Raw genomic sequence first — 115,343 nt, 5'->3', positions numbered from 1 at the left:
TCGGATTGAAGTCGGGCGAGTACGGCGGCAGGAAGCGAAGCCGTGCGCCGCTGGCCTCGACGGCGGCCTGGATTGCTGCGCCCTTGTGGGCGGGGAGGTTGTCGAGGATGACGGTGTCGCCGGGCCTGAGGGTTGGGGCGAGCACCTGCTCGACATAGGCCAGGAACCAGTCTCGCGTCATCGGCCCGTCGAGCACCATGGGCGCGCTCATCCCCGACATGCGCAAGCCCGCAACGAACGTCGTCGTCAGCCAGTGGCCATGCGGGATGCCCGAGCGTAGGCGCTGACCGCGAGCACAGCGACCGCGCAGGCGCGCCATACGGGTGGAAAGGCCGGTCTCATCGATGAAGATCAGGCGCTCGGGATCGAGGTCAGGCTGCGCGGCAAACCACGCCTCACGGGATGCGGCCACGTCGGGGCGATCCTGTTCGGTCGCATGCGCCGACTTTTTTTCCATGTCACCGCCCGGCGGGCGAAGAAACGCCACAGCGTACCCAATCCGACCGAGACGCTGCGCTCGGTACGCAGGCGCTCCTGCATCTCGGCAAGCGTGATGTCGTCTTTCTCATCGATGAGGGCGAAGAGGAAGGCTTCGTGCTCGTCGAGCTTGGAGCCAGGTGGACGGCCCTGACGCTGAGCCCGCGTCTCCCCTGTCCTCGTGGCGTGCGCAGCCCAGCGGATCACCGTGGCGATACCGACCCGATAGCGCAGGGCCGCGGCCCGGCGGGACAGACCTGCGCCCACTGCGTCCAGGACGCGAATGCGCAGATCGTGACTGTAGGCACGGGCCATGGCGATCTCCCTGACGAACCTTCAGGGATCAACGCTCACCTCGCCGCAACGACTCAGGGATCGTGGAAAACGCTCTAGCTGTCGTTCATGCGTTTCCTCGGCCTCGGTTTCGAGGATGGCGTGCCCGACGCCAAGACGGTGTGGCTATTCCGGGAGCACCTGACCCGGGCCGGCGCGATCGACGGGTTGTTTGCCGCCTTCGACGCCTGGCTGAAGGGTAAGGGTTATCTCTCGATGTCGGGCCAGATCATCGATGCCTCGATCATCGCGGCTCCGCGTCAGCGCAACACCGATGCCTAGGAGGCGGCTCTGAATGAAGGCAGGATCCTGGAGGCGTGGGCGGCAAGACCGAAGAAGCTTGCACAAAAGGATCGCGATGCTCGCTGGACCCTGAAACGAGCCAAGGCACGGCCCGCAAAGGCGGATGGTGCTTAGGCCAAGGTCGAGATCGCCATTCCGGTGTTCGGGTATAATACGCACGTCTCGATCGACCGCAAGCACGGGTTCGTCCGCCGCTTCCGCGTGACCAGCGCGGCTGCCCATCATGGAGGGCAACTGGCCAACGTCCTCGACCCAGCCAACACAGCGAGCGACGTCTCTCGCTGATACCGCCTACCGCTCGAAGACCAACGAAGCTCATCTTGCTAAGCATGGCCGGCGCTCGAAGATCCACTTTCGACGGCAGCCTGGCCACGACCTGACGCCGGCGCAGCGCAAGGCTAACCGCGCCCGCTCCAAGGTCCGATGGGCCGTCGAAACGGTGTTCGCCAGGCAGAAGCACCGCTTCGGCCTGTTCGTGCGCACCATCGGCCTAGCTCGAACCCGGACCAAGATCGGGCTCGCCAACCTCGCCTACAACCTCAAGCACTTCCTATGGATCGAGGCCCGGCCGGTGGCGGCCTGAAGCAACCTCGGGATGGGCTCCTGAGCTCCTCGCGACTACCGCCAGACTGCCAGAACCTCAAACCGAGCCCACCAAAGTTGCTGCTGTCGTTAAACCGACAACCAAACCCCTCAATGACGCGGTTCTTTGAGGTTTCCGGTCGTTACTCGACTTAAGGTGCCGAAAACTGTGGATATTGCAAAACTATTCTACGCCAGGAGGTGGACCTTCTGTGCCCGGCCGACTAAGGCACCCTTCGTTTGTGCTGCGGCCGTATCTGATACCATCTTGGAGTAGCCAGCTAGGTCATCGCAAGCCTTCGCCGCGAGTTCGCATTCTAACCCAGTCGCATGAACCTCCGGACCATCTGATGCGCAAGCTCCTTCTAGCAGATATCGCCACGCTCGCTGCATTGGCGATCGTTGCTCCGGTAAAGGCTGATCAGCTTCTCCTTCAGGCACGAGTCGACAATAGCGGCCGTGTGATCCCGCCTGATGGTCCGATTCTTGGGCGATGGCAGGGCAACAAGTACACTGCCACTCTCGATGCCCTTGTGCTACCACCCACCGACCAGGGCTCCACGGGCAACCTGTCCGGGATGAGCGTCACTCCCTCGTCGACCGCTTCCATTAATACCTTAGGGCGGCTGTTCGGTGATATCTCCGGCTTTAAAGCGCCTGGCCTAACGGGGTTCGCAAAGCTGGATGCCGCCTACTTCACGGTCAATAGCCGAATGTTGGTCAACTCGCCGCCATCAGGGCACCCTACAAACTGGCTAGGGAATGCCGCGGGCGGGTCGGCCTTGCAATACGCTTACGGAGGAATCGGTCAGATCGTTTCTTTGTCTAGCATCGGCGATGTTGGCATTGTCGGCGCAACGCGTACCACGGACATGGCATCATCCGGGCGCCTCCCGGTCGGCACCATGGGTTGGGGCTTCAACTTCCGCACAGATGCCTCAGTCGTTCCACTTACGTCAGCCTGGGGCGGCTACTTTGAAGCGCGCCGAAAGACTGGCGCAGGGTCTGCGCAAGCGATGGAGATCAACGTCACCGAGCTTAGCTCGTCCGACGTAGCTGATATTAGCGCAAAGAACACTGCACCGAATGCCTATTTTAACTATTCTTCAGCAGCGCTCAATCTCGCTTCAGGTGGGAACTGCACGACGGTTGCAGGATCCTGCTGGGATGGAATGAGGCTTGCCAACGCGGTTGATGCTTCCGTTGCGCTTGTAATCCACAGCAACGGGGCGAAGTTCCGGAAGGGGCTCATCTTTGCTGAGGACGGACTGACGGGCTGTGACGGAGCCGGTGGTAAGACCTGCACAGCGATTGAAGCGGGTCGCGGCGCGACCTTCGCTTGGATTGATGGAACTCCGCGTCAAGCCGTCAAGATCCGGGGTGACGTTTCCCCCGCTGGGGATCCCCTTAGTATGACTTTCACGGATGGCGGTGTTCAGTTTGAAGGCGGTGGCGCGGTGACGATGCAGGTCGTGAGCAAGGCTACCGATGTGAACGGGGTGCAGGTTCTGGGTGGCAGTGCTGCCGGTAACCCCGCGCGCGTTATGGCGACGGGCAGTGCGAACGCCAGTCTCGCCCTTTCCCCGAGTGGGATGGGTACGGTCCAGATGCAGGCGCCCGTCCAGCTTGCCATGTTCAGGGTAGGAACTCTCCCCGCCTGCAACGCAAGCCTCGAAGGTGCGATGGCCTACGTTAACGATGCAAGGAACATCACCTACCGCGGCGTTCTAACGGGTGGCGGCGGTGAACGGGTACCGGTGTTCTGCTCAGGTACTGCCTGGGAGGCACATTGACATCCTGATTTGGTGCGCTGCGCTGCGCAGCCCGTCTCTTCGAGTACTACCTGGGCACTTTGATGTTAGAGGGCAGCGTGAAGCGTCTCTGGCAGTTCGGACACAGGACTGGCGGGACGAGGCTGGCAAACAGGTGACCGATGATGGCCTGCCGCACGGCGGGCAGGCTGGGTGATGGCGGCGGCCCCGGAAGGCGGGTCGTCATGTTTTCCCCGCCCCGTCCGACGATGTTCGGCGAGGCGTAGGTTCTGCAGGTAGGTGCAGGCGATACACGACTGAGATTGCCCCGATTTGGCGGCTCTTGCTCACTTTGCGTGGATCATGCGGCCAGAACTAAGCGGCGCTGGAGCAGATTGAGGCCCGCTCGCCCGTAGCTTTGGCGCTTGATGAGCTTCAACCGATTGATCTGGCCTTCCGCCTGTCCGCTGCTCCAGGGCTCGGTCAGGGCGGACCGAACCGCGGCGTCACCGTCCAACCCCGAGGCAAACGTCGCGACCACTGGGGCGGTGCAGACCTTCGCCGTCGTGATCCAGGCCGCCAACTCCGCTGCGGCATCGCGGCCCTGAGTCGACGCCCTACCCACGCCCGACGCGCGCACGAGCGCCGTTAAGCGGCGCGCCAGATCGGCGACGGCGCTGGCCGTCGCGTCCTGCTCGACACGAGCCACGACGGCGGCCGCGACGGCGTCCAGGGCCGAGGTCGCTTGAACCAACAGCCACGCGAGTTGCCGGGCACTCGGTAGGTACCGTTCAACGGCTGGCGTCTCCAGCACCGGTATGATTTCGCCTCGGGGCTTGCGGCCCGACCGGATCGGCTTCGTCCGCCGCTCGGCGACGAAGCGGTGCACTTGCCGGCTCGTGCCCGGATAGCCGCGCTCCCGGAATTCGCGCCAGAGCGCCATGGCGTTCTCGCAGCCCTCGCCGATCCGAACCAAGAGATAGTTCACGTGCGGGTCGAGCAAGCTCGGGCCCGGGCCGTGAGGCAGCCGCGCCGGGAAGGTGTCGGCGGTCGCGTATTTGCGCACGTAGCTCGGGCCAAGCCCATGGTGCGGCCGATGCCGAGCAGCGTCTGCCCATCGGCGTGCCGACGCCGCACCTCGTCGTAGGCGGCCTTCCACCGCGCCCGGCTCTCTGCGCCTGTTTCGCATTCCGACGCCGTGCGTGGGAAGGCGCGATCTCGTCGGGGAGCAAGCGGTGGTCCAGGGATAGGTGGCAGGCGGCGAAGCCTCGCATGAGCGCTTTGCAGCCAGCGTTCGACGGCTTGGCGCATGTTGCCGAAAAGGTGCCAACGGTCGGCAACCTGTACGGCTTGGGGCGCACCGAGACTGGCGCCGCGGGCGTACTCGATCGAGCGGTCCCGGGCTACGACTTTGATGTCCGGTTGCTGCAGGAGCCAGCCGGCCAACGTCGCCGCGGTAAGGTCCGGGAGAAGGTCGACGACGCGGTGCCGGTCCAGGTCCACCATGATGGTTCCGTAGCTGCAGCCCTTCCTCATCGCCCAGTCGTCGACGCCAACGTGTGTAGGTGCCGGCGCGTCCGGCATCGGCATGGCCCTGACCAGGCGCAGCACGGTGGCTCGGCTCGCTGGCATGCGCAGGTGCGTCAGGAGCCGCGCCCCGGGGGCGCCGCCGCAGACGATGCCGACCCGAAATTGCGTTTCGGCCAGCCGACGCGTCCGCCGAGCCGACGGCGCAACAAGATCGGATGCGGGCTCGGCGAAGGTACGTCGGGGGCAGCAGGGGTTCGAGCAATAGAAGCGTCGGACCTCGATGTTCAGTGTCGTTCGTGAGATGGAGACCGGCAGATTAGCCGGGCGACGATGATAGCGGCTATGGACGGATCGGCTCGCCTGGCCACACTCGGGACACCGACCAACCTCTCCGTCAAGATGAACCTCGACCGTGAGGTGGTTGGAGCGCTGCTCGACGCAACGACCGATGCGGCACTGGGGCATGGCAAACGGGATAGGTATGCCTTCCACGATGGGAAGCTCAGCCTGAGCCGTCACCGACCCGAGTCAATCGGCTGCCATCCACGCAAAGTGAGCAAGAGCCACAAAAACGGGACAATCCCAGACGTGCTGCAACTGGTCGTGGCCCGACGGCTTGAGCCGCATCGCGATCGGCTGAAGACTCTTGCGATCCCCCGACCCCAGCAGACCTCGGAGGTAGAGCGGCGCCCAGGTCCGTCGGGTCTTGCGTCCCATCGCCGCCAGAAACGGCGCCAGCCACGTATCAAGCCCGTCCGTCCCCTCGCGATCCAAATTCATCGCCGCTCCCGAGCCATCGTAAGGCAGACAACGCATCACGAACCTTCAAAGTGCCCATGTAGTACTAATTGTTTCCTGCTTCATGAAGTCATAATGGACTTCATAGATTTCTGTCTCTGAAGGCCGACTCAGTCTCCATCGGAAATACTGCGGCACAAACAATAAATCGTAGGGAATTAGATAAGAAAAAATGAACCAATTCAACCAACGATGGTAATCCGCGGGGGCAACAGGTGCGGTTTTTCGCTCCAGCGACGATGAACCGGCGGAAAAAGGGGAATCGCCAATTAGATAAGTTGGCTTTCCGGCTAACAGCGCTTCAAAGCCAATGTTCGAATTCACTGTAAGGAGATTATTTATTTGAGACAAAAACTCCTCTGACGAGCTGTGCTCGCTCCAGTCGACAGGCAGATCGCTGAAACGTTCAGTGTCGCTTGGATGGAGTCGAACGATGGGCCGGCCAAAAGGAAAGCTCAGGCTAAGCGCAATTAGTTCACGATTAGTTACACCGTTAATTGCAGCATCTCCCGTTGCATGGAGAGCAACGCCAAGTTGATGGGTATTCGCCAGGTCTTCGGCCGTAGTAATTTTGTCAAAGCTCATAAATTTTAAAAGACTTTGGCGATCCATTATTGGCAGATTAGAATTTTCTTGTTTATACTTGTCATAGCGTCGAGCTGCCTCTGTGGCCGTTACAAGCCCCTCCATGTCAAAGTAGGCTGTTGGCCTGAAACGTGGAGGCCTCAATGGACCCAACTCGTTATGAATGACTGGGATTCCGAGGTTCTTTGCGACCAATGTCAGCGAAGGGCAGTTCACCCAGGTCATCACAGCATCTACTTGGCCAAATTGACGAAGCGCCTGTTCAATTTCCCTCATTAGACCTAAATGAGGAAATAGTAGAAGCTTTGACCAAACTTGACTGACGTCGCAGCACTCGGCTATGAGGTCGTCGACGACGTCCGACGCTAGGTCATATTTAGCTAGTTTATCAAAATCGCTTTGTGCTATGTCTAAGGTTTTAATGTAATCAGTAGACTCGCTGGGATCCGTAGAAAGAGTTGATGAAACGATTTCGTCCACGTTGTCCCAATAAGATTTTGGCATTAGAAGAGCAATATCGTCTTTCATACGCGAGACTGCTTTGTAAACCACCCATAAATAGCTAAGTGGATTGCCTTTTGCGTTGAACGGGAGCACGAATTGTACAAACATTCGATCTTAATTACCATTACATGAACAACTATCATCTATAGCGGATGCAGCAGTGGAATTGCACCATATCCCGGCGATGGGATACTTCCGTCATATCAAAATCAGCTGGGCATTCCGCAGAGTCCGTCCGAAAAGTTAGGTTGATCGGGCGAGGCGCTGATGAGGATCATGACGGCTGCGGCATAGAGGAAGGCTCTAGCGGATGCGAGGGTCGCTTCCGTATCCTTCAAGAAACGGTGGTTGCGAATTATACAACGAAAGAAGCGCTCAACAACCCACCTGCTTGGGTGAACAGCAAAGCCAGCCTGATCCGACGACTTGCGCACGATCTCGATCACGCTGATTGACACACGCGCTGACTTGTCACCGGCATAGCTGGTGTCGGCGAAGGCCTTAGTGATGAATGGGAAGCTTCGGCGCGAGAGGCACAGCATTGGAACGGCTCCGCCCGGGTAGTACACGTCGGCAAGCTGCAGATCGAGGACGAGTGCACGCCCGCCCGTGTCCGCCAACGCTTGGCGCTTGCGGCCTTTGGCCTTCATATCGGCGTCGTAGCCGCGCGGGCCGCTGCTCTCCATCAGTTCGACGGTCTGGCTATCGAGCGCTGCGGCAAACGGCGACGCTTCACTTCCGACACCCTCGCGGTCCGCCATGCCGAGGTCGTGGTCGACGCGAGCAAACAAGCCATGTCGCGCCAGCGGCTGAAGTAGCCGAACGTGGCCGAACGCGGCGGCAATACCAACTCTCACTGATCAGAACTTATGAGCACATTGGCGCAGTCCGAGGGACGTGATGCGCCACGGCTGGGCGATGATCTACTTCCATGTGTTGCAACTGTGGTCGAGGATGTCGCCATGGGATCGGAAGATGTGGTTGCCGAGCCAGTTGCCCGCATGAACTGCAAAAGGTTTTCGACTGGGTTGAGTTCGGGTGAGCGCGCCGGCAGGGGCAGCAAGGTGATGTTGTTGGGGACGGTCAGCTTCCTGGTGGTGTGTCAGCCGGTCTAATTGAGCAGGAGCACGGTGTGGCCCCCGGAGTAACGGCGATGGCGATCTCTTCGAGGTGGTGGGCCATGGCCGACGTGGTGCATCGGGGCATGACCAAGCCTGCGCCGACGCCCCGGGCCAGACAGATCGCTTCGAAGATGTAGGCCGAGACTATGCGCTGGTCCTGCGTAGCCGAAGGACGCGTTCCGCGCTTGGCCCAGCGTAGGGGTAGGGTGGTCTTCTGTGGCCGACACGCCCCTCGTCTCAGAACCAGATTTTACAGGCTTAGCTCCGACAGCCTGCGCGATCTGCACCGAACCGTCGGGGAAGCGTTTTAAAAACAGGCAGACCTCGTCCACCATCGCACCATTCTCCGCTTGGCGCAGGGCAAAGGCGATCTGCTCATTTGTTAGGCGCTTCCGAGACATGGCATCCACCCTCCTTTCGGGTTCAGGATGCCCGAAAATCTGAGCCTTAGCGCGGACCCGTTTGCTGGGTCAGGAGCATAGCATCAAGCCAAACCTGAGCGGCCTTTTTTCTCTTACTCATCCTATTTCTCCGGCGGTGCGAAACCAGCGTTCAGCACCAGCATCATATAGATCAGCTTCAATCGTGTCGCTCATCAACGTCAGAGGCCGGTTCCAAGGTTCAACTAGCACATCGCGGTGCAACTCATTCTCGTTCCAGCAAGACGCGTGTTCAGTGACTTTTTGAATAAGCAAAGGTAGTGGGTTTGCTGTTCCAACTCCAAACTCACGGTGTGCCTCGATGTCGGAGGCAACGACCGGTAAACCCATGGCGCGGGCTTGGCCAATACATAGATTGTATCCTTCCCAACGCGAGAGGCTGACGAAAAGATCGGCCGCTGCATAGAGCTCGGCCATCTCCGCGTCGGACACATTCGTGAAGACGACGATTCCCGCCGCGCTCACGTAGGCTTCATCAGACGCATTCCCACGGCCGGCCAAGACGAAGACCGGTGAGGCGCCTGGTGGATCAGCATGGAACTGCGCTTCGGCAGCGAGTTCCATGTAGCTGTCGATTCCTTTGTAGTGCCGCTCAGCTTCACCAAAGCGTGCGACGTTCAGAACGACGAAGCGTCCTGTAAAACCGAACTTTTTCCGCAGGTTCCCGCGCTGCCGCGACCACTTATCGGACCAAGTCGACAGATGACTGTTGCCGTTTCGGATGACGATCGCGTCTTTCCGGTATTGTTGATTCTTGATGGTCTGCGAAATCGTGAAGACCCGGCGTGCCAACGGGGCGCAGAGACGCTTTTCCCAATCGATAGAAAGTCGCTCCTCAGCGTCGGGAAAGAGGTAAGGCGGTGGTTCGCCGTGGTCCATGAAATAGACGAAAGGACGGCGGCCCAGATACCGCGTGATGGAGAAGAACGGCGGCGTGTGCGCAATGATGACGTCGATGCCCTCATTGATCGCGAACTCGGCAGCATCCCGCTCATTCTGACAGTTGGCGCGCTTACATCCAAGATAATCTATGTCGTCACTGGTTTGCGGTCCTCCGACGAATACACTCCATCCGCGGCGCCGCAGGAAGGCTGCCTGTTCAGCCACTACCATGGCCACGCCGTGACCAAGCCCGTGGACACGGCTAAGGAGTAGAACTCGGGGTTGTCCCGGCTCACTCCTCCGCCACGGCCGGATTGTACGTGGCGGGGTCGCTAGCTTACCAATCTGCTGAAGAGAAAGATTTGGATTATAGTAAGGGTCGCTCTGGAAGAAGCCCGGATACCTTTCGCAGACATAAATTGCCTCACGTCTATTTCTTGCCTTTTTGAACGTCGACTGATCAAACCCGCGAGATTTTGACTCGTGATGGATGAGCAGCGCATCACTCACGTAGAGGTTCCGATAGCCAGCTTGCCGCGCATCAATGCAAAACTTCACATCGTTGAATGCAACTTTCAGCACGGGATCAAACCCGCCGAGTTCTTCAAAAATCTCTCGGCGGATCGCCAAGCAGGCTCCTGTGACGGCTGACATCTCGCGTGTCACGTCGAAAGCGTCGGCATCTGTGTGGTCGACCCCGACCAGCCGGTGAGCGCCTACTCCCTGAATGCCGATAACGACGCCGCCATGCTGGATCGTGCCGTCCGGGTACAGGAGTTTCGCGCCGACGACTCCGACGTCCGGAAGCGCGGCGAGCGACACGAGTTGCCGAATCCAATCGCCCCGAATGATGCTCATGTCGTTATTCAGAAAAATAAGGATGTCACACGCTATGGCGGCGGCGCCGGTATTGCAGATCTTGGCGAAGTTGAACGGACCGGGAGCCGGAACGATCGTGGCTGTCCGTTCTGCCGAGAGCTTCGTCAGGTAGGAGATCGTCTCCGCCTCGACCGAACTATTGTCGACGATGACGATGTCGAACGCCGCCTTGGGATAATCCGTCTTGGCCAGAATGCTGTCGATGCACTCCTTGAGCAGATCGACCTGGTCTCTCGTGGGAATGACGATTCCGACGCGGGGGACACTAGCCGGCTCAAGATTCACAGACGGAGGGTCGGATTGCACCGGAGCGCCCTGCCGGATCGGTTCGTAGAAGGGCTCGGGGCTGCGCGGCGGAGCCGTGAGAACGTGTGAGAGAATCAGAGGGACGTGGACGACCTGCCGCGCATCCGCGTCCAGGAGCAGATCGGCGCCAGGCTGGTCGAGGGAACCTGTCCGGAGAAGGCTGCGCAGCAAAAGCTCGGGCATCTGCGAAGTGACGCGGAGGCTGATTACCGACCCGGCATAGGGTGTCTGTCGCATAAATTCCGGAGACATCACCGGCTTGAAAACCGGATGGGATCGCGTGCCGGCTCGGTCGCAGTGATCGTGGTCGGCATAGGCACCGGTCACACCGTCGGATTCCAGCGCCAGCGCGAAGACGGTGCTGGCGTGCGGCCGCAGGGTCGAGGCGCCGCTGCAGAGCAGGAGCAGTTCGCCCTCGGTCAGGGCCTCCATGACGGAGGCAACGTCGGCAACGAAGTCGATCTGTCCCTGCTTGGCATGCTCGGCCTTGCAAGCGTTCCAGGCTGCGTCGTCGATGCCCGGGCCGCGCAGGAAACGGACCCGAACCTCCAGCCCGACCTGGTTCTGATATCCGGCGATGATCGCCCCGATGTGCGTGCAACCTTCGGCGTCGAGACGGTGGAGACTGGTTATGTAGGACGCAACGATGGCGTCGGCGTCCGCTGCGACCCTGTCAAGATCGGGCTGTGACAGGGTATCAAAGGCAGCGACCCACCGCTGATATTTCGGCAGTCCTTTAGCGGCGTTCCCCTGTCGTTGACCGATTCGAAGGTAATGCTCGATTGGACTTCGAGTGTATGTTGAAAATTCAGGATAGGTCTCGGCATAGTAATCGCTCTCGAAATCAGGGCCGGGGTCGCGACCTTCATCAGCTCCGTAATCAACGAAATGGTCTAAAGGGGCCATCCCGATCTTTGCTACGTCTTGATTCTCAGAAAGATAGAAGGTTTCATTGAAAAGTTTGCTTCGTTTCAGTAGATACGTGAATGTAGTGATGTTGTCGGAAAGCCAATATGGACGCTCGTGATCGATATGTGGCGTCGACAAAGCATGGAGGAAGGGTGCGCGGCGTACCGCCTCGTTATCCGGATGCGCTGCCAAATACCGGGCTGTATCAAAATTCGGTCCGGGATCTCGATGTTCGAAGATGCCATATTCACAGAAGTGACCCAACGGACCAAACGTGAAATTCGAAACTTCAGGATAGGTTTGGACGTACCATTCCGGATCAAACAGGTTGGAATTTTCGACTGCCGCAACCAACGCCGGGTCAACGGGCGGCTTCGACGCACGTTTTTTTCTGGGAAAAAACATCAGAAACGTACCCTGCAATTCACAATCAGCTCTGATGACTCGATGGTCGGCATCATTCGGCTCGTTGTCTGGCCGCGCGAGACGTGCCTGAGATGTGCATCGGCCACATCCCCTTCGGCAACCCCAGTCGATCTGCATCCCCCCGCTTCGGTCATTCTGAGGCGTAAGCACTGCGATGCCTCTTTAGGGCTCGGTTCGACATCCGTTTCTCAGAGGATCTGGTCAACTCGGTGGCGTTTGGGGGGGCGCCGATTTCCCTCGTATGAGGATCGTCCACCGTGCGCGGTTCGGGCGGCCGTCGCCCGCTCTTGCCATAACGCCCGGAGGGTTTGAAGACCGGCCCAAATCGGGCGCAGTTTCGGAGGCCTTGTAGTTTTGAGATTCCGGGTCATGACGGCGTGTCTCCGCTTCGGAAAGGGCTACCCATCCGAGATCACGCTACAGGACGGGGCCTGCTTTCGCCGCCGAGCAGGCTGCTCGACGTTGGGCGCCCTGCGCTGGCATTAGGGAGCGGAGCCGCCGCGACATGTCATCATCACCGGTCTTAAATCTTGAGTTCATGGACGTCGAATGAAAGCAATCTACACGGCCCGCGGCGATGGCCTTGGCACCCGGATGCTCTCGGCGCTCTATGCCCGCATCCTGGCGCAACAGGTCGACCTGCCGCTCAAGGTGATCTGGTCGCCGCTGGGCGGCGCGAGCATCTATGCCGATTACGTGCTGATGCATCCCAGATATTTGCTCGAGATCTTTGCTGATCGAGCCATATTCACCGATCTCGATCCAGGTCTTCGCGGAGAGATCCTGACCAGCGAAGAGGCCGCGCACATCAGGCTTCGAAGCTTGTATCATTCCAGAGATGCGCTCGCCGGTCTGAGCCGTGAGGAGCTGCTTGCTGCCCGGGAGGAGCCCGAGGAGCTGCTCTACGATTTTCCAGGTCCGCTCATCGACTTCCTGTCCACCGAGATCGACCTGGGGAGCGCCCTGGCCGCCGCGTGGTCGGCGGTGAACTGGAGCGCGCCGGTCCGTGAGGCCATCGACCTCGTCGGCAGGCGCATCGACCTTCCGACCTGCACCGCGGTTCATGTCCGCCGAGGTGACATTCTCGATGTGGTCAATCGCGGCGACCTGGAGCATCTCGTTCATGACGGGATGATTCAGATCCTGCAGCGCTACACGTCCTTGAAGGCGTTCTTCCGGCAGATCGACACGTCGAGTTTCTCGGGCGACATCCTGGTCTGTACGGAAGACGAGGATGTGGTGCGTCGATTCGGCGATCGTTATGGAAGGGCCCGCGTTGCCTCGAGTGTCGGACTCGACCTGACCGAGAACCAGCGTGCGGCAACGGATCTGCTACTTCTCTCGAAGGCTCGGCAGATCTTCGCGCCGGCCGTCAGCTTCTTCTCGCATTGTGCCGCCGCCGTCAGCGGAGCCCGCCTTACGAACATGGCATGGGACCTCGAGGCGAGCATCGAAGAAATCCTGACGTTCGTCGATCGGAGCGACACCGCACGGTTGCGGCAGGTCTCATCCATCGCTTATGCGGCCGCGAGTCGTTTGGTCGCTGGGCAGGACCCCGACCTCGCGCTTCGGTTTCGGGCCCAGGCCTTCAACTTCGACGCGGCCTTGTGCGGCCGCATCCTAGGCGAACACCAACCCGCCGCTTGATCCGTTGCGGCCTGCGCATGGCGTGTTCGGTGCTGGGTCGGCGCTGGCACGGCCGTTCGTTCGGATATGGTGCCCGGCCGCCGATGAAGAGCGATCACGCCGACCCGCGATGCATCGGCCTGAGAGAGTTCGGTATCACGCCGCTGATCTCCGGCAAGCGCGGCCGCGAGCGCCGAATCCAACCTGATGGGCGCCATGACTGCGCGTCAGCACGACGAGGCGCTCGCCAGACGCCCCGGACTTCCGATGAATTGCCACGCGCGACCACACGCAGGCTTGCAAGTTCGCCACAGCGATTTCCCTGGTCGCCATCATCACCTTTTGGTGTCAAACCGATCCAGAATCTCGTTTAAGCTTGCAAAAAATTAATGTTAAGGAATACCGTATTCCAAGATAATCAACTTGAGCCCCGATCTTAATCGGGCTCGCAACCGTAAGGATGCATACTGCCATGGCAGATACGTTTACTTTCCGCATATCGGAAGATAAGTTTCAGTTACAGGCCGATGCGGAGTTTGTGATCAAAATAAACGGGATAGTTTATGGGGATGTTCTGACCGCGACGGCGGCACATACCGCGGGGCGCTTTCAAGATTTCAGCTTTGCTGGCGACTTCAGCAGTGCTCAGCAAATTTCGGTCACGTTTCTGAATGACACAATCACAGCAGGCGCTGATAGAAATCTGTATGTCGATAGTTTCACATACAATGGCACCACTGTGAACGGCGCAAGCGCCTCCTATACGAATGGTGGCCAGTCTGGCGCAAGCACAGGTCTTTATAAGACCTTCGATACGGCAGCGTTCAACGTCAACGGGTTTGGGGGCAATACCGAAGTCGCCACGTTTACGGCTGAAGGCGTTAACCGGTTTTTCAACATGCAGACCGGCGGGCACTTCTTCACGATTTCGGCCGGGGAAAACGCACAGGTGTTGTCCACCCGTCCTGATCTGCGGCCCGAAGGCATCGGCTTTGGCGGCTTTGCCACGGACCAGGGTGCGGCGACGGAGGAGGTCTACCGCTTCTTCAACACGAAGACGGGCGGGCACTTCTTCACCACTTCGGAGGGCGAGCGTGACGAGGTGATCGCCACCAACCGCGACTATAAGCTGGAAGGCGTAGGCTTCTACGACTTCGTTGTGGACAAGGGCGCGGCGACGGAGGAGGTCTACCGGTTCTTCAACATGAAGACCGGCGGGCACTTCTTCACCGCCTCGGAAGGTGAGCGCGATCAGGTGATTGCCACCAACCAGGACTACAAGTTCGAGGGGATCGCGTTCTACGCTCCGGACCATGCGGGCACGTTCGTCGTCTAAGCCAAGGACATGATACCCCTGACGGGTAGGCGCCCGGCGGGCGTGACGGCCGCGATGGCGCGCGATTGTCACGCTGCCGCGGCTTCCCGGCGACGGGCGGACTCGATTATGCGAGCCTGCACCGCTTCCCCAATTGGCCGGACGTCAGTCCGGCCAATTGGGTCTGAAATCCAGGGTTTGGAAGTGCGGGCGACCTTTGCCTGACCGGTCCGTCCGTTACTTTACCCCCGGAGACGTTCGGGTTTTTGCTCCATCCCCTCCCCTTCCTGCCCGAACGTGCAACGGTTATCGCCGCGCCGACGTTCTCGCTTCCGACCCGCATCAGTCGCGGTCGTGGGAGCAGATGACGATGGGACGTTTCGGGTTGAGCTTGGTCCTGGTGGCCGCTGCTACCGGTACCGCAATGGCTGCACCGATGGGCGCCGAGGATAAGGCCGTGCTGCAGCAGCAATGCGCCGGCGACTTCACCACCTTCTGTGCCGGGCTGCCGCCCGAGGATGGTCCCGAGACCCAGGCCTGTTTCCAGAAGAACATGTCGAAGCTGTCGCCGGGATGCCAGAACGCGATCCAGGCCTACAAGAAGAAGGGCTGAGGCGGCGCCGGGGCCCTGGGCGATCGTCCAGGGCCCCGCGCGATGGTCCTGCCAGTCTTGGCGTGCGCGACCTTGGCGTGCGCGACCTTCGCGTGCGCGACGTTCGAGGGGGCAGAGCAGTCGAGCGCATCCGGTGAGAGCACGCCCCGGCCGCCGTCCGAGATGAGAGCCGACGCGGGTCGATCCATCCTGATCAACCTCCCGCTGCACTCGGTCTGATCTTTCCCGGACAGGTTTGATAAGCATTTGTGAGAGCGACGAGGGGACACAAGCCCTATTCGGTCCGTCTGTAGATAGATTTCGGGATTTAATCCCGCTTCACGAAAATGTCATACCGGATCGTAAGCACGGTTTTATGTTGCGCCTAAACCACGATCACTAGCGAAAGCGTGCGATTGACTGGTAAGTCGCCGCGATAGGCGTCGTCAGATCTATGCAGGCTCTTCGAGTAAAAGGTATGTCGGGTTTGGTCGGGCGCCGTCCTGCCAGCCCGGACGTCCTGTATAAGAAAGCCCTCGCGATGCTCAAGACGCTGCTCCTTGCCGGCAGTGCCGCTGCGCTTCTCACCAGCGCTGCCGCGGCCGCCGATCTGCCTCGCCGGGAGGCACCCCCGCCGGTGTTCACGCCCATTCCGGTGTTCACCTGGACAGGCGCCTATTTCGGCATCAATGCCGGCTACGCCTTCTCCGAGGATCAGACCGTCCGGACGATCGGCAACAATGGTCCCGGCGCTGCGCCCGTCGCGGCCCCCTTCAACACCAGCACGGTCGGCAACGTGGCCTCCCTGCGCCGGACGCCGGCGATCCGCTCGGAGCAGGAGGGTTTCACGGGCGGCGGACAGGTTGGCTATAATTTCCAGCTGACGCCTGGCTCAGGTTTCGTCATCGGTCTTGAGGCAGATGCGGCCTACACCGACCTGTCCCGCACCCGCTCGTACCTGAGCGCCCTCAACGATCCCTCGACCTTCCGTCAGAGCCTCGATTTCCTCGGCACCGTGCGCGGTCGCGTCGGCTACGCCTTCGACCGGTTCATGATCTATGGAACCGGCGGCTTCGCCTACGGCAACGTGAGCTACGACGCGCAGTTCTTCGGCAACGCCGCGGCCCGTCCCCTGGCCTATGCCGGCACCTTCAGCGACATCGAGACCGGCTACACCTATGGCGGCGGCATCGAGTACGCGCTCGCGACCGACAGCATGTTCAATGTCTTCCGGTCGAGCGCCGTGACGATGAAGGTCGAGTACCTGCGCTACGATCTCGGCTCACGGAACGTGCTGGTCAATTTCACTGGCGCAGCGCCCGTCAACGGCTCCTACACCAGCCGCTTCACGACGGAGGGCAACATCGTCCGCGCCGGTCTGAACTACAAGTTCAGCGGCTTCTAGGCTCTCATCCGAGCGGGCCGCCGAGAGCTGATCCTTCTAGAGTTAACCCTTCCAGGGTTGACCTCTAGGGGGCGGCTCCGGCTCTCCCCGAGACCAATCGTTCCTGCGAGGCTGGCGATACGATGACATCGAACCTGTTCCGTCTCGGCTGCGTCGCCGGTCTCGCCTGGGCAACGACTGCGGTTGCGGAACCGGAGACGCAGGCCATTGTGGATGCCCTCTTCAAGGCCGGCGGCAGCCAGCCGAACGTGCGCGGAAGCGGAGCCAAGGGCGTGTGCGTCCGAGGCAGCTTCACGCCCTCGGCGGAGGCGTCGGGCCTGTCCAAGGCCCCGCACTTCAGCAAGGACGGCACCGGGAAGCCCCTGCCGGTGACGGCCCGCTTCTCTATGGGGGGTAGCAACCCGAAGGTGTCGGACAAGGCCAAGCCGGTGACGCGCGGCTTCTCCATGCGGATCGGCGACCCGTCGGGCGACATGGTGTTCGTGTTCATCTCGGCGCCGGTCTTCGGCACGAAGACCCCGCAGCAACTGCTCGATTTCGCCACCGTGCGGGCGCCCGGGCCGGATGGCAAACCCGATGCCGACAAGATCAAGGCGTTCGCGGCGGCCAACCCCGAGACGACCCGCCAGGCCGCCTGGTTGAACGCGCGCCCGGTGCCGGCGAGCTATGCCGGGGTCGATTACTGGGGCGTCCACGCCTACACGCTCACCGACGCCAAGGGGACGGCGACCGTGGCCAAGCTCAAGACCGTGGCGGCGGCCGGCCAGCTCGGCCTCTCCGACGACGAGGCCAAGGCCAAGCCCGACGCCTTCTACGCCGACGAACTGAAGGAGCGTCTCGCACAGGGGCCGGCCAGCTTCGACCTTGTGGCCGTCCTCGGCGAGGCCGGCGACCCGACCGCCGACCCGACGGCACAATGGCCGGAGGCGGATCGGAAGTCGGTCAAGCTCGGCACCCTGTCGATCGCCGCCCTGGAGCCGGCGGCGACCTGCGACGGGGCCACCTTCGATCCGGTGGTCGATCTCCCCGCGGGCGTGGCCGGCCCCGCCGACGACCCGATGTTCGCCATCCGCTCGCCGGCCTACGCGATCTCGCTGTCGCGGCGCACGAACTGAGATCAGGCCTCGCGAGACTGGTATCCAGAGACGCGCCCGCCGCGAATTGCCTGCCAAGCTTCGGCAGCCGAGAGTCGCCTTAACCGCAGCGTCGGGTCGCCCGCTCTTTTCGGGCGCCCGGGATGCCGGGCCTGCGCATCCGCGTGGTCGATGGGCGCGACGGGTTGCGGGATACGGTCTACCGATGCCATAGAACCCTTCGGGTGCAGGGTCCGGAGGGTCGGACCCGCAGGCTTCAGCGCTGGTCGGGCCGCCAGCGACGGAGACCTGCGCCCATGTCCCTGCCCACGCCCCTGCTGGTGCCGCGTCGCTTCCGCCCCGCCTCGGTCCTGCGCAGCTTCCTGACCAGTGAAGCCAGCGGCGGGATGATCCTGATGGCGAGCGCGGCCCTGGCCCTTGCCGTCGCGAATTCCGGCTGGTCCGACGCGTACTTCGCCGTCCTCAAGACCTATGTCGGCGGGCTCAGCGTGCTGCACTGGGTCAATGACGGCCTGATGGCGCTGTTCTTCCTGCTGGTCGGCCTGGAGATCAAGCGCGAGGTTCTCGACGGGCGCCTGCGGACCTGGCCGGACCGCATCCTGCCCGGCATTGCCGCGCTGGGCGGCATGGTCGTCCCGGCCTTGGTCTACGTCGCGGTCAATCGGCACTCGCCCGAAACCCTGCGCGGCTGGGCGATCCCGACCGCCACCGACATCGCCTTCGCGCTCGGGGTGCTCGCCCTGCTGGGATCGCGCGTGCCCGTCTCGCTCAAGATCTTCCTGACCGCGCTCGCCATCATCGACGACCTCGGGGCGGTCCTCATCATCGCGGCGTTCTACACCGCCGACCTGTCGCTGCCGATGCTGGGCGGCGCGGCACTCGTGTTCGCTATGCTGTTCGGGATGAACAAGGCCGGGGTGAGCCGCCTGACGCCCTATCTCCTCCTCGGCGCCGTGCTGTGGTTCCTGGTGCTGAAGTCCGGCATCCACGCCACCATCGCGGGGGTGCTGCTGGCCCTGACGATTCCGCTGCGCCTCAGCCTCGGCGAGCCGGATGACCCAACTTCGCCCCTGCACACGCTGGAACACGCCATCCACCCGTGGTCCGCCTACCTCGTGCTGCCGCTGTTCGGCTTTGCCAATGCGGGCGTCTCGTTCGCGGGCATGTCGGCCGGGATGCTGCTCGATCCGGTGACGCTCGGCGTGGCCCTGGGCCTGTTCGTCGGCAAGCAGGCCGGCGTGTTCGGGGCAATCCTCGCGGCGGTCAAGCTCGGTCTGGCGCAGCGCCCCGCCCATGCCGGCTGGTGGCAGATCTACGGGTTGTCGCTCCTGTGCGGCGTCGGCTTCACCATGAGCCTGTTCGTCGGCCTGCTGGCGTTTGCCGGCCGACCCGAACTGGAGGCCGAGACGAAGATCGGCGTCCTGCTCGGCTCGGGCGCCTGCATGCTTACCGGGGCCCTCGTCCTCATCCTCGCGGCCCATGCCCGTCGTGATTCGGATGCCGGGACGCGCGAGGCCGCGGTTTAGACGCGGGTGCATGTAACAAAGACTGTAAAATCTCTCATCGCGTGCTGAACTCGGCCCAGCTTCGCGCTAGGAAGCAGAAGTAAGGGCGTCGAACAATGACCCCAGGAAGAGGACGCCCATGCTCCGCTTGAGCCACTGGATCGACGTGCTGAACGAGCGCATCGGCAAGCTCGCCGCATGGGCGATCGTGGCTGCTGTGATCGTGTCCACCCTGAACGCGATCGTGCGCAAACTGTTCGGCACCTCCTCGAACGCCTGGCTCGAATTGCAGTGGTACCTGTTCGGCGCCGTGTTCATGCTGTGCGCCGCCTGGACGCTCAAGGACAACGAACACATTCGCATCGACATCGTCTCAAGCCGTCTGTCGAAGCGCGGGCGCGACCTCGTTGACGTGTTCGGGCACCTGTTCTTCCTGCTGCCGTTCCTGGCGGTGATGATCTGGCTGACGACGCCGTTCTTCCTGAACTCCTTCAACTCCGCCGAGGTCTCGACCAATGCCGGTGGCCTGCTGATCTGGCCGGCCAAGGGCTTGATTCTCTTGGGCTTCGTCCTGCTCGGGCTGCAGTGGCTCTCGGAGGTGATCAAGCGCCTGCTGATCCTATCTGGGCGGATCGAGGATAGGACGAACGCGGGCGGCCACCACGCCGCCGCAGAATCCGAGGCTGAGCGCCTCGTGGCGGAACTCGCTGGCGAACCGGCGAAGGCCGCTTTCGCGGCCGATCCGAAGGCGGGTCCGAAGCCTGCACCGAACCTTGCGCTCAAGTCTGCGCCGAAGGCCTGACCGACCAACACCCCCCGCCCCAGTCCTCGCACCCACCAAGGTCCGATGCTCGCCGAGTTGATCGCCCACAACCTCGCGCCGATCATGTTCGCGACGCTCGTCGTGTTCCTGCTCCTCGGCTACCCGGTCGCTTTCGCGCTCGCCGCCAACGGCCTGCTGTTCTTCGTGGTCGCCGTCGAACTCGCGCCCTACGCACCGGACACGATCAGCCTGTCCTGGCCGCTGCTGCAGGCCCTGCCGGAACGCGTGTTCGGGGTCATGTCGAACGAGGTGCTGCTCGCGGTCCCGTTCTTCACCTTCATGGGGCTGGTGCTGGAACGCTCCGGCATGGCCGAGGACCTTCTCGACACCATCGGGCAATTGTTCGGGACCATCCGCGGCGGTCTTGCCTACGCGGTAATCTTCGTCGGCGCGCTGCTGGCCGCCACCACCGGCGTAGTCGCGGCATCGGTGATCTCCATGGGGCTGATCTCGCTGCCGATCATGCTGCGCTACGGCTACGACCGGCGCCTCGCTACTGGCGTGATCGCGGCCTCGGGCACGCTGGCACAGATCATCCCGCCCTCCCTGGTGCTAATCGTCATGGCTGACCAGCTCGGCCGCTCGGTGGGCGACATGTACGAGGGCGCCTTCGTCCCCGGCCTCATCCTTTCGGCCATGTATGCCGGTTACGTCCTCCTGGTCACCCTGATCTGGCCCAAGGCCGCCCCCGGCCTGCCTAAGGACGCGATTGGCTTCCGGGAGGAGAACGGCGCCCGCGGCGTCTGGCAGCTGGGGGTCTTGGTCCTGTTCTCCGCCGGGATCGGCATGGCGGTGATGACCCAAACCGGCACCAAGGGCGGAGCCGACTACGTCATCCTGACGATCTGCATCGCCACCGTGGTCGCGCTGGTCTGCGCGGTGATGAACCGCTTCCTTGGTGCGCAGCGCATTGTCGCCTCCGGCATTCTGGCCGCGGCCCTCGTCGCGCTCAGCCTCTACCTCCGGGCCACCGATGGTGGCACCTGGGGCCTGCTTGCCGAACTGGCCGCGGCGGGCGCGCTCTATGCCCTGGTCGTCGGGCTGGTTGAGCGCCTGACTGGCCTACGCCTGATCTCGCGCATGGCCCAGCAGGTCACCTTCGTGATGGTGCCACCCCTGCTGCTGATCTTCCTCGTGCTGGGGACGATCTTTATCGGCATCGCGACGCCGACCGAGGGCGGCGCCATGGGGGCGCTCGGCTCCCTAGTACTCGCCGGCATCAAGCGGATCCTCGACCGCAACCCGGCTCGCCTGAACTTTAGTCTCGTCAAGCAGGCAACGGAATCCACGGCCAAGCTCTCGACCTTCGTGCTGTTCATCTTGATCGGCGCGCGCGTGTTCTCGCTGACCTTCTACGGCGTCAACGGGCACGTCTGGGTCGAGCACCTGCTGACCAGCCTGCCCGGCGGCCAGGTCGGGTTCCTGATCTTCGTCAACATCCTGATCTTCCTGCTGGCCTTCTTTCTCGACTTCTTCGAGCTGGCCTTCATCATCATCCCGCTGATCGGGCCGGCGGCGGACAAGCTCGGCATTGACCTGATCTGGCTCGGGGTGATGCTCGGGGTGAACATGCAGACCAGCTTCATGCATCCCCCCTTCGGCTTCGCCCTGTTCTACCTGCGCTCGGTCGCCGCCAAGGTGCCCTACCTCGACCGCGTCACTGGCAAGCGCATGGAGCCGATCACCACCGGGCAGATCTATTACGGGGCGATCCCGTTCGTGATCATCCAGTGCATCATGGTCGCCCTGGTCATCCTCTTCCCCGGCATGGTGACACACTACAAGTCGAGCGGCACCAAGGTGGATCCCGCTGCGGTTCAGCAGCAGCTCGACAACCTGCAGGGACTGGGCGCCGGCTCCGGCGACGATGCGCCGCCGATCGATCTGGGCCCCCCGAAGATCGAGTGAGCAGGCCCGCAGGCTGATCGGTTCGGAGAACCGCACCCGCGTTCACAGAGTGCGACCCGGAAACACACGGAGGAAACCATGAAGAGACGCGAATTCCTGAAGAATGCCGGGCTCGGCGCGGTCGCCGCGGGTACGGTCGCCGCACCCGCCATCGCCCAGTCGGCGCCGGAGGTGCGCTGGCGCCTGAGTTCCGGCTTTCCGAAATCCCTCGACACGATCTACGGCGCGGCCGACGTGCTCGCGAAGTTCGTCTCGGATGCCACCGACGGCAAGTTCGTGATCCAGCCCTTCGCCGCGGGCGAGATCGTCGGGACCTTCCAGGCGGCGGATGCGGTCAGCAACGGCACCGTCGAGATGGTCCATACCGCCGGGTATTACTATGTCGGCAAGGACCCGACCTTCGCCATCGGCGCCGCCGTCCCGTTCGGCCTGAACAGCCGCCAGCAGAACGCCTGGCTCTACCACGGCGGCGGCAATGAGATCGTCAACGAGTTCATGGCCAAGCAGAACATCTACGCGCTGCCCGGCGGCAACACCGGCACGCAGATGGGCGGCTGGTTCCGTAAAGAGGTCAAGACGGTCGCCGACCTGCAGGGCCTGAAGATGCGCATCGCCGGCATCGCCGGACAGGTCATGGCCAAGCTCGGCGCGGTTCCGCAGCAGGTCGCGGGCGGCGACATCTACCCGGCACTGGAGCGTGGAACCATCGATGCCGCCGAGTGGATCGGCCCCTACGACGACGAGAAGCTCGGCTTCAACAAGGTGGCGCCGTTCTACTACTATCCGGGTTGGTGGGAAGGTGGCCTGACGCTCCACTTCTACATCAACAAGGCCAAGTGGGAGAGCCTGCCGAAGAACTACCAGGCCATTCTTCAGGCCGCCGCCATGGCGGCCAATGTCGACATGCTGGCCAAGTACGACGCCAGGAACCCGGCCGCTCTGCGCCGCCTCATCGGCACGGGGGCACAATTGCGGCCCTATTCGAACGAGATCATGGAAGCCGCCCTGAAGGCGACCAACGAGGTCTACGCCGAGATCTCCGCGAAGAACCCGGACTTCAAGAAAGGCATCGACAGCCTGCGCGCCTTCCGCGGCGAGGAATATCTCTGGTTCCAGGTCGCCGAGTATACCTATGACGGGTTTATGATCCGGAACCGAACCAAGAACTGATGCGGGATCGGGCTGAAGCGTTGCCTGTGACGTAGCGGTCAAGATGTCCCGGGGCGTGATCCGCAGGTTAGGACCCGGGACGCATCGTTTCTCCGAACTGACGATCCTGCGCCGCGGCGGCGCGTTTCGGTGCGGCAACAAAGTCGTACGTGCCCGCCCGGTTTTTGCCCTGGCCAGGCTTAGCTCCGAGTTACATGGGACCCTCTTAAGCCTGCGAATGCCGTTATCGCTGATATGGCGCCGTTCTTTGCAGTGCTGCACCCTGTCGGGCGACGTTCTGTCGTCTACTGCGTCGATCACAGCGATGCCCCGTTGAGCTTGAGGCCTGGATCGCGACGGGCATGCGGGCGTGGAACTCGAAATTGCTATCACGCATCCCAGGCGTGCTAAGTTTTCTCGATTTTGACGACAGCAGGGAATGCCCTTTTCGAGCAATAGGTAGAGCTGCTTACCCACAACCGCCCGCGAGGTAGTGCATGATCTAAAAACTGGGGGCAGCGACGCTCGGCCCTGTGGGAGAAATCTGAGTTCACCGGTCGCTTCGTCGCGATCTACTGTTTTAGGCTCTGACGTGGCTGATGTCTGGACGACAGCATCGAGGACTTCATTGCGCTCGCCATCGAATATTCGTTCACCGATCTGGCGCTTGGAGCCCGGGCACTCTTCGTCGCGGCAGGCCGCGGCTCCGTCCCCTGTCCCGTCAAACTTAACCTGTCGCCCTCTCGACGTTCGCAGCACTGAGCGACGCCGACCTACTCGAACCACTGACGGCTAGCGACCTCTACCTGAAACCGTAACGCCGGCAGGGCGTCGAGTGCGGCTTCGAGCACGTTCTGTTTATCGGGCAGCCGATGATTGTATCGTACACCGTGGCTCATTGTACCGATGCTCTAGACCGCCTCGGACCTGCCAGGCTTGTGTGGACTGATCGCGTCCCACGCAGAAAGCTAGCAATTGGGCACTTTAAGGTGGTGCTCATGCCCGGCACAGATCCTCTGTCTGTCCCAGCGGACGCCATCGCTCTCGACCTAAACCGTATTTTTCTTCGAACACTACATCTGAGTGTCTCCCGCGACGCCTCGAATTCGACGCGCTTGGATGAGAGTGCTTCTTTCTTAATCGGATTTCCCGCGGCCGAATTTCCGCCGCAGGGTCAGGATTCTCGAATAAGCGCATGACACCAGTCGTCGCCTCCTCCCGCGAGAAAGATGCGGGCTTCACTTTGATCGAGATGACGTTGGTCCTGGCGATCATCAGTCTGATCGCGGCGCTCTCCCTGCCGCGGGTATCGTTCTCCGGGAGCGCGACCAGCCTGCGGGTCAAGGGTTTCGAAATTATAGCCATCCTCCGAGCCGACCGCGACCAGGCAGTCAGGAGCGGGCGTCCAGTGACGAGCATAGTCGATTTAGCCGGTGGCCGCGTGCTGTCCAGCGGCGAGAATGGCGTGGTCGCTATTCCGGCCAACCTTCTGCTGCGCGTTTCCGGCGCCGCGCTTGACGGCATCCGCTTCCTACCGGACGGGCGGGCGTCGGGTGGGGAGATCTTCCTGATGCGGGCTGACCGGGCCGGCATCCTGTCGGTCCGAGTCGATCCGCAGACCGCCGCGATCGTAATCGACCGGGGCGCTCGCTTTGACGAGTGACCGGAGTGCCCGTGCGGCACGCATAGCACACCGTTTCCGCGCCGCGCCAGCACGGCCGTCTTCGGCCGGCTTCCTGCTGGTTGAGGCTCTAGCGACGATGGCGATCGGCGCAATAATCCTCGTCGCGGTCGGGTCGCTGCTGGGATTGATGTCTCGGCAAGCCGACCAGACGGCGGAGCGCACCGAACGCATGGATGTCGCCAGCCACGCTCTCTCCGCGCTCGCCCGCGATATAGGATCGATCGCGCGAGCGCGCTGGGCGGGTCCCGGCCCACGGAATTTCGTGTTCGCAGGGCTGCCAGATCGAATGCTGTTTTCTCTAGACCGCTCCGACGCGGATCGCCCTCCCAGCAGCTTCGCAATCCGACTGCAGGGAACAGAAACAAAGGACGGCAGCGCCATCCTTCGCGCCGAGGCGTCGCTCTCGCCCCTCGACCGCGACGAGGCTGCCCTCGATTTTGCCCCCGCGCACACGATCTACATCGGCCCTGCCCCAGTCCGCTTCGCCTATGTCGTAGCGCCCAGTGCTGGCGGTCCTGAACTCGTGCTCGATGCCTGGCCAGGGGGCGAGGCGCTTCCGATCGCCGTGCGCGTTTCATTTACTGATCCCGCGAGCGGCGAGATCCTGTCGAGCCTTCGCGTCCCGCTCCGAATTGAGGCAGAGGCGGGCTGCGCTGCGCCGCAAAAATCATTTTGCAGCCGCTTTGATCCGCGCTCGGTCGAAGAACAGGGAAAGAGTGGTGCGCCGACGCGCAACATGGGCGCGACGGGGGGGCGCTGAGATGCGTAGTGGCCGGCAGGCCGGCTTTATCCTGGTGGCAGTGCTCGGCATCATGGCCCTACTCCTGAGCCTCGCCGGCGGGACGGCGCTGATGGTCCGCTCCGCGATCAACGGCGTCCGCGGCAGCACCGACGACCTGAAACTGGAAGCGATGGTCCGCTCTGGCATCGATCTCGCAGCCCATGAATTGTTCGCATTGAAGCTCTCCACGGCGCGGATCCGCGACCAGCGCATCGTTCTCGACGGCGGCACGATCACCCTGTACGCGGTCGATGAATCCGGCCGGATCGACTTGAACTGGTCCGATCCCGTTCTGCTGGCAGGCGCCTATCGCACCGCTGGGTTGACCGGGCTGAAGCCGGAGGCCTTCGCTGCCCGCGTGGTTCAATGGCGCGACCGCTACGAGGACAAGCAGCCTGAAAACATTGATCCGGCCAAGATCAATCTCGCCGCCAAGCCCGTTGGCCGCGGCAAGGACGGCTTCCGAACCGTGTCAGAACTCCGCTGGGTGGCCGACGTTTCGGATGACGACGTGGCAGCTCTCGCGCCCCTGCTCACCGTCGACAACGCACAGGGCCGCGTGAACGTGCTGGAAGCCTCGGAAACGGTTCTGATGGCACTCCCTGAGATGACTTCAAGCCTCGTCGCGCAAGTCGTGGCCCTTCGTTCCGCGCCGCGTACGACGATGGCCGATCAACTCAAGGTTATAATGCCAAAACAGCAACCGCTTATCACTACGGCGCGGGGCACAGCGTTCCGCGTTCGGGTCACGGTCGCCACAGCGTCAGGGGCCAACCGCAGCGTTACTGTGATCTTAGCCCGTGCTCCTGCCCGCGACGCGCCGTACTACGTCACTGCTTGGGAGCGCTGATCGGTCTTAGCGGGTGTTGCGATCATATCCGATTGCTCGGCTTCACCACAAAATAGAGGTCGTCCGAGGCGACAAGCCGGGTCTCGATCGCGATCCGCTCTATCATCATCGTGAGGTCGAGGATCGCCATGTCGCTCTCACTGCGGAAGTTTCCGGCGCGGTCGGCCAGCAGATTTCGCAGTAGGGTGCCGCCCATCGGCAGCACCTCGACCACGTCGAAAGCCGCAAACAGCATCGAGCGAAGGTCGGCGCTGCGGGGTGCTTCGCTCGGATCGTAGCTGGCCACCGCCGGGATCGTTGGCAGCGTCAAGCGCACGTCGATCCGATCGTCTTGCTCTGCCTTCAGGTTCCGCCGCAGGTGCTCAGGCAGGTAGGCAAAAATTTCGTCGGCGAGCCGGCGGGCATCCCGGTCCATCTGAAGGCGCGGCGGTCCAAAATAATCGAGTCCGAGGATCAGGCCGTCCAGCGAAACGATCCGGTTGAGAAAAGGCAGGAACCGTTCGAGGTCGGCACAATGGTGGAGCGAGTGGCAGAAGAACACCACGTCGAAGCTGCGATCGATCGCGGGCGGGTGGTTGAAATCGAAGGCAAGGAACTCAGATTCGATCGGAAACGGTTCGATCTTACGCCGGGCGTCCGCGAGCAGGGCCGCGTCGTACTCGTAAAGCGTGATCTTCGAAAGCGGCCAGTTTCCCTGGCGCAAGATTGCCTCCTCGATCCCGCCCGGACCGCAGCCGAAGGAAGCGAGGCTGAGATCGCGACCGAGGCGCTCGCGTAGGGGTGCGAGGTGGCGGTCGAGAGTCCAGTCGAGCCACAATCCACGCTCGGCGGTGGAGCGGCCGGTCATAAGCCGAGCGACGTAGTCGTGGATCTTCGGCAGGCCCTTCCAGTCGAGCACTTGGCGCCGTGCCTCCCAGTCGGGGTCGAGCACCTGCCGCCACGTGGTCTCGTCCGGTGCGTCCGGCTCGCTCGAGAGCGTTTCGTCCGCAGCAGATGCTGGTTCCGTTGGGGCTGGCGCAGACCGAGTAGAAGCTGCCTCCGGCTTAGGAGGAATCGGATCTGGAATCTGGCGCGCATCTTTCTTGAAGCGTTTTAGGAAAGTTGCGAGAGCCATCACACGGATTGCTTTCCGCCTGCGCCGCGTCGCAAGACTGGAGGTTTTGAAGTGAGCCAGTTTCGGCCGGGTCGCGATGGCTTTGGCTCTGTCTCAGTCGCGATCATGTTACCGTCCCGCGGCATCGGCCGATGCCGTTTGCCCCAGCCGGATCGTCTCAACCGTAACGGCCGTTCCGCGGCGGGTCAAAACCTCAATGTCCTGGCGCATTGGCATCCAGCGAATATGTCTTGCGAGATCTGCCGGATCACAGGCGCTGACTGCTAGCTGGCAGACGTCCTCCGCGTCTCGCTCGGGCTCAGGCAAGGGAAGCTCCAGAGCCCCTAGACGAATCGTGTAGTGGTAGCCGTTCAGGGTACCGGTGCGTCCGCCCCTGTTGATATCCGTTACGTGCAGCGGTTCAGCGAGAAGCGAGCGGGCGACGCGTTCGGCGGCGAGTCTGTCCTCCACCGCCACTAGTCCAGCGCGCGACTGTACCACACCCCGCTGCACCACGAGGCTCAGGACCGCCACGATGGCGAAGGCCGCGAGCGCCTCGACTAGCGTGAAGCCCGCCGATGCCCCGCGATCGCGAGGATGCCTTCGAACCCTAGACATCATTCCTTGCCAATTACGCCGTTGCCGCCCTTCACGCCGTCGGCGCCGAGCGAGAGAATGGCGTATGGGGCGGTCTTGCCCGGCGTCCGATACTCGTAGGGACGTCCCCAGGGGTCCGCCGGCACGTTGCCCTGCTTGAGGTAGGGGCCGCTCCAGTTATCGGCTGCCGCTGGGCGTTGAACCAAAGATTGCAGGCCCTCGCTCGTTGACGGATAGCGACCGTTGTCGAGGTAGAACAAGTCAAGCGCCGACGCGAAGGACTCGATCTGGAGCTTGGCCGCCTTGTCGCGCGAGCTCGATAGGTAGCCAAGAACGCGCGGACCTGCGAGGCCCATGACGAGGCCAAGGATCACCAACACGACGAGCAACTCGACCAGGGTAAATCCTCCCTGCGCATCGCGCCGGGGACGTCGGGATCGGTCAAAGCGGGAACGCACGGAAACCAACATCGGTGTGAAACCTCAGACCAGAAGGTCGTTGATGCTCATAAGCGCGGTCATCACCGAGATGATGAGCCACGCGATCAGGAGGCTTACCACAACCATGACCGTCGGCCCCACGACTGCGATGACGCGACCCAAGGCTGAGTCGAGCTTGGCCTCGTAAAACACTGCAACGCGGCTCGCACTGTCGGCGAGATCGCCGGATTCCTCACCGACGCGCAGCATCTGGACCACGTGGCGGGGAAAAAGCTTTCCGCGCGACAGGGTCTCGGAAAGGCGCTGGCCCTGGCGTACGTCGGCTACGACCCGGTCGATCTCGAGGCCCGCACCGGGAAGGCGCACGACGCCGCGGATTAAGCGGAGCGCCGTGGAGATGTCGACGCGGTTGCGCACCAGGATCGCTAGCGTTCGGCAGAAGGTAACGGTGAGTTCGTTGGCTAGAACCGCGCGACTGAATGGTAGGCGCGCGAGCAGGGCGAGCCAAAGGCCGCGCTCGCTGCCGATCCGGTTGAGCACCACGGCGCTTCCGAGAAGGCTGGCCATTGATAACACCACGAGGTCGAAGTTGCGGTTAAGAAATCCCGACATCTCGAACACTACGAGGGCAGAAGGGTCAATCTTGTCGCGGAAGCCCTGCAGCGCGACCTCGAATTTTGGAATCAAGTAGATCAGGATAAAGAACAGCACCCCCACCGCCGCGACCACGAGGAAGCAAGGGTAGGAGATCGCAGAGATGAAGCGTTTACGCAGGCGCTCACCGCGCTGGCGCTCGGCGGCAAGGCCGCTCAACGCCTCCTCCAGCCGCCCGGAGGTCTCAGCGACCTCGACCATTTTCACATAGATGGGTGGAAACAGCTTCGGGTGCGTGGAGATCGCCTCAGACAGGCTCTTGCCGTGGCTGAGCGCCGCGTGAAGATCGCGCAGCACCCGCACGAGCCAGCTACGGCTCTCCATCTGAGAGAGGATTTGCAGCGCCTCGGTGAGCGCGACGCCGCCCTTGAGCAACATCGCCAGATCTAAAGTCAGACTGGTAATGTCCTCGGGCCGCGGGTCCGGCGTCAGCCAGTCCCGCAGCGAGCGCCCTGTCGGCCGCGTCCCTTTGGTTTCCGCCTTCACCGAGATCGGGGTGCACCCGACACGGTCGAGATGGGCGAAGACCTCGCCGCTCGCTCCGGCCTCCATCGTCCCCTCAAGGATTTTGCCCGAAGCATCCAGGGCCATGTAGGCGAAGGTCGACATCTACGGATGCCCCAGTGCGCTGGGCAGGATCTGCCCCACGAGCCACGTCGCCCAGAGCGCGGGGGCGAGGACAGCGCCAAAAGCGATCCGGTCGGTCACCGGAACTGCACGCGCCAGGACGGGCAGCATCCGGCCCGCGCCGACGATCGCGAGGCCGGTCAGACTCGCGCTAAGGATCGCTAAGGAGAGCCCAACGGTCCCGAGCAGGACGCCACCGGCGGCCGCGAGCTTTACGTCGCCAAGGCCGATGCCGTCATGCCCGCGGAGGCGGTAATAGGTCTCCCGTAGTGCAAGCAGAACACCGCCGCAAATCGCGGCGTCAACGGCTGCGAAACCGATGGTCGTGACCGGGTGGGTGCCCAGAAAGGCGCCGTCGCCGATCCTACCTGCGAGGCCGATCAATCCGAGAGCAAGGGTCGCAGCGTCAGGAATCGTAAAATCCGCCAGATCCTGCCAGACAATCCGCAAGCCGATGATGGCCAAAGCGATGGCGACGATGCCGGTAGCCATCGGACCCGGACCAGCCCACGCTGCTAATGCCGCGCTGGAGACTGCAACGGCAATCACGAGCCCGGCGAAATCGTTCGTCTCGATGCGTCTGACCAACATGCGCGGTCGATCAAGGCTTGTAGACCGGGCGGCGAGCGGGCAGTGCGGCACCGCGTCGGGCGCCTGCATCGAGCAGTTTACCCCGGTAATCCTCAGCCACCCGCTGCGCGTCCCGTCCCGAGCGGACAACAACGGGACGGATGAATACCACCAGTTCGGTCCGCTGTGCGCCATTGTCTACGGAGCTGAACAGGTCCCCCACGCTGGGAAGCCGATCAAGGAACGGGATCCCGTCGCGGGACACCTGCCGCTTCTCACTGATCAAGCCGGCGAGCAGAACCGTTTGTCCGTTGGCCACCGAGATCGTGCTCGCGACCCGCCGCTTCGAGATCGTCGGGGTCAGGGTGTTCGAGGCGCTGACCACCGCCGAGATCTCCTGCTCGATCTGCATGGTCACGGCATCGTTCTGGCCGATACGCGGGACCACGTTGAGGATGATACCGGTGTCACGGAACTCTACTTGGCTGACAAGCGGCGCGCCGGGTACGGTGATGCCCTGTGCCTGCGTGGTTGTGATCGGCACAGAATCGCCGACCTGGAGTGAGGCCGGCTGGTTCTCCAGCACCACGAGGGAGGGCGAGGACAGGATCTTCACGTCGGTGAAGCCATCAAGCGCCGAGAGCACCACGTCAGGGCCGGAATAGCCACCGACGAGGAAATTGAAGCCCCCGCCGGCGCTTGCCGTCAGCGCGTTGGTGGCGCCGCCTGCCGTTGCTGCTGCTGCGCTCAGCAGACCGATCGATCCCCTGCCCTTGCCCAGCCCAATATTCTTTGAGTCGAGGAAGTATTGCACCCCGTACTTGAGCTGATCGGTGAGCGTTACCTCGGCGATGGTCACGTTGACCGCCACCTGCGCTGGGGTTGCGTCGAGTTGGCGTAATGCTGCATTGATCTTCCTGTAGGTCTCGCCGTCGGCATAGGTGATAACTGAGTTGTTCGACGGGTCCGCGCTGATTGAAACGCGCCGCGCCCCGTTGCCCCGTCGGGTTAGATCGAGGCTGTCGCTACCACCACCGGTCGCAAATGAACCGCCGCCGTCGGCCATGCCATTGTTCGGCATGGTATCGCCAAAGGCCGACGCGAACCGCGCTCGGAGGAGGTCGGCGCCGGTGTTCTGCTGGCCACCGCCTTGATTGCCGGAAGCGCCCTGTCCAAGCCCGCCATAACCGGAGCTAGAATTGCCTCCGTACAGACCGCCGCTCTGGGTGCCCCCGGAAAAATTGCGGCCCTGTCCTTGTCCACCGCTGTTAAAACCGCCGAGCCCAGCGCCCTGCGTCGGGGTGTTGGTGTTGGGGTTGCCCGTTCCGAATAGGCCGTTGATGACGCGAGCCAGCTCCTTCGCGTCTCGATAGCGAGCCTTGTAGATGAACACCGTTTCCTCGGCTGCCTCGACAGTACTGTCGAGCTTGCGCACAAAGGTTTCCGCGCGCCGGATTAAGGACGGGTTCTTTGACATCGCCATCACGGCGCGCAGCCGAGCGATCGGCTTGAACTGGATCAGGCCCGAACTCGCCCCGTTTTCGCCGGTGTCGAACAACTGCGTGAGGTCGGCGACGATTGCCTCCGGCCGCGCGCGGCGCAGCTCGAACAGGCTCACCGATTGTCCCCGCATCCAATCTGCATCGAAGGCTAGGATCGCGCTTACAGCCTCCTGGCGACGTGGCCCGGGACCTTTCACGATGATCGTGTTGCGGCCGGTATCGAAGCGAAGGCCATCGGCCTCTGTGACAAAACCCGACACCAGCTTCGACATCACCGCGGCTGAGACGTAACGGAGCGGAACTACCGAGACTCCATAACCCGGCGCTTGCGCGTTTCCAAAACTGACGTTGCCGATGCTGGTGGCGGCTGATGTTATGCGGTAGCCGCCGGTGTTGCGGGTCATGGTGTAGCCCTGGCCCGACAGAACTGTCTCTAGCGCTGAGAGTAATTCGGCGCGGGTCATTGGCCGGGGCGAAGAGATGGTAATCTGACCGGCGACGTCGGAAGCCATTGTGTAGTTAAGGCCGAGCGTATCGTTCAAAATGGCATGGACCACGTCCTTCACTTCAGCCCGCTCAAAATTGAGACGGTAGCTGCCAGCTTCGCCGGGCTGTGTCCCAATCTCCACGGCTTCGGAGCCGAGGCTCGCTGTTGCCTCAACATCCTCGGGACTAAAATTATACGTCCGCCCCTCGCCACGATCCGGTGCGACGACCGCATCCCGTGACGGCTTGCCCGCGACCATCCGGCGGAGCGGACGCGCCGATAGGTCCATCTGGGTTTCTGGGCCCGTCAAGCTTGCGCGTGGGGGAGTGGCATCACGGGCGAAGGCGACGGCGCCGAGAAGTCCCACGCAACAGACCGAGGCGAGGCAGAGTCGCATCAAGAGCATGAGAAGATTTTCCAATCCAGGCGTTACGTTAACGTACCCCTCATTCCTGCCCGTGCCCACGGGGACAATCACTATAAATAGGCTTTCTCAACTCGCTGTGCCTGATTAGACACATGCTTTACAAATTCTGTTCAATTAAAGATGTTTTAGCATCTCCGTCATTGTCGCGAATCCATCTGCAGCTAAGTTGGCCTCGACGCTAGAGTAGCAGCGTGCGACCTGCCGGGAGAAAACAGACCATGACTGAGAAACTGATCAGCACTGAGAGTGAGATGTCTGGCCTTGAGCCCGGCACTTGCGTCGTTAACCTCGAAAAAGGCCGCCGTGCGTTCCTCCAAACGCTCGGCCTTGGCATTGCCGGTGCCGCCATCCTCGGCAACTCCACAACCCAGTCCCAGGCCCAGGGGCTGCCGACGGATATTACCGATGCAGACATCCTGAATTTCGCGCTGAACCTCGAGTATCTCGAGGCTGAGTTTTATCTTAACGCCGTGAACGGCTCCGGTCTGAAGGCTGCGGATCTGCAGGGCGTCGGCGCCATTGGTGCTGTCAATGGCGGTGGCCGTGCCGTGCCGTTCACCGATCCGAACGTCCGCAAGTACGCTTTTGAGATCGCCGCCGACGAGGAGGCTCACGTCCGCTTTCTGCGCGCAGCGCTGGGCAGCGCCGCCGTCAGCCGGCCGCGTCTTGATATCGACTTCGCCTTCACCGCCGCCGCCCGCGCAGCCGGCCTCATCGGCCCAAATGACCGCTTTGACGCCTACGCCAACGACACGAACTTTTTGCTCGCCTCGTTCATCTTCGAGGATGTCGGCGTCACCGCCTATAACGGCGCCGCCGGTGCGATCCAGAATAAGACTTTCCTCGGCGCCGCCGCGAGCATCCTCGCGGTTGAGGCCTATCACGCTGGCATCATCCGCGCAGTGCTTTACTCCAAGGGCCTGATCAATCAGGCTGATGCCATTTCCAATGCCCGCGACTCACTCGATGGTAGTGCGGATCTTGATCAGGGCATCAGTGGAACTCAGTCGGCGACCCCAGGCTTCCAGTTCTCAGATGCCAACTTAGTCCCGACCAACGCTCAGGGCCTCGTGTTCGCCCGTACCCCCGGCCAGGTACTGAACATCGTCTACCTCAACACCACCCAGAGCCCGGGCGGCTTCTTCCCGGGCGGTCTCAACGGCACCCTGCGCTAGTCTCGACGCAGTGATCGTCGTCGGAGAGCGAGACATCGCTCTCCGACGACACGAATTACAGTCGATTTATAAATTCAATCACAAGGAGGACTGGCGAAACGCCTATCCAAATGCCTCTGCAGCCCCGCCTATGCGTGTGTTGCGTCTTAGATCGGCCTGCCGCGCGAACCTCTGCAAAAAAGCGTGATCGACCGTTCGCGTCGCTGGACTGATTTGAGATTCCGCGCTGAAACTAACCCGTGTCTCGCAGCGTAGTCGCCTTCAGAAAACTTTTGTTGCAGGCAGGCGATGTCACAGGTTCACTACGTCGTGCGGCGCAGCCGATCGGGCAGGTTCAACTTTACACTTATGAGTGAAGGGGGGCGGCTCACGGGGTCAGTCATCGTAGTGACGACGGGCAAAACCGGTTCCGAAATTGAAGGCGATGCACACGACCAGATCCTACATCTCGCCAAGATGTTTGCGGAAGCAGCAGCCTCAAACAAGCTCGACGGGATTGATTCATTGTCGAAGAATAGTGGGCAGGCCACAAGTCGCCCCGTCAGCGCGATCGCACTGGACGATTGTAGCATTGCGCATTCAGATAAATGCTGATCGAACATCCACTTAAATGCGTCGTTGCAGGACCGGCGGACCAGTGCTTTGCCTATTGCTGAATTTTTCTGCGGCTTTTGGTTGTAATACCAACCCTCACTGATCAGAACCCCTGGGCCCATCGGCGCAGTCCGATGGACATGATGCGCCAGGGCTGGGCGATGAGCTTTTTCCAGGCGTCGCAGCAGTGATGGAGGATGTCGTCGTAGGATTGGAAGATCCGGTTTCCGAGCCAGTTGTCGCGAAGGAACTGCCAGAGGTTCTCGACCGGATTGAGTTCGGGTGAGCGCGCCGGCAGGGGCAACAGAGTGATGTTGCTGGGAACCGGCAGCTTCCTGGTGGTGTGCCAGCCGGCTTGATCGAGCAGGAGGACGGCGTGGGCGCCAGGAGCCACGGTCGCCGAAATCTCTTCGAGATGATGGGCCATCGCTGAAGTGGTGCAGCGGGGCATGACCAAGCCTGCACCGACGCCCCGGGCCGGGTAGATCCCCCCGAAGATGTAGGCCGAGGCCGTGCGTTGGTCCTTGGGGGCCGAGGGTCGCGTTCCGCGCTTGGCCCAGCGCCGGGTCAGGGTGTTCTTCTGGCCGACACGGGCCTCGTCGCAGAACCAGACTTCTACGGGCTTGCCGCCGACAGCTTGCGCGATGTCCGCCAGACGGTCGGGGAAGTCTTTTTAAAAACAGCCGCGGCGTCCGGGTCCTGGGCGTGATGGCGCGGGCGGGCTGAGAGCTTGCGGTAGCCCATGGCCCGCAAGACTCGGCTCAAGGTCTGCTCGGAGACCGACACGCCGTGATCCTCGGACAGGATCTGGGCCAGATCGCACAACCGCCACCGCACCAAACCGTGTGCGGCCGGCGTCGGTCCCTGTTCGACCAGCGCCTTGAGGACCTCGCGCTGGTCGGCGTTCAGGCGCGGACGGGCTCCGGGGGCCTTGCCGTCGATCAGTCCGTCCGGTCCATCGGCGTTGAAGGCCACGACCCAGTCGCGCACCGTTTGCAGCCCGACCCCGCCGATCTCGGCCGCCTCCGAACGCAGACCACCCGCGGCGATCACCGACAGCGCCAACAGGCGGCGGGTCTGCGCCGGGTCTCGCGAACCCTTGGCCAGACCGCGCAAGGCCTCGGCATCGAAGTCCGATCGCAGCGGCACCGGAGCAGCCATCGCATCCTCCTCAGGCTTCAAATCCGAAGAAAAAATCACGACCGAGATGCCAACGCTACCCCGCGTGAGTCCTGCTCAGCGAGGTTTAGTATAAGTACCCCACAACGTGCATGGCGACAGCGTTTGGGCTCATCGCGCTGTTGGAATGCCGATGGGTGGGGGAACGCCGCCGCGTAGACCTTGCGGGCTTGATGGGCCGACGGTGAACAACCGGTAGGTGACCTCGCGTGTCCCTTCTCGAAGCGTCGCACGATCGGGGCCGATAGCATGGACGCGCCACGTTCCCACGACGTCGCCGATCTTAAGGCTGAGCGAGGATCCGCCTGCCGGACGGCGTAGGATCGCGACGGCCTTATCTACCCCTGCGACGACTCCAACGAGGCGCAGATCCGGCGGTGGAGTGTCCACCTCGGTGGACGCTGGTGGAGCGACGAAAGCCTGAGGCGGCGGCGGCGGCGGGCGCCGCGATGGTGCGAAGAGTGGTCGTCCGCGGAAGGCATCCAAAGCAGCCGGATCGAGCGTACTTAAAGGATTGAGGTTTTGCGCTGGGCCCAATGGAGGGCGCATGTCCGCAACCTGTGCTGAGGCGGTCGCGATCTTTGACACGAGCAGGGCAAGTACCAAACCGGCAGCAGCAGACCATCCGGCATGACGATGCGGGCGGATCATTGCGTGTTCTCACGGCAGTAGCCGCGGATCGCGAGAGCGACGCGCAAGGTCGGATTTGCTTCGTCGCTCCCTGGGAGTCGCCCAGACACTGGGCGGATGTTCGCGGCCTCGACTGTCAGTAGCGGCAGTCCAGTCTCCACCGCTCTAAGCAGATCGAACAACCCATCGTTACCGATGTCGAGGCTGAGGCGGAGCTGAATGCTGCGCTGTACCGTTAGGTCGGGCGTGTCGTCGCTGCGAACCTCGATAAGGCGGCCACCGGCGCGTTCGACGAGACTAGCGAGGCGCTGCTGTAATTCGGCGCGTGCGAGGCTCCCGGTCCTTGCTGTCAGATAAAGGGCCGAGAAGTCGCCCTCGGTCGGGACTGAACGAACGGCTTCCGCCCGGATGCGCGACTCGACTTGTGCAAGATAGCCGGCCGAGGCAGTCGCCTCGTCACCAGCCTCCGACCAACGCGCAAGGTTGGTCAGCATTACGAGGAGCAGCAGCAGCGGTGTCCCAACAAACAATGCGACGGCCAGCGGTCCGAACCAGCGGGCCTCCCGAGCTTCTGCAAGCGTCATTGCCCCACGTCCATTACGTCGCCACGGGTCGCCACCAAATCGAAGGCGTCGCGCTTCTCGGCATCGCGGATCACCGGCGCGGCGAAACGCGGGTTTTTAAGGCCTGCCTCAGCTTCGAGGCGGGCGATCAGCGCTGGCGCATCAATGGAGCGGCCGACGAGGCGGATCCGGGCTGGGCCGATATCAAGTTCGCGCAGCACCGTGCCGTCCGGCAACGCACGGCTCAGCTTGTCGATGAGCACGATTGTCGCGTTTTCAGTGCGCTTGCCCTCGATTAGGATCCGTTCGCGCGACGTGCCGACGCCGCCGCGTAGCGTGAGCTTCGTGCGCAGTGCGGTCAGCCGCTGCCGGACTTCCTCCGCGTTAGATGCGGCCGAAGCCGCGACGACCGCCGAAAGCAGGCAGGCGACCGTCAGCCCGCTGAGCAGGATCGCTAAGCCGCGGCCGATACGGCCTCGGAGCCGGTCGTCAGCTGGTTGCGTACGCCCCTTGTAGAGGTCGAAACGCAGTGGCGCGTCGAGCGGTTCGGCCGCACTGCCTAGAGCCGTCGCTGTAAGCCCTGCATTGGCGAGGCGTGCCAGGAACGGCGCTACGAGATCGACGGAAGTTGCGAGAAGATCGACGCCGATTGTACCGTCTTCGGAAACGCCGTCAACGACACTGTAAGCGTAGAGGACTTGATCTGCTCGCCATGGCGTCAGGCGTTCTAGGCGATGTGTGATGATCGGCTGGAGATAGCTCCGCCCGGCATCGGGGAGGCGCAGCGCGCGCGTCAGGAACACCTCCGGTGGCAGTCGCAACTCCACCGCGCCCTTGTGGAAAGTTTCCGGCGCGCGCACGTTGCTGTCTAAGTGCTGCGGCGGGCCTAGGCGATCCTTCTGCGAGGTGTGGAGCACGAGCCCGTTCGGCGCAATCGTTACGACGTGGCTCAGGCCTGTAGAGAAGCGGCCCAGAAGCGGCCGGATGGTCGCGACTAGGGCGTCGAGTAAAGCTGCGCCGATCGCTTGCACAATGTTCGCGGCGCGATGGAGCGGGGCCGGCATCGTTCCCTTGGAAAACGTCATCCCGAAATCCGCATGACCTCGTAGAGTGAGGTGAGCCCGAGGCTGGCCTTCTCGATCCCATCGTCGAGCATCGTGGTCATCCCGATCGCGCGCGCCGCCTGGAGCAGGATGCGGGGATCGGGCTGGCCGCGGATTAGGTCGCGCAGATCGTCGCCGACGGCCAGCGCTTCGAACACTCCGATGCGCCCGCGATAGCCGCTGTCGTTGCAGTAAGCGCACCCTGTTGCAGTGTGAAAGTTGCGGCCCGTCGCCTCGGGGCCGCCGCGCCGGGCGCGTAAGTCGCGCGCGACGGTGGAGCCCTTCGGATCGGGAACCCGGCAGCGCTCACATAGGCGACGCACCAGCCGCTGGCCGATCACCCCTCGCAGGCTCGAAGCAATGAGGTACGGCTCAACGCCCATGTCGACGAGGCGCACCACTGCGTCAACTGCGCTATTGGTGTGTAGCGTTGTCAGCACGAGGTGGCCGGTGAGCGCGGCCTGGATACCGATCGCCGCAGTCTCGCGGTCGCGCATCTCGCCGACCATTATCACGTCAGGGTCGTGGCGCAGGAACGAGCGCAACGCCGTGGCGAAGGTCAAGCCGATCGCCGGCTTGATCTGGGTCTGGTGGATGCCGGGGAGTTGGTACTCTACAGGGTCCTCAACTGTGACGATCTTGCGCGCCGGATCGTTCAGCAGCGAGATTGCGGTGGCGAGCGTCGTGGTCTTGCCGCTGCCGGTGGGGCCGGTGACGATGATGATGCCGTGAGGCTCAGCGAGCAGCTTGACTACCACGTCGAGGTCGCGATCGGACAGGCCGACGCGCTTGAAGTCGAGTAGCCGCGTGTCCTTCAGCAGAATGCGCAGCACCGCCGTCTCGCCGTAGAGCGTTGGCATGATCGCGACGCGCAGATCCGCCTCGGTGTTGCCGACTTTTACGTTAGTGCGCCCATCCTGCGGCAGGCGGCGTTCGGCTATATCGAGGCCGGCAAGGATTTTCATTCGCGAGATCACCGCGGCTGCCATGTGGCGTGGCATCGTCTGCTGCGCCCGCAAGTGACCATCCACCCGAAAACGTACCTTCAGCTCCTCGCGGCCAGTTTCAATGTGGATGTCGGTGGCGCCTGCTTGAATCGCACGTTCCAGGAGCCCATCGATAACGCGCACAATTGGTGCGCCGCGGGCAAGATCCTGCAGCGTTTCGATGTCGTCGGAGAGGGCATAGTCGGACTGAGTCTCAGTTTCAGCCACTTCGCGCGGCGCATCTATGGGGCGACTACGCTCGAAGAGGTCCTCAATTTCCTCGAACGACAGCACCTCGAGCGGCACTGGCCCACCGAGCGCAAGCGCAACAGCGCGAATCGGTTCAAGATGTCCGGGGTCTGCGGTCACCAGCAGAATTTGCCCTTCCCGTACAACCGGATAGAGGAAGGCTTCGCGCAGGAAGTCGCGGGAAAATTTGTTTAATGCGTGGGGAAGAAGTGCGATTGTGTCACGGTCAGCCCGCGGTATCCCGTTGAAAGTGGCGACGGCATCAGCGAGATCAATCGCCGACACGGTACCGCCCCGCCAGATCGCCTCGGCTGTTCCACCATTCACTCGCATCAGCGTCGGCACCGTCGTCAGCCCGCGACGCCGCCGAAGGAACTCCGCGAGCGTCTCACCTTGAATGGCAACCACGTTGGCGTTCGTTTGCATACGTCGCCTTTCACTCCCACAGCCGACTCACACCTGTATCATTCTAAGAGATTCGCTCGCGCAAGAAACGAATAAAATTTAAGATTACCAGCAATACGAGATGCTGTGCCAGATTAGCGACACCGAAGATAATATGATCTGTACGATTCTGGCAGTCATTGTAGACCAGGTCACTTCGCGGCTGAAAAAACGATTTCGATAAGGGTTGCACGCGAAGGAGGCCTGCCATACCAAACCCCCGCTCGGCGGCGCGCAATCGAACGCGCTATGTTCCATGCGAAAAAGCCTAAGTGCGACGAGAAGGTCGGAATTTGCCGATCAATACCGATTGCTTCGATGGGATTGTTCGGAGAGTCAACGGATGACGGCGTCAGTCAAGCCCAACATATCCTCTAATATTTGCGAAGGACGTCTCTTCGACTTTGGTTCTGATTGGGTCTTATGTAGCTTTCGCCTTTCAACCTCGATGCCGATACCGCTCGCGGTGGTTGCGCCTCCCAATATTGCGCTTGAGACTTGGGCATTCACCGGCATGACGTCGAGGGCAAGTCGGCCGATTTGTTTGATGTTGTTGCGGGTGGAGGACGCTGAAGCGAGGGCATCGTTGGCTCGCGAGATGCGGCTCGTCGTTGCCACGCATTTTCACCTAATCACCGTTGCGACTACACCGACCGAGCCAGCGGACGGCATAGACTTGAACGATCAAAAAGTAATGGCCGAGGCCGTTCTGTCAGCTGTGACGCCTCGGAATGCTAGGGCGCTGGCCGATCCAATCGCTCTGTTAGCTCCAACTCTCCGTGCTGTGCCCCTGCCGAAAAGTGCACCCGAAATTATGCTAGGGCCTGAGCCAACCGAAGCCTGCACTGTGTCGGGCACGGATGTACCTAACTACATTCTCTTTGATGCCGACGCCGGCCTGCGCCTTACACGCGTTGCGACTGCGCGGCTAACTTTCTCACCGATCCCGCAAATGGATCTCGATCTCGAACCACTCTGGGGGGCAAAAATTGGGCTGCCGCAGCGCACGTTCCTTGTTGGGCACGGGCATTTCACAACGGCGCGCCTTCGTACGGGCACAGCATGAGCATCGAACATACCCTTGGTTATCCGACATCGACAGTCCTCGTCGTTGCGCCAATGCCTGCCGCGCCGGCCAGTGCAGGTAATCGTAAACGTCTCTCGCTGATTTGTTCCGCACTGCAACGAGCGGGCTTTGCTGTTGATTTTGCCTATTTCGCTCATGAAGATCAGGTTTATCGTCGTTTCGGTCAGCACCCACCGACCGATCTCGCAAAGATGTCGACGACTTTTCAACGCACCTTCCTGATTGAGACTCAAGATATAATTCCGTTAAAAACACGCTCACCTGCGTTTGGGATCGACGAATGGGGTTCAATGGCGCTTGATAGGTTCGTGTCTTGGTACGCGGAGGAATACTCCGATACCGTAGCGATCCTCGTCAATTACGTATTCTTGTCGCGCTGCCTTGATCACGCGCCAAACATGCTCAAGATCATCGATACGCACGACCGTTTTGCTGACCGACAGTTGCAGTACCGTCCATTCCGCGCCGAACCAAACTTCTACTACACCGACAGCGCCAGCGAGGCAGCGGCGCTCGATAGAGCCGATGTTGTGCTGGCCATCCAGTCGGAGGAGGCAGCTCATTTCGCTGCGCTAACGGACCGCCAGGTGTTGCTGCTGCCGCCAGTGTTTCCTGTCCGCTCACAGTTCTCGGCGCCGTACGGGATCCGAAAAATCGGTTTTGTCGGACACGGAAATGACCCTAACTTATTTTCAATCGGCAAGTTCGCTCACGAATGGGCAGCTGGCTGGACGCCGGACAGACCCGAACTGAGGATTGCGGGCGAGATCTGCAACGCGCTAGGTAGCCTCAACCTGCCAGGGGTGAGTTTGCTCAGCTACGTCGACGATCTCGCGGCTTTCTATGCAGATACCGACCTAATCGTCGCCCCAATGCTAATGGGTAGCGGCCTGAAAATGAAGGTTGCCGAGGCGTTATCGTATGGCGTACCGGTGGTTGGAACTGAGATCGGGTTCGAAGGGTTTGACGCCGAAGCTCCCGCCCATAAATGCGCAGGAGTAGCTGCAGTTAAAGCGACGATCCTGAAGCTGCAATCGAACCCCGTGGCACTCAAGGCCTTGACGGAGGCTTGTGCCGAGCTTCTAGAGCGCTTTAACGCGATGTCGCAGCAAGCCGAAGCTGAGCTCGCTAGCGTGATCAAAGCCTCAATACGTGGGCGCTCCGCTTCCGTTGTGCCCACGGCAGCGTTCGCGCTTTCGGCTGCGTCTGTCGAATCGGTAGGGCAGTCATGGCCAATCTGCGTGCGCTCGGCGAACTCCTTACTCTCAGACGATCCGGCTCATGGGCAGTTGCTGGCGACCGAGCGCTTCGGGGAGGACGCCGCGCTGGCGACCCAGTACTCGCCGGAGCGCCGACGCTGGTTTGCCGGATCTACGCCGCCGCTGGAGAAGCAATCGTCGATCGGTCCGGTCAGCGTGGCATTGTCACCTGAATGGGTTCGCGGGAAGCGTCTGACAAGAGAGATTCGTGAGAGTGCTGCCTATGCGTTTCGGGACATCTTATCTGACTGGACCACTCAGTGCCGATGCGTCGGCGTAAGCTCCAAAGGTTTCGTCCTTGCAGTCCCGATGCCAAGCCACCTGCTCACCGGTGCCCCCGCAATTGCTGCCTTCCTAATCGCGGCCGATGGCGCGCACGCGCACGAACTAGCAATCGACGGGATAGCTCCGCTCTCGTTGTCGCCTGGTTACGCCTTTAAAGCATCGCGCCTGGACCTTACTCCAGTGCCTGCAATTGTTAAGATATCCTGCATGGGACCAGCTTCTGTCGTCGTAAATGGGACGGTCTTGTTCCTTACCGATGACCTGATCGGCCGTATCACAATCGTGCCTCCGCCTATCCGTGAAAATATTCGGCCATGAACGCCATGCAAAAAAATGATATAAAGCAGCATAGTGCTATAAAAAATGGTGCCATCGAAGGTGACATGTCATCGAACGAGGTGACCATGAAGGGCGCGGTCCGCAGCGACGCCCTTCCGGTGGAGCCCTTCGACGCTGTTGATGCTAGTATTGGACGCCGAGTAGTAATCGCCGAGGCGCAGTTAATTTATGACGCCATATTTCTCAACGAAATGCGGATCGAATTTTTGATAGAGGACACACCCCTAGTATCAATTGTTATTGTTTCTTTAAATGCGCGAAATATTTTGGCTCTTACTCTATGGCGCTTGGCGGCTCAGCAGCGTCTCGCTGGCGTATCGTTCGAAGTCATCATTGTTGACAATGCGTCGGCTGCTGAGACGCATGCATTGTTCGACTGCATCGATGGCTCGACGATTATCCGTCAATCGACCAATGTCGGGTTTGGACCGGCCTGCAACGAAGGCGCAGCACAAGCGCGTGGCCGTTTTATACTTTTTCTCAACCCAGACGTTGATCTAATGCCGGGCGCGATGCGAGCGATGGCACAAACCTTCACTGACCAAGACCATGTCGGAATTGTTGGCGCACGTCTCGTGTTTCCTGGCGGCATCCTCCAAGAAGCTGGCGCTAACTTCCAAGCGGATGCACAGGTCACTCACCCCTATCTAAGAGGTGTACCTGACCCATTCACCCCGGAGGCGAGTTTCACCCGTGAGGTAGGCTACGTCTCTGGCGCCGTGCTAATGATCGAGGGAGCATTGTTCAAGGCGCTCGGTGGCTTCGACAATGCATACGCACCAGCCTATTTCGAGGATACAGATCTGTGCGTACGCTGTCATCAGGCCGGGCGCCGAGTTATCTACCAAGCTCGTGCCACTGCGATACATTTTGAAAATGCCACAAGCGCCAAGCGCGTCGATGTGGAGGTTCTACTCGATCGTAATCGAGCGTTGTTCCTCGACCGACATCGCAACTGGCTGTTCGAACAGGGACCGCGGCCCATCGGCTTTGCTATCCGCGATCATGAACCGTGGGGATTACGTGTTCTGTTTGTCGACGATACCGTACCACATCTCGACATGGGCGCAGGCTATCCGCGCGCCAATCACATCGTCAATACCATGGCACAACTCGGCTACCGAGTTACGCTATACCCTGTCTATCGAGCGGACGCCGAGCAGGCCCAGCGTTACCGCGATATTGATCAAAGAGTTGAGATTTTAGCTTCAGAGGAACGTGAAGGGATCGTCAAGATAATTGGCGAACGGTCCGATTATTTTGACGTTCTGTGGGTCAGTCGGCCCCATAATATTGGACTTGTCATTCAGATTTTTCGTGATGCCGGACTGAGCTTGCGTGATTTTGTAAAATCTCGTATCATTTTCGACTCTGAAGCTCTTTTTGCCTCTCGTGCCTTTGTTACCGACATGGTATTGGGAGGTTCCGGCATTGCTGCTGATCTTGCCCGCCACGCAATCTCAGAAATACAACATTATGCAGTTGCAGATCAGGTCGTCTGCGTCTCAGATGCCGAAGCGCGCCTGCTTGCTAGTTACTCCCACGTCAACGCGACGGTCCTCGGTCACGCTATGGCATTGCCTGAGGTTGCGGCCCCGCCTTTCTCCGAGCGAAGCGGCTTTCTGTTTATAGGTGCGCTCTCGCAGGACGGCCAGCCGAACGTAGATTCGCTGGACTGGTTCTTCGATGCTGTATGGCCTCGCCTGCGACTGTTAATGCCCGATGCGACACTCCATATCGTTGGTACTATTGGTCCGGCTATCCGCGCCCGCTACACACGGCCTGGCGTTTCGGTGATGGGCCGTGTGACTGAGGCTGAACCATTCTTCGATGCTGCTCGTGTTTGCATAGCCCCGACACGTTTTGCCGCCGGCATCCCGCACAAAGTTCACGAAGCAGTGCGGCATGGAATACCTTGTTTTGTTACACCAATCCTTGCGGAGCAGATCGGCTGGGAGGAAGGCGTTGGATACGTGAGCTGCGACTGGCTTGATCCGGACGCTTTCGCGGAAGGGCTTGTCCGCCTTCATGAGACTGCCAGCCTCTGGAATAGTGTCCAGGCCGCTGGGTTGATGCGCATTAGTTCTGAATGCGCGCCGGAGGCCTATCGGGAACGCCTTCGCCGGATTTGTGAAGCTTCGACCTTCTCATGAGAAGCCTGCGCAGGGTCGATGCCAAAATGACCGATACTTCCGCTTCTCGCTTCAGCCGTTGGCTCACCGGCACGCTGCGCCGTATTTTATTCGGTCGAGTTCCAAAACTATTCGACACTACCTATTACACACGTAATTCTTCGTATTGGACAGTTTCGGCTCTTGACCCTTACCTGCACTACGTGCTGATCGGCGGTCGCCGAGGGGACGATCCAAATAGCGATTTCGATACGACTTTTTATCGGACGCAGGTGAAGCCCGGCCATAACCCTTTAAAGCACTATATAAACGTCGGCGCAGCCGAGGGTTTCGACCCACATCCGCACTTCAGTACGTTTGGATATCTCGGGCGTTATCCAGATGTCGGCGAAAGCAAAGTCAATCCTTTATTGCATTTCCGTGAAAATGGTCGACCGGAAGGCCGCATCGCTGATCCCTCGACGCGTTTGCCTCGGTCGATTATTGCCTTAGTTGGTATTCCTTCATCCGATCACTGGGTACTTCCGAAGCACGGAAAAAACACTATAGATATCGCCCTACTTCGGGAAGCTCCTGAAAAAGCTGCCATTGAGGTAATTGAGCAGTTACGTCTCTCCATCGGCCTAGATTTTGATGTAGTAGATCGGGTTGTTGATGTGCTGACCCAGTTCCCAAGAGGCGTCCAGGACGTAATGCATCTTGCTTTACCAGCAAGCGGCGTACGCGGTGGCGGGGTAGCAAGCTTAATCCTGGCTCTCGAACACTGCTACGTTCAGGCCATCGCAGTAGATGGAACGCGTACTATCCAATACGCACAAGGTATAATCTGGGATATTAGGCCGTCCCTGCCGCGCGTAATCACAATCTTGCCAGACGGCATTATCCGTATTTGATTAGCCTAAGGATGCTGCCGGCTTAGAAAGTAAACTGTATTGAGAATGTAGCGCAGAAGCTCTGCGATCTGTCGGAGCTTCGTAGGCTAATGTCTGAGAAGATCACGCGATTACGGTTGTGCCCACTCGAGATAGGCCGACGCTACTGGACGGTTCTACACTCTGCTTCTGCAAGGGCGTAAGCGTATCCTCGACCGTTTGGGCGTGGGTAGCCCATGCGTCGCTGCACGCGGCGCGATGATTGGTGAGCGTAACTCTTCCGATTCCATCAAATGTGCAGTATAAGAATATTAGTTCTGTATAATTTGATAAACTATCATTCATTATTACAAAATTTGAAGTGTGCAGTCGCTAATGCGGTGCTGCTACAATTGTGATGTTTGAAGGTGGGTGTCCGAGACGCTTATTCTTGAGCCGCGACGGCGCGGGGATCGTTCGCTAGACGGATCGGCTCGCCGTGTGGGGTTGCGGCGGCGGCCCGCGCGAAGGCGGCCCGGCGCTCCGAGAGGCGTTCGGGTTCGGCGATCCCGCGCGCCGCGAGCAGGCCCTCGAGTGTAGCGAGCCAGGCGGCATAATCCGCCCCCTGCCCGGTCCGCTGCGTCTCTGCCCCCAAGGCTTCGGCCCATTCCTTCCAGTCGAACAGCCCGCCATCGTGAAGCGCCACCACGAGGGCGAAGGCCTGAGCCTCCCAGGGCTCGGCGAAGACCGGGGCGACCGCGTCGTCCAGGGGTATCCGGTCGGCATCCCTCATGCGGTCGGCTCCGGAGCGACGGGTTCCAGGTAGCTCTCGAACGCGTTCACCGAGACGGCGTGGCCGGCTTCGGCTTGATCTCCCCACAGCTCGCGGCCGGAGAACCGGACGGTGTAGAGCCATTGCGGCGCCTCACCGGCGAGCCGCGCGTTCGTGTCGGGAAAGACGAAGCCGCCATGCACCGTTTCGACGGTTCCGAGTCGGCCCCGCACGTAGCGCGGCAGGCGCGTATGTCCGACCGGATGGATGTTCCGCGCGCGGACGCGGTCGCCCACCGAGAAGCGCGCGGGTTCGGGAACCGGCCGGTCGCTCGGGAAGCCGCGCCCGAAGAGCGGCGCCACCTCGTGCCCCCGAAGCACGCGCTCGACCGGGGCGGCCGGCGTCGTGACCGTGCCGGTGGACAGTTCCACCGCCGTGGCGAGGCCGTGGGCCTGGACCTGGCGCTCCAGGGCCTTGAGCCAGATCGCATAATAACTGGAGGTGAGGTATTCGCCCGGCGGCAGCGCCTCGCGGGCGGACCGGCTCGCATCGAGGGTCCAGGCGCGGCAGAAGCCCATGGCCATCGCGAGGCTGAAGACCCGCTTCTCCCAGGGGGCATGGAAGCGCGGCTCGTCCGCTTCGGCCGCCACGGGACCGAACCCGTGCAGGCCGCCGAGATCCTGGCCCCCGTTCATGCGCCCACCTCCGGCAGGCCGGTGCCGATCATCGCATCCCGGGTGACGAGGGCCGCGAGCGCCGCCTCGTCGAGGGCTTCCGTCCCGGCAGGGCGCATCGGCAGCACCATGTAGCGAAGCTCGGCGGTGGAATCCCAGACCCGGATGCGCTGGCCGGCGGGCAGGGTCAGGCCGAACTCGGCGAGCACCGCACGAGGCTCGATCACGGCCCGCGCGCGGTAGGGCGGCGACTTGTACCAGACCGGCGGCAGACCGAGCACCGGCCAGGGATAGCAGGAGCACAGGGTGCAGACGACGAGGTTGTGCGTCTCGGGCGTGTTGGCGACCACCACCATGTGCTCGCCGCCGCGCCCGCCGACGCCGAGTTCGCGCATCGCCGGGGTGGCATCCGCGAGCAGGCGCGCCCGAAAGTCGGGATCGACCCAGGCCCGCGCCACCACGCGGGCGCCGTTATGCGGGCCGACCTGGGTCTCGTAGGTTTCGATCAGCGCGTCGAGGGCGGCCGGGTCGACGTAGCCCTTTTCCACGAGGACGGATTCGAGAGCGCGCACCCGCAGCTCCATCGGCGAAAGCGCGCTTCCGTGATGGGCCGCATGCGGGTGGTCTCCCTGAGAGTGGTCCGAAGGCGGGTGGGCATCGTGATCGTGGGTTTGCGCCATGCTCAATCTCCGGGCTGCACCTTACGGGCAGAATCCGCGCCCGTCATGATCCACGCCCGTCATGCGCACTCCACGATCGGCGCCTCCCGGGTTCGCGCGCTGTCCCGCCCGTGGCGAGCCCGGCAACGATCGCCGAGGCGCTCAGGCCGAGAGCCGCTCCTCCGACAGGCCGAGCGAACCGGCCAGGAAGGCGCGCGCGCGGCTGACCCGGCTCTTCATGGTGCCGGTCTGCGTGCCCACGAGGGTGGCCGCCGCCTCGTAGGTCAGGCCCTGGCCTGCCACGAGCAGCAGGGCCTCGCGCTGCACGGGCGGCAGCTTGGTCAGGACGGACCAGACCTTCTGCAACTCGATGCCGTGCTCCTGGGAGGGCAGCGCGATCATCTGGGCGGCCGCGGCCCCATCGGCATCCTCGACCTCGCGCCGGGCCTTGCGGCATTCGGTGTAGAACTGGTTGCGCAGGATGGTGAACAGCCACGCCGTGAAATTGGTGCCGGGCTGAAAGCGGTGTTGGTGCGTCCACGCCTTCAGCACCGTCTCCTGCACGAGATCGTCGGCCCTGGATGGCTGCACCGCCAGCGACTTGGCGAAGGCGCGCAGACCCGGAAGCGCGGCGATCAGGTCGTCGCGGAAGGTGGAGGTCGCGGCCGGACTCTGCCGGGACAGGGTCGCCTGGAGCTGGTCGATGAGGTCGAGGAGGCGCTGGGGCGGCGCGTCGTCCAGGCTGGCAGCGTAGAAGGTCTGCAACTCGCGGCTCAGGTGGTCGCGCAAGGCCGGGGGCAGGCCGGGCCGGGTGTCGGACACGGCATCCATCCGGCACGCTACGACCTTCCGACCCGAGGGCCTCTCACCACCTGGCACCATGGCCTTCTCCTCTGCCGCCCGCGACACCCTCCCGGGGTGTACAGTGAATACAATATGGCACTCTCAGGCAATTCTCAAGATCGGACTTGGTCCGGAATCGACCAGGAGGAACCGCCTGCGCCCTGGGTCGGTCCCGCTGCCCCTGTGCCGATGCGCCCCTTTCCACCTCAGGGCGCGTGGCTTATGGCTCGCGCATGCCACGCGGTGTGTCCTACCGGATCGAGGACAGGTTGGACGGCCTGTTCGATGTCGTCGTCACGCTCGACTCGGGCAAGGTCTTCCGGCGTGCCGGCAGTGCCTCACGCGCCGAGATCGATCAATGGATCGAAGATCTCCGGGCGCTGATGGCGGCAATCGGTGCCCCGGTCTCACCGGCCGACACCGCATCGATCGAGACCCCCGGGGTGGTTTCGAACGCCGTCCACCCGGCGAACGATAGAGACAGCTGAGGGGCTGGCTCAAGCGAGGCCCTGTCTTAAGCGCCGAACTGGCGCGAGGTCCGGTGCGCCCCGGAGGGCCGCAGGCCGGGATGCCTCAGGCGTCCGCTGGCCCGGCCGTCTCGTCGCTCTGGAACAGGATCCCGTAGGTAATCGGATCATAGAACCGCATCAGGCTCTGGACGAGGTCCTTGGGATCGACGTCGAGCGCTTCGGCCCAGGCGCGGTAGCGATCGGGCGGAATCCGTCCACGCCCCGTCTCGAGCTGGGAGATGAAGGTGTAGTACTCGGCGCCGACGAGGTTCGCGAGCTGCCGCTGCGACAGGCCGCGCGCCTCGCGCAGCTCCTTGAGATAGCGCCCACCCTCCCGGCGCAGTTCCAGCACGCCCTCGGAATCCAGGCGTTGGTGATGAGCGTACACGAGAGGCGGCCTTCCCGGATGCGACGGCTGAGCGACGCTCAGCTTGTACAGTGAAGTTCATATAGGTGAACACCGGCCGCGAAGTCCAGACGTTAACGCTGTTGGACGAAAACCGCCGCCGCCCGTACGCCGGGCGGGTTCGTGGACGCGCAACGGGTTCCTGGGCAAAATACCGGTTTCCAGGCAAGGTGCTTGGAAAGATTCCAGTCTGCGCTATGGTCCGCTCAAGCGTTCGCACTCGGACCTGGCGTAGAGACGGAGTCGATGCACCGGATGCAGTCCCAGGGTGCGCTGACGAAGGACCCGGCTTTGCTGAGCGGGATACGTCGGCCGAGTGTGGAGCGTCCTGTGCAGAACTCGGGCTCGGAAGTGTTCACCGTCGCTGTCGTTGCGAAACGTCTTCGCCAAATTTCTCGGCGGCCCGCTCCCGTCGTCGCTTCCCGCCCGGTGAGCGCGCGCGATGAGCGATGACGCGGTGCGATCGATTCTGGGCAACGGCCTCCGGGCGATGCGGCCGGTGCTGGCGACGGCCGTGCTGTTCGGCTTCTTCATCAACCTGCTGCTCTTCGTCAGCCCGCTCTACATGCTTCAGATCTACGACCGCGTGCTGCCCAGCCGCAACGAGACGACGCTCGCCGGCATCACGCTGATCGCCGCCTTCGGCCTGGCCGTCTACGCGGCGTTGGAGATGCTGCGGTCGCGCCTGCTCGTGCGGGGCGGCATGATCTTCGATCAGCAGATCGCGAACCAGATCTTCGATGCGGCCCATCGCGGGACCTTGCTGAGGCCGGGCGCCCAGCACGAGACCGCCTTGCGGGACGTCGACATCCTGCGCGAATTCCTGACCGGGAGCGGCATCCTGGCCTTCTGCGACCTGCCCTGGACGCCGATCTTCCTCGTCGCCTGCTTCGCCCTGCATCCCTGGTTCGGCTGGATGGCCTTCGTCGGCGGCGGCACCATCCTGGCGCTGACGCTGCTCAACGAGGTCGCCACGCGACGCCCCCTCCAATCCGCCAACCAGGTGTCCCGCGTCGCCGGTCAGCAGGCCGGGGCGACCTTCCGGAACGGGGAGGTGCTTCAGGCGATGGGCATGCTCGCCGCCATGCGCACCCTCTGGCGCTCCCGCCACGACGAGGTGCTGAGGCTCCAGGCGCGGGCGAGCGACCGGGCCGGCATCATCATCGCGGCGACGAAGTTCATCCGCCTGCTTCTGCAGATGCTGGTCCTCGGCGCCGGCGCCTACCTCGCCATTCACCGGGAGATCACGGCGGGATCGATGATCGCCGCCTCAATCATCATCGGCCGCGCCCTCACGCCGATCGAGGGGGTGGTCGGCAACTGGAAGAGCTTCACGGGCGCCCGGGCCAGCTACCGCCGCCTCGCCGCCCTGCTCGCCGTGGCCGGCCCCGAGCCGCGCCGCCTCGCCCTGCCGCGCCCGCGCGGATTCATCGAGGCCACCGCCCTGTCCGTGGCGGCACCGGGCGCCTCCCGGCCGATCCTGAGCGAGGTGGCCTTCACCTTCGAGGCCGGCAGCGTCGTCGGCATCATCGGCCCCAGCGCGGCGGGCAAATCCACCCTCGTCAGGGCGATCACGGGCCTCTGGCCTCTCCTCGCCGGCAGCGTGCGCATCGACGGCTCGGACCTGCGCCATTGGGACCAGCAGGAACTCGGCCGCCACGTCGGATACCTGCCGCAGGACGTGGAGTTGTTCGAGGGAACGGTGGCGCAGAACATCGCGCGCTTCGATGCCGGCGACGATGCGGCGATCCTGGCGGTGGCTCAGCGCGCCGGTTGCCATGAGCTGATCCAGGCGCTTCCCGACGGGTACAACACGGTGATCGGACAGGGGGGACACGGATTGTCGGGCGGCCAGCGCCAGCGCATCGCCCTGGCCCGCGCGATGTACGGCGACCCGAGCCTGATCGTTCTCGACGAGCCCAATGCGAGCCTCGACCAGTCGGGCGAGGTCGCGCTGATGCGGGCCGTGGCGGACCTGAAGGCGGCCGGGACCACCATCGTGATCGTGACCCACAAGCTCAGCCTTCTGACGAACGCCGATCGGGTGCTGGTGCTGAATGGCGGCACCGTGCAGACCTTCGGACCGGCCGAACAGGTCCTCGGGCAGATCGCCGGTCCGCGCGCGGTGCCCACCCGGGTGCCGGCATCCGGCAGTGCCGCGCTGCCCGAACCGTGTCGCGCCCTCGACGCGCAGCGGAATGCGGGGTGAGCGATGGCCGAGGCCCGGATGACGACCCCGCTCGCAGACCCCGTGCTCGTGTCCCCGGCCCGCGCCCGCAATCCGGCCGGGATGACCGACTGGCGCTGGTACGCGGCGGCCGGTTACGCCCTCATCCTCCTGACCTTCGGCGTCGTCGGGACCTGGGCGGCCTTCGTGCGGCTCGACCGTGCCGTCATCAGCCCCGGGGTGATCGTCGCCGAGGGCAGCCGTAAGAGCGTCCAGCATTTCGAGGGCGGGATCGTCCAGGCGGTTCTGGCGAAGGACGGGCAGGCGGTCCGGGCCGGCGATGTCCTCCTGCGCGTCGACCCGCTGCAATCCCGTGCCAGCGCGGACCTGTTCCGCAGCCAGCTCGATGCCGCCCTGATCCTGGAGGCCCGGCTTCGGGCCGAGCAGGACCAGGCCGCCGAGCCGGCGCTGCCGCCCGAGATCCTGGAGCGGCGGACGGACGGTCCCATCGCCCACATGATCGCCGACCAGGCCAGCCAGCTCGCGGAGCGGCAGGCCTCGTTCCAGCTCCAGCTCTCGCTCACCGAGGCCAAGGTCACGCAGCTGAACACGGAGATTTCAGGCCTCGCCGTCGAGAAATCCGCTGTCGAGCAGCAGGTCGCCCTGATCCGGCAGGAATTGGAAGGCCTGCGCAGCCTGCGCGAGAAGGACCTGATCCCGCTCTCGCGCGTCCTGATGATGGAGCGTGAGCGGACGCGTCTCGAAGGCGTGATCGGGCGCTCGGTCGCGGAGACGGCGAAAGCCCGGAACGGCATCAACGAGGCCGGGATGCAGGCCGCGCAGCTTCGGCAGAAGCGCCAGGAGAACCTGACCGCCCAGCTGCTCGAGACGCGCCAGAAGATCGTCGAGCTGCGCGAGAAGCTGGTCGTGGCGCAGGATGTCCTGCGCCGGCACGAGGTTCGCGCGCCCTCCCCCGGTGTGATCCAGGACCTGAAGGTCTATACGATCGGGCAGGTGATCCGTTCGGGCGAGCCCCTGATGGAGATCGTGCCCACGAGCGACCGACTGGTGGTCAGCGTCCAGTTCGCGCCGAACGACCTCGAATCCGTCCATGCGGGGATGCGGGCGGAGATCAAGTTCCCGGCTTTCCAGAGCCGCCGGATGCCGGCGATCTTCGGAAGCCTGACCACCGTCTCCCGCGACCGTCTGATCGACGACCGGACGAAGCAGGCCTATTTCGCCGGCACCATCGAGATCGACGACCGGGCGCTGCCGGACGACGTGCGCCCGCGCCTGATCGCGGGCCTTCCCGCCGAGATCGTCGTCTCGGCGGGCGAGCGCACCGCGCTCGACTACCTTCTCGCGCCCTTCTTCGACGCAGTGGGACGCGCCTTCCATGAACGATAGGATCGGGTTGATGGTGACGTGCGCGCAGGTGAGGTCCCGATGAGTGCGATCATCTCGTTGTTCCCGCCGGCTTCGACGCGCCGGGGCGGCTGGTCGCAGCAGGAACTCGCGGAATTCTACCGGGTCGAGGCGGCGCTCCTGCGGGCCGGCCTGTCCATCGCCAGCGAGCAGGGCCTGAGCGACGAGGGCGATCCCTGGTTCGTCTTCTGCCGCCCGGACGGCGACGAGATCATGCATTTCGCCCGGATCGACGGCAGCTACCTGATTGCCTCGGAGGCCCTCGACGGTCTCGCGCGCGGGCGGGATTTCCGCGCCCTCATCAATCACGTCGCCCAGCGTCATCCCGAGCTTCTGCCGATCCCGAGGGCCGGCGATGGCACCCGCCTCGCCGTCCATCCGGCCGCCCTGCTCGCCGCGCTGGTCGCGGCCGCGGCCTTGAGCCTGTCGCCGGACGACGCCTTCGCGAGCGAGGGGCCAGCCCGCCTCCCGGGCCTCGCACCGGCCGGGAGCGCGGGACCCGACGCGCATCTCGGCTCGCCGGACGTGACGCGAACCGGGACTTCCGAGGAGCGGGACGGCCATCGCAAGCACGCCGACGCCATCCTGCTCTCGGCCATGATCTTCGCCGCCAACGCGTTCACTCCGGATTCCGCCGAGGCCCGCACCGGCCCGGATCTCCTCTCCGGAGCGTCGGCGGACGGCGATCCCGGGTTCGGAAGCCGTGGCGAGTCGCTTCAGGGTCCCGTGGCCGACGAAGCCGGACGGGCCGCGACCTCGGGCGGACCGCTTCCCGCGCGCGCGGGCGGACCCTCGGGCAGCGGCTCCCCTGTGGCGGCCGTCGAGGCCGGCGGCGGCCCCGGGCGCCACCAGGATCTGCCGGAGCTGGCGAAAGCCCCGGGCCCCCAGTTCGGCCGGGACCTTGGCCAGGATCTGGGCCGCGAGGCGGATGGCCTGGCCCGACGACAGGCCGCGCCGGCCGGCGACGCGTCGCGGACGTCGCTACAGGCCGAGACCAAGGCGTCTTCCGGTGCGACCGAGGCGGATGCGGCGCACCGCACCGCGACGTCGGGCGCGCCGGGACCGGCCTCGGAGGGGGCCGCCGGCGCCCCGGCGGCGGCGGCCGGAGCGGAACCGGGAACCGGGCCGGTTTTCTCGTTGGAGGCGGCGACGCACGAGGGCTACGCTCCGGCCAAAGCCGCGTCGGCGCCTAAGGCCGCGACGGGCAGAGGCCCGGATCGCTCCGAGACCGCTTCTTCCCAGTCCGTATCTTCGCAGACCGTGGCCGCGCAGACCGAACGGGGCGAGTCGGGCCGGTCCGATGGGTCATCGGAGAAGCGAGGCGCCGGCTCGGACAGCCGTGGCGAAGGCTCGGACAGTCGTGGCGCCGGCTCGGACAGCCGTGGCGAAGACTCGGACAGCCGTGACGCGGCCTCGGAGCATCGCGGCGAAGCCTCGGACAAGCAGGGCGCCGCGTCCGAGACGGACAACGCGACCGACCCGGCCGCCGCGGGGCGGGGACAGAAAAACGCGGACACGGGTCGGTCCGCCCCGACCGCCGACAGCCCTCATTCGCCGGACCGCGATAACGGCTCGTCCGGGTCGTCGCAGCAGGCGGGTTCCAAGGCACCCTCCTCGTCCTCATCCTCATCCTCCGGCGACCGAGATACGCCCGACGCCGCATTGTCGAAGACCGCCGAAGCGGGTTCGAGCGCCGAGCGGAACGCCGCCTCCGACAAGCACATTGCCCAGGACCCAAGCCACACGCAGGCCGCCTCGGCAGCCGAGTCGGAGACCGGATCGCACGCCCAACCCGACACGGGTGATCGGACATCCGCCGAGGCGGGCCAAGGCCAAAGCGAAGGCCAAGCCGGGTCCGCCCGCAGTGCGGGCGGCGGAGCGTCCGAGCGTGGCGCTTCCGGCAATGGCCGGGCCGAGGCTGGCCGGGCCCAGGCTGGCAGTGCCGGCGATGGCGACCCGGACGGCGTGACGCTGCGCGGGTCGGAGGCGCACGCCAGCACCGAGTCCGAGGCGCCATCGCGCGGTGCACCCGGTTCGGCCGGGGCGGCCCACGCGCAGGCCGAGACCGGAGCGGCCGCCGACGCCGCGACCGCCGATTCTGCCAAGGGCGAGCGAGCGGATGCACACCCCTCTGGCAGCCACGCCGCACCGATGGCTGCCGAAGCGTCGTCGCACGCCAAGGTCAAATCGGCTGGGTCGGACTCGTCATCGGCCGGTTCCGCGACCGGCGACCCGGAGGAGCGGCATACCGGGACGATGGCGGACGGCTCGGCATCATCGCACGCCCCGGCGGGGTCTTCGCACGCATCCGCAGCATCTTTGCAATCATCGGCGGGGTCTTCTCACGCCCCGGCAGGCGCTTCGCACGCATCGGCGGAATCGTCGCGTGCCTCGGATGGCGACCACCCGGCCCCCGCCGGTCCGTCCGGCCATTCGGAGGCTGCAGCGAGAGGCGCCGAGGCTCCGAAGGCCGATCCGGCGTTCGCCACGGCGTCACCCGCCGCCGGGCACGGCGCCGACGAGGGGGCGTCTTCGACCCAAGGCGACCTTGCTGGGCACGGCCACAGCCACGCGGCCACACCGAGGACGATGCCGTCGGAGGCCGCGTCCGCGCATTTCGCTCCGGAGGCAGGACCCGCCCCGGAGGCAGAACTCGCTTCGGAGACGGGACCCACACCGCCGGCTCCGGCGGGTCAGGCGCCGGGCGCCAGCGCCAAGGCACCCGGTCACCTCGACGATTCGGGCTCGGGCGCCGGCGCGGCGCAGGATGCCACCCTCACGGGAACCGGCGACACGGCCGCCGACCGGGGCGCTCCGCCCCCCGTGGCGAGGTCTTCGGCGATCGACGGACACGGCCAGGGCGCATCGGGGGCGGCTCCGGACGTGCCGGCCGCCGCGGACCCCGCGCCCGAACCTGCAGGCCCCAGGTCATCGGCACAAGAAGACACCGGCAAGGCACCGGGGCACGACACCGGCAGGGCGCCCCCACAAGACGCCGGCGATACGGCGACCCAAGACACCGGCAAGGTGCTGGCGCAAGACACTGGCAAGGTGCCGGCGCAAGAGACCGGCAAGGCACCGGGGCACGACACCGGCAACACGGCGGCCCACAGCCCCGGCGACGCGGCGGCCCAGGATCAGGCGTCTCACCTCAAGGACGCGAATCCCCCGAAGCCGCTCGCCGCCAGCGTCGATGACGGCGGCAACCTGGTGTTTTCCGCTCCGAGCCCGGATGCGCCGTCGCCGGCCTTGGGCCACAAGCCACCGGACGATCTCGGACACGCCAAGATCGGGCTGGTGGGCATTCAGGATCACGGCGGGGCGCACCACCTGGATTTCCACACCTGACCGGAACGGTGGGACGCCGTCGCCTCGGCCGCTTCCGACAGGGGGCGTGGTGCCGTGCTCCGCGCCGTGTCAGCTGCGATGCTGGTCGCGCATGAGGGTGAAGGCCCAGGCTTTCAGGTCGGTGCCGGGCGGAAAACGGTCCTGGTCCTGCCAAGCCTTCAGGAGCGTCTCCTGCACGAGGGCTTCCGCCCCACCGGTCCCTCTCGCCAGCGCATGGGCGAAGCGCCGGAGATCCGGAAGGAGTGCGAGAAGGTCGTGGCGGAAGGTGTCCGGCTGATGCCGGTCGTACGCGTCCAGGGCGGTCTTCAGCCGGGATACGCGGTCCTGGAGATCGTCCGGCATCCGGACGCCGAAATCGGTCGCATAGAGCCGGCGTAAACCGGCGCCCAGACCCAGGCGCAGACCCGCACGGAGGGGCGGCCGGCGGTCCGGCTCGTCCTGGCGGCGCGCCGCGGAGGCTTCACCGGGGGATTCGGGCAAAGGATCCGATTGGGACGCCATGGCCGACCCGGTACTCCATCGTTCCCGATCCATCGTACAGTAAGTTTGTAATAGATGTTCACTGTATGGCTATCAAGGCCCGAGGCCTTGGGCGGTCCGGGGGCATCCGAACGGCAGGAAGTCTCCGGTGCGGCGCTCGGTTCAGGCTGCGGCCCGAGCTTCGTCGACAGGTGCGCCGTCGACGGGCGATGCGGGCGCTTCCGGGTTCTCCAACGGTCGACGCGGCCGCTCACGGCATGTGCGCGCGCTCACCGCGTCCGTTGGAGCGGATGCCGTAGCCATCCCGGATGAGCATCAGCATCCACGACGTCAGCGTCCCGATCTTCGTCAATGCGCTTCGCAGCATGAGCGCGTGGCTCGACAAGGCGGCCTCGGAAAAGCCGGAGGCCGAGCTACTCCTCGGGCGCCTCGCGCCCGACATGCGGGCCTTGCCGGCGCAGTATCAGATGGCCTCCGACAGCGCGAAGAACGCCGTGGCGCGGCTGGCCGGGATTTCGGCGCCCGCGATGCCGGACACCGAGGCCAGTTTCGCCGAACTCAAGGCACGCTGCGCCAGGACCATCGCCTTCGTCGAGAGCATCGACCCGGCGGCGCTGGCGTCGAGCGCGGACCGCACGGTCGAGCTGACATTCCCGAACGGCACGGGATACCGCTTCACGGGGCAGGCCTATCTCACAGGGTTCGCGCTTCCGAACTTCTTCTTCCACGTCACCACCGCCTACGGAATCCTCCGCAGCGCCGGGGTGAGCCTCGGCAAGCCCGATTTTCTGCAGCATCTCGGGCCGCCCAACATCAAGGCCGCGCCGTAGGCGCGTCAGGTCCCGCCCTTCCCTCGGTCCCCGGGAGGATGGGTGCCCCTCCTCGGTTTCCAAGAGGATGGGCGCCAGCTAGAGTCGAACTGCCTCGCGGTAGTCCCGTGGTGCGAGGCCGAACCGGTTCTTGAAGGCGCGGCTGAAGGCCGAAGCATCGCGGTAGCCGCAGGACAGCATGATGTTCGTGATGGTCTTCTCGAGGGCGCCTCGAAAGGACAGCCGGCGGCGAGCCCGGTTGAGCCGTGCGTCCCGGATCGCGGCGGCGAGGCCGCCATTGGTGGCGAAGGCCTTGTATAGACGGGTCCGGGAGACCTTCAGCGCCACCCGGATCCCATCGGGCGTCAGCGCCGGATCGTGGAGGCGGCGTTCGATGTAGGCGCCTGCCAGCGAGCGAAGACCGACCGTCGAGAGCGCGTCGCCGGGGGATCCGGTCTCCCGATCCATGACGCCCCTCAGGAGATGCAGCACGGCGCCGAAACCATGGGCCGTCTCGGCTTCGGACATCCGCTCGATCGAACCGGCGAACGATCGCAGGTAGCTGGCTAGCAGTTCGGACAGGGGGCCGCCGCCCCGGATCATGCTGCCGGCGACACGCCCGACGCTTCCGATGTGCGAGATCTGAACGGCATAGGCGAGGCGATGCGCCTTCCGTGAGGCGAACCAGGCGCCACCCTGCGGCAGGAATAGATCCGCGCACAACAGCCTTGTTAACCAGAATTGGAGCGGCACTCAATTGCCCGGTCCAGGCGTTCTCAGAACCTGCCGCGGATGAAATTGCTCTAATGGCCGAGCTGGTGCCGCTTTGGCTCGCGATCAAGCACCAACAGGATCGCATGAAGGTTCTGAGTATCGCTCGCAGTGTTGCGCCGACGATTGCCGCGGCAGAAGCTCACTGAAGCGGACGGGTCTTACAAGCGCCCACTCAAAAAGTTATTTTTGAAGGTGTTGGCGCAGCGTATGTATCCGACGGCTGGGTCAGGGGGCTGTGGCCCGACATCCGCACCTAATCCGCTGGATCCTTCCGGGCTCCCTTCGCGACAATCCGCATCATGGGGTCTGGCAGGGGGCGTTGAAGATCTAAGGCGATCTCGGTCGGGGCGCTGAGCCAGGTGCTCCACTCCTCAGGTGTTGTCAGTAGCACCGGCATCGCCTTCCTGTGGATCGGGCCGACCACGCCGTTGGCCTCGCAGGTGAGGAACGAGAACAGGCGGTGTGCTTCCTCGACGCGGTCGGGGTTCTCGGCCTTTGTACCGCGCACGCCCTTCTAGGGCCGCCAGATGCCCGCAAACGCGAACAGTGGTCGGTCCTCACCGAGAGCAAACCAGTTCGGCGTCTTCTTCGGTTTGGTGTCGGCGTACTCGCTGAAGGATGATACGGGCACGAGGCAGCGGTACTCCGGCTTCAGCCAGGGCCGCCAATGCGGGCTCTTCACGTTGCGCACGTTGGTGACAGGGTGCTCACCGAACTGCTTCGGGCCCGGGATGCCCCAGCGGAACATCTCCAGGACGCGTTCGCCGTTCTCGGCTGCACGCACGATGGGCGCCCGCTGGTCCGGGAATATGCCCGGCAGCGGCGGCAGGTTGCCGGCATGATCCACCAAAACCCCGAACGAAGCGCGGATCTCGGCTTGGGGCGTGACCAGGTTGTAGAGGTTGCACATGGCTGAGCTCCTCGCTGCGTCGGCTATCGCCCCCCCAGAGACGCAGGCTGACCCGGTAAGGCGATGCGGGTTCCGGTGTCCGTGAGGGTGTCCCCGGTGATTTGATACACGCCGAGCGTCCGGTCGACGTAGTTGCCGATGTAGACGTAGGTGCCCGACGGGCTGAACACGATGCCCTGGGTCACCGCTCCAGCTTCAGCCTCGGCGACGCGCCGAACGCGGCCCTCCGGCTCGATCGCCAGGAGAGCTATGGAACCGCTTGGCGTGTAGCCGGGGCTGACCTGCGGCGCGCTCGCGCCCCGGACCACCGATACGGCCGCGTGGCGCCCGTCGGGTGCGATCGCCAGAGCTTCGGGGGTGTCGCCGATCCCCACATGGTCGATGACGACGGGGCGCTTCGCATCCGCTCGGATCACGCTCACCGTATCGGCGTGGCCGTCGCTGGGCTCGGGACCCGTGTTGCCAGTGAGCGCAAGCGTGCCGTCCGGCGTTAGGTCGAGGCCGTAGACGCCGGATCCAACAGGCATGTCAAGGCTTCGGTCGTAGCTGACTTCCGTGCGGTCGATGGCAAGGACGCCGATCTTCCCAGCCTTGTTCTTGGCGAAGAAAGCCCGCTTGCCGTCCGGCGCGAAGGTGACAGCAGCGGCCTCGTCACCGACATCAACCGTGACGACTGGGCGAACGACGGTGCCGCCGATTGTCAGCGCCGTAACGCTGCGCCCCTCGCGGTTGGCGATAAGCATGAGGTCGCCCACCTTGTTGATGGCGAGGCCGGACGGCTGCAGGCCGACCTTCAGGGTCTCGATCAGGCGCGGCGGCTCGGCTGCGAGGTCGATGACGTGGAGCTGGTTATCGGCTTGCGCGTACCAAGCCGGTCCCTCCTGACGCATGAGGACTGAACTCGCCACCAGCCCAAGCTGTCCATCTGGCGTGATCCGAAGGTTCGTTGGCGGCCCATAGACCGAGTTGTCGAGGGGAAGAGTGTGAACGAGCCGTGGGTTCGCCTCGTCGCTGACATCGAGGATGCCGACCGCGTCATGGCCGTTCGGCCCGTTTCTCCCGCCTTGCGCTTCGAAGAAGGTTTTGCCGTCGAGGCCGACGAGGATGAAAGCTCTCGTGTCCGCTATGGCTGCGCTGGGAACAGCCAAAGCCAAGAGCGCAGCGGTTCGGAGCGTGTTGGCGTGGGATCGTCTCATCAGCCGAATATAGGGCAGACGCGGCCGGAACACTGGACCCTCGCTGATCCTGGCCGCATCGAGCCGTTCATGGACTAGGGCAACCGGCCGGATGAAGCGGCCGAGTGGGATAGCCTTCTCGAAGCCCCTCCCCTCCAGATCCGTCTTTGAACGCCGTACAATCGCGCGCAGGTCGAACGAGGCCCTATGTCGCCTTCGCGCCGCGTGCCCGCCAACTCGCCTGGATCTGCGCTCTAAGCTTCGCAATTCGCGTCTCGTGCGCAGCCCAGTACGCCTTCTCGAACTCAGGCGTTCCTCGCTTTAAGCCTTTCGGCAAAGGCGTTTGAGCTAAGGACAGCGAGGCGGATCGGGGCGATGAGGGTGCAGGCGCTTGTACCACTCTCATGGCCTCAGGGATCTTGAGGACCGCTTGCGCCCGCAAGCAGTAGCTCACGGACAAGGGCGACATCGTCTCCGACCCATGACCGGCCCTATACTTCATCAGAGCGCGGCAGAGGTCGCCCTTTGCGAGACGCCATGCCTCTGCCAGATACCTGACACCATAGCGAATGTTCACCTCAGGCTGCGCGAGTTCGGCTGTGCTGCCTTTGAAGCCTAGCATAGCCGCTGTCGCTGGCCGGACCTGCATCAGGCCGATCTCTCCGACGCCTCCGATGACAGAGGGGTTGTAGCCGCTTTCGATCTGGGCGACGGCATCCGCGATCTCAACGGGCAGTCCCGCTGACACCGCTTCACGGTGGATGATGGACAGGTAGGCAGCACGAGCACTCTTACCCGCCGGGTGGGGCGTGGTGCTATCCGGGAAAGAGGCCAGACCATTCTCATGAGCCAGGACCATGCTGGCTGGCTGCGCCACTGCTGCCGATGCCAAGCAAGCTAAACCCAGCGCCATAAGCGAACGAAGCATCGGCTCTCCTCACATGAGAGAGCCTCGTACCATCGCCGCGCTAACAAGAAGCTGCATTCCTTTGAACGCTTAGTCTCGTAAGGAAAACGACGTGACCCTGTTGGCGAATTCCGAGGGGTGGTGGTCTGGGTGTAGGATGGCCGTCCCGCCCGGAGGCCACTCATGTCGCTCCGCCCGCAATCCGTGCTCCCGCCGGTGCCTGAGGACACCGCCCGGATCGCTCGAACCGCGTTTCGCCGCGGCAATCCCTACCTGCTGCTGCGGGACCGCCTCGGTCCCATCTTCACCGACGCGACGTTTGCCGACCTCTATCCGGCGCGCGGGCAGCCCGCCTACGCGCCCTGGCGTCTGGCCCTCGTCACGCTGATGCAGTTTCGCGAAGGCCTGAGCGATCGCCAAGCCGCCGAGGCCGTCCGAGCTCGGATCGACTGGAAGTACCTGCTGGCGCTCGACCTCATCGATCCCGGCTTCGACCACAGCCTCCTGTGCGAGTTCCGGGGCCGGCTCCTGCAGCACGCGGCCAGCGAACGCTTGCTGGGCCGCATCCTTACGCCGCGCGCGATCAAGGCCTGCTCAAGGCGCGGGGCCGTCAGCGCACCGACAGCACGCACGTGCTGGCGGCCGTGCGCGACCTCAATCGGGTCGAGCTCCTGGCCGAGACACTGCGTGCGGCCCTCAATGCCATCGCAACAGCCGCCCCGGCTTGGCTGCGTGCTCTCGCCCCGCCCGAGTGGCACACCCGCTACGATCATCGCGTCGAGGAAACGCGTCTGCCGGAGACCGGCGCGAAGCGGGAGGCTTACGTGCTCCAGGTCGGGGCTGATGGCCATCGCCTGCTCGACGCCCTGGACGACGCGGCTGCGCCGCCATTGGCCGCGGCCTTGCCCGCCATTGCTGTCCTTCGGCGGGTGTGGGCGCGCCACTTCGAGCGGTGGAACGGCACGGACGGCGAAGCCGACCCGGTGCGATTACGCGACGCGCGCGGGCGTGGTCCGGGCGACCGGGTCGAGTCGCCCTATGACATCGACGGCCGGTTCCGGGCCAAATCCGGAACCGACTGGACCGGGTACATGGTCCACCTGACAGAGACCTGCGATCCCGGCCTGCCGCGGCTGGTCGTCCACACTGACACCACGCCGGCCAACGTGCACGAAGCCGTTCGCACCGGCGCGATCCACGAGGCGCTGTCCGAGGCAGGCTTGGCTCCATCCGAGCATCTGGTCGATGCCGCATACGTGAGCGCCGAGCAGCTGGTGGTGGCCAACGCACGGCACGGGATCGACCTGATCGACCCGACGCGGTCCAATCATAGTTGGCAGCGGCGCAATGCCGAGGCGATCCAGGTGACGGACTTCGCCGTCGACTGGGAACGCCGCAGCGTGCGTTGCCCGGAGGGGCATGAGAGCACGAGCTGGGGCGAGTACCGGGACACAGTGAACGGTCGCCCGTTCATCCGAGCCGGCTTCAGCCCTGGCGATTGCCGGCCCTGTCCGGCCAAACCGCGCTGCACCCGAGCGGCAAGCCGTCGGCTGACCCTGCATCCGCGTGCCGAGCACGAGGCATTGGCGGCAGCGCGCAAACAGCACGAGAGCAAGCAGGGCCGGCGCCTGTACGCGCAACGGCAGGGCATCGAGGGCACGATTTCTCAGGGCGTGCGCAGCTTCGGCCTGCGCCGCTCCCGCTACCGCGGACTGGCGAAGACGACCTTCCAGGGGGTGGCCACGGCCGCTGCCCTCAACCTGGATCGTCTGGCCGCCTGGTTCGGGCACAGACCCCTGGCCTCGGCCCACACCTCACGATTCAGCGCTCTCGCCGCATAGCCGCCGACTTCGCCAACAGTGTCCGACGTTATTCCCGACACTAAGTTATGAGCGTAATTGTCCAGATCCGTTCGTAGAGCGTACTGGCGAATCGCGACCCAACCCAGACGTAACAGTCACTGCGAGCACCGCCCGAAAGCAGTCATAGAGCCGAGGGAGGCTGGACGGGAAAGATCGGGGCGGAAGTGGGCATCGGGTCGTTCACATGCGCATGGCTTCGACGAAGGCTCGGAATGCCGCGCTGGGCTGTCGACGGCTCGGATAGTAGAGGTGGTTCGGCGGCAGGACCGGTGCCCAACCCGCGAGGACCTCGACGAGCGCGCCGCTCTCCATCTGTCGTTCCACATGCGGCCGCGGCAGGCAGGCGACACCGAGGGCGGCGTCCGCGGCGTCGCGCATCACGTCGACGTCGTTGGTGACGAAGGACCCGGGCACCGCACGCCCGAACCGATGTCCGTCCCGCTCGAACTCCCAGACGTGGATCGTGCCCGAGGAGGTGTAGCGGTAGCAGAGGCAGCGGTGCCGGCCGAGGTCATCGGGCGCTTGCGGGGCATCGTTGCTTTTGAGGTAGGCGGGCGCGGCCACGAAGACGAGCGGCACGGGGTCGCTGATCCGTACCGAGATCATGTCACGCTGCAGTTCGCCCTCATGCCGGACCCCGCAATCGAAGCGTTCGGCCACGATGTCGACGAGCCCGTCGTTGACCACGAGTTCCACTGCAACGTCGGGGTAGCTGGCGGCGAACGGCGTCAGGCGCGGGAGGACGACGTGCACGGCCGCTGGCCGATGCGCGTTTACTCGGATACGGCCGGCGGGCCGCTCACGGTTCATGGCCAGCGCGCCGAGCGCCCCTTCGACGGAGGCCAGGGCCGGGCGGAGGCTCTGCAGGAGATCAACACCCGCCTGCGTCGGAGCGAGTGAGCGCGTGGTCCGCTCAAGGAGACGGATGCCGAGCTTTCCTTCGAGAGCACGCATGGTGTGGCTGAGGGCGGAGGCGGAAAGACCGAGGCGCACCGCTGCCCGCGCGAAGCTGCCGGCCTCGACGATGGTGGCGAACACAGCGAGCCCCGACCAGAGGTCGCGATCCATTCCTGAAAATCCTTCAGCAACCCGTGCGGCTTTCCCTGTCTAATCCGCATGCTTGTTCCGGTCCATGTTCGCCCTGCTCACCCCGGGAACTCCCTTCCTTCCCCCCGAGCCGTTGAAGTGAGACCGGCTCCGTGCATGCTGGTGACAGAAAGCTTCCTGATGAACCTTCACTCCTATCGCGCTCTCGGCAGGTCCGGGCTCCTCGTGAGCCCTCTCGCGCTCGGCACCATGACCTTCGGCACGCCACGGTGGGGCTTGGACGAGGCAGACAGCCGCGCGGTGTTCGACCGCTACACCGAGCTCGGCGGCAACTTCGTCGATACGGCCGACGTCTACGCAGGCGGCCGATCCGAGGAGATGGTCGGTGCCTTCGTGGCAAAGCGTGGTCTCCGGGAGCGTTTGGTCATCGCCACGAAGTCCGGCTTTGCCACAGGACAGGGCATGCACCAGGGAGGCAACGGCGCACGGCACGTCCGGGCGGCGGTCGAGCGGTCGCTGGCCCGCCTACGGACCGACTTCATCGACCTGTACTGGGTGCACGTCTGGGACGGCATTACGCCGGCCGAGGAACTGTTGGAGACGATGACGGCCCTTATCCGGGCAGGCAAGATCCGCTACTGGGGCCTGTCCAACACGCCGGCTTGGTACGTAGCCGAGATCGCCACGCTGGCGAGGCTGCGCGGCCAGCCCGTGCCCATCGGATTGCAGTATTTCTACTCGCTCGTCGAGCGCGGGGTGGAGAACGAGCACGTCCCCTTGGGACAAGCGTTCGGCCTTGGCCTCGTGCCGTGGAGCCCGCTCGCCTATGGCCTGCTGGCGGGAAAGTACGACCGTGCCGAGGTCGAGGCTGGCCCTGCGCGGCGCGGGGGAGTTCCGAACCAAGGAGCCGCGAATGACCAAGCGCGCCCCGAGGGAGACAAGCGGCTCGACGGCGACAATCCCTTCGGGGACATGCTGTTTACGGACCGCAACTGGCGGATCGTGGACGTCTTGAGGCGCGTCGCCGAGGAGGCGGACCAGACGCCGGCCCGCGTGGCCTTGGCCTGGGTCGTCGGACGACCGGGTGTCGCCTCAACACTGCTAGGGGTGAGCCGGGCCGAGCAGGTGACCGACAACGTGGCAGCGCTCGGTCTCACTCTCTCGGCCGAGCATGCCGCGGCGCTCGATGCGGTGAGCGGTGGCAGCGAGAACCTCCTTTACAGCTTATCCCGACCACCCCTCCGCAACCAGGTCGTGTTCGGCGGTGCCGAGGTTCAGGGTTGGCAAGCATGAACGGCGCTTCGCCACGGCAGAGTCGCGGGTCCCTTACAGGGAGAGCTCGCGAGGCCCCTTGGTCAAACATAGGCCCTCCTGTCCCGCCATGTCGGGAGGGGGGGCGCCTCGGACTGGCCGTGCCCGCCGTGACGCCCGCAGTGCTGTCAGATGCCCTGGCCGCCGGAGACCTCGATGCGCTGCGCGTTCACCCAGCGGTTCTCGTCGGTCAACAAGCTCGCGACCATCGGTCCGATATCGTCCGGCACGCCGACGCGGCCGAGCGCTGTGAGACCTGCGAAGAGCGTATTGAGGTCAGCATTGTCGCGCACAGCGCCGCCGCCAAAATCGGTCTCGATGGCGCCAGGGGCCACCGTGTTCACCGCGATCCCCCGGCTTCCGAGCTCTTTGGCCATGTAGCGGGTCAGCACCTCGACCGCGCCCTTAACGGCGGCGTAGGCACCGTAGCCGGGTAAGCAGACCCGGGTCAGGCCCGACGAGAGATTCACGATGCGACCACCATCCGCGAGGAGTGGCAGCAGGGTTTGGGTGAGGAAGTAGACGCCCTTGAAGTGAACGTCGACCAGCCGGTCGAACTGCTCCTCGGTCGTTTGCCCGATCAGGGCGTAGTCGCCATGGCCGGCATTGTTCACAAGGTGGTCGAAGGTGTCCCGGCCCCAGGTCTCGCGCAGGGCCGCCTGCAGGAGCTCGGCGAAGGTGGCGAATACGCCGACGTCGCCGGTGTCGAGCTGCAGCGCGACCGCCTTATGGCCCATTGCCTGGATCTCCGCGACGACCGCTTCGGCCTCGTCTGCGCGGCTGTGGTAGGTGAGGACGACATCGCCGCCGTGGCGGGCGATGCTGAGCGCGGTGTTGCGGCCGAGCCCGCGACTGGCTCCGGTGACGAGGGCGATCTTGGTCAAGGGACGGCTCCGTTCGTTGGGCTAGCCGGGTATGCCGCTCCAGATCCAGCGCGTGTTACCGGAACCTCTCAAGTTCTTGCCTGATCCTACGAAGGATGATGCGTTCTTGCGGGCAATCGCCTACACTTTCCTTCCATGACGCCCCGCATAAGGCGATCCTGGCCCAGCCTTCCGACAAGGTGCCGGTGGATGCGGTCCGCGATGCCTTGCTGACGCTTTCCGCAGGCTTCCGCACCCAAGAGTTCATCGGCATCGACCGTGTCCTGCGGTCCAGCGAAACCCTTAGAGCCCGTCCGATAAGGGGCTGAGGCAGGGTTGAGTGGCCGGGATGGCAGTGATTCCAAGAGGGTGCTGAAACCTGACCTGGATCTGCCATGTGGACCCCGACCACCCGGCGGCAGCATAGCCGTGCGGGCCTGCGCTATGAAACCGACCTGACAGATGCCGAGTGGGCGGTGATCGCACCTTTGATGCCGGAGCCGGCGCCATGTGGCCGCCCGCCAGTCTGGACGACGCGGGAGGTCCTGAACGCCATCTTCTACGTGCTGCGAGGCGGTATCGCCTGGCGGCTGATCCCGAAGGACCTGCCTCCACGCAGCACGACGTTCGGCTACTTCGCGCGCTGGCGCGACGACGGGCTGTTCGGCCGGATCAACCACACGCTCGTCATGGCCGACCGCGAGCGGGCTGGTCGGCATGCCTCACCCACCGCCGCGGTACTCGACAGCCAGAGCGTGAAGACCACCGAGAGCGGTGGCCCCCGGGGCTACGACGCCGGAAAGAAGATCAAAGGCCGCAAGCGTCAGGCCCTGGTCGACACGGACGGGCGCGCGCTCGTGCTCGATCCGCAGGCCGCCGACGTACAGGATCGCGATGGGGCCGGACCGGTGCTGCGCCTGTCGCGGCGGACCTTCCCGTTCATCGCCAAGGCCTTCGCCGATGCAGGCTATGCGGGCGACAGGCCCGCGACTGCAACGATCATCACCGTCCACATCGTGCGCAAACCCAAGGATCAAGTCGGCTTTGCCGTGCACCCGCGCAGATGGGTGGTCGAACGCTTCTTTGGCTGGATCAGCCGCAACCGCCGCCTTTGGAAAGACCCGGAGGCGACCCTCGCCTCGGCCCAAGCCTTCCTCTACGCCGCTGCCGTCATGATCCTCGTTCGACGGCTGGGACGCGCCTCATGACTTATCGGACGGACTCTGAGACCACCGCGCGGATCGTACGCATGTCTGAGGGGGTCAGGTTCGAAGGCATCGGGCTGCCAGCTCATGGCGTTGCGCCGTTCGATCAGTCCCATGACGGCGTTCACCGTTTGTTGGAGACGCACAGTGGCCATCGTTGCGACGCCGTTCAAAGTTGGGCTAAGCGCCTCAAAGAGCAGTTCCTCCTTGAACGCATTTTCAATGAGAATTTCCTCGACTTCATGCCGGACAGGGTCAAGAAACTCGACACCTAAGCCATGAGCTTCATGACGAGCGATGCGGCAAGCCCGGGGCAACCTGCTTCCGCCAATAGACAAATCGAAGTTCGCGGGAATGCATTGCTCAGTATGAGGTCGCACGAACGCGCCTAGAGTTGAGATATCCGTGATTGTACAGCGGATAGGATCACTAGCTCTAGGCACAAAGATCCGAGCATCTAGATAACAAGGCTGCCTCTGGACGCGTCTTTGGTCTGACATTTGATATCTCCCAGTCCAATATTGCTCCTCTGATTTCATGTCATTATGATTTTCCACTCGTTAATGATCAATTAAATTGCAATTGATATTTCGTATTGCCTATATACCTATCTGCCGATTATTATAGCAGAGATTACGAATGCTGGTCTGAGAGTTTTATACCTGAAACGAGACTGCAAGCTAATCTTTAGCCTGCTCGCCGTTGGTACATCATGACGAGTCTGAAAAAACTGCCTTTGCGGAAGTAGTATTTCTAACAAATGGATTTGATACTTTGCTGAAGACGGAATTATTGAAGGTTCAGGATTAAGCATAGGCGTTTGAAAATGGCTGATTCAGAACTAGATCGGCTTGCTACCTTGAATCATCTCATCAGCGAAGCGGAAGCTAGACGCGTTGAGCAGATGCTGCACATCGCTACTCTGCTGACTGAGGGCGAGAGTGCCACGGACGCAGAGAATGATCTACGCCAGATCCAAGGGCTGTTGAAGCGAATGCGCATTGCAGCGCGACAATCAGGATGGTGACGCGTGTTGCCTCATTGAGGAATGCTCCCGAAGCTTGAGCTGGTTGCCTCACACATTTGTTCCCGAGGTCGTGGCCGCCGGCGGCTGATTCGGGATACCGAAGACCAGCTGGGAGGCGATCTCGCTACGCCAGATCCGGAGACGGCGCTGTACCGTTCGGAGCAGTGCGTCCGGATAGCGGTCGGGATCGGAGGTCTGGAGGCGCAGGAGCAGTTGGCTTCCGGTCTGCGCAGGGTCCGCTTCGAACCAGGACCGCAGGTCGTCGGTGACCGTAACGAGCGGATCCGGACGACGGCGTCCACGCTTCGGCTTCATCGTGGGCTGCGACGTCGGTCGAACCTCACCCATCCGCCAAGCCGTGCGCAGCCCCGCCAGGAAGTCGGCGACCGGGATGGGCGTAGCTGGCGTGTTGATCGGTAGCGCGATGGTGCTTTCAGAGATCGCGACGAGGGCTTTCTGGCCGCTTCGGATCTCGGCCAAGAGCCGCACCGGATCGAGGTCGGCGCGCACTGCCTCGACCCGACGACATATCTCTTCGGACGTGCGTGGATCAGCCAACAGCCGGTCGCAGGGTGTCGCCGGCGCATGATAGCGCTTACGCACCCGCGCGCCGTCACGCTCCTTCTCGGCGAGCTTGAACGACGGCTGGAAGGCGTTCACGAACAGCTGCGTCCGCGCGTAGAGAGCGGCCAACTCCCGGGCGGCCGCCAGCCCCTCGAACCGCCTATAGCCAACGATCCGGCGCACGATTGCGCCGTTCTTCTGCTCGACATGGGCCTGGTCGTTCTTGCGATAGGGCCGGCAGTGGGTGAACACGATCCCCTCGGCAAGGCAGTAGTCCCGCACCGTCTCGTTGATGAACCCGCTGTCGTTGTCCGAGTCGAACCCGAGCAGCGGAAACGGCATCCGGGCACGCACCTCGCGCAGCACGCCGACGAGAAGCGTCTGCTCCCGGACCAAGAGCGGGGCGCACTCGGTCCAGCCGGTGGCGATATCGGTCAGCACCAGCGTCTGGATGAAGGCGCCCGAGGCAACCGGACCGGAATGCGAGACGAGATCGACCTCAATGAAGCCGGGCGGTGGGTCGTTCCAGTCCGAGAACGTCCGCACCGGGATCGACCGCCGCAGCGCCGATGGCGACCCGCGCCGGCGCGTACCGGCACCGACATGCTCGCGCTGCGGACGAAGAGCCCGGTCGATCGTCGCCGCGCTGATCGCGAGCAGCGCAGCCCGGATGTCGGGGACGAGGTCGAGGTGCCCGTGCCGCTCCATCGCCGGCAGCAACGTCGGGATCATCGCCTTCAGCCGCTTGCCGCAGATCCGGTCGGAAGCCTCCCAGAGCACGATCAGCGCCTCGCCCACCGCCGCGCCGTAGACCCGCCGCTCTGGTCGGGAGGCTGGGGCCTGTCCCGATGGACCGGCCCGAAGCAGCCGCATCGCGTGCTTGCGGTGGTGCCCTGTCATGGATGCGAACTCGTCCAGGATACGGGTCTTCTCCTCGCGTCCGCTACCTCGATATCGAGCCGCCAAGGCCACAAGCAGTTCATCGAGCGTCGCCATGCTTACCCGCCTCATCGCCGCCTCCACCGCCGAACCAGTGTCGGGAGCAAATCAGATGAGGCAACGACCCAACAGCCGGGAGCATTTCAGGCGAGGCAATGCGACCAATCATCCAGATTGCCGCGCTACAGCGCATACAGAGAGATATCGAGCTGTCACAGCTGAGCCAGTGACACGCCTTTTGCAGGGCCTGTCGCAAAGGCGATAGCGCCGGTGTTTACTCGACGTAGACCATACGGCCTGCATGGCGCCTTCCGTTCTGGGGGCCGCCTCATGATCCTGTCCGCCATCGCCGCCAAGCTCAAGCCGCGCTCGAAGGCCCACTTCAAGGGTCGGCACTACGAGGCTGCGCTCATCGTACAAGCGGTCTCCTGGTACCTGCGCTATCCGCTGAGCTATCGCGATATCGAGGAGCTGTTCCTGGAGCGCGGCTTGGAGGTGGATCACAGCACCCTGAACCGCTGGGTGCTCGCCTACGCGCCGCTGATCGAGAAGCGGCTACGCCAGTTCCGCAAGCCGCATTGCGGATCGGTCCGGATCGATGAGACCTACATCAAGGTCCGCGGTGAGTGGCGCTATCTGTACCGAGCCATCGACAAGCACGGTAATCCTGTCGACTTCCTGCTGACCGCCAACCGCGACCTCGACGCCGCGAAGCGCTTCTTCCGCAAAATGCTGGCGGATCAGCCGCTACTCGCGCCTGACCGGATCGGCACGGACGGCGCCAGCATCTATCCGCCTGCCATCGTGGCCGTGAGGACCGACGGCCTCCCGGCCTGTACCCCAACCCACTACGTCACGAAGCAGCTGCAGCAGGGCATCGAGAGCGACCACTTCCGGGTGAAACAACTCATGCCGCGCGTAGGCGGCTTCCACTCGTTCAACACGGCGCGACGCACGACCTGCGGCTTCGAGGCCATGCTTTGGCTGCGCAAAGGCTTCGGCTTTGCCGGTGCGTGGACCGTCCGCGAGCAGAACCAACTGCTTGCCGTCTGCTTCGGACTTCCGGCGGTTAACAAAACCTGAAAACGAGGCATATCCGGCGCCTACTGCTGCCTACGGCACGGCTTGCGACAGGCCCCATTCCCCGGCATGGTCTGCAACGTAAGGAGGCTGCGCGCTACGTCGGCATCAGCACCACGAAGGTCGATGTCTGCGTGAAGGACGGGCGCATGCCACAGCCGTTCAAGATTGACGCCTTATCCTGACTGCTGGAACCTTGTCCGATCAATGACATACACGCTGCACCAACTGGCACCCGGGAGTTACGACCTAGCCCTAGATGGGGTCATCGTCGGAGGGGTAGTCCGTGAGACCACAGCCGGAGGCTCTTCTACAGGCTGGTGTGCGGAGTTGCTGCAGGATCTACCGGCAGCGACACGCCCTCATCCCTTCGATTGTGTGGAGCATCGTTTTCCGACGCTGGAGGCAACAGCGGAGTGGCTCGGGGTGCGCTGGTGCTGGAAACCTTCGAAGAAGCATAAGCTCCAGCTACGGGCGAGCACCTAAACGGCTTCGGGCGTGATCCGAGCGCAGGCACTTGAGAGACTGTGCGCTTTTGCCGGACAGAAAAAAGAGCTGTGTCGTCGTTTCACCATACGACCGTTCGCAATCGCTTGCTGAAAGCGCTCTCGCCCGACGACTTTTCGCTGCTCCAGTCGCACCTGAATGCTGTGCAGACTGAGTTGCGTCAGACGATGATCGAGCCGAATGCGCCGATTACTCAGTTCTTACCCAAGCCCGGCTACGTGTCGCTAGTGGGTGTGGTCTGCCCCCTGAAAAGTGGTCCTCCCTGAGGTATGGCTTTGAGCCATGAGGAGGATGTCATCATGGGACGGAAGAAGCATACGGCTGAAGAGATTGTTGCCAAGCTGCGCCAAGTGGATGTTCTGGTCTCGCAAGGTCGCAAGGTTGCCGAAGCAATCCGGTCCATCGAGGTAACCGAGGTCACGTATTACCGCTGGCGCTCCGAGTACGGTGGCCTGAAGGGCGATCAGGTCAAGCGGCTGAAGTCCCTGGAGACCGAGAACCAGCGCCTCCGCCGGGCGATCTCCGATCTGACCCTTGAGAAGCTCATCCTGAAGGAGGCGGCTGCGGGAAACTTCTGAGCCCGGCTCGCCGCCGGGCTTGTGTCGACTACGTCATTGCCGAGCACGGCGTGTCCGAACGCTTCGCCTGCCGAGTTTTGGGGCAGCACCGTTCGACACAGCGCAAATCCGCTGTCGTAGTCGAGGACGAGGCCGCTCTGACGGTCGCCATCGTTGCGCTGGCTCTCCAGTATGGACGCTACGGCTATCGCCGGATCACGGCCTTGCTCCGGCGTGACGGCTGGACGGTGAACGTGAAGCGGGTCGAGCGGATCTGGCGCAGCGAAGGGCTCAAGGTTCCCGCTCGTCAGCCGAAACGGGCACGCCTTTGGCTCAACGACGGCTCGTGCCTGCGCCTGCGGCCAGAGCGGCCTGACCACGTCTGGTCGTATGACTTTGTCGAGCACCGTACGCATAACGGTCGCAAGTACCGGATGCTGAACGTGATCGATGAGTTCACTCGCGAGTGCCTCGCGATCCGCGTATCCCGCAAGCTGAAGGCCCTCGACGTGATCGAAGTACTCTCGGACCTGTTCAGTCTGCGCGGCGTGCCAGGCCATATCCGCTCCGACAACGGGCCGGAGTTCATTGCCAAGACGGTCCAGGACTGGATCGCAGCGGTTGGCTCGCAGACCGCCTACATCGAGCCGGGCAGTCCGTGGGAGAACGGCTATTGCGAGAGCTTCAACGCGAAGCTGCGGGACGAACTCCTCAACGGCGAGGTGTTCTACACCCTCAAGGAAGCCAGCGTCGTGATCGAGCAATGGCGAAGGCACTACAACAGCATCCGGCCGCATTCGTCGCTCGGATACCAGCCACCTGCGCCTGAGGTCGTCATCTGGCCAACGGAACCGAGCGGATCAGTGCCGTCCGCTCGCCCTGCCATCGTCACCCGACCGACGATGCACTAACTTCGAACCTGGGCCACCGAATGGGGGCAGGCCAAGGGCCAGAAGGCGCAGCTGCGCGAGCGCGTCCAGCAGTTGCGCGAAGAGATCAAGGGCCTGACCGAGCAGGTCGCCGCCAAGGCCCGCGAGGTCGGCTTCATCACCGGCGAGCTCACGGGCGTGCGCGAACTCTACGCCAAGAACCTGGTGCCGCTGGCCCGCGTCAACGCCCTGGAGCGCGACGCCGCCCGCCTCGACGGCGAGCGCGGACAGCTCGTCGCCGCGACGGCCTCGGCGCGGGGCAAGATCGCCGAGACCGAGCTGCAGATCCTGCAGATCGACGGCGACATGCGCACCGAGACCGGCAAGGACCTCGCGGAGATTCGCGGCAAGTGGTCGGAATATGTCGAGAAGCGCGTGACCGCCGAGGACCAGCTCAAGCGGGTCGACATGCGCGCCCCGCAATCGGGCACGGTCCACCAGCTGACGGTGCACACCATCGGCGGATTGGTGACGCCCTCCGAGGCCGCCATGCTGATCGTGCCGGAGGCCGACCAGCTCGCGGTCGAGGTCAAGATCCAGCCCCAGGACATCGACAACGTCCGCATCGACCAGCCGGCGGTGCTGCGCTTCTCCGCCTTCAACCAGCGCACCACCCCGGAGATCGACGGGGTGGTGAGCCGCGTCTCGGCGGACGTGACCACCGATCCGAAGACCGGGATGAGCTTCTACACCGCCCGCATCCGGGTGCCCGAGGATCAGAAGGACCGCCTCGGCCCCCTGCGGCTGGTGCCGGGGATGCCGGTCGAGACCTTCATGCAGCTCGGCAACCGTTCCGTGCTCAGCTATTTCACCAAGCCCCTGACCGACCAGATCGCCAAAGCGTGGAAAGAACGCTGATGCTTCCGAAAAACAAGGGTCTTCCCGACATTAGGTCATGATCGTCGCCGTCATGATCGGGTCTCAGAGCGGATAGGTAGGTCGCGACGCGATGTTGCCGTCGCTGATGACCTGCAAGGTCGCCTGAAGCAGCCATCCGCCATCCTCGCGATAGTTTCTGCCCTTCGTCGATCGCACGCCAGAATTTGGCTTGCCCCGCCGAGGAACGCATGCCTAACGTCCTACGCCGAACGGGTCGGATGGCGAAGGATTTGACTCGTTGGATGCAGACGACACGACGGCTGAGGCGGGCCTGCCGTACTTTTTCCTGACCACGTCAGGCTTGCCCCCGGGAGAGGCCTTCGAGCGGTGGCGCACCCTCATGGCGCCGATGTACGAGGTTGGTCCGACCACGCCATCCGCCCTCCTGCCTTTTGGCACCAATGTCGCGTACCAGATCGGTGACCTGGTTGCTCATCGTACACTGCTCTCGACCCAGCGCATCCAGAGGGACCGCCGACGCGTCGAGGCCGGTCCCGACCACTTCCTGTTCCAGCTCTGGCGGAGCGGCCGCTACCGAGGGACCATCGCTGGCCGTCCCGCCTCTGTCTCGGCTGGCGCCGTAGCACTCATCGGTCGCCGTCACCTGCTCGATGGTATGTTCGATCGGGCTGATACGACCGGCTTGGTCGTACCCTGCACCCATCTCCATGGATTGCCGCTCGAGGAGCACGGCCTCCTCTTCGATGCGGCCCGCAACCGGTTGCTGGCCACACAGATCCTCAGCATCTACCGTCGATTGCCGACCACGCGCCCAGACGACGCTCCGGCTCTCGCCAATGAGTTCGTCACCTTCCTGCGTCGCTTGCTCGATCCCTCGCAGACCTCGGACGTGCTGGATGGCCGTGAACTCGACGGCAGCCTGATGGCGCTGGCCAAAACCATAGTGCGAGCGAACCTGTCGCGGCCCGATCTGTCACCGGAGTTCATCGCTGGGCAGATGCTGGTCTCGCGGTCCACCCTCTACCGACTGTTTGAGCCCGAGGGAGGCGTGATGTACTTCGTGCAAGGCGAGCGCCTAAAGGCGGTGCGCGATGCCCTTGCCGATCCCATGGAGACGCGCACGATTGGCCGCTTGGGGGAGGTGTTTGCCTTCAGCAGTGTCTCGCAACTCAGCCGCAGCTTTCGCAACCGGTACGGCTCGTCGCCCCAGGCATGGCGTGGCGAGCGTCGGGTGGCTCAGCGGATCGGCAGTCAGGGGACGTTGAAACACGTCTGGGCATGGCTGCGCGAAACTTGAGGTATCGTTGCTGTCAGTCGCGCCCTGAACAATGTGCAGGATTGCGGGATTATCTCCTTCCGGGATCGAATGCAGCTGCTTCTCAGGCTTCTATGGAGCGGCCGGCGGATTGTCGATGGGCTACAGATCGGCGCCCGGTAGTGGCTTATCAGCGGTGGTCACACCTGATCGCGTGGAAGCGCCATTCTCTCAACAGTTTACGCATAAACCACGCATGGCGAAGTCGATCAGCGCGACAGCCGAGCAAGGCTCCCGCTCCCATCAGACCAATCGGCTTCAGTCGTGAAGTATCGCAGCAAGCGGTATAAGCCAGCGGTCGCGATCGGATCGGAAAGAGGCGGGCATCCCAACTCCGATCTGATGAACGCCATTCTAGGTCGATGTGGTTTAAATTTACTTAGTTCGCACCAGCAGGACGCAAAACGTAAACCTAAGCTTTCGCGTTTTAGACCGGAATAAATGTATGCTCACTACCTCATCGACTAGGTTAAATATCGGAATTATCATCGTTTTCTTGACAGTATCGACCACGATCCGACAGGTTGTATACGAAGATCGAAGACCATCGTCAGCCAAGCTGATGATCGGCAGGGTATGAACCGGGGAATGTATTTGATTGCCGCTTCTATCCGCTTCCTCGCTAGTGCGAATGTTTGCTTCATCTTCGTTCCTTAGGGTTTACGCTGAAGCAAGCCTCCTCCATTCGTGAAGACTGTCACTAAGTCGCACAGGTACTGAAGTCGGACATGCGTAGGGCGAGGGAAACAGCTTGATCTGACGCACTGCGAGCACGACCCCCGCCCGCAGCGCAGGGGACCGAAAGCATCTTCGATCGCAATCGGACCTCACCGGGCTCAGATGTCGATCCGGGCGCCAATCTCAACGACCCGGTCTACCGGGATTCGGAAGTAGCGGGACGCGTCGGTGGCCGCACGGGCCATGGAGATGTAGAGCCTGTCCTGCCACACCGGCATGCCGGTCTCCGGCGAGGCGACCAGCACCCGCCGCGTTAGGAAGTAAGACAGATCGCCCTTGTCCAGGCCCGCAGCCCCGACGGCGCGTGGAAGGTCGGGCAGTTCGGTGAACCCGAAGCGCACCGTCACGCACGAAAAGGCGCCGGACAGCTTCTTCACGGAGACGCGCTCGGCGTCGGCCACCCGCGGTAGATCCTCCGTGACGACGTGCAGGATGAAGTTGTTCGCGTGCAGCACGCGGTTGTGCCTGACGTTGTGCATCAGGGCCCCCGGGGTATCACCGGGGGTACCTGTCAGGAACATCGCCGTTCCCGGCACCCGCTGGATCGAGCCGGTCTCGGCCATTTGCGTAAATTCGGACAGCGGCACGCGCCGACGGTGGATCTCCTCGGCGATCAGAGCCGAACCACGTCGCCAGGTCCACATCGCTGTGACGAGGGCGGCACCGATGGTCAGCGGCACCCAGCCCCCATGGAGGATCTTGAGAGCGTTGGCCGAGAGGAACACCACCTCAATGAGCAGGAACGGCGCGATGACCGCGGCCGCGACCGCAGGCGACCAGCGCCAGACCTTCCAGGCGACGACGAAGAGCAAGCAGGCGGTGATCACCATGTCGCCGGTGACCGCGATACCGTAGGCCGCCGCCAAGCCGCTCGACGACTTGAACAGCACCACGACGAATACGACCGCGACGAGCAGCCACCAGTTCACCCGGGGGATGTAGATCTGCCCCTTCTCGGTCTCGGAGGTGCGCAGGACGCGCATACGCGGCAGCAGGCCGAGTTGCATCGCCTGCTGTGTAATCGAGAAAGTGCCGGTGATCACGGCTTGGCTGGCGATGACCGTCGCCACCGTGGCGAGCAGCACCATCGGCAGCAGTGCCCAGGACGGATAGAGTAGGAAGAACGGATTCTCGGCCCGCTCCGGGTGGGCGAGCAGCATGGCTCCCTGGCCGAGATAGTTCAGCGCGAGCGCCGGCAGCACCAGCCCGAACCAGGCCGCGCGAATCGGCGTGCGACCAAAGTGTCCCATGTCTGCGTAAAGCGCCTCCGCCCCGGTCACAGCGAGGAACACGGCACCGAGCGCCAGCAGGCCGGCCGTGCCGTGGCTCAGGATGAAGGAAATGCCGTAGGCGGGATTGAGCGCACCCAGAATGCTCGGATCGTCGACGAGGTGGCTCAGGCCGCCAAGCGCCATGACGATGAACCAGAACGCCGTGAGGGGGCCGAAGAAGGTTGCCACCCGCGCCGTCCCGTAGCTCTGGACTGCGAACAGGCCGATCAGGATGGCGAGGCTGATTGGCAGGACGTACGGATCGGTGGCCGGGGTCACCAGCTTCAGCCCCTCCACCGCCGAGAGCACCGACATGGCCGGCGTGATGATGGCGTCGCCGAAGAACAGCGAAACGCCGACCATGCCCAGCACGATGACGAACCCGCCGGAATGGCCCAGCGCGCGCTGGGCCAGCGCGACCAGGGAAGGCGTGCCGCCCTCGCCGTCGTTGTCGGCCCGCATCACCAACAGCACATACTTGAGCGTAACGATGAGGATGAGCGCCCAGAGGATCAGCGAGACGACGCCGAAGACCATCTCGCGGGTCGGTGCGTGCCCCCCTCCGGCGGCTGCGTGCAAGGACTCCTTCAGGGCGTAGAGCGGGCTGGTGCCGATGTCGCCGTAGACCACGCCGACTGAGCCGAGTGTCAGCGCCCAGAACCCTGTCTTTGGCCCATCGCCGGCCGCGGAGGGCAAAGGGGTCTGTGCCGTCGGGTATTCGGTCCTGGCTATCACGGGCATCCATGGGCTCCACGTCCGCGAACGTGGGGAGCTCGCAAGGCAAGCCTCAACGATCGAAGGGACAGGAACGTTCGCGCTTCCAAACGTGGCTGTCGTCGGCCCACGACCTTTCGGATCTAGCGGATGTCGCTGGAAATCTCGTCGCCAGCTTCAATCGAGCCCGGCGCCAGGAAGGCCGGCGGGTATACTGGCTAACGAAGGGTCGCGCTCTCATCGGATCTCAGCTGCCGATCCTCGCCTTCTGCCCCCCCGAGCGAGACGTGCGAGTTCAATCGTCCCAAATGGTCGAACACATGCTGGAACGCGTTCGTCACGGCCTGCTCGAAGGAACCATCGCTCTTACCTTGGGCTCCCTTCAGGGCCGCGAGCAATTCGCGGTGCTTTTCGGTGTCACTGGACATCTTCGCTCCTCGCTTCCGGACACGCGCCGGCACATCAAGCCAAGCCGGTTCCTGCACCGAGGTTCCGAGCGCCAGACGTTGTCCATCCCCATGCGGGAACGGGTCGCATGTGTGCCAATTCGGCGAAATCCCTCCTTCCCGTCGAATGGTACAATCCTTTGGTCAATTTCCTCCAACAGATTTGAGCGCCGTGCCACCCTCGGCAAGCCGGGACTAGCCGAGGGTATCACCAAGAGGCAAATGATGGATCCCGTCGGATCCGGGCGACCGGACCTGAGAATGCTGATTGGCAGTTGATACGCTGGCGATGCGATGACGGGGCATGGGCACGTTTTTGGCGGCATGGCGGCGGCGGACTCCTGTACGGTGCCTTTGAGCCTATGTTTTGAGAGCCGCCCTCAAAGACGATCCGATTGACGGTATCGCCGCACCGGCATGGATGGCCGCCGAGACAGTCGGGCTCCGGCCTCGCCGCCCAGCACCATGCCGATCTCGGTCTGCGCCTCGGCTAAACGGGCAGTCCGGTGCGCCTTGGAGTCCATCAAGCCTGAGATGCGCTCGACGAAGATCCGGCTCGGGCAATGGCTGCACCGGAAGCAGCGCACCTGGACGCGCCACGTGACGGCCCGGTCCTGCTACGGCAGGTCCAAAAGCGTTCGCCAGTAGCGGCTATGGACCCGGGACGAGGTATGGCCGCAGTGGAGACAGAAAGCCTGCGCAGCGGTAGTCCTGGCGAGAAGCAACAGCCCGGACGGATCGAGCGTCAGGTCATCGACGTGCAGCCCATCGGGCACTGTCGGCAAAGACTGGTTCGTAAGCGGCATCTGACGCCTCCCCAATCCTATTGAGGATCAACGCCCAAAAGCCAAATCTGACTCCATCAGCACCAGAAGTGCGGATGAACCAATGTTCAACGCTGTCTGACAATCAAAGGACGGGACCGACGCCGGCTTGCTGGTCTGGTTCAAGCCCGGCCCCCTGGGTTCGACGCCGTGTACCTGACGCCTGACAAGGGAGCCAAGACGCTCAAGCCCGCCCCGGCCGCGCTCCTGATGCGCGCTGGCGTCTACCACCTCCTAGACCGACGCTACGTCGAAATCGCGGTCGCACCGCTGCTGAAGTTTAACCCCGACACCCAGTCGCCGCACCATCCCGAGGACGAGCCGGACATCCGCCTGCTTTAGCCGCTGGCGGGAATCTAGGTGGCCGGCACCAAAATCACCCGATCGGCTATGATACACCTTCCAGCCTAGGACTGTCCACGACGCGCGGGACCATTGTATTTTGACCCGTCCGGGAATGGAATCCGGGCGGACCTCGCGACAGCCGTGCAGAAAAGTCCGCCCGAGAAGCAGAAAGCCCTGGACGCAATGTCCAGGGCCTGCCGTCTAAGTCACTGTAACGACTTGAAATTAGTGGTAGCGAGGGACGGATTTGAACCGCCGACACAAGGATTATGATTCCTCTGCTCTAACCAGCTGAGCTACCCCGCCAGACCGCGGCCGCCGAAGATCGGGGCCGCGATGAGATCGGCGGTATAGGGAACCCCGCCGTGGGGTGTCAACGGGGTCGGCCCCGGGAAAATGGCCTGTCCCGTCGCCCCGTCAGAGCCGGGTCCCGAAGATTTCGGCGACCTGGGGAATGTCCTTGTCGCCGCGTCCGCACAGGTTGACGACCAGGAGGTGATCCTCGGGCTGCTGCGGTGCCAGTTCCCGCACCTTGGCGAGGGCGTGGGCCGGCTCCAGGGCCGGGATGATGCCCTCCAGCATCGAGCACAGCTTGAAGGCGTCCAGGGCTTCCTGATCCGTCGCCGAGAGGTAGGTGACGCGGCCGGCCTCGTGCAGCCAGGCGTGCTCGGGGCCGATGCCCGGATAGTCGAGGCCGGCCGAGATCGAGTGCGCGTCCGCGATCTGGCCGTCGCCATCCTGCAGCAGGTACGTGCGGTTGCCGTGGAGCACGCCGGGCTTGCCGCCCGAGAGCGAGGCCGCGTGCAGGCCGCTGGAGATGCCGTGGCCGGCCGCCTCGACGCCGTACATCTTGACCTCGGGGTCATCGAGGAAGGGGTGGAACAGGCCCATGGCGTTGGACCCGCCGCCGATGCAGGCGACGAGGGAATCCGGTAGCCGGCCCTCCATCTCCAGCATCTGCGTCTTGGTCTCGCGGCCGATGATCGATTGGAAGTCGCGCACCATCGCCGGATACGGGTGCGGGCCCGCCACGGTGCCGATGCAGTAGAAGGTGTCGGCGACGTTCGTGACCCAGTCGCGCAGGGCCTCGTTCATCGCATCCTTCAGGGTCTTGGTGCCGGATTGCACCGGCACCACCTCGGCGCCCAGCATCTTCATGCGGAACACGTTGGGCGCCTGACGCGCGACGTCGACGGCCCCCATGTAGACCACGCATTTCAGGCCGAAGCGGGCGCAAAGGGTGGCGGTGGCGACGCCGTGCTGGCCGGCGCCGGTCTCCGCGATGATGCGCGGCTTGCCCATGCGGCGGGCCAGCATGATCTGGCCGAGCACATTGTTCACCTTGTGCGAGCCGGTGTGGTTCAGCTCGTCACGCTTGAAGAAGACCTTCGCCCCGTGTCCGGGGGCCGCCTGCGCGCGCAGGTGCTCGGTCATGCGCTCGGCGTAGTAGAGCGGGCTCGGCCGGCCGACGTAATGGGTCAGATGGCTGTTCATCTCCGCCTGGAAGGCCGGGTCGGCCTTCGCGGCGGTGTAGGCCGCCTCCAGGTCGAGGATCAGCGGCATCAGGGTCTCGGCCACGAAGCGTCCGCCGAAGATACCGAAGCGGCCGCGCTCGTCCGGGCCGTTGCGGAACGAGTTCGGAGGGGGAGCGATGGTCACGGGCATGATCCTCGGAGTGACGGAGGCATGCAGGACGGATGCATGCGAGACGGGCGGATGCGTTTGGCCAACGCCTAGACCCGCGCGGGGGGCGGCGACAATGCGGCCAACACGTCGATCCTTGAAATCAAGGGTTTTTCGACCCGATTGCAAGGCCGTCGACGGTCAGAAATGCCGAGTCGTCGAAGATGCCGGAGCGTCAGGCACTCCGGGCGGCCGCCACGAAGGCGGCGATGCGGGCCGGCGATTTCTCGCCCGGCCGGATCTCGACGCCCGACGAGACGTCGACGGCGCGGGCACCCGTGCGGGCGAGCGCGGCCGCCACGGTGTCGGGCGTGAGACCGCCCGAGAGCATGTAGCCCGCCGGCAGGGTGGCCCCGTCGAGCAGGCTCCAGTCGAAGGCGTGGCCGTTGCCGCCGGGCAGGTCGGCGCCGGGGGGCGCCTTGGCGTCGAGGAGGATGCGGTCGGCCGCGCGCGCCTGCGCCGCCACGGCGTCGAGATCCGCCGCGGTGGCGACGCCGATGGCCCGCATCACCCGGCGGCCGGTGCCGGCGCGGATGGCCGCGACCCGCTCGGGAGTCTCCCGGCCGTGGAGCTGGATCCAGTCCGGATCGAAGGCCGCGACGGCGGCCGCCACCAGGGCGTCGTCGGGGTCGACCAGGAGCACCACCCGCTCGGTCCGGCCCTTCGCTCGCGCGGACAAGGCCTGGCCGGTCTCGAGATCGACGTGGCGGGGGCTCTTGGGGAAGTGCACGAAGCCGACGAGGTCGGCCCCGGCCTCCAGGGCGGCGTCGAGGGTCGCCGGGGTGCTGAGCCCGCAGATCTTGATCGCGACGGCGGACATGCGGGCGGGGAACCGGGGTTCGGCCTCAGTGCGGCGCCGGCAGGGCGACGCGGTCGGATGCGTTGCGGTAGATGCCGTTCGGACCCTCGTTGGTCGGCGGTGGGGCGTAGGTCTTGAGGCGCGCCGTCTCGCTCTCCAGGCGGCGGATCTCGCGGCGGCGGGCGGCGCTGGTGCGGCGTGTGCCCGCCTGCCCGAGCCAGGCGCCGCAGCCGCCCAGGAGCACGCCGATCGCCACCGCGATGAACAGCAGCAGGTAGAGCGGCAGCGCCGCGCTGAACACCGGCATGTCGGGCGAGACGGGATCGAACGACACCCGCACCACGTCGCGGTTGGCCACCGCGAAGGCCACCACCAGGACGGCGACGGGGAGCAGCAGCAAACCCTTGAGGAAGCGGATCATCGAGAGGAACTCCGAACGGTTGGGACGGGGCGGCGGGTCAGGAAGCGGCGGCCTCGCCGTCCCCGATGCCGGCCTCGTTGAGGCGCAGGCGCATCTCCTTTCCGGTCTTGAACACCGGGATGGCCTTCTCGGAAACGGCAACGGCCGCACCCGTGCGCGGGTTGCGCCCGCGTCGCGCATCGCGGCGCTTCACCGAGAAGGCACCGAAGCCGCGCAGCTCGACCCGGTCGCCCCGGGCGAGCGCGTCCGCGATGGTGTCGAGGATCGCGTTCACGAGGGTCTCGACGTCGCGCTGGTAGAGATGCGGGTTCTGCTCGGCGATCTTGAGCACGAGCTCCGACTTGATCATGCGAGGGCCTTCACGAAATCATGCACGAAAGACGGGGCGCGGACCCTCAGCGGGCCGCCTCGGCGGGGCCGGGCCGCCACAGCACCAGGAGGCCGCCCTGAGCCAGCCCCGCCGTCTCGTCGCCGACCTGGCGCAGGCGGGCGGCGAGGCCGTCGAGCCCGATGAGATCGGCCCCGAGGCCGAGGGCCGACCACAGGCGGAAATCGCTCTTCTTGGCAGGTTCCCAGTCCAGCACCGGCAGGTTCTCCGGCACGCCCTTCTGCGACTCGAGCCAGGCGACCGCCTGCCGCTCGCCGCCGAGGCCGTCGACGAGCTTCAGGGGCACGCTCTGGCGGCCGCTGAACACCCGTCCGTCCGAGACGGTGGCGAGTTCCGTGTCGGACATCTTGCGCCGGTCGGCCACCAGGCCCTTGAACCACCCGTAGGTGTCGCCCACCACGGCGGCGAGCGCCGCGCGGGCCTCGGGCGAAGTCGGAGTGAAGCCCGAGGGCTCGGCCTTGAGCGGCGCCGACTTCACCGACTCGACCTTGACCCCGACCTTGTCGAGCAGTCCCGACAGGTCCGGATACTGGAACAGCACGCCGATGGAGCCGACGAGCGCGGTCTCGCGCGCCACGATGTGGTCCGCCGCGATCGCCGCGATGTAGGCGCCCGACGCCGCCGTGCCGTCGACGAAGGCCACCATGGGCTTCTTCTCGGCGAGCGCGCGCAGGTTGCGGTAGAGTTCCTCGGAGCCGGTGGTGGTGCCGCCCGGCGAGGAGATCGACACCACCACGCCCTTGACCGCGGCGTCGTCGCGCACGCGCTCGATCAGCTTGGTGGTCGATTCGCTGCCGGCGATGAAGCCGCCGATCGAGATCCGGGCGATCTGCGGGCGCAGACCGCCGAGGCCGAAGGTGTCGCCGCTGCGGACCCGCAGGCCGACCGCGCCCACGGCGACCACGAGGCCGCCGATGCCGAGCACCCGCCAGAGGGACAGCTTGCGGCGCAGGCGCCGGCGATCGATCAGAAGTTCGGCATCCGCGGCCATGCGCTGGTTCTGCTCCCTCGCGCCGGCTGAACCGGCGGATTGTTTTTCAGGCCCGGGTTCGGATGCGGGACCCGCACCGACTCGCCTTCGCGCGTCGGGCGATCCTTGTCCCACACTCCCCGCCGATTTGCACCAAGCCTTTGTCGCGTCACGCGTCCTTAGGGTAAACCCCGGGGCAAACCATCCTCGGTCCGTGTTCTAGCGCTGCCCGGCCCGGACCCACAAGAGGGCAGGTCGCGGGGCCTGCGGGGCGGCGTCTGGCCGGGGCGGTCGCGCCTGTCGCGGGGGCGGCCGGCCATCCGGCGACGGGGCGCATACGAAAACGCCCGCGCGGGAAGCGATCCCGCGCGGGCGTCGAAGAGAGGGACGGATGCCCCGGTCCCGAAGGACCGGGGCACGCGCGCCAGGATTAGTCCTGCGACTCGTCCTTGTCGTCGCTGGTGCGGGCCTTCTTGAAGGCCGCGCCGAGGATCTCGCCGAGCGAGGCACCCGAATCGGTCGAACCGAACTGGGCCATCGCCTCCTTCTCTTCGGCCATCTCGAGGGCCTTGATCGAGAGCTGGACCCGGCGCGCCTTGCGGTCGAACTGGATCACGCGGGCGTCGAACTTCTCGCCGGCGGCGAAGCGCTCGGGGCGCTGGTCGCCACGGTCGCGGGCCAACTCGGCCCGGCGGATGAAGGTTGTCAGGTCGGTGTCGACGATCTTCACGTCGACGCCCGAATCCTTCACGTCCACCACTTCGCAGGTCACGATCTGACCCTTCTTGAGGTCACCGGCTTCCGTGAAGGGGTCGCCGCCGAGCTGCTTCACGCCGAGCGAGATGCGCTCCTTCTCGACATCGACGTCGAGAACCTGGGCGCGCAGCATGTCGCCCTTCTTGAACTCCTCGATGACCTGCTCGCCGGGACGGTTCCAGTCGAGATCCGACAGGTGGACCATGCCGTCGACATCGCCGTCGAGGCCGATGAACAGGCCGAACTCGGTCTTGTTCTTGACCTCGCCCTCGACCTCGGAGCCCACCGGATGCTGCTGGGCGAAGGCCTCCCAGGGGTTCTGGAGGGTCTGCTTGAGGCCGAGCGAGATACGGCGCTTGACCGGATCGACTTCGAGGATCTGCACTTCCACTTCCTGCGAGGTGGAGACGATCTTGCCCGGGTGGACGTTCTTCTTCGTCCAGGACATCTCGGAGACGTGGATCAGGCCTTCGATGCCCGGCTCCAACTCCACGAAGGCGCCGTAATCGGTGATGTTGGTCACGCGGCCCTTGAGCTTGGCGTCGACCGGGTAGCGCTGGGCGATGCCCTCCCACGGATCGGCGAGCAGCTGCTTGATGCCGAGCGAGATGCGGTGGGTCTCGTGGTTGATCTTGATGATCTTGACCTTGACCGTCTGGCCGATGGTCACGACCTCGGACGGATGGTTCACGCGGCGCCACGCCATGTCGGTGACGTGGAGCAGGCCGTCGATGCCGCCGAGGTCGACGAACGCACCGTATTCGGTGATGTTCTTGACGACGCCGTCGATGACCTGGCCTTCCTCGAGGTTGGCCACCAGCTCGGAGCGCTGCTCGGCGCGGCTCTCCTCGAGGACGGTCCGGCGCGACACGACGATGTTGCCGCGGCGGCGATCCATCTTGAGGATCTGGAACGGCTGCGGGGTGCCCAGCAGCGGGGTGACGTCGCGCACGGGGCGGATGTCGACCTGGGAGCGCGGCAGGAACGCCACGGCGCCGTCGAGATCGACGGTGTAGCCGCCCTTGACCTGGTTGAAGATCGCGCCAGTGACGCGCTCGTTGGCCTCGAAGGCCTTCTCGAGCTTGACCCAGCTCTCCTCGCGGCGCGCCTTGTCGCGCGAGATGACGGCCTCGCCGAGGGCATTCTCGATGCGGTCGACATAGACCTCGACCTCGTCGCCGACGGCGAGTTCGCCTTCGCGGCCGGGGCCGTTGAATTCCTTGAGAGCGACACGGCCTTCCGTCTTGGCGCCGATGTCGATGACGGCCACGTCCTTCTCGATCGCGACGACGCGACCCTTGACGACGGACCCTTCGGTGATCTCGTGTTCGAGGAAGGACTCCTCGAGAAGAGCTGCGAAATCGTCGCGGCTCGGGCTACGCTGTAGGGCGTTACCAGCAGTCATTCTGTCTCCTGACAGGCCTCATCGGGAGGCCGGCATCGGCGGCTCGTGTGACGGGACACCCTCGACGTCGCCGCCCGGGGTCCTGGACCCGACGGGCTCAACCTCCCGAAGGAGGGCCGACGCATTCTCAAGCGATGGTCGAGAGCGGTCCTCCAACGGGGACGCGGCCCGGCAGAACCCTGCCGAGACTCGTCGATTCCGATCGGAGAACGGCGGTTGCATAGCCGATTGCCGGTCATCCGGCAACTGGCCGGGCGCCCGGGCCGCTTCGGTCTCGGAAACGAAAAATCCCCGCGGCCAGGCTGCGGGGATCGGTCGGCACGGCGCGTACGGGACGTGTCAGTCCTCGTCGTCGTCCTCGGTGCTGCGCATGCCCTTGAGCTTGGCGAACACCGAATCGGCGTTGAGCTTCTCGTCGCGGGCGGTGCGGTGGTGCTCGTCGGACTCGGTGTAGTCGGTGGCGGTCGAGACCTCGGTCGGCAGCAGCGTGGCGCCGCCGTCCACCGGCATGTTGGCCGGACGATCCTTGGCCGAGCGATGGACTTCGAAATCGAGGTCGATCTGCGTGCAGAGGCCGAGGGTCACCGGGTCCATCGGCTGCAGCGAGGCGGAGTTCCAGTGGGTGCGCTCGCGGATCTGCTGGATCGTCGACTTGGTGGTGCCGACGAGGCGGATGATCTGCGCATCCTTGAGTTCGGGGTGGTTGCGCAGCAGCCACAGGATGGCGTTGGGCCGGTCCTGGCGCCGCGACAGGGGCGTGTAGCGCGGACCCTTGGTGGTGCGCTTGACCTCGGGCAGCTTCACCTTCGAGACCGCGACCTTGAGCTTGTAGTTCGGGCTCTTCTGCGCCTTCTCGATCTCGTCGCGGGTGAGCTGGCCCGTGGTGATCGGATCGAGGCCCTTGATGCCGGCCGCGACTTCGCCATCGGCGATGCCCTTCACCTCGAGGGGGTGCAGCTTGCAGAAATCGGCGATCTGCTCGAAGGCCAGCGAGGTGTTCTCCACCAGCCACACGGCGGTGGCCTTCGGCATCAGCGGGCCTTGGGACATCGGGCTACTCCAACAGGTTCGGGCGGGACGGGTCATCGGGGCGCCGCCGACAGGGCGTCGCTCGCTCCGGCCCGAGAGTGGCCGGCAGCATCCCGTCTCAACGCTGCAATAGGGAAGCGCCGTCTATACAGGTTTCCGTGGGGTCAAGGCAATTGCGATCCGCTGCACCCGCAGGATCGGGCACGGCCGTGAAAGCGGTTCGGGATTTCTCCGGGGGCCGCGCCTCAGGTGAACAGGCTCGACACGCTCGATTCGGTCGCGGTCCGGCCGATGGCCTCGCCCAGCAGGGGCGCGATGGTGGCGACCCGGATGTTGCGGGCGAGCTTGACCGCCTGCGTCGGCTGGATCGAATCGGTGATCACCAGTTCCTTCATCCGCGAGGCGGCGATGCGCGAGACCGCGCCGCCCGAGAGCACCCCGTGCGTGATGTAGGCGGAGACGTCCTTGGCGCCGGCGTTGAGCAGGGCTTCGGCGGCGTTCACCAGCGTGCCGCCCGAATCGACGATGTCGTCGACGAGGATGCAGGAGCGGCCCTCGACCTCGCCGATGATGTTCATCACCTCGGATTCGCCGGGGCGCTCGCGGCGCTTGTCGACGATCGCCAGGGTGGCGTCGATGCGCTTGGCGATGGCGCGGGCGCGGACCACACCGCCGACGTCGGGCGACACCACCATCCAGTCCTTGGGGTCGAGCCGCTCCTTGATGTCGCGCACCTTCACGGGGGCGGCGAACAGGTTGTCGGTCGGGATGTCGAAGAAGCCCTGGATCTGCCCGGCATGGAGATCGAGGGTCATGACACGGTCGGCGCCGGCCTCGGTGATGAGGTTGGCCACCAGCTTGGCCGAGATCGGCGTGCGGCCGGAGGTGCGCCGGTCCTGGCGGGCATAGCCGAAATACGGGATCACCGCGGTGATGCGCCGGGCCGAGGAACGCCGCGCCGCATCGATCATGATGAGCAGTTCCATCAGGTGATCGTTGGCCGGGAACGAGGTCGACTGGACGATGAACACGTCCTCGCCGCGCACGTTCTCCTGGAGCTCGACGAAGATCTCCATGTCGGCGAAGCGCCGGACCATGCACTTGGCCAGCGGCAATTCGAGATAGGCCGCGATCGCCTCGGCCAATGGCCGGCTCGCATTGCCGGCAATGATCTTGATCGAGGACTTCATGCCGGGGTCTTCATCTCGCGATCCTTGGGGGGGCGTCCCGTCGTCGCTTCGGGCAAGCCCTCGCTGTCGCGCTCATACCAGCCGCGACCGGGGCGTCACAATGCCTTCACGCAGCCTTCACCTGGATTACGAGGCCAGGTCGCGGGTCTCAGGGCTCGAGCAGGCTGTGCAGGTGCACGATGAAGTAGCGCGTCTGGGCGCTATCAACCGTCGATTGTGCCTTGGCCTTCCAGGCCGTCTGCGCCGAGGCGTAGTCGGGAAAGATGCCGACGATGTCGAGATCCTTCACGTCGCGGAAGTTCACGCCGTCCAGGTTCTCCAACTCGCCTCCGAAGACGAGGTGGAGCTTCTGTGCGCTGTCGATCGTCGTCGTCATTCCGCCTCTCCTGCCGCCTGGCCGCGGCCGCATCCCGCCGGGTGTCCCGCGAGGCGGGCTCCTGATCAGGCAAAAATCCCGGAAGGCACGTGCCATGCCGTGCTGCCGGTGCGGTCGCAAACCCCGCCCGGTTCGTCAACCCGCTGCGGGTGCCGCGGAACACGCAGGTCCTCCCCGGCCGACGCATGCCACCGCCGGCGTTGCGCCCCGGCCACCGCTCCGGTCATCCGGTCAGAGTTCGAACAGGGTCCCCTGCCGGGTCGCGGCGGCGACCTCCGGCTGCGACTCCTGGGCGGCGCCCTTCTTCCGGGGCGGGGCCCGTTTCGCGGCAGATTTTCGCGGCGCGGGGTCCAGGCCCGCGTCGGCCGGGTCCGGTGCGCGCGGGGAGCCCGAATCGCCGTGACCGTGACGAAACTCTCGTTGTATTTCATCGCGTCGCACGTCGACGAATCCATCGGCGAATTCGAGGGTCATAGCCGGCGTGGCCTGGGCGGCGATGCGGACCGGCCGGCCCTCGGCGTCCCGCACCAGGGCGTAGCCCCGGGCCAGCACGGCCCGGTAGCTCAGCGATCCGAGCAAACCCGCCAGCCCGGCCAGCCGGTCCGCCCGGCGCTCGGTCAGGCGGTCCGCGGCCTGGACGAGGCGGGCCTGCAGCGCGCCGAGGCGGTCGCGGCTGCGCGCCTGCTCCGTCCGGGCCCGTCCGAGGGTGCCCTCGCGGGCCAACACGAGGCGACGGCCAAGGTACGACAATCCCTCGCCTTTTCGCGCCACGTCATGGCGCAGCGCGGCGCCGGGCCGCTCGCCGATCCGGGCCAGCCGGCCCTGCGCCTGCGCCAGAGCCAGGGTCGGCGGGTGCCGGGCGAAGCGCTCCACGAGGCGCGCCACGCGGAGCCGGAACACCCGGGCATTGCCCGCGAGAGCCGGTCCGAGCCGGGCCTCGGCGAGGTCGAGGCGCTGGCGCTTGGCGGCCAGGAAGGCGTCCACATCCGGCATCGCCCGCACCAGGGCGCGCAGGTCGCTGCGCTCCCGGTCGAGACGGCGCTGAACCGCCTCGCGCTGGCGCCGCCCGAGGTCGACCACCTCGGCCACCAGGTCGGCCCGCACCGGAACCGCCATCTCGGCGGCCCCCGTCGGGGTCGGCGCCCGCCGGTCGGAAACGAAGTCGATCAGGGTGGTGTCGGTCTCGTGGCCCACCGCCGAGATCAGCGGGATCTCCAACTCCGAGGCTGCGCGCACCACGCATTCCTCGTTGAAGGCCCACAGATCCTCGATCGAACCGCCGCCCCGCGCCACGATGAGAACCTCGGGACGCGGGATCGCGCCCCCGGACACCAGGGCGTTGAAGCCCCGGATCGCCGCCGCGATCTCCTCGGCCGCCCCTTCGCCCTGCACTCGCACCGGCCAGACCAGAACGGGCCGGGCAAAGCGGTCTGCGAGCCGGTGCAGAATGTCGCGGATGACGGCACCGGTGGGCGAGGTCACCACCCCGACGATGCGGGGCAAGTAGGGGATCGGCCGCTTGCGCTCGGAGGCGAACAGGCCCTCGGCCGCCAGCACCCGCTTGCGCTCCTCCAGCAATGCCATCCAGGCCCCGATGCCGGCCGGCTCCAGGGTTTCGATGACGATCTGGTAGGAGGACTTGCCCGGGAAGGTCGTGATCCGGCCGGTGGCGACGACCTCGAGCCCTTCCTGAGGCCGCTGCCGCAAGCGGTTGAAGGTGCCCTTCCAGACCACCGCATCGATGCGCGCCGATCCGTCCTTCAGCGAAAAGTAGGCGTGACCGGAGCTGTGCTGGCCGCGAAAACCCGAGATTTCGCCGCGCAGCCGAACATGGCCGAAGGCATCCTCCAGCGTTCGCTTCAGGGCGGAGGCGAGGTCGCCAACCGACCATTCGGGCACGTTGGACACAGGGCCGGACGATGCAGCGGTTCTAGCGGGCGGAGGGGGGACGGCCATGGCGGCGGACGCTAGGCCCGGCATAGCCCCAGGTAAAGTGGGGGCGCGTTCGCCGCCGGGTCACATCAGAATCGACAGGATCACCAGGACGGAAGCGACTGGAACAGCGCAGATCGCCAAGGCCATCCGCCAGATCGGCAATGCGTCGAGGCTGTGATTGTCGTTGCACGCCCGCACCGGCACACGGCCCCGTGTCAGGTAATGTGAGGCACTGACGCCTCGGGTCGGAGGCGGCGCCATCAAATACGGAACGGATTTGCGACAGCCTGGCATGATTGTCACAACGTGACTCCGGTTCGTTCGTTCCACGCCAAAGGATGAGAACCGATGCCATTGGATCTCGGTTCTGCGGCGAGAGTACGGCCCTCCCCCCCCCTTCCGCAGAGCGCTTCCCGTGTACATTGACGGTCTTAGCGGTAAATCGGCCTTTTCAACGAACGGCTTTTGGGGAACATCACCCCCATGAACATCCTCCTCATCGGCTCGGGTGGGCGCGAACACGCCCTGGCCTACGCCATCGCCAAGAGCCCCCTCTGCAGCCGACTGTTCACCGCACCGGGCAATCCCGGCACGGCGGATTTCGGTGAGAACCGGCCGGACCTCGCCGTCTCCGATCATGCGGCGGTCCGCGCCTTCTGTGCATCCGAGCGCATCGGCCTCGTCGTGGTCGGGCCGGAGGCGCCCCTGGTGGCAGGCCTCGTCGACGACCTCCAGGCGGCGGGCGTCCGGGTGTTCGGCCCGACCCGGGCCGCCGCGCAGCTCGAAGGGTCGAAGGGTTTCACCAAGGATCTCTGCGCCGAGGTCGGCATCCCGACCGCCGCCTTCGCCCGCTTCCAGGCTCTCGAGCCTGCTCTGGCCTACCTCTCCGAACACGGCGCCCCCATCGTGGTGAAGGCCGACGGTCTCGCCGCCGGCAAGGGCGTGGTCGTGGCCGAGACCCGGGATCAGGCGGAAAGCGCGGTGCGCGCCCTGTTCGAGGAGCCCGGCGCCGAGATCGTGATCGAGGAATGCCTGTTCGGCGAAGAGGCGAGCTTCTTCGCACTCTGCGACGGCACCCGTGCGGTGCCGGTGGGCACGGCCCAGGACCACAAGCGTGTTTTCGACGGGGACCGCGGCCCGAATACCGGGGGCATGGGCGCGTATTCCCCGGCCACCATCCTGACGCCGGCCCTGGAGCAGGAGGTGATGGACACCATCATCACTCCGACGCTGGACGGTATGCGCGCGCGCGGTACCCCCTTCACCGGCATCCTCTATGCCGGTCTGATGCTGACCGCCGATGGTCCGAAGCTGATCGAGTACAACACCCGCTTCGGTGACCCCGAGGCCCAGGTGCTGATGCCTCGCCTCGCCTCGGACCTGGTGCCCGCCCTGCTGGCGGCCTGCGAGGGCGACGTGTCCGGGATCGCCCTCGAATTCGACCTGCGACGCGCGGCCCTCACGGTGGTCATGGCGGCGGCGGGCTATCCCGGCACGGTCCTGCGCGGGTCGGAGATCCGGGGCCTCGCGGCGGCGGGCCAGAGCGACGACATCCTGGTGTTCCAGGCCGGCACCCGTGCCGAGGACGGGCGGCTCCTCGCCGATGGCGGCCGGGTGCTCGCCGTCACCGCGCTCGGCGAGAGCATGATGGAGGCCCAGGCCCGCGCCTACGCGGCGGTGGCCCGGATCGACTGGCCGGAGGGCTTCTGCCGACGCGACATCGGCCGCCGGGCCGTGGCCCGCGAGGTCGCGGGCGGCGGGATCTGACCGCCGGCTGTCAGCGCCGCTTGTTGCCGCGTGGGCCCGTTGGGACCACCGTGTTGCCCCGGTTCTCGGCCCGCAGGACACGCCAGCGTGCGACCCGATCCGGATCGAGCTGGCCCACCGCCACGGCAGCCTGAACGGCGCAGCCGGGCTCATGGGCATGGGTGCAGTCGCGGAAGCGGCAAGCCGGGGCCAGTTCGGTGATCTCGGCGAACAGCGTCTCCAGCCCCTCGGCTGCGTCGCCGAGCTGAAGCGAGCGGATGCCCGGTGTGTCGATGACCCAGCCGCCCCCCGCGATGGCGTGGAGCGAGCGGCTGGTGGTGGTATGCCGCCCTTTGGCATCGTGTTCCCGGATGCCGCCCGTTGCCTGCGGTGCCGCGTGGTCCGGGCCCGCCAGGGTGTTCACGAGTGTCGACTTGCCGACACCCGACGAGCCCACCACCGCGACGGTCCGGCCCTGACCGCACCAGGGCTCGAGATGTGTCGCCGCGTCGGGCTCACGGGGGTTCACCAGAACCACGGCAAGGTCGCGCTGCAGCGCCATGGCCTCGCGACGGTAGCGCTCCGCATCCTCCGCGACATCCGCCTTGGTCAGGACGATGACGGGCTCGGGTCCACCCTGGTTGGCCAGGGCGAGGTAACGCTCCAGGCGGGTCGGATTGAAATCCGCGTTGCAGGAGGTGACGATGAAGAGCGCGTCGACATTGGCCGCCGCGAGCTGCGGCGCTACGCTGCCCTCGCGCCGCCGCTCCAGCACGGTGCGCCGCTCCAGGCGGCGGCGCAGCATCTGCGTGCCCGCTTCGACGAGAACCCAGTCGCCCACGGCATAGTCGCCGGTGTTGGTGTGGACCGGCAGCATGAGCTTCGCCGGCCCTGCCTCGGAGAGGGCACCCATGCGGGCGCGATGCACGGTGGCGACGCGCTGTGGCAGCAAGGCAGCCTCGTCCGTGCGGCACTGGTCCGCGAAGAATGCGGACCAGCCGAGTTCGGCGAGGGTGTGGGCGGTCTTCACGACGCCCTCAACCGGCGAGACGCGTCAGCGCCTCCGTGATCTTCTCCAGGCGGGCGGCCTCCCCGTCCCGGCGCTCGCGCTGCTCGTCCACCACCTCATCGGGCGCACGGGCGAGGAAGTCGGCATTGCCGAGCTTGCCCTCGATCTTGGCGATCTCGGCGGTGGCTTTCGCCGCCTCCTTGTTCAGGCGCGCGACCTCGGCACCGAGATCGACGATGCCCTCGAGAGGCAGGGCCGCCACCGAGCCGCGCACCAGCAACTGCACGGAGTTTTTCGGCGCTGCCTCCGCGAAGCGGATCTCGGAGAGTCGTGCAAGACGCACCAGAGTGTCGCCCCAGCGTGTGGCGCGGGCCCGCAAGGCCTCGTCGGCTCCCACCACCACGAGGGGAATCTGGGCCGCCGCCGGTACGTTGGTCTCCGAACGTGCCGAGCGGATCTCGGAAACGAGATCGACCAGCCAGCCGATCTCGGCTTCCGAATCCGAATCGTTCAGCGCGGCGAGGTCGGGCCAGGGCGTCAGGGCGAGGAGGCCGCGATCCGCGATGCCCTCGCCCTTGATGGCCCAGAGTTCCTCGGTGAGGAACGGCATGAACGGATGCAGCAGCTTGGCGATCTGGTCGATCAGGAACGCCACCGTCGCCTGCGTCTCGGCCTTCGCTGCCGCCGCGACGCCCTCCCCCTGGAGGACGGGCTTGGCCAGTTCCAGATACCAGTCGCAGAAGATGTTCCAGACGAACCGGTAGGCCGCCGCCGCCGCATCGTTGAAGCGGTAGGCCTCGAGGGCCGCCGTCACTTCGGCGACCGCCCGCGCGGCTTCGCCGAGCGCCCAGCGGTTCAGGGTCTCGGCGGCGTCCTCGGGCCGGTAATCGGGGCGCAGTACGCAGCCGTTCATCTCGGCGAAGCGTGAGGCGTTCCAGAGCTTGGTCGCGAAGTTGCGGTAGCCCTCGACCCGGTTGACTGCGAGCTTGATGTCCCGCCCCTGCGCGGCCATCGCCGCGAGCGTGAAACGCAGGGCATCGGCGCCGTACTGGTCGATCAGGCCGAGTGGGTCGACCACGTTGCCCTTCGACTTCGACATCTTGGCGCCGGAGGCGTCGCGCACCAGCGTGTGGAGGTAGACCGTCGAGAACGGCACCCGATCGGTCACGTGCAGGCCGAGCATCATCATCCGGGCGACCCAGAAGAAGATGATGTCCTTGCCGGTCACCAGCGTGTCAGTCGGGTAGTAGCGCGCGAGTTCCGGCGTCTCGTCCGGCCAGCCCAGCGTCGAGAACGGCCACAGGGCGGAGGAGAACCAGGTGTCGAGGACGTCCTCATCACGACGCAGGGCCACCGGCGCCCCGCGCTTCGCGTCCGCCTGTGCTTGCGCCTCCGCTTCGCTCGCCGCGACGTAGATGCCGCCAGCCTCGTCGTACCAGACCGGAATCTGGTGGCCCCACCAGAGCTGGCGCGAGATGCACCAGGGCTCGATGTTCTCAAGCCACTGGAAGAAGGTCTTCTCGTAGTTCTCGGGCACGAAACGGGTTTTCCCGTCGCGCACCGCCTGCAGGGCGCGCTCGGCCAGAGGCTTCACGTTCACGTACCACTGGTCCGTGAGGTAGGGCTCGATGACCACGTTCGAGCGGTCGCCGTGCGGCACCGCATGGGTGTTGGGCTCGATCAGCCGCAGGCGCTCGCGTGTCTCCATCAGGGCGACGACCCGCTTGCGGGCCTCGAACCGATCGAGGCCATGCAGGGCGAGGGCTTCCGGCTCCGGGTTCGCATCGGCTAGGAAAGCCGCGTTACCGTCAAGACTTATGCGAGCTTCCGAATCCAGAATGTTGATCGGCGTGCAGCCGGCTCGGCGGCCGACCTCGAAATCATTGAAGTCGTGCGCCGGCGTGATCTTGACCGCACCGGTCCCCTTCTCGGGGTCGGAATAGGTGTCGGCGATGATCGGGATCAGCCGTCCGACCAGCGGCAGGCGAACCCGCTTGCCGACGAGGTGGGTGTAGCGCTCGTCATCCGGATGAACCGCGACGGCGGTGTCGCCCAGCATCGTTTCGGGCCGCGTGGTGGCGACCGTGATGACCTCCCCCGTCTCGGCGCCGGCCGCGTCGACGACCGGGTAGTCGAAGTGCCAGAGATGGCCCTTCACCTCGATCTGGAGCACTTCGAGGTCTGAGATTGCGGTCTGGAATTTCGGATCCCAGTTCACGAGGCGCTTGTCGCGGTAGATCAGCCCCTGCGCGTGCAGGTCGACGAAGGTGCGGGTGACGGCGCGGACCATCTGGTCGTCGGGCGCGCCCGAGAGGCCCATGGTGAAGCGCTCGCGCGACCAGTCGCAGGAGGCGCCGAGGCGCTTCAACTGGTTGACGATCGCCCCGCCCGATTCCGCCTTCCAGGCCCAGACCTTCTCGACGAAGGCGGCCCGGCCGATCTCGCGCCGGCCCGGCTCCTGTGCCTCTGCCAGACGACGCTCCACCACCATCTGGGTGGCGATGCCGGCATGGTCGGTGCCCGGCTGCCAGAGCACGTCACGCCCTCGCATCCGCTCGAAGCGGCAGAGGATGTCCTGGAGCGTGTTGTTGAGGGCGTGCCCCATATGGAGGCTGCCGGTGACGTTCGGCGGCGGGATCACCATGGTGAAGGGCTTCGCCCCGGCCCGCTCGGGTCGCCCGGCCTTGAAGGCACCGCCGGTTTCCCAGGCGGCGGCGATGCGCGCCTCGACGGCAGCGGGGTCGAAGGTCTTGTCCATCATGGCGGGGGCGGTTCACGTGTCGGAGAAAGCGGAGGTTGGCCCGCTTTCAACCCGTCACGGCCCCTGCGTCAACTCGCGAGTCCGGTCATTCGACCGGGGCGGTCCTCAGCGGCCTCTGGCCACGCGCTCGATCTCGGCCCGGACCAGCCGTTCGACCATGCCGGGCAGGTTCTCGTCGAGCCAGCCCTTCAGCATCGGTCGGAGCATATCCTGCACCAGATCCTCGAAGGTTCGGGCCTGACTGCTCATCACGGTTTGCGAGAGCATATGAAAGGCCTGCGCGACGCTGGCGTCGGTAACGGCCGAGGTCAGCCGTTCTGTCGGCGTCGGGACGGGCTCCGGATCGGGCTCGCGGACGGCGGGCTGCGGCGCGGGGCGCGGCGGCTCGACGGGTGCGGCGGCACGGATCGGCGGAAGAGGCTCGGGGTCCGGCTCGTCGTCATCGAAGGAGATTGCATCGAAATCGATCTGCCCGTCCTCGATCGGCTCCTTGCGGAACGCGATCTCGGGCTCCTCAATGGGGGCCGGCCGGCGCACCGGCTTTGCCACCTCGGCGAGGTCCAGCACGTCGTCGTTCTCGGGCTCGAGCACGGAGGGTTGCGGCGGGCTCACCTCGGCCTTGGCATTCTGATCGTCGGCGATGATGCGACGGATCGAGGCCAGGATCTCCTCCATGGAGGGTTCCTGCGTCTTGTCCAACACCTTGGGGCTCGCTGCACTCATCCGGACGACGCTCGGGATCTGGGATGGACGGTTGATGACGGGGGCGAGTATTTCACGCTCCCGTTCCGAAACAAGCGCTGGCCGCCGCGCGACGCGGGATAAGCCCGCATCGGATCCAGATATGCGCAGCAGCCGATCCGCTCCGGCGGGCTGCTGCGCTCGCGACCGGCTTTTTCGGAGGTCAGCGGCCGTCGGGCGTGCGCACGCCGTACCAGAGGTCCTTGACCTGATCGAAGTGTTCCTTCGGGCTGTACACCGCGACGGGCAGCGCGGTGTAGCGCACCGTCAGGCGGCCGACGGCCTGGACCACGCCGTAGGAGAAGATCACCCGATCGCGCTGGGCGATGATGAGGTTGGTGCGGGCATTCAATAGTTCCTGTTGCGCGTTGAGGACGTCGAGGGTGGTGCGCTGGCCGACGCGGGCCTCCTCACGCACGCCGTTCAGCGCCACTTCGTTGGCCTGCACCTGCGCCTGAGAGGCGATGACCTGCGCCTTGGCGGCTTCGAGCCGGCCCCAGGCGGTGACGATCGCCGAACGGACCTGATCGCGCGTGTCCTCGGCGTCGAGCCGGCGCTGGCCCACGGTCTCCTTGGCCTGGCGAATCTGCGAGTAGGTCTGGCCGCCCTCGTAGAGGGGGATGGACAGGCGACCGACGATCGAGGCGCTGACCGCGTTGTCGCCCGGGAACTGGTTGTCGTAACGCTGCTGCACCGAGCCCTGAAGGCCGGCGGTGGGATACAGCGCGCCTTCGAGAACCTTTACCTGAGCCTCGGACACATCGACGAGATGCAGTGCCGAGAGGATCTGCGGATGCTCCTTCAGGCCGATGTTCAGCGCGGTATCGAGGCTTGACGGGACGAAGCGGTCCAGCGGCCGACCGGGCGCGAGCTGGCGCGGCTCGACGCCGATATAACGGCGGTAATTGCCGATGCTGGCACGCAGGGTGGCCTCGGCGCCGCTGACCTCGGAGCGTGCGCCAGCCAGGCGTGCCTCGGCCTGGGCGACGTCGGTGCGGGTGACTTCGCCGACGTTGAAGCGGTCGCGCGTCTGACGCAGCTGCTCCTCGAGCACCTCGACGTTGTTGCGGCGCAGTTCGAGGTTCGCCGTATCGCTCAGAACGAACATGTACGACTGGGCGGCATTGAACAGGGTGTTCATCTCGGTGGCGCGCAACGCCTCCCGGACGCGGAGTACGTCCGATTCCGCCTGACGGGTCTGGTTGTCGGTGCGAAAGCCGTTGAAGAGGGTCTGGTTCACCGTGAGGCCCGCGCCGCCCGGCCGCGTGACCTGGTTGAGCTGGAAACCAGATGTTCGGCCCTGGGTCTGAGAAAGGCCGATATCGGCATCGAGGCTGACGGTGGGACGATAGCCGGACTTGGCCTGCGCCACGGTCTCGTCGGTCGCGCGCACGCCGGCGCGGCCCGAATTCAGAGTGGGATTGGCTGCGTAGGCCCGCGACAGGGCGCTCTCCAGCGTTTCGGCACCGGCCGGGCTCGCTACGGCGAGGGCCAGCACGGCGAAGCCGATCGGCCGAAGCCTCGTGCGCATCGCAGGTTTCGAATCTCTCACGCTCGTCGACCCTTGCGGTTTCTAGATGAACCGGACGACCATACGAGATGGCCACCGCGCCACAGCGCGAATCCGGATTGCCCGCCTCAGCGCGGAGAGTAGCCGACCTTGGCCGGCAGAGCACCGGGTGGTTCCAGTCCGCCGCACGAATCCATGTGCGGTGCCGTAAAAAAGCGACACAACTCAAGGTTGATGCTGATTTTGCGCACAACAAGAGGGATTTTGGCAGGCGTCAGGAAAGCGAGGCGTTGCGGCTGTTCGTCAGGCGCGGATTAAAACGCGAAATCGGCCTCGGCCGCGAAAGCACCGAGGGCTGGCAGGGCGGCATCGAAGAGCGGACGCGCACCGAAGGCCTCTCCGGTGCGGACGAACAGAGTCGCCTTGGCGGCCCGGTCTTGCCCCATCACGCAGACCAGGCGACCGCCATCCTTCAATTGGTCGAGCAGGGCCTGCGGGCGGGTTTCCACCCGGCCGTTGACCAGGATGGCGTCGTAGGGGGCGGACTGCGGCGCCCCCGCGTCGAGGGGGCCTTCGACCAGTGTGATGCTGCCCTGGCCCGCCAGACGCTCGCGGGCTCCGGCCAGAAGGTCCGCATCGGATTCGAGGGCCACCACCTCGGCTCCGATCTGTGCCAGGATCGCGGCGGCGTAGCCGTAGCCGGTGGCCACGTCGAGCGCCGTCTCGCCGGGCTGGATCGCCAGGGCCTGGACCATCCGGGCCAGCAGCATCGGCGCCGGCATCGCCCGACCCGAGGGGCCAAGCCGCAGGGTCTGGTCGATATAGGCGAAATCCTCGCGCCCGGGCGGTACGAAGCGCTCGCGGGCGATCTCCTCGAATGCGTCGAGAACCGGGACATCGTTCACGTCGAAGGTCCGCAACTGACAATCGACCATGAGGCGTCGCGCCTGCGCGTAATCGAGCATGGTAGCTGTCTTCCTCGACGCTGAGCCGACGCCGGACGCCGGTCTATCCCTCCGGGCGGCCCGAGCGGCCACGCCGAAGCTTGCGGGTTGTCGGGGATCGATTGGCAAAACGCAAGGTTCTCGACGCCCCTGCCCGTCCGACGATCCGAGACGGTGCGATCCGGCTTCGCCGGCGTCATTCCGTCTCCGGGGACGCCCGAAGAGCCTCTCTTGCGAGAACCCTTCGCGGAAGAACCCTTCGCTTATGAGCCTGGGCTCGGCTTTCCCACGTGGGAGGGCGGTCCGGATCCGGGTGTGATCGCGAAGGTCTTATGAAGGGGGAAATCGACTTTGGAGGCCTCGGAGGGAATCGAACCCCCGTGCAAGGATTTGCAGTCCTCTGCGTAACCACTCCGCCACGAGGCCTCTGTCGCACGGCCCCGAAGGACCCGTTTGGCGACCCCCGTCCGGGCGGCCGGCTCGGGGAGAGGCGTCTCTAGCAGAGCCCCCCGCGTGAGGGCAACGGCCTTTGGACGATCTCCGCAAATTAGGAGGCGGTCGCTTTCGCGACTCGGCCCAAACCGCTCCGACCCGGTGCTGCGATCCACCGCCTCCAATCCGATGCGGCCCCTTACCCAAATCGCGGGCCAAGTCGCGGGCGAGATCGCGGGGTGAGGCGCGGGAATTTCAGGCAGCGCCCCGGGGCACCGGCCAAAAAATGTGACGGAATCGTCAAATCACCGGTCCGGACACCCTTGCGTCCCGGCGAAGCGCTGTGTAGACCCCCGATCGCGGTCCCCGATAGCTCAGTTGGTAGAGCAAGCGACTGTTAATCGCTTTGTCGCAGGTTCGAGTCCTGCTCGGGGAGCCAATCTTTCTTCAAGACTTGGCTGTACTCTTGACGAGGCAGCTATAGCGGTTGAGCCGATCGTGAGATCTGGCCCTGCATACTCGCAACAGTTGGTCCGAAGCGCCCATCGCGTGCGCCACCGTTGCGGTATTTTCGTGAACCCTTTTCTCTCTGTCACGCGTCTCGCGCTCGTCCTTTGAACGACGAACCTCGCCAGCCCCGAGAGCCGGCGAAGTTGGTTTCAAAGGTGCGCGAGCTCGCGTCGATCAGGTGAGTGGGCCCGGAATCGCGCTCTCCGCCTCTGCGAGCAGGCGCGTTTCGTGTTTGCGCACGAACAGCCAGAGGGCGAGGCCGCCGAAGATCACCACGGCGAGCAGGCTAAGGCCCACGGGACCGGCGATATGCTCGATCGAACGGCCACAATAATACGATCCCAGCCCCATGATCGTCGCCCAGGCGATGCCGCCGAGACCGTTGAAGACCAGGAAGCGGCGGGCGTCGAGCTTGTTCACCCCGGCCAGCACGGCCGCGTAGGCCCGCAGCATCGCGGTGAAGCGGCCGAAGAACACGATCTTTCCGCCATGCTCGCGAAAGAGATACTGGCCAAGCTTCAGCCGCCCGTGATCGAGGGCGATGAGGTGACCGTAGCGGAGCAGGAGCGGCATGCCCCAGCGTCGACCGACCCAGTAGCCGAGGTTGTCGCCAAGGATCGCGGCGGCCGCGGCGGCCAGGATGATCAGGCCGATCTGCAGGTGGCCGGTGCTGCCGGCATAGACGGCCGAAGAAATCAGGATGGTCTCGCCCGGCAACGGCACGCCAGCGCTTTCCAAAGCGATGACGACGAAGATCGCAATGTAGCCGTAGCTCGCGATCAGGTCTGCAATTGGAAGATTTGAGAGAAACGACATCGGCATTCCCGGGTGGTGCGATGGGCGCACTGTGCGCGGGAACGTGGCGGGATCGGGGCTGACACGGGGCACCACAGGCCTGGAAACCGCCGAATCCTTTGGGACGATCCGGATGCGAGGTGCCCCTCGCCCGGTCGGAGGCGTCCCGCAGCCACCGCGCATCGCGTGCTCGCAACGGGACGCCGTGGCTCAACCGAAGGAGCCGAAGCCCTCGAAGCTGTCGCTGTCGAAGGTGGAGGGCGGTTCACACGCGACCGGATTGGAAGCGATGTCGTCGGCGGGCGTGTCCGGCTTTCGGGAGAGGGTTTGCGGGAAAATCTCGTCAGAGACAGATGCGAGCGGCGAGTCGGGGCGATCGTGCTGCACGTCTTTGGTCATCCAGGCTCCTCAAGCAGCGTGCCGCGGATAAGGCACAGCTTGGGGTACCTGAGGAACACGGATTCGTGAATCCTGCCGCTGCCCGGTTCCGGCGCATCTGCCATGCGGTAGCGGGATGACGCGACCACGCATCGGAGAGATCGCGGCGGGGGCCGCGATCGAAGATCCGGCAGCGGGTTTGTGGTCAGGCGTTCTTGCGCGGCCGATGGCTTGGGTCGATCCCGCCCTCGGGCGTGGTCTCGTTGTCGACATCGCCTTCGAAGGTCGAATCCGCCGCGATGTCCTCCGGGTCGCGCCCCGTCATGCCCTTCGATGCGCCGATGCCTGGACTGCCCTTCAAATCGGCATCGCTTGGGACATCGGTCTTCAGATGCTTGTTCGACATGTCTGCTCCCACTGATGAGGGCTCGGCGCCTTGTCCGGCGCTTCGCGATCGTTCTCAGCCAACCGGCCGGCTGTGGGCGCCGTTCCCGGCGGATTGGGTGCGCGCGTGGTCGCGGGGGAAGCGTGGTGTCGATGGTCAGCCCTGAAAATAGGAGAGGCCGGGGGATGCGTTCCCCCCGGCCTCCCCGTCGGTGCGTCCCGGCCTACGGCTGTTCGTTGCCGGCGTAGTTGATGGAGCCGTCGGCGCCCTTCTTCCACATGTACATCACGTAGTCCGGCCGGGTGATGTCGCCCTTCTTGTCGTACGAGATGTCGCCGATCACCGTGCTGAAGGGCTTGCCCTCGTGCATGTAGGCGGCGACCTTCTGGCCGTCGGTCGACTTCGTCGCCTTCATCGCGTCAGTCAGGATCTGCATGGCGGCGTAGGAGTAGAGCGTGTAGCCTTCGGGATCGAAGTTGATCGCCTTGAAGGCGTCGACCGTGGCCTTGGACTTCGGATTCTTGCGGGCATCCGGCGAGAAGGTCATCAGGGTGCCGTCGGAGCCCGGGCCCGCCACCTGGGCGAACTCGCGGTCGGCGATGCCGTCACCCCCCATCAGCGGTGCGTTGAGGCTCTGGTCGCGCATCTGGCGGATCAGCAAGCCCGCCTCGGTGTAGAGGCCACCGAAATAGACCACGTCGACATTGGCTTGCTTGAGTTTGGAGACCAGAGCCGAGAAATCCTTCTCGCCCGGGTTGATTCCCTCATAGAGCACGTTGGTGCCACCCTTGGCCTTGAGGGCCTTCAGGGTCTCGTCGGCCAAGCCCTTGCCGTAGGGGGTCTTGTCGTGGACGAAGGCGATCTTCTTGCCCTTGAACTTGTCGGCGAGGTAGGCGCCCGCCACCGCGCCCTGCTGGTCGTCGCGACCGCAGGTGCGGAAAGTATTCCAGTTGCCGCGCTCGGTATACTTGATCGCCGTGGAGGCCGGGCTGACCTCGACGATGCCGGCTTCCTGCAGCACGTCCGAGACCGGGATGGAGACGCCCGAGTTGAAGGCGCCGACCACGGCCTTCACGCCCTCGGAGGCGAACTTGTTGGCGACCGACACGCCTTGCTTCGGGTCGGAGGCGTCGTCGCCCACCGTCATCACCAGCTTCTCGCCGTTGACGCCGCCGGCCTTGTTGATGTCGGCGATGGCCTGCTGGGCCCCGGTCTTGATCTGCGCACCGAAGGCGGCGTTCGGGCCGGTGACGGGAACCACGACGCCGATCTTGATCTCGGCCTGAGCGGCGGTGGCCGCCAGCATCAGGCTGAGGGCGACACCGGCTGAAAACAGTGACTTCATGCTCGTTTCCCCTCTTCAGGCGCCGGACCGGGCGTTCGCTTCGCCGGTACGGTCGCCAAAACGCGGTGTGGTCTCGCGCCGCGCCGTCACGGCGTCGGCGCGCTCGTCCGGTCCCGCCAGCTCAGCGGTCCGGTGCGCTCGTAGAGCCAGGCATATTGCCGGGTCATCTGTCCGGTGCGGGTGTAGCGATAGGCCACGGCCCCGATGGCCAGGACAACCACCGCGTCGACCAGATAGGCCGGAAGCGACAGCAGCGGGTCCTCGAACAGCGCGTAGTGCAGGAACCGCGTCACCGCCGCGATCAGCAGCAGGGCCAGGGCGCAGTGCCAGAACGGGCGCCAGCCGCGGGCGAGTCCGCTGCCCGTCATCCAGGCGGCACCGCCCCCCATCGCCACGGTAATCAGGAGGAAGATGCCCAGGGTACGCAGATCGAGGCTGAAACCATCGGCCATGCTCAATGCGATCCCCCCTCGAGGTAGGCGGCCTTCACCTGCGGGTCGTCGAGGAGCGCCTGACCGGTGCCGCTCATCGTGACCGCCCCCGTGACCATGACGTAGCCGCGATGCGCGAGCTTGAGGGCATGATAGGCGTTCTGCTCGACGATGAACACGGTCAGGCCCTCGCGGGCGTTGAGGTCGCGCACGGCGGAGAAGATCTGCTTGACCACCAGGGGCGCCAATCCGAGCGAGGGCTCATCGAGCATGAGCAGGCGCGGCCGGCTCATCAGGGCACGGGCGATGGCGAGCATCTGCTGCTCGCCCCCCGACATGGTGCCGCCGCGCTGATCGATGCGCTCCCGCAGGCGCGGGAACAGGGTGCACATGCGCTCGAGATCCTCGGCGAAGTGCTTGCCGCCGTTGACGGCCGCGCCCATCTGCAGGTTCTCGCGCACCGTCATGCGGGAGAAGATGCGCCGACCTTCGGGAGATTGGGCCAGGTTGAGCCGGGCGATCTCGTGGGTCGGCAGCTTCGTGATGTCCTGGCCCGCGAAGGTGATGGAGCCTTCGCGCGCCTGGGGCTGGCCGAAGATGGTCATCATCAGGGTCGACTTGCCGGCCCCGTTGGCCCCGATCAGGGCGACGATTTCACCCTCGTGCACGTCGATGTCGACGCCCTTCAGGGCGCGGATGCTGCCGTAATAGGCCGAGACGCCGCGCACGCTGAGCAGCGGCGCTTTCGCGCCCTCCCCGTCGGTCTTCCCCGTCCGGGCGCGGGTCTCGTCCACCAGCACGTTGATGCCCGCGACGCTCATGCCGTTGTTCCCGCCAGACCGACTTCCGCTTCCACCGCCGCCACCTCCTCGTCGTCGACGCCGAGATAGGCCGCGATCACCCGGGTGTCGTTGCGGATCTCGTCCGGCGTGCCGTCCGCGATCTTGATGCCGTAGTCGAGCACCACGATGCGGTCGGAGATCTGCATCACCACCGACATGTCGTGCTCGATCAGCAGGACCGAGGTGTCGTACTCGTCGCGGATCATCCGCAGCAGGGTGTTGAGATCGGCCGATTCCCGCGGGTTGAGGCCGGCCGCCGGCTCGTCGAGGCAGAGCAGCACCGGGTCGGTGCACATGGCGCGGGCGATCTCCAGGCGGCGCTGGTCGCCATAGGGCAGGTCGCCCGCCGGCTCGTCGGCCCGGTGGGTCAGGCCGATGCGTTCGATCCAGCCGGCGGCCTTCGCGATGGCCTCATCCTGCGCGCGGCGATAGCCCGGCAGGCCGAGGATGCCCGCGAGCGAGAAGCCGGAGGCCCGCATCAGCGGCTTGTGCATGGCCACCAGCAGGTTCTCCAGCACGGTCATCTGCGGGAACAGCCGGATGTTCTGGAAGGTGCGGGCGACCCGGGCGAGGCGGTTGACGTCGTGGCCCGGCAGGCGCTCCAGCAGATAGGTCTCGCCGCCCGCCTGCGACAAGCGGATCATGCCCTCGGTTGGCTTGTAGAAGCCGGTGATGCAGTTGAAGACCGTGGTCTTGCCGGCGCCGTTCGGACCGATCAGCGCGGTGATGTCGCCGCGCCCGACCTTGAACGACAGGTCGCCCACGGCGGTGAGGCCGCCGAACCGCATGGTGAGGTGGTCGACCACCAGGATCGGGTCGGCCGGGCCGCCGGAAATCGCGGCCGGCGGCGCGTCCTGCAGCGTGGCGAGGCGGGTGGTGCCGGTGGCGAGGCTCATGCGGTGCGCCCTCCCAGGCGGACCGAGGGCGAGCGCTCGGAAATCAACCCGCGCGGGCGCCAGACCATCATGCAGACCATGGCGAGGCCGAACAGCAGCAGGCGGTACTCGTTCGGGTCGAAGCCCTCGCCGAATACCGCCTTGAGGAAGGTGAGATTACGCAGCAGTTCCGGCGCGCCGACCATCACGACGGCGGCGATGGCGACGCCGATCTGGCTGCCCATGCCGCCCAGCACCACGATTGCCAGGATGATCGCGCTCTCGAGGAAGTTGAAGCTCTCGGGGCTGACGAAGCCCTGGCGCACGGCGAAGAACGAGCCGGCGAAGCCCGCGAACATGGCGCCGAGCGCAAAGGCGGTGAGCTTGGTCATGGTGGTGTCGATGCCGAGCGAGCGGCAAGCGATCTCATCCTCGCGCAGGGCCTCCCAGGCGCGGCCCAGCGGCAGGCGGCGCATGCGGAGCGTCACCAGGTTGGTGATCAGCGCCAGGGCGAGGATCAGGTAGTAGAGGAAGACGATCCGGTGCATCGGACTGAAGCTCAGCCCGAAGGTCTGGGCGAACCCGCCCTCCCCGGCCGTGAACGGGATGCCGAAGAAGCTGGCGCGGGGGATCGAGGACAGGCCGGCGGCGCCGCCGGAGAAGTCGACCCAGTTGATGAGCACGAGGCGGATAATCTCGCCGAAGGCGAGCGTCACAATGGCGAGGTAGTCGCCGCGCAGGCGCAGCACCGGGAAGCCGAGGAGCACACCGAAGGCGGCGGCGAACAGGCCGGCCAGCGGCAGGCAGATCCAGAACGAGAGCCCGAACACCGTGGAGAGCAGCGCGTAGGAATAGGCGCCCACGGCGTAGAAGGCGACGTAGCCGAGGTCGAGCAGCCCGGCGAGGCCGACGACGATGTTCAGGCCCCATCCGAGCATGACGTAGGTGAGGATGAGAATGCCGAGATCGATCCAGTAGCGCCCCTCCGACAGGCCGCCCGAACCCAGGGCGGCGAGCAGCGGCAGGGTCAGCGCGACGGCGAGCGTCACCGGACCGAGCACGCGGCCGGCCCGCCTCGCGACCGGCGCCGCATCGAGGGTCGCGAGACGGTGGACTTCCCGCCGGCGCGCGACCTCGCCGAGCAGCAGGCGCTGGCCGAGGCGCAGCACGAACACGGCGAGACACAAGCCCGCGACGACGCCCCAGCGGCCGGTGAGTTCGAGGCCGGTGCCCTGCCCGAGATCGGTGCGGTAGGCCACCACGGGAATGCTCAACCCGAGCGTCACCAGGGCGAAGAGGGCCGAATCCTTGAGCATCTCAGGGAGCGCCGCGCCGGAGGGCCGGGCGACGGTGGGGGCCACCGCGCCGATGGTCGATCCTGTGGCCATGGTTCAGACCTTCTCGACTTCGGGGCGTCCGAGGATGCCGGATGGTTTGAAGATGAGCACCACGATGAGGATGAGGAACGCGGCCACGTCCTTGTACTCGATGGAGAAATAGGCCGACCAGAAGGTCTCGATCAGCCCGATGATCAGCCCGCCGAGGACGGCACCGGGAAGCGAGCCGATACCGCCGAGCACCGCCGCCGTGAAGGCTTTCACGCCGGGCACGAACCCGTCCGAGAACGAGACCACACCGTAATAGAGGAGGTAGAGGGTTCCGGCGACGGCGGCGAGGGCGGCGCCCAACACGAAGGTCAGCGAGATGGTCCGGTCGACGTTGATGCCGAGCAAGGCCGCCATGCGCCGGTCCTGCTCACAGGCGCGCTGGGCCCGGCCGAACGAGGTACGCTGGACGAGGTACCAGAAGCCGGCGAGCAGGAGCGCCGTCGTCGTCATGATGATCGCCTGCTTGTAGGACAGGGTCACGGTGTATTGCTCGTTCTGGTAGAGCACGATCACGTCGCGGACGAGGGGTGGAACCGGCTTGTTGCGGGCGCCCTGCACCACCTGGACGAAGTTCGACAGGAAGATCGAGACGCCGATGGCCGAGATCAGCGGTGCGAGGCGGAACGAGCCGCGCAAGGGACGGTAGGCTACCCGCTCGATGGCCCAGCCCCAGAGCGCGGTCAGGATCATCGCCAGGACCAGCACGATGAGGAACACCAGGGCGACCGATGTGAGTCCGAGCCAGGTGGTCAGGATCAGGAAGAAGATCAGCGCGATGAAGGATGACAGCATGAAGACGTCGCCGTGGGCGAAGTTCACCATGCCGATGATGCCGAAGACCATGGTGTAGCCGAGCGCGATCAGCCCGTAGATCGACCCGAGCGTCAGGCCGTTGATGAACTGCTGGGCGAAAAATTCCATGTACCGGCCTTCGTTTCGACGCCGCGGCCATTCGCGAATGAGATGTGAGAACGGGGATAGCATGTGCGAATGGCATGCCAGCCTGGAATGTTCTGAACAAACGCCTCCGGTCAATCCTCACCGCGGCGCGACGCTTGAGCCTCCCCGATTCCTGAAACGCGAACGGCCCGGCGCGTGGAGCGCCGGGCCGTCGAACGGAAGCGTCGGAGTCCGGTGCCTTCGGCACCGGTCGGACTTACTTGAGCAGCGAGACCAGGGCCTTGCCGGCGGGGGTCTTCAACTCCTTGGCGTCGAGGGTGCCGTCGTTGTCCGGATCGGCGGCCTTGAAGCGGGCCTCCACGAGGGCGAGGTACTCGGCCTTGTCCAGGGTACCGTCCGAATCCGGATCGGCGGCCTTCAGGGCCTTCTTGCTGACCCGGCCCTTGAGCTCCTTGGTATCCAGAGTGCCGTCCTTGTCGGATTCCAGCTTGTCGAACAGCGCGCCGGCCACGGCCTGGGCTTCCTTGAGATCGATGGTGCCGTCGTTGTCGGTGTCGACCATCGTGATCACCTTCGCGGCGCTGGCTTCCTTGGCCGAAGCCGGGATGGCCAGGGGAAGCGCGAGGGCGGCGGCACCGAGGATGCCGGCGAGACGGGACAGGTTGGACATGCAGAGAACTCCGTATCAGCAATAACGATTGCCAATCTATCACGCCGAAACGGATCGGCGAAAGATTCATGTTGCAACGCGGTATCGCTTCCAGGCTGCTGGTCCCGCTCCCGCCCCGCCCTATGGCAGGCGATCAGTCCATTACGGTGGCGCCGTTGGATATCGTCTTGGTCTTGCGGATCACCCCCGCGAAGGTGACGTGCGCCTCGAAATGCCCGCCGTCCTTCCGAGCATGGATTTCGAAATGCTTCGGCTTGCGCCGGGCCTCCCCGTCGACCTGATAGCCCGCCTGCCGCAACGCCGCGAGAGCGAGCGCCGGATCGGCCTTCCCCGCATCTCCGTCCTCGGGACGAGACCGGGGGATGCGGTGCCGCGTGCCGTCCGGAGCCGTGATGGCGCTGGCCTTGATCTCCGAGGGTTTTTGCTCGCCGGTTGCCGCGATGGCATCGCCCGGCTTCAGGGTCACCGCTGCGCGGGCGAGCGCCTCGGCGCCCTCCGGGCCGAGATCCACGAGGACGCGGCCTTCGGGGCACTCGAGTGCGAGGCGATGGCCGAACAGGGCCCAGATGGTTCCGTGCGTGCTGCGTGATGGGGACATGGGCTGATGGTGCTTCCTTGAGATTGGGGGCAAACCGGGATGCAGGCAGGCCGAGATGCGGCGGCTTCGGGAACCGCCGCACCGGTCCTGGGGTGCGGGGATCAGCGGGCCTCAGGCTTGGCAGTCTCAGGCTTGGCAGTCTCAGGCTTGGCAGTCTCAGGCTTGGCAGTTTCCGGCTTGGCAGTCTCCGGCTTGGGACCTTCGGGCTTCGAAGGGTCCGGCTTCGGTAGTGCGGCCAGGCGGTCGAGCATCTGCAGGGTGAGATCGGCACAGGCCCTCATGGGCTCGTCGTCGGCACATTTGACATCGACGGCGGTTTCGCCCCGTTCCAAGCGGAAATGCGCGGCCTTTGGCGGCGGCGGCGCATCGGGTCCGCGACGAGGGCCGCCCGGAGGCGCACCGGCCTCCGGTCCGGCGCGCGGACCACCGGGCGGCGGGGCCGGCTGGGCGACGGCCGCGCCGGCAACGAGGATCGCGGCGGCGGCGAGAAGGGCTGTGGTCTTCGTCATGATGGAGGTCCTGTCCGGGGAGATCGAAGGGTGGGGAATGGTGTCACAGGGCGTTCAGAACACCCGCTTTTCGCGGACCTGACCGTCGAAGCCGACATGGAGCTGGCGCTCGCGCCCATCGCTGCCGCGTGCGGCGACCTCGAGGTGACGCGGCCCCCGGCCGGTGACCCGAATGTCGGAGTAGCCGGCCGCCGCGACGCCGGCGGTCAGGGCCGGCACGTCGGGCTTTGCCCCGAGGCCGACCTTGTCCTTGGCCCAGTCCAGGGCTCCGGCGGGCGGGCCGCCGGCGGGGCCGATGCGGACTTGGCTGCCATCGGCGCGGGTGATGAGCAGGGCGTGAAGGAAGCCGTTCTCGAACCGGCCCTGCACGGTGACGGCCTCGCCCGGCTTCACGAGGGTGCCTCCCTCTCCCTGGCGCCCGATCTCCACCAGTGCCTTGCCGGTCCCGTCCTGCATCACGAACTTGTTGCCGTAGATCTCGGCGACGTCGCCCTTGGCGGCGATCGAGCCCGAGGCCTTCAGGGCGGAGATCGCGGTGGGCGCCACCGGCGTCATCACCGAGGCGCCGGTCTGGGCCAGCGACAGGCCGACCGCGCCGAAGGCGAGGGGCGCCGCGATGGCGCCGACGACGAGGCCGCGGCGCGAGCGCTTCGGGGCCGGGGTGAGGGTCGGCGTGGGGCTGGCGGGTGTGCTGCTCTGCAGAGTCTCGGTCATGGTGGCCTGTCCTTCTGGGGTTCGACGGTGGCCCTCTCGGGTTGGCGGCGTTCTAGGTCGGGGCCTCCAACCCGATCTGAACCGGACGGTTCAGCCCCCGTTAAACGACGCGGCTTAGGCCGCTCCCGCACGCTTGCCCTGCCCTCGCTTCCCGCCCTTCCATCCCCGGACCCGACTCCATGAAACTCCTGCTGGTGGAGGATGACGCGCCGCTGGCCGCCGAGATCGCCAAGGCGCTCCGGGCCGAGAACTTCGCCCTGGACCACGCCGTCAATGGCGAGGACGCGCAGCATCTCGGTGAGACCGAGACCTACGACGCCGTGGTGCTCGATCTCGGCCTGCCGAGGCGCGACGGCCTCTCCGTCCTGCAGGCCTGGCGCATCGCGGGGCTCACCGTCCCTGTGCTCATCCTCACGGCCCGGGACGGTTGGAGCGACAAGGTCGCGGGCTTCAAGGCGGGTGCCGACGACTTCCTGGTCAAGCCGTTTCGGGTCGAGGAACTGGTGATCCGTCTGAGGGCTCTGGTACGCCGGGCGAGCGCGCACGGGGCGTCCCGCGTCACCTGCGGTCCCCTTTCCTACGAATCCGGCCTCGGCACCTTCGAGCGCGACGGCCTGCCCCTCAGGCTCACCGGCCTCGAATGGCGGGTCCTGTCCTGTCTGATCCTGCACAAGGACGGGGTGATGCCGCGCAGCCAGCTCATCGAACGGGTCTATGACGGCGATGCCGACGTCGATTCAAACTCGGTCGAGGTCATCATCACGCGCCTGCGCCGCAAGATCGCCCCCGCGCGGATCGAGGGCGTGCGCGGCCATGGCTATCGGCTGCTGCCGGGCGATCCCGCATGACGCCGCCACCCTCGGGGCGGGGTCCGCGGCCTGCCGGGCTGACGAAGCCCGCTGCGCCGGACAAGCCTGCTCTGCTGGACAAGCCCGGTCCACCTGCAAAGCCCGCCGGGCTTCTCCAGCTCGGGTCCCTCCAGCGCCGGCTGCTGCTGGCCGCCCTGGCCTTCGTCACCCTCGCGCTGGTGGTCGCCGGCCTGGCGATCGGGGTGATCCTGCACCGCTTCGTGCGGGCGCAGCTCGACAGCCGACTCGGCAGCCAACTCGTCGCCATCGCGGCGAGTTTGGAACGCGGCCCCGGCGAGCACCTCCGCCTCGACCGCACCCTCGATGGCCCGCCCTTCGACCGCCCGCGCTCGGGCTGGTACTGGCAGGTCCGGCAGGGGCGCACCACGCTGCGGGCGGACTCCCTCGAAGGGCGCGACCTTCCCGTACCGGATCGGCCGGCACATGATCCCGACCCGGACCGCGCCCAGCCCAGCGACGCGACCGGTCCCTGGGGTGACGCGCTCATCCTGCGGACGCGCGTGCTGCCGGCTGAGGCGGGCCGTCCGCCGGTGATTCTCGTCGCGTCCGCCCCCGCCCAGGCCCTCAACGGCCCCTTGCGCGAGGCGGGCCGTGCCCTCGCCGCCATCCTGGGCATCCTCGGACTCTGCCTCGTAGCCGGCACCGTGGCGCAGGTTCGCCTCGGCCTGCGCCCCCTGGAGCGCCTGCGCCGGGACATCGCCGAGGTCCGGGCCGGCCGGCGCCCCCGCATTCCCGGCCAGCAGCCCGCCGAGATCCGTCCCCTGGTGACGGAGGTGAATGCTCTGCTCGACCAGAACGCCGCCAACCTCGAACGGGCGCGCACCCATGTGGCGAATCTCGCCCATGGCCTGAAGACGCCGCTGGCCACCCTCACTCTCGCCCTGTCCGACCGAACGCGCGACCCGGATGGCGGTCTGGCGGCTCTCGTTGCGGCCATGGACCGGCAGGTGCGCCATCATCTGCGGCGCGCGCGCACCGCCGCCCTCGGCGGCGCGACCCGCGCCAGGACCGATCTCGCCGGCCCCCTGTCCGACCTGCGCACCACCTTCGGCCGGCTCTATGCCGAGAAGACGCTGGTCATCGATCTCGATCTTCCGGAGGGGCTTGCGGCGGCCTGCGACCCCCAGGACATCGACGAGATGCTGGGCAACCTCATCGACAATGCCTGCCAGTGGAGCCGCGGCCGGGTCCGCATCGCCGGACGGCCCGCCGAGGCCGGCGTCACCCTGACGGTGGAGGATGACGGCCCCGGACTGGATGCCGCCGCCGCCGCGCGGGCGATCCGGCCCGGTGGGCGCCTCGACGAGAGCGTTCCGGGCCATGGCTTCGGTCTGTCGATCACCACTGAACTCGCGGAACTCTACGGCGGAGGGCTCCAACTCGGACGCTCTGATCTCGGAGGCTTGAGCGCCCGGCTGCAACTGCCGGCCTGATCCGGCCCCGGAGCGATCCTGGCGAGAGGCGGATCGGGCCCGTGCCCACTGCCAATCCGGGCGCGCCCGTATAAACGAACGTTAAAGGCTGCTGCCGCATGATCGGACGTCGGCGACTCTGTAGGGGGCTCCCGCAGGTCACCGACGGCAATCATGCCGCTGCGGGAGCCTGTCATCGACACCGGCTTCTGCAGGCATTCGGGAGACACGCGGATGTGCCGCGGGCCGCGGGTCGGCGAGAGGGAAGTGACGTGCCGAGCGCCCCCGTCGAGACGCAGCGTCTGGCGATCCTGAACGATCTGGGGCTGCTGGAGAGCCCGCCGGAGGCGCATCTCGATGCCGTCTGCCGCATGGCCTGCGCCCTGTTCGGCGTGCCCATCGCCCTCGTGAACCTGGCGGGCAGCGAGACCTACACCCTGAAGGCCCGCTGCGGCATCGCTGAGAGCGGACCCCTACCGCGCGCTGGCGCCTTCTGCGACCGCACCATCCTGGGAGAGCCGGGGGCGGTGCTGGTGCTTCCCGACCTCCTGGCCGATGCCGAATTCGCGGTCAGCCCCCTCGTCACCGGGACGCCCCATGCCCGCTTCTACGCCGGCGTTTCGCTGGTCCTGTCGGATGGCCTGCCGCTGGGCACGCTCTGCGTGATTGACACCGTCCCGCGCGACGATTTCGATGCGGTCAGCGCGTCACGCCTGCGCGACCTCGGGACGATCGTCGAGGCTCACCTGCGTCTCACCGCTGCCCAGCGCGCGAGCGAGGCCGAGCGGGCCGAGCGCCACCGGGCCGAAACGCTGCTGGCCGCGAAGGCCGCCGATCTCAAGCTCGTGGTCAGCGCTCAACGGATGACCGAATCCGTCGCCCATATCGGGTATTGGCGCATCCATCCGAAGACCCGCATGGTTTCCTGGTCCGAGGGCGTCTGCGGCGTCTTCGGACGTCCGATGCCGCCCGGTGGCGAGATCCCCCTGGAGCGCCACCTCGGCTACTATCATCCGGACGACCGTGCGGCGGTGGCCGCGCGCATCGATGCGGCCCTGGACGAGGCGGGACCCGACAGCGCGACCTACCAGGGACGGGCGCGGATCGTCCGACCGGACGGAAGCCTGTGCCACGCCATCGTCCAGGGCGTCGCCGAACGGGCCTTGGCCGGCGGGCAGGTGGCGCTCTACGGCCTCATCCTCGACGTCACCGACCTCGTCACGTCCGAGGCCCAGCTCCGCGAAAAGGATCTGCGCCTGCGCGCCATCCTGGAGAATATGGACCAGGGGCTGGTGATGCTCGATGCCCAGGGTTGCGTGCGCCTGCTCAATCCCCGGGCGCAGCAGCTCCTCGCGCTGCCGGACACCGTCCTGCGGGAATCCGCGCCCCTGTCCGAGATCCTCGCCGTCTTGTCCGGACGGGGCGACCTCGCCGCGGCGGTCTTTCCGGAGGGGCCGCCGCGGCTGCGCGACGCGGCAGGTGCCTGGGCGCCGCTGCGATTCGATTGGCGCCGGCCCAATGGTGCGACCCTCGAGGTTCGGGGCGTGACCCTGCCGGATGGTGGGATCGTCCACACCTTCACCGATGTCACCGAGCATCGCGCGGCCGAGGCCCGGACTCAGGACGGCGAGCGGCGCTACCGGCTGCTGGCGGATTCCGTCTCCGACATGATCGTCCGCCGCAGCGTCGCCGCGTCGAGCGAGGGGGATGCTCCGAGCCTGGATGTCCCTGCCCGGGATGTCCCTGCCCGGGATGTTCGCACCTACGTCTCCCCCGCGTCGCAGGACCTCCTCGGCTACACCCCCGAGGAGATGCTGCGCCTTCCCTTAAATGACTCGCTCCATCCCGATGACAGGGCCGCCACGCTAGGGTTTCTCGAGGGCTTCCGGACCGGCCGGACCGAGCGCGGGCGCATCACCCATCGCCTTCGGCACCGGGATGGGCGCTGGATCTGGATCGAGGCCCAGACGCGGCTCGTGCGCGACGCGGCCGGGCGTCCCCACGAGACTATCACGGCCGCGCGCGACGTCAGCGAGCGGATGGCGGCCGAGCAGGCCCTGCGCCTCGGTGAGGCGCGTTACCGGGCGCTTGCCGATTCCCTGCCGCAGATCGTCTGGGTGGTGTCCCTCCGGGACGGGGAGGCCACCTACGTCAACCAGCGCTTCGAGAACTTCTACGCTCCGATCGGTTCGGCGCGCGCGGCCCGCCTGGCCTGCAACCATCCCGACGATGCCGAGCGGATGGAGCAGGCTTTTCGCGAGGCCTCGCGGGAGGGCGATCCCTACGAGGTCGAGGGCCGCCTGCGCCGGCAGGACGGCGTCTATCGCTGGCACAAGCTGGTGATTCTGCCGATCCGGGAGGACGGCGTCGTGGTGGGCCTGCTCGGGACCGCCCTCGACATCGACGACATCGTCACGGCACGCAAAGCCCTGGAGGAGACCTCGAACCTGCTGCGGCTCGCCCAGGAATCGGCGGGAGCCGGCCTCTGGTCATGGGACCTGAGGGAGGGCATCGTCCGTCTCTCGGCCGACAGCGCGCGGATGTACGGCTTGCC

General features: G+C 65.1%; 90 protein-coding genes, 3 tRNA genes and 9 pseudogenes (2 of these 102 only partly in view). 39 read left to right on the top strand and 63 right to left on the bottom strand.

Annotated elements, in window-relative coordinates; all coding sequences use genetic code 11:
• Positions 1-792, bottom strand: a protein-coding gene (locus tag ACV7NL_RS14575) for an IS630 family transposase (RefSeq protein ID WP_156633997.1) whose coding sequence is annotated in 2 segments (ribosomal slippage) — positions 1-453 and positions 453-792 — 948 coding nt in all (it extends 155 nt beyond the left edge of the window). Because the reading frame shifts where the segments join, the coding sequence is not laid out codon by codon here.
• A 78-nt stretch (positions 793-870) separates the two neighbouring features.
• Between ACV7NL_RS14575 and ACV7NL_RS14570 the strand changes: the two are divergent.
• Both ACV7NL_RS14570 and ACV7NL_RS14565 read left to right on the top strand, forming a co-directional pair.
• A pseudogene (locus ACV7NL_RS14570) lies at positions 871-1,696 on the top strand (transposase); the annotation flags it as partial.
• A gap of 349 nt (positions 1,697-2,045) precedes the next feature.
• Positions 2,046-3,488 (top strand): hypothetical protein, encoded by a 1,443-nt coding sequence (locus ACV7NL_RS14565; protein ID WP_463356030.1) that lies wholly within the window; start codon positions 2,046-2,048, stop codon positions 3,486-3,488.
• 319 nt (positions 3,489-3,807) lie between these two features.
• On the opposite strand, the pseudogene ACV7NL_RS14560 reads toward ACV7NL_RS14565, so the two are convergent.
• The 6 genes and pseudogenes from ACV7NL_RS14560 to ACV7NL_RS14535 all read right to left on the bottom strand — a co-directional run bounded on the left by ACV7NL_RS14560 (position 3,808) and on the right by ACV7NL_RS14535 (position 11,943).
• Positions 3,808-5,459 (bottom strand): annotated as a pseudogene (locus tag ACV7NL_RS14560) (ISL3 family transposase).
• Between the two features lie 63 nt (positions 5,460-5,522).
• Positions 5,523-5,756: pseudogene (locus ACV7NL_RS14555) on the bottom strand (transposase); the annotation flags it as partial.
• A gap of 45 nt (positions 5,757-5,801) precedes the next feature.
• Positions 5,802-6,956, bottom strand: coding sequence for a GT99 family glycosyltransferase N-terminal domain-containing protein (locus tag ACV7NL_RS14550; RefSeq protein WP_463356029.1), 1,155 nt, complete (start codon positions 6,954-6,956; stop codon positions 5,802-5,804).
• A 116-nt stretch (positions 6,957-7,072) separates the two neighbouring features.
• A pseudogene (locus ACV7NL_RS14545) lies at positions 7,073-7,707 on the bottom strand (transposase); the annotation flags it as partial.
• A gap of 16 nt (positions 7,708-7,723) precedes the next feature.
• Positions 7,724-8,298: pseudogene (locus ACV7NL_RS14540) on the bottom strand (transposase); the annotation flags it as partial.
• Positions 8,299-8,502: 204 nt separating this feature from the next.
• Positions 8,503-11,943: a glycosyltransferase gene (locus tag ACV7NL_RS14535; protein ID WP_463356028.1), complete on the bottom strand. Its 3,441-nt coding sequence runs from the start codon at positions 11,941-11,943 to the stop codon at positions 8,503-8,505.
• A gap of 432 nt (positions 11,944-12,375) precedes the next feature.
• Here ACV7NL_RS14535 and ACV7NL_RS14530 point away from each other — a divergent pair, with 432 nt between their 5' ends.
• From ACV7NL_RS14530 to ACV7NL_RS14475, 12 genes are all read left to right on the top strand, one after another.
• Positions 12,376-13,473 carry a hypothetical protein gene (locus tag ACV7NL_RS14530; protein WP_463356027.1) on the top strand — a complete coding sequence of 366 codons (1,098 nt, stop codon included), beginning with the start codon at positions 12,376-12,378 and terminating at the stop codon, positions 13,471-13,473.
• Between the two features lie 451 nt (positions 13,474-13,924).
• Positions 13,925-14,788, top strand: a complete 864-nt coding sequence (locus tag ACV7NL_RS14525) for a carbohydrate-binding domain-containing protein (RefSeq protein ID WP_463356026.1) — start codon at positions 13,925-13,927, stop codon at positions 14,786-14,788.
• A 343-nt stretch (positions 14,789-15,131) separates the two neighbouring features.
• Positions 15,132-15,380 carry a hypothetical protein gene (locus tag ACV7NL_RS14520; protein WP_056184460.1) on the top strand — a complete coding sequence of 83 codons (249 nt, stop codon included), beginning with the start codon at positions 15,132-15,134 and terminating at the stop codon, positions 15,378-15,380.
• A 520-nt stretch (positions 15,381-15,900) separates the two neighbouring features.
• Positions 15,901-16,764: an outer membrane protein gene (locus ACV7NL_RS14515; RefSeq protein WP_463356025.1), complete on the top strand. Its 864-nt coding sequence runs from the start codon at positions 15,901-15,903 to the stop codon at positions 16,762-16,764.
• A gap of 122 nt (positions 16,765-16,886) precedes the next feature.
• A complete protein-coding gene (locus tag ACV7NL_RS14510) occupies positions 16,887-17,879 on the top strand; it encodes a catalase family peroxidase (RefSeq protein WP_463356024.1) in 993 nt (330 codons plus the stop codon).
• 275 nt (positions 17,880-18,154) lie between these two features.
• A complete protein-coding gene (nhaA, locus tag ACV7NL_RS14505) occupies positions 18,155-19,384 on the top strand; it encodes a Na+/H+ antiporter NhaA (protein ID WP_463356023.1) in 1,230 nt (409 codons plus the stop codon).
• 118 nt (positions 19,385-19,502) lie between these two features.
• A complete protein-coding gene (locus tag ACV7NL_RS14500) occupies positions 19,503-20,165 on the top strand; it encodes a TRAP transporter small permease subunit (protein WP_463356022.1) in 663 nt (220 codons plus the stop codon).
• A 45-nt stretch (positions 20,166-20,210) separates the two neighbouring features.
• Entirely contained in the window at positions 20,211-22,094 is a 1,884-nt protein-coding gene (locus ACV7NL_RS14495; protein WP_056480930.1) for a TRAP transporter large permease, read from the top strand.
• 78 nt (positions 22,095-22,172) lie between these two features.
• The gene (locus tag ACV7NL_RS14490; protein ID WP_056184449.1) at positions 22,173-23,264 is read left to right on the top strand and encodes a TRAP transporter substrate-binding protein; all 1,092 of its coding nucleotides are present in this window, start codon (positions 22,173-22,175) and stop codon (positions 23,262-23,264) included.
• A gap of 1,174 nt (positions 23,265-24,438) precedes the next feature.
• The gene (locus tag ACV7NL_RS14485; protein ID WP_463356021.1) at positions 24,439-24,906 is read left to right on the top strand and encodes a GspH/FimT family pseudopilin; all 468 of its coding nucleotides are present in this window, start codon (positions 24,439-24,441) and stop codon (positions 24,904-24,906) included.
• Between the two features lie 97 nt (positions 24,907-25,003).
• Entirely contained in the window at positions 25,004-25,687 is a 684-nt protein-coding gene (locus tag ACV7NL_RS14480; RefSeq protein WP_463356020.1) for a PulJ/GspJ family protein, read from the top strand.
• A gap of 1 nt (position 25,688) precedes the next feature.
• Positions 25,689-26,558, top strand: coding sequence for a type II secretion system minor pseudopilin (locus ACV7NL_RS14475; RefSeq protein ID WP_463356019.1), 870 nt, complete (start codon positions 25,689-25,691; stop codon positions 26,556-26,558).
• A gap of 22 nt (positions 26,559-26,580) precedes the next feature.
• On the opposite strand, the gene ACV7NL_RS14470 is transcribed toward ACV7NL_RS14475, so the two are convergent.
• The 6 genes from ACV7NL_RS14470 to gspD all read right to left on the bottom strand — a co-directional run bounded on the left by ACV7NL_RS14470 (position 26,581) and on the right by gspD (position 32,817).
• The gene (locus ACV7NL_RS14470; RefSeq protein ID WP_463356018.1) at positions 26,581-27,672 is read right to left on the bottom strand and encodes a class I SAM-dependent methyltransferase; all 1,092 of its coding nucleotides are present in this window, start codon (positions 27,670-27,672) and stop codon (positions 26,581-26,583) included.
• Between the two features lie 108 nt (positions 27,673-27,780).
• Positions 27,781-28,269 (bottom strand): type II secretion system protein, encoded by a 489-nt coding sequence (locus ACV7NL_RS14465; RefSeq protein ID WP_463357134.1) that lies wholly within the window; start codon positions 28,267-28,269, stop codon positions 27,781-27,783.
• Complete coding sequence (gene gspG, locus ACV7NL_RS14460) at positions 28,269-28,718, bottom strand: type II secretion system major pseudopilin GspG (RefSeq protein ID WP_463356017.1); 450 nt, start codon at positions 28,716-28,718, stop codon at positions 28,269-28,271. Before gspG ends, ACV7NL_RS14465 begins: the two co-directional genes overlap by 1 nt.
• Positions 28,719-28,730: 12 nt before the next feature.
• Positions 28,731-29,951: a type II secretion system F family protein gene (locus ACV7NL_RS14455; protein WP_463356016.1), complete on the bottom strand. Its 1,221-nt coding sequence runs from the start codon at positions 29,949-29,951 to the stop codon at positions 28,731-28,733.
• Positions 29,952-30,560, bottom strand: coding sequence for a prepilin peptidase (locus ACV7NL_RS14450; protein ID WP_247636852.1), 609 nt, complete (start codon positions 30,558-30,560; stop codon positions 29,952-29,954).
• 10 nt (positions 30,561-30,570) lie between these two features.
• Positions 30,571-32,817, bottom strand: a complete 2,247-nt coding sequence (gene gspD / locus ACV7NL_RS14445) for a type II secretion system secretin GspD (protein ID WP_463356015.1) — start codon at positions 32,815-32,817, stop codon at positions 30,571-30,573.
• A gap of 356 nt (positions 32,818-33,173) precedes the next feature.
• On the opposite strand from gspD, the gene ACV7NL_RS14440 reads away from it, so the two are divergent.
• Entirely contained in the window at positions 33,174-34,130 is a 957-nt protein-coding gene (locus ACV7NL_RS14440; protein WP_244476832.1) for a ferritin-like domain-containing protein, read from the top strand.
• A gap of 697 nt (positions 34,131-34,827) precedes the next feature.
• On the opposite strand, the gene ACV7NL_RS14435 is transcribed toward ACV7NL_RS14440, so the two are convergent.
• From ACV7NL_RS14435 to ACV7NL_RS14420, 4 genes are all read right to left on the bottom strand, one after another.
• Positions 34,828-35,885, bottom strand: a protein-coding gene (locus ACV7NL_RS14435) for an IS630 family transposase (protein ID WP_463356014.1) whose coding sequence is annotated in 2 segments (ribosomal slippage) — positions 34,828-35,393 and positions 35,393-35,885 — 1,059 coding nt in all. Because the reading frame shifts where the segments join, the coding sequence is not laid out codon by codon here.
• A gap of 665 nt (positions 35,886-36,550) precedes the next feature.
• Positions 36,551-37,117 (bottom strand): type II secretion system protein GspM, encoded by a 567-nt coding sequence (gene gspM / locus ACV7NL_RS14430; protein WP_056480961.1) that lies wholly within the window; start codon positions 37,115-37,117, stop codon positions 36,551-36,553.
• Positions 37,114-38,181: a PilN domain-containing protein gene (locus ACV7NL_RS14425; RefSeq protein ID WP_056480963.1), complete on the bottom strand. Its 1,068-nt coding sequence runs from the start codon at positions 38,179-38,181 to the stop codon at positions 37,114-37,116. Before ACV7NL_RS14425 ends, gspM begins: the two co-directional genes overlap by 4 nt.
• Positions 38,178-39,860 carry a GspE/PulE family protein gene (locus ACV7NL_RS14420; protein ID WP_463356013.1) on the bottom strand — a complete coding sequence of 561 codons (1,683 nt, stop codon included), beginning with the start codon at positions 39,858-39,860 and terminating at the stop codon, positions 38,178-38,180. Before ACV7NL_RS14420 ends, ACV7NL_RS14425 begins: the two co-directional genes overlap by 4 nt.
• Before the next feature lie 361 nt (positions 39,861-40,221).
• Between ACV7NL_RS14420 and ACV7NL_RS14415 the strand changes: the two genes are divergently transcribed.
• Genes ACV7NL_RS14415 through ACV7NL_RS14400 form a run of 4 tightly spaced genes read left to right on the top strand, consistent with a single transcriptional unit; the run spans position 40,222 to position 45,873 of the window.
• On the top strand, positions 40,222-40,944 hold the full coding sequence (locus tag ACV7NL_RS14415; protein WP_463356012.1) for a hypothetical protein: 723 nt from the start codon (positions 40,222-40,224) through the stop codon (positions 40,942-40,944).
• Complete coding sequence (locus tag ACV7NL_RS14410) at positions 40,941-42,827, top strand: glycosyltransferase (protein ID WP_463356011.1); 1,887 nt, start codon at positions 40,941-40,943, stop codon at positions 42,825-42,827. Before ACV7NL_RS14415 ends, ACV7NL_RS14410 begins: the two co-directional genes overlap by 4 nt.
• Positions 42,824-45,001: a glycosyltransferase gene (locus ACV7NL_RS14405; RefSeq protein WP_463356010.1), complete on the top strand. Its 2,178-nt coding sequence runs from the start codon at positions 42,824-42,826 to the stop codon at positions 44,999-45,001. Before ACV7NL_RS14410 ends, ACV7NL_RS14405 begins: the two co-directional genes overlap by 4 nt.
• Positions 44,998-45,873: a hypothetical protein gene (locus ACV7NL_RS14400; protein WP_156375987.1), complete on the top strand. Its 876-nt coding sequence runs from the start codon at positions 44,998-45,000 to the stop codon at positions 45,871-45,873. Before ACV7NL_RS14405 ends, ACV7NL_RS14400 begins: the two co-directional genes overlap by 4 nt.
• A 403-nt stretch (positions 45,874-46,276) precedes the next feature.
• Here ACV7NL_RS14400 and ACV7NL_RS14395 read toward each other — a convergent pair whose 3' ends face one another.
• The 4 genes from ACV7NL_RS14395 to ACV7NL_RS14380 form a co-directional block, all read right to left on the bottom strand.
• Positions 46,277-46,624, bottom strand: a complete 348-nt coding sequence (locus ACV7NL_RS14395; RefSeq protein WP_463356009.1) for a nitrile hydratase accessory protein — start codon at positions 46,622-46,624, stop codon at positions 46,277-46,279.
• On the bottom strand, positions 46,621-47,298 hold the full coding sequence (gene nthB, locus ACV7NL_RS14390; RefSeq protein ID WP_463356008.1) for a nitrile hydratase subunit beta: 678 nt from the start codon (positions 47,296-47,298) through the stop codon (positions 46,621-46,623). Before nthB ends, ACV7NL_RS14395 begins: the two co-directional genes overlap by 4 nt.
• On the bottom strand, positions 47,295-47,957 hold the full coding sequence (nthA, locus tag ACV7NL_RS14385; protein WP_463356007.1) for a nitrile hydratase subunit alpha: 663 nt from the start codon (positions 47,955-47,957) through the stop codon (positions 47,295-47,297). Before nthA ends, nthB begins: the two co-directional genes overlap by 4 nt.
• Positions 47,958-48,098: 141 nt before the next feature.
• Entirely contained in the window at positions 48,099-48,767 is a 669-nt protein-coding gene (locus ACV7NL_RS14380) for a sigma-70 family RNA polymerase sigma factor (RefSeq protein WP_056184443.1), read from the bottom strand.
• Between the two features lie 281 nt (positions 48,768-49,048).
• Here ACV7NL_RS14380 and ACV7NL_RS14375 point away from each other — a divergent pair, with 281 nt between their 5' ends.
• Positions 49,049-49,267, top strand: a complete 219-nt coding sequence (locus ACV7NL_RS14375) for a hypothetical protein (RefSeq protein ID WP_463356006.1) — start codon at positions 49,049-49,051, stop codon at positions 49,265-49,267.
• A gap of 85 nt (positions 49,268-49,352) precedes the next feature.
• On the opposite strand, the gene ACV7NL_RS14370 is transcribed toward ACV7NL_RS14375, so the two are convergent.
• Positions 49,353-49,676 carry a helix-turn-helix domain-containing protein gene (locus ACV7NL_RS14370; RefSeq protein WP_056184440.1) on the bottom strand — a complete coding sequence of 108 codons (324 nt, stop codon included), beginning with the start codon at positions 49,674-49,676 and terminating at the stop codon, positions 49,353-49,355.
• Between the two features lie 460 nt (positions 49,677-50,136).
• On the opposite strand from ACV7NL_RS14370, the gene ACV7NL_RS14365 reads away from it, so the two are divergent.
• The 3 genes from ACV7NL_RS14365 to ACV7NL_RS14355 are packed head-to-tail and all read left to right on the top strand — an operon-like array spanning position 50,137 to position 56,634.
• Complete coding sequence (locus ACV7NL_RS14365; RefSeq protein ID WP_056184438.1) at positions 50,137-51,903, top strand: type I secretion system permease/ATPase; 1,767 nt, start codon at positions 50,137-50,139, stop codon at positions 51,901-51,903.
• An 18-nt stretch (positions 51,904-51,921) separates the two neighbouring features.
• The gene (locus ACV7NL_RS14360; protein ID WP_247636863.1) at positions 51,922-53,268 is read left to right on the top strand and encodes an HlyD family type I secretion periplasmic adaptor subunit; all 1,347 of its coding nucleotides are present in this window, start codon (positions 51,922-51,924) and stop codon (positions 53,266-53,268) included.
• A gap of 39 nt (positions 53,269-53,307) precedes the next feature.
• On the top strand, positions 53,308-56,634 hold the full coding sequence (locus tag ACV7NL_RS14355; RefSeq protein ID WP_463356005.1) for a hypothetical protein: 3,327 nt from the start codon (positions 53,308-53,310) through the stop codon (positions 56,632-56,634).
• Positions 56,635-56,703: 69 nt separating this feature from the next.
• Here the strand turns inward: ACV7NL_RS14355 and ACV7NL_RS14350 are convergent, their stop codons facing one another.
• Positions 56,704-57,135, bottom strand: a complete 432-nt coding sequence (locus tag ACV7NL_RS14350) for a sigma factor (protein ID WP_463356004.1) — start codon at positions 57,133-57,135, stop codon at positions 56,704-56,706.
• 287 nt (positions 57,136-57,422) lie between these two features.
• Between ACV7NL_RS14350 and ACV7NL_RS14345 the strand changes: the two genes are divergently transcribed.
• Complete coding sequence (locus ACV7NL_RS14345) at positions 57,423-57,944, top strand: DUF1993 domain-containing protein (protein ID WP_056480977.1); 522 nt, start codon at positions 57,423-57,425, stop codon at positions 57,942-57,944.
• A gap of 78 nt (positions 57,945-58,022) precedes the next feature.
• Here ACV7NL_RS14345 and ACV7NL_RS14340 read toward each other — a convergent pair whose 3' ends face one another.
• The 3 genes and pseudogenes from ACV7NL_RS14340 to ACV7NL_RS14330 form a co-directional block, all read right to left on the bottom strand.
• Entirely contained in the window at positions 58,023-58,646 is a 624-nt protein-coding gene (locus ACV7NL_RS14340) for a helix-turn-helix domain-containing protein (protein WP_463356003.1), read from the bottom strand.
• Positions 58,647-58,950: 304 nt separating this feature from the next.
• A pseudogene (locus ACV7NL_RS14335) lies at positions 58,951-59,607 on the bottom strand (SOS response-associated peptidase).
• A 23-nt stretch (positions 59,608-59,630) separates the two neighbouring features.
• Entirely contained in the window at positions 59,631-60,515 is an 885-nt protein-coding gene (locus ACV7NL_RS14330; protein ID WP_244476835.1) for a lactonase family protein, read from the bottom strand.
• Between the two features lie 75 nt (positions 60,516-60,590).
• Between ACV7NL_RS14330 and ACV7NL_RS14325 the strand changes: the two genes are divergently transcribed.
• Positions 60,591-60,881, top strand: a complete 291-nt coding sequence (locus ACV7NL_RS14325; RefSeq protein WP_244476836.1) for a hypothetical protein — start codon at positions 60,591-60,593, stop codon at positions 60,879-60,881.
• 106 nt (positions 60,882-60,987) lie between these two features.
• Here ACV7NL_RS14325 and ACV7NL_RS14320 read toward each other — a convergent pair whose 3' ends face one another.
• Positions 60,988-61,641 (bottom strand): lytic transglycosylase domain-containing protein, encoded by a 654-nt coding sequence (locus tag ACV7NL_RS14320; protein ID WP_244476837.1) that lies wholly within the window; start codon positions 61,639-61,641, stop codon positions 60,988-60,990.
• A gap of 231 nt (positions 61,642-61,872) precedes the next feature.
• Between ACV7NL_RS14320 and ACV7NL_RS14315 the strand changes: the two are divergent.
• Positions 61,873-63,530: pseudogene (locus ACV7NL_RS14315) on the top strand (IS1182 family transposase).
• Positions 63,531-63,731: 201 nt separating this feature from the next.
• Here ACV7NL_RS14315 and ACV7NL_RS14310 read toward each other — a convergent pair.
• Positions 63,732-64,619: a LysR family transcriptional regulator gene (locus ACV7NL_RS14310; protein WP_056484668.1), complete on the bottom strand. Its 888-nt coding sequence runs from the start codon at positions 64,617-64,619 to the stop codon at positions 63,732-63,734.
• A gap of 135 nt (positions 64,620-64,754) precedes the next feature.
• On the opposite strand from ACV7NL_RS14310, the gene ACV7NL_RS14305 reads away from it, so the two are divergent.
• Positions 64,755-65,891 (top strand): aldo/keto reductase, encoded by a 1,137-nt coding sequence (locus tag ACV7NL_RS14305; protein ID WP_244476947.1) that lies wholly within the window; start codon positions 64,755-64,757, stop codon positions 65,889-65,891.
• Positions 65,892-66,037: 146 nt separating this feature from the next.
• Here ACV7NL_RS14305 and ACV7NL_RS14300 read toward each other — a convergent pair whose 3' ends face one another.
• Positions 66,038-66,793 carry an SDR family oxidoreductase gene (locus ACV7NL_RS14300; RefSeq protein ID WP_056484667.1) on the bottom strand — a complete coding sequence of 252 codons (756 nt, stop codon included), beginning with the start codon at positions 66,791-66,793 and terminating at the stop codon, positions 66,038-66,040.
• Positions 66,794-67,167: 374 nt separating this feature from the next.
• Here ACV7NL_RS14300 and ACV7NL_RS14295 point away from each other — a divergent pair, with 374 nt between their 5' ends.
• Positions 67,168-67,980, top strand: a complete 813-nt coding sequence (locus ACV7NL_RS14295; RefSeq protein ID WP_292510211.1) for an IS5 family transposase — start codon at positions 67,168-67,170, stop codon at positions 67,978-67,980.
• Positions 67,981-68,021: 41 nt separating this feature from the next.
• Positions 68,022-68,252: a hypothetical protein gene (locus ACV7NL_RS14290; protein WP_463356002.1), complete on the top strand. Its 231-nt coding sequence runs from the start codon at positions 68,022-68,024 to the stop codon at positions 68,250-68,252.
• An 800-nt stretch (positions 68,253-69,052) separates the two neighbouring features.
• Here the strand turns inward: ACV7NL_RS14290 and ACV7NL_RS14285 are convergent.
• Entirely contained in the window at positions 69,053-70,579 is a 1,527-nt protein-coding gene (locus ACV7NL_RS14285) for an integrase catalytic domain-containing protein (protein WP_463357133.1), read from the bottom strand.
• A 258-nt stretch (positions 70,580-70,837) separates the two neighbouring features.
• On the opposite strand from ACV7NL_RS14285, the gene ACV7NL_RS14280 reads away from it, so the two are divergent.
• From ACV7NL_RS14280 to ACV7NL_RS14265, 4 genes and pseudogenes are all read left to right on the top strand, one after another.
• Complete coding sequence (locus ACV7NL_RS14280) at positions 70,838-71,590, top strand: IS6 family transposase (protein ID WP_463356001.1); 753 nt, start codon at positions 70,838-70,840, stop codon at positions 71,588-71,590.
• An 803-nt stretch (positions 71,591-72,393) separates the two neighbouring features.
• Positions 72,394-73,562 (top strand): IS3 family transposase gene (locus ACV7NL_RS14275; RefSeq protein WP_463356000.1). Its coding sequence is split into 2 segments (ribosomal slippage): positions 72,394-72,658 and positions 72,658-73,562, totalling 1,170 coding nucleotides; the frame shifts between segments, so codons are not numbered across the junction.
• 33 nt (positions 73,563-73,595) lie between these two features.
• A pseudogene (locus ACV7NL_RS14270) lies at positions 73,596-74,438 on the top strand (HlyD family type I secretion periplasmic adaptor subunit); the annotation flags it as partial.
• 259 nt (positions 74,439-74,697) lie between these two features.
• Positions 74,698-75,717 (top strand): helix-turn-helix domain-containing protein, encoded by a 1,020-nt coding sequence (locus tag ACV7NL_RS14265; protein ID WP_463355999.1) that lies wholly within the window; start codon positions 74,698-74,700, stop codon positions 75,715-75,717.
• Between the two features lie 854 nt (positions 75,718-76,571).
• Here the strand turns inward: ACV7NL_RS14265 and ACV7NL_RS14260 are convergent.
• The 3 genes and pseudogenes from ACV7NL_RS14260 to ACV7NL_RS14250 all read right to left on the bottom strand — a co-directional run.
• Positions 76,572-78,485, bottom strand: a complete 1,914-nt coding sequence (locus ACV7NL_RS14260; RefSeq protein ID WP_463355998.1) for a potassium transporter Kup — start codon at positions 78,483-78,485, stop codon at positions 76,572-76,574.
• Positions 78,486-78,676: 191 nt separating this feature from the next.
• A complete protein-coding gene (locus tag ACV7NL_RS14255; RefSeq protein WP_056482991.1) occupies positions 78,677-78,886 on the bottom strand; it encodes a hypothetical protein in 210 nt (69 codons plus the stop codon).
• Positions 78,887-79,232: 346 nt separating this feature from the next.
• A pseudogene (locus ACV7NL_RS14250) lies at positions 79,233-79,689 on the bottom strand (transposase family protein); the annotation flags it as partial.
• A 189-nt stretch (positions 79,690-79,878) separates the two neighbouring features.
• Between ACV7NL_RS14250 and ACV7NL_RS14245 the strand changes: the two are divergent.
• The gene (locus tag ACV7NL_RS14245; protein WP_056482998.1) at positions 79,879-80,070 is read left to right on the top strand and encodes a hypothetical protein; all 192 of its coding nucleotides are present in this window, start codon (positions 79,879-79,881) and stop codon (positions 80,068-80,070) included.
• A 232-nt stretch (positions 80,071-80,302) separates the two neighbouring features.
• Here ACV7NL_RS14245 and ACV7NL_RS14240 read toward each other — a convergent pair.
• From ACV7NL_RS14240 to xseA, 11 genes are all read right to left on the bottom strand, one after another.
• A tRNA-Met gene (locus tag ACV7NL_RS14240) sits at positions 80,303-80,379 on the bottom strand.
• Between the two features lie 111 nt (positions 80,380-80,490).
• Complete coding sequence (gene trpB, locus ACV7NL_RS14235) at positions 80,491-81,732, bottom strand: tryptophan synthase subunit beta (protein ID WP_056184499.1); 1,242 nt, start codon at positions 81,730-81,732, stop codon at positions 80,491-80,493.
• Positions 81,733-81,931: 199 nt separating this feature from the next.
• The gene (locus tag ACV7NL_RS14230; protein ID WP_463355997.1) at positions 81,932-82,576 is read right to left on the bottom strand and encodes a phosphoribosylanthranilate isomerase; all 645 of its coding nucleotides are present in this window, start codon (positions 82,574-82,576) and stop codon (positions 81,932-81,934) included.
• Between the two features lie 25 nt (positions 82,577-82,601).
• Complete coding sequence (locus tag ACV7NL_RS14225) at positions 82,602-82,976, bottom strand: LapA family protein (RefSeq protein ID WP_056184423.1); 375 nt, start codon at positions 82,974-82,976, stop codon at positions 82,602-82,604.
• A 37-nt stretch (positions 82,977-83,013) separates the two neighbouring features.
• Positions 83,014-83,325, bottom strand: a complete 312-nt coding sequence (gene ihfB, locus ACV7NL_RS14220; RefSeq protein ID WP_055959108.1) for an integration host factor subunit beta — start codon at positions 83,323-83,325, stop codon at positions 83,014-83,016.
• Between the two features lie 46 nt (positions 83,326-83,371).
• Positions 83,372-84,355, bottom strand: coding sequence for a signal peptide peptidase SppA (sppA, locus tag ACV7NL_RS14215; RefSeq protein WP_463355996.1), 984 nt, complete (start codon positions 84,353-84,355; stop codon positions 83,372-83,374).
• 409 nt (positions 84,356-84,764) lie between these two features.
• A complete protein-coding gene (rpsA, locus tag ACV7NL_RS14210; RefSeq protein WP_056184418.1) occupies positions 84,765-86,495 on the bottom strand; it encodes a 30S ribosomal protein S1 in 1,731 nt (576 codons plus the stop codon).
• 339 nt (positions 86,496-86,834) lie between these two features.
• Entirely contained in the window at positions 86,835-87,545 is a 711-nt protein-coding gene (locus ACV7NL_RS14205; protein ID WP_463355995.1) for a DUF1013 domain-containing protein, read from the bottom strand.
• Between the two features lie 224 nt (positions 87,546-87,769).
• Positions 87,770-88,714 carry a ribose-phosphate pyrophosphokinase gene (locus ACV7NL_RS14200; protein ID WP_056097113.1) on the bottom strand — a complete coding sequence of 315 codons (945 nt, stop codon included), beginning with the start codon at positions 88,712-88,714 and terminating at the stop codon, positions 87,770-87,772.
• A 148-nt stretch (positions 88,715-88,862) separates the two neighbouring features.
• Complete coding sequence (locus tag ACV7NL_RS14195; RefSeq protein WP_056184414.1) at positions 88,863-89,090, bottom strand: DUF4170 domain-containing protein; 228 nt, start codon at positions 89,088-89,090, stop codon at positions 88,863-88,865.
• A gap of 231 nt (positions 89,091-89,321) precedes the next feature.
• Positions 89,322-91,046: an exodeoxyribonuclease VII large subunit gene (xseA, locus tag ACV7NL_RS14190; protein WP_463355994.1), complete on the bottom strand. Its 1,725-nt coding sequence runs from the start codon at positions 91,044-91,046 to the stop codon at positions 89,322-89,324.
• A 462-nt stretch (positions 91,047-91,508) separates the two neighbouring features.
• Between xseA and purD the strand changes: the two genes are divergently transcribed.
• Complete coding sequence (purD, locus tag ACV7NL_RS14185; protein ID WP_463355993.1) at positions 91,509-92,792, top strand: phosphoribosylamine--glycine ligase; 1,284 nt, start codon at positions 91,509-91,511, stop codon at positions 92,790-92,792.
• A gap of 10 nt (positions 92,793-92,802) precedes the next feature.
• On the opposite strand, the gene rsgA is transcribed toward purD, so the two are convergent.
• The 6 genes from rsgA to ACV7NL_RS14155 all read right to left on the bottom strand — a co-directional run bounded on the left by rsgA (position 92,803) and on the right by ACV7NL_RS14155 (position 100,162).
• On the bottom strand, positions 92,803-93,801 hold the full coding sequence (gene rsgA, locus ACV7NL_RS14180; RefSeq protein ID WP_463355992.1) for a ribosome small subunit-dependent GTPase A: 999 nt from the start codon (positions 93,799-93,801) through the stop codon (positions 92,803-92,805).
• 7 nt (positions 93,802-93,808) lie between these two features.
• Positions 93,809-96,541, bottom strand: coding sequence for a valine--tRNA ligase (locus tag ACV7NL_RS14175; protein WP_463355991.1), 2,733 nt, complete (start codon positions 96,539-96,541; stop codon positions 93,809-93,811).
• 105 nt (positions 96,542-96,646) lie between these two features.
• Positions 96,647-97,264, bottom strand: a complete 618-nt coding sequence (locus ACV7NL_RS14170; protein WP_463355990.1) for a PopZ family protein — start codon at positions 97,262-97,264, stop codon at positions 96,647-96,649.
• Positions 97,265-97,445: 181 nt separating this feature from the next.
• Positions 97,446-98,813, bottom strand: a complete 1,368-nt coding sequence (locus ACV7NL_RS14165) for a TolC family outer membrane protein (RefSeq protein ID WP_463355989.1) — start codon at positions 98,811-98,813, stop codon at positions 97,446-97,448.
• 293 nt (positions 98,814-99,106) lie between these two features.
• Positions 99,107-99,757 carry a protein-L-isoaspartate O-methyltransferase family protein gene (locus ACV7NL_RS14160; RefSeq protein WP_463355988.1) on the bottom strand — a complete coding sequence of 217 codons (651 nt, stop codon included), beginning with the start codon at positions 99,755-99,757 and terminating at the stop codon, positions 99,107-99,109.
• Between the two features lie 331 nt (positions 99,758-100,088).
• A tRNA-Cys gene (locus ACV7NL_RS14155) sits at positions 100,089-100,162 on the bottom strand.
• 369 nt (positions 100,163-100,531) lie between these two features.
• Between ACV7NL_RS14155 and ACV7NL_RS14150 the strand changes: the two genes are divergently transcribed.
• A tRNA-Asn gene (locus ACV7NL_RS14150) sits at positions 100,532-100,607 on the top strand.
• 245 nt (positions 100,608-100,852) lie between these two features.
• Here ACV7NL_RS14150 and ACV7NL_RS14145 read toward each other — a convergent pair.
• The 13 genes from ACV7NL_RS14145 to ACV7NL_RS14085 all read right to left on the bottom strand — a co-directional run bounded on the left by ACV7NL_RS14145 (position 100,853) and on the right by ACV7NL_RS14085 (position 110,508).
• Positions 100,853-101,494, bottom strand: coding sequence for a DedA family protein (locus ACV7NL_RS14145; protein ID WP_056481245.1), 642 nt, complete (start codon positions 101,492-101,494; stop codon positions 100,853-100,855).
• 189 nt (positions 101,495-101,683) lie between these two features.
• Positions 101,684-101,872 (bottom strand): hypothetical protein, encoded by a 189-nt coding sequence (locus ACV7NL_RS14140; protein ID WP_056184399.1) that lies wholly within the window; start codon positions 101,870-101,872, stop codon positions 101,684-101,686.
• A gap of 184 nt (positions 101,873-102,056) precedes the next feature.
• Positions 102,057-102,257 carry a hypothetical protein gene (locus ACV7NL_RS14135; protein WP_463355987.1) on the bottom strand — a complete coding sequence of 67 codons (201 nt, stop codon included), beginning with the start codon at positions 102,255-102,257 and terminating at the stop codon, positions 102,057-102,059.
• Positions 102,258-102,459: 202 nt separating this feature from the next.
• Positions 102,460-103,581 carry a branched-chain amino acid ABC transporter substrate-binding protein gene (locus tag ACV7NL_RS14130; protein ID WP_463355986.1) on the bottom strand — a complete coding sequence of 374 codons (1,122 nt, stop codon included), beginning with the start codon at positions 103,579-103,581 and terminating at the stop codon, positions 102,460-102,462.
• 86 nt (positions 103,582-103,667) lie between these two features.
• Positions 103,668-104,033, bottom strand: a complete 366-nt coding sequence (locus ACV7NL_RS14125) for a DUF6867 family protein (RefSeq protein ID WP_056184393.1) — start codon at positions 104,031-104,033, stop codon at positions 103,668-103,670.
• A 2-nt stretch (positions 104,034-104,035) separates the two neighbouring features.
• Complete coding sequence (locus ACV7NL_RS14120; RefSeq protein WP_463355985.1) at positions 104,036-104,833, bottom strand: ABC transporter ATP-binding protein; 798 nt, start codon at positions 104,831-104,833, stop codon at positions 104,036-104,038.
• Positions 104,830-105,642, bottom strand: a complete 813-nt coding sequence (locus ACV7NL_RS14115; protein WP_056184496.1) for an ABC transporter ATP-binding protein — start codon at positions 105,640-105,642, stop codon at positions 104,830-104,832. The genes ACV7NL_RS14120 and ACV7NL_RS14115 overlap by 4 nt, the downstream gene beginning before the upstream one ends.
• Before the next feature lie 104 nt (positions 105,643-105,746).
• Positions 105,747-107,117, bottom strand: coding sequence for a high-affinity branched-chain amino acid ABC transporter permease LivM (gene livM, locus ACV7NL_RS14110; RefSeq protein ID WP_463355984.1), 1,371 nt, complete (start codon positions 107,115-107,117; stop codon positions 105,747-105,749).
• Between the two features lie 3 nt (positions 107,118-107,120).
• The gene (locus ACV7NL_RS14105; protein WP_056481199.1) at positions 107,121-108,038 is read right to left on the bottom strand and encodes a branched-chain amino acid ABC transporter permease; all 918 of its coding nucleotides are present in this window, start codon (positions 108,036-108,038) and stop codon (positions 107,121-107,123) included.
• Between the two features lie 235 nt (positions 108,039-108,273).
• Positions 108,274-108,687 (bottom strand): EF-hand domain-containing protein, encoded by a 414-nt coding sequence (locus ACV7NL_RS14100; RefSeq protein ID WP_247636734.1) that lies wholly within the window; start codon positions 108,685-108,687, stop codon positions 108,274-108,276.
• 133 nt (positions 108,688-108,820) lie between these two features.
• Positions 108,821-109,285, bottom strand: a complete 465-nt coding sequence (locus ACV7NL_RS14095) for a hypothetical protein (RefSeq protein WP_463355983.1) — start codon at positions 109,283-109,285, stop codon at positions 108,821-108,823.
• A gap of 101 nt (positions 109,286-109,386) precedes the next feature.
• Positions 109,387-109,794 (bottom strand): hypothetical protein, encoded by a 408-nt coding sequence (locus ACV7NL_RS14090; RefSeq protein ID WP_463355982.1) that lies wholly within the window; start codon positions 109,792-109,794, stop codon positions 109,387-109,389.
• Positions 109,795-109,848: 54 nt separating this feature from the next.
• Positions 109,849-110,508, bottom strand: coding sequence for a DNA-binding protein (locus tag ACV7NL_RS14085; RefSeq protein WP_463355981.1), 660 nt, complete (start codon positions 110,506-110,508; stop codon positions 109,849-109,851).
• Between the two features lie 179 nt (positions 110,509-110,687).
• Here ACV7NL_RS14085 and ACV7NL_RS14080 point away from each other — a divergent pair, with 179 nt between their 5' ends.
• From ACV7NL_RS14080 to ACV7NL_RS14070, 3 genes are all read left to right on the top strand, one after another.
• On the top strand, positions 110,688-111,356 hold the full coding sequence (locus tag ACV7NL_RS14080; protein ID WP_056184377.1) for a response regulator: 669 nt from the start codon (positions 110,688-110,690) through the stop codon (positions 111,354-111,356).
• The gene (locus ACV7NL_RS14075) at positions 111,353-112,810 is read left to right on the top strand and encodes a sensor histidine kinase (RefSeq protein WP_463355980.1); all 1,458 of its coding nucleotides are present in this window, start codon (positions 111,353-111,355) and stop codon (positions 112,808-112,810) included. Before ACV7NL_RS14080 ends, ACV7NL_RS14075 begins: the two co-directional genes overlap by 4 nt.
• Positions 112,811-113,061: 251 nt before the next feature.
• On the top strand, positions 113,062-115,343 hold the 5' portion of the coding sequence (locus ACV7NL_RS14070; protein WP_463355979.1) for an EAL domain-containing protein. It continues 1,585 nt past the right edge of the window; only the first 2,282 of its 3,867 coding nucleotides appear in the window; it begins with the start codon at positions 113,062-113,064; the stop codon falls past the right edge of the window.

The sequence above is a fragment of the Methylobacterium sp. Ger2507 genome (assembly GCF_055231875.1).
Note: the sequence above shows the minus strand (reverse complement) of the source record. Positions and strands in the feature narration are given on the sequence as shown.

Excerpts from the sequence above, each read along its gene's own strand:
- nthA (WP_463356007.1), bottom strand. The coding sequence starts at position 47,957 with ATGGCGCAAACCCACGATCACGATGCCCACCCGCCTTCGGACCACTCT.
- ACV7NL_RS14350 (WP_463356004.1), bottom strand. The coding sequence starts at position 57,135 with ATGGCGTCCCAATCGGATCCTTTGCCCGAATCCCCCGGTGAAGCCTCC.
- ACV7NL_RS14530 (WP_463356027.1), top strand. The coding sequence starts at position 12,376 with ATGAAAGCAATCTACACGGCCCGCGGCGATGGCCTTGGCACCCGGATG.
- ACV7NL_RS14415 (WP_463356012.1), top strand. The coding sequence starts at position 40,222 with ATGACGGCGTCAGTCAAGCCCAACATATCCTCTAATATTTGCGAAGGA.
- ACV7NL_RS14100 (WP_247636734.1), bottom strand. The coding sequence starts at position 108,687 with ATGTCCAACCTGTCCCGTCTCGCCGGCATCCTCGGTGCCGCCGCCCTC.
- ACV7NL_RS14310 (WP_056484668.1), bottom strand. The coding sequence starts at position 64,619 with ATGGATCGCGACCTCTGGTCGGGGCTCGCTGTGTTCGCCACCATCGTC.
- ACV7NL_RS14565 (WP_463356030.1), top strand. The coding sequence starts at position 2,046 with ATGCGCAAGCTCCTTCTAGCAGATATCGCCACGCTCGCTGCATTGGCG.
- ACV7NL_RS14135 (WP_463355987.1), bottom strand. The coding sequence starts at position 102,257 with ATGTCGAACAAGCATCTGAAGACCGATGTCCCAAGCGATGCCGATTTG.
- nhaA (WP_463356023.1), top strand. The coding sequence starts at position 18,155 with ATGTCCCTGCCCACGCCCCTGCTGGTGCCGCGTCGCTTCCGCCCCGCC.
- ACV7NL_RS14290 (WP_463356002.1), top strand. The coding sequence starts at position 68,022 with ATGTCTGAGGGGGTCAGGTTCGAAGGCATCGGGCTGCCAGCTCATGGC.
- ACV7NL_RS14175 (WP_463355991.1), bottom strand. The coding sequence starts at position 96,541 with ATGATGGACAAGACCTTCGACCCCGCTGCCGTCGAGGCGCGCATCGCC.
- ACV7NL_RS14165 (WP_463355989.1), bottom strand. The coding sequence starts at position 98,813 with ATGCGCACGAGGCTTCGGCCGATCGGCTTCGCCGTGCTGGCCCTCGCC.
- ACV7NL_RS14080 (WP_056184377.1), top strand. The coding sequence starts at position 110,688 with ATGAAACTCCTGCTGGTGGAGGATGACGCGCCGCTGGCCGCCGAGATC.
- ACV7NL_RS14525 (WP_463356026.1), top strand. The coding sequence starts at position 13,925 with ATGGCAGATACGTTTACTTTCCGCATATCGGAAGATAAGTTTCAGTTA.
- ACV7NL_RS14170 (WP_463355990.1), bottom strand. The coding sequence starts at position 97,264 with ATGAGTGCAGCGAGCCCCAAGGTGTTGGACAAGACGCAGGAACCCTCC.
- ACV7NL_RS14535 (WP_463356028.1), bottom strand. The coding sequence starts at position 11,943 with ATGCAGATCGACTGGGGTTGCCGAAGGGGATGTGGCCGATGCACATCT.
- ACV7NL_RS14095 (WP_463355983.1), bottom strand. The coding sequence starts at position 109,285 with ATGTCCCCATCACGCAGCACGCACGGAACCATCTGGGCCCTGTTCGGC.
- ACV7NL_RS14470 (WP_463356018.1), bottom strand. The coding sequence starts at position 27,672 with ATGGCTCTCGCAACTTTCCTAAAACGCTTCAAGAAAGATGCGCGCCAG.
- ACV7NL_RS14355 (WP_463356005.1), top strand. The coding sequence starts at position 53,308 with ATGAGTGCGATCATCTCGTTGTTCCCGCCGGCTTCGACGCGCCGGGGC.
- ACV7NL_RS14500 (WP_463356022.1), top strand. The coding sequence starts at position 19,503 with ATGCTCCGCTTGAGCCACTGGATCGACGTGCTGAACGAGCGCATCGGC.
- ACV7NL_RS14160 (WP_463355988.1), bottom strand. The coding sequence starts at position 99,757 with ATGCTCGATTACGCGCAGGCGCGACGCCTCATGGTCGATTGTCAGTTG.
- ACV7NL_RS14280 (WP_463356001.1), top strand. The coding sequence starts at position 70,838 with ATGATCCTGTCCGCCATCGCCGCCAAGCTCAAGCCGCGCTCGAAGGCC.
- ACV7NL_RS14115 (WP_056184496.1), bottom strand. The coding sequence starts at position 105,642 with ATGCGGTTCGGCGGCCTCACCGCCGTGGGCGACCTGTCGTTCAAGGTC.
- ACV7NL_RS14360 (WP_247636863.1), top strand. The coding sequence starts at position 51,922 with ATGACGACCCCGCTCGCAGACCCCGTGCTCGTGTCCCCGGCCCGCGCC.
- ACV7NL_RS14285 (WP_463357133.1), bottom strand. The coding sequence starts at position 70,579 with ATGAGGCGGGTAAGCATGGCGACGCTCGATGAACTGCTTGTGGCCTTG.
- ACV7NL_RS14145 (WP_056481245.1), bottom strand. The coding sequence starts at position 101,494 with ATGTCGTTTCTCTCAAATCTTCCAATTGCAGACCTGATCGCGAGCTAC.
- ACV7NL_RS14090 (WP_463355982.1), bottom strand. The coding sequence starts at position 109,794 with ATGACGAAGACCACAGCCCTTCTCGCCGCCGCCGCGATCCTCGTTGCC.
- ACV7NL_RS14475 (WP_463356019.1), top strand. The coding sequence starts at position 25,689 with ATGCGTAGTGGCCGGCAGGCCGGCTTTATCCTGGTGGCAGTGCTCGGC.
- ACV7NL_RS14305 (WP_244476947.1), top strand. The coding sequence starts at position 64,755 with ATGCTGGTGACAGAAAGCTTCCTGATGAACCTTCACTCCTATCGCGCT.
- ACV7NL_RS14105 (WP_056481199.1), bottom strand. The coding sequence starts at position 108,038 with ATGGAATTTTTCGCCCAGCAGTTCATCAACGGCCTGACGCTCGGGTCG.
- ACV7NL_RS14345 (WP_056480977.1), top strand. The coding sequence starts at position 57,423 with ATGAGCATCAGCATCCACGACGTCAGCGTCCCGATCTTCGTCAATGCG.
- ACV7NL_RS14295 (WP_292510211.1), top strand. The coding sequence starts at position 67,168 with ATGTGGACCCCGACCACCCGGCGGCAGCATAGCCGTGCGGGCCTGCGC.
- ACV7NL_RS14255 (WP_056482991.1), bottom strand. The coding sequence starts at position 78,886 with ATGTCCAGTGACACCGAAAAGCACCGCGAATTGCTCGCGGCCCTGAAG.
- ACV7NL_RS14520 (WP_056184460.1), top strand. The coding sequence starts at position 15,132 with ATGACGATGGGACGTTTCGGGTTGAGCTTGGTCCTGGTGGCCGCTGCT.
- gspG (WP_463356017.1), bottom strand. The coding sequence starts at position 28,718 with ATGTTGGTTTCCGTGCGTTCCCGCTTTGACCGATCCCGACGTCCCCGG.
- ACV7NL_RS14120 (WP_463355985.1), bottom strand. The coding sequence starts at position 104,833 with ATGAGCGTCGCGGGCATCAACGTGCTGGTGGACGAGACCCGCGCCCGG.
- ACV7NL_RS14400 (WP_156375987.1), top strand. The coding sequence starts at position 44,998 with ATGAGAAGCCTGCGCAGGGTCGATGCCAAAATGACCGATACTTCCGCT.
- nthB (WP_463356008.1), bottom strand. The coding sequence starts at position 47,298 with ATGAACGGGGGCCAGGATCTCGGCGGCCTGCACGGGTTCGGTCCCGTG.
- ACV7NL_RS14085 (WP_463355981.1), bottom strand. The coding sequence starts at position 110,508 with ATGACCGAGACTCTGCAGAGCAGCACACCCGCCAGCCCCACGCCGACC.
- ACV7NL_RS14200 (WP_056097113.1), bottom strand. The coding sequence starts at position 88,714 with ATGAAGTCCTCGATCAAGATCATTGCCGGCAATGCGAGCCGGCCATTG.
- ACV7NL_RS14420 (WP_463356013.1), bottom strand. The coding sequence starts at position 39,860 with ATGCAAACGAACGCCAACGTGGTTGCCATTCAAGGTGAGACGCTCGCG.
- ACV7NL_RS14205 (WP_463355995.1), bottom strand. The coding sequence starts at position 87,545 with ATGTCCCAAGGCCCGCTGATGCCGAAGGCCACCGCCGTGTGGCTGGTG.
- ACV7NL_RS14230 (WP_463355997.1), bottom strand. The coding sequence starts at position 82,576 with ATGTCCGCCGTCGCGATCAAGATCTGCGGGCTCAGCACCCCGGCGACC.
- ACV7NL_RS14195 (WP_056184414.1), bottom strand. The coding sequence starts at position 89,090 with ATGACGACGACGATCGACAGCGCACAGAAGCTCCACCTCGTCTTCGGA.
- ACV7NL_RS14140 (WP_056184399.1), bottom strand. The coding sequence starts at position 101,872 with ATGACCAAAGACGTGCAGCACGATCGCCCCGACTCGCCGCTCGCATCT.
- purD (WP_463355993.1), top strand. The coding sequence starts at position 91,509 with ATGAACATCCTCCTCATCGGCTCGGGTGGGCGCGAACACGCCCTGGCC.
- ACV7NL_RS14490 (WP_056184449.1), top strand. The coding sequence starts at position 22,173 with ATGAAGAGACGCGAATTCCTGAAGAATGCCGGGCTCGGCGCGGTCGCC.
- ACV7NL_RS14485 (WP_463356021.1), top strand. The coding sequence starts at position 24,439 with ATGACACCAGTCGTCGCCTCCTCCCGCGAGAAAGATGCGGGCTTCACT.
- ACV7NL_RS14465 (WP_463357134.1), bottom strand. The coding sequence starts at position 28,269 with ATGTCTAGGGTTCGAAGGCATCCTCGCGATCGCGGGGCATCGGCGGGC.
- ACV7NL_RS14365 (WP_056184438.1), top strand. The coding sequence starts at position 50,137 with ATGAGCGATGACGCGGTGCGATCGATTCTGGGCAACGGCCTCCGGGCG.
- ACV7NL_RS14395 (WP_463356009.1), bottom strand. The coding sequence starts at position 46,624 with ATGAGGGATGCCGACCGGATACCCCTGGACGACGCGGTCGCCCCGGTC.
- gspM (WP_056480961.1), bottom strand. The coding sequence starts at position 37,117 with ATGACGCTTGCAGAAGCTCGGGAGGCCCGCTGGTTCGGACCGCTGGCC.
- ACV7NL_RS14480 (WP_463356020.1), top strand. The coding sequence starts at position 25,004 with ATGGCGATCGGCGCAATAATCCTCGTCGCGGTCGGGTCGCTGCTGGGA.
- gspD (WP_463356015.1), bottom strand. The coding sequence starts at position 32,817 with ATGGACCTATCGGCGCGTCCGCTCCGCCGGATGGTCGCGGGCAAGCCG.
- ACV7NL_RS14440 (WP_244476832.1), top strand. The coding sequence starts at position 33,174 with ATGACTGAGAAACTGATCAGCACTGAGAGTGAGATGTCTGGCCTTGAG.
- ACV7NL_RS14455 (WP_463356016.1), bottom strand. The coding sequence starts at position 29,951 with ATGTCGACCTTCGCCTACATGGCCCTGGATGCTTCGGGCAAAATCCTT.
- ACV7NL_RS14450 (WP_247636852.1), bottom strand. The coding sequence starts at position 30,560 with ATGTTGGTCAGACGCATCGAGACGAACGATTTCGCCGGGCTCGTGATT.
- ACV7NL_RS14130 (WP_463355986.1), bottom strand. The coding sequence starts at position 103,581 with ATGAAGTCACTGTTTTCAGCCGGTGTCGCCCTCAGCCTGATGCTGGCG.
- ACV7NL_RS14075 (WP_463355980.1), top strand. The coding sequence starts at position 111,353 with ATGACGCCGCCACCCTCGGGGCGGGGTCCGCGGCCTGCCGGGCTGACG.
- ACV7NL_RS14225 (WP_056184423.1), bottom strand. The coding sequence starts at position 82,976 with ATGATCCGCTTCCTCAAGGGTTTGCTGCTGCTCCCCGTCGCCGTCCTG.
- ACV7NL_RS14260 (WP_463355998.1), bottom strand. The coding sequence starts at position 78,485 with ATGCCCGTGATAGCCAGGACCGAATACCCGACGGCACAGACCCCTTTG.
- ACV7NL_RS14425 (WP_056480963.1), bottom strand. The coding sequence starts at position 38,181 with ATGACGTTTTCCAAGGGAACGATGCCGGCCCCGCTCCATCGCGCCGCG.
- livM (WP_463355984.1), bottom strand. The coding sequence starts at position 107,117 with ATGGCCACAGGATCGACCATCGGCGCGGTGGCCCCCACCGTCGCCCGG.
- ACV7NL_RS14515 (WP_463356025.1), top strand. The coding sequence starts at position 15,901 with ATGCTCAAGACGCTGCTCCTTGCCGGCAGTGCCGCTGCGCTTCTCACC.
- ACV7NL_RS14405 (WP_463356010.1), top strand. The coding sequence starts at position 42,824 with ATGAACGCCATGCAAAAAAATGATATAAAGCAGCATAGTGCTATAAAA.
- ACV7NL_RS14380 (WP_056184443.1), bottom strand. The coding sequence starts at position 48,767 with ATGGATGCCGTGTCCGACACCCGGCCCGGCCTGCCCCCGGCCTTGCGC.
- sppA (WP_463355996.1), bottom strand. The coding sequence starts at position 84,355 with ATGGCCGCGGATGCCGAACTTCTGATCGATCGCCGGCGCCTGCGCCGC.
- rpsA (WP_056184418.1), bottom strand. The coding sequence starts at position 86,495 with ATGACTGCTGGTAACGCCCTACAGCGTAGCCCGAGCCGCGACGATTTC.
- ACV7NL_RS14510 (WP_463356024.1), top strand. The coding sequence starts at position 16,887 with ATGACATCGAACCTGTTCCGTCTCGGCTGCGTCGCCGGTCTCGCCTGG.
- ACV7NL_RS14320 (WP_244476837.1), bottom strand. The coding sequence starts at position 61,641 with ATGGTCCTGGCTCATGAGAATGGTCTGGCCTCTTTCCCGGATAGCACC.
- xseA (WP_463355994.1), bottom strand. The coding sequence starts at position 91,046 with ATGGCCGTCCCCCCTCCGCCCGCTAGAACCGCTGCATCGTCCGGCCCT.
- ihfB (WP_055959108.1), bottom strand. The coding sequence starts at position 83,325 with ATGATCAAGTCGGAGCTCGTGCTCAAGATCGCCGAGCAGAACCCGCAT.
- ACV7NL_RS14125 (WP_056184393.1), bottom strand. The coding sequence starts at position 104,033 with ATGGCCGATGGTTTCAGCCTCGATCTGCGTACCCTGGGCATCTTCCTC.
- ACV7NL_RS14495 (WP_056480930.1), top strand. The coding sequence starts at position 20,211 with ATGCTCGCCGAGTTGATCGCCCACAACCTCGCGCCGATCATGTTCGCG.
- ACV7NL_RS14410 (WP_463356011.1), top strand. The coding sequence starts at position 40,941 with ATGAGCATCGAACATACCCTTGGTTATCCGACATCGACAGTCCTCGTC.